This window comes from Bradyrhizobium vignae, from assembly GCF_900324035.1.
Classification (GTDB): Bacteria; Pseudomonadota; Alphaproteobacteria; order Rhizobiales; family Xanthobacteraceae; genus Bradyrhizobium; species Bradyrhizobium vignae.
This window is the reverse complement of the sequence record NZ_LS398110.1, coordinates 6,432,974-6,548,316: the sequence shown is the minus strand read 5'-3', so window position 1 is coordinate 6,548,316 and position 115,343 is coordinate 6,432,974. Positions and strand designations below refer to the sequence as shown.

The window sequence follows — 115,343 nt, the reverse complement described above, 5'->3', positions numbered from 1 at the left end:
GCAGAGGCTTTGTGTCCCGCAGTTTGTAATTGCGGAGAGCGGCCGGTGATCTCACGGGCAATAGACGATGCCATTTCACGTATGGCGACCGGGCCGCGACACCCGCACGAGGTCAGATTGCAGCTCTTCCAACCGCCGTTCCGCCGCCGACCCTCGCCGAGATTTCGGATGGAACCGGTGAAGAACCGTTCGGCGCGCACCTTGGCCTCACCGACGGAGGTCGAGCCGTCGCTCGGTTCGCCGACGACGATGCGGCGGATGCCAATGATGTGCCGCTCGTCCTTGGCCAGACAACGTGCGATGCAGCGCTCGTGCTCGGGGCGGTAGAGCTGCGGCAGCAAGCTCGATACATTCATTCCGACCACGTCGTCCGGAGAGAAACCAATTAAACGAGCGGCTGGGGCGCTGAACGAGAGAATGATTCTCTTCTCCTCAATCACGATCATGGCGCCCGCGAATTCCGCGATATCTATCATGGCAGCGGGATTAAAGGCCACGCCGATCAAGAGGCAGAGCAGGGGAGCGACGTTAGGCCGGGCAGATCACGAGAGCCAGCGCGGCGGCGGCCGCGGCAATGCCATAGCTTTACCAGACGTGGTCTGACATGTTTCCTGGCAGACGCTCTTATTCGATTCTACATTGTTTCCTACGAGAGGCCACCGGAGCTGAAGGCGCCTCAACTCACATCAATTCATTGTGCGGGATGGCTATTTCGGCCATATGCGCCAGTGCGTCGGCTGCACGGCTACGTGTTCTCCTGTCTTGGCCTTGATCCAGCCGCCGAAGGCCCGGCGGCAAGGAAAGACCACCCGGTGAATGGTACCACCTTCGATCACGGCAATCTCCAGGTCCCGATCTGAGGGTGGCACCGTTTCGAGCCGCTCCCAGGTCAGGTCGCCAGGAGATCTTGCACGATGTTCATCGCTGCTGGCTGACAAATTCAGGCAACCTTCTGAACACTTCGCACGAGATGGCTTGGCGCCGCGATCGGGCTCAGCGCAATATTGCCCAGGCGGCGTGGTCTCGATTGCGCCAGTCGTGGCCGGGCTTTTATCGGCCGTGGCGCCGTTGAACCTTTCGCGCTGGGACATGATCTTCTCGCCAGCAGAGATATTGGGATTGGCGCTGCGAAACAACTCCCGGGCTTCGGTTGAATCGATCTGGATCAGCTCAAGCCGCCGGCGGCTGGTATTAACCGCTGTTCTGCAGAAGTTTAACTCGACTGCCGCTCCCGCAGCCTGACCCGCGGCGGGGCGAATGTCCCCATGGTCTGTCATGTCGAACATCCTTCGTTGGTGGGAAATCTCCTTGTCCCACGTCGTCAGCGTGGGGCGTTCGGTTGTGATGACGTCAGCCGTTGTGAGCGGGGGCGGCCTTCCCGAGAACCGAAAGAGCCGGAACTCGCTTGGCACCATTCGGATGAGCCTAGCTGCGCTCGGCGTCGATCAGCGCTCGTCCGCGGCTCGATGAAGTGGACGCCTTCGCGCGCGGCGCAGGTTGTTGTGTGCAGGTCATCGGCACGCGGCTTGGGTGGATCCGGCAGCGCTCCTTGAACTGTGTCGCCGGTATCTGGACATGAAAAGATGATGGTGCACCATGTCTTTCTGTCTGCCATGTGTGCGACGTTGAGCAAGAAGCTCACTTCTATCAGTAGGCAGTCGCCGCGTTATTGATACAGGTCAAAAAGAGCTGATGCGCATTTAGATTGGCCCCCTCGAGCTGCGGCTGCGAGCCGCATATGGGATCGATCGTGATCAATAGCCGGCATTTCTGGCGCGACGGTGCATGGCGCACTCAATCGTCTGTTCAAGACATTCCTCGAGTCATCGGCGACTCAACTTTGTCGGTCGAGGGCATGAGTAGACCAGTTATCCCGCGGTTCAAACCAAAGTGCGATCCGCGAAGCTGGACAAATAGAGGTCGCGTGGTCTGCGGGACAACGGCAGCGCTCGGGCGCTGCCAGAGTCTCAACATTATCTCGATGGAGGAGCGGACAACCTTTTGGGATGCTGCTTGAGGCAGATCAAGTACTCTGGTGGCGCGGGTGGCACAATGGTAGATCAGCAAACCCACCACAAGAGCTGTCATGCCTTCATTTAATGTTCGGTTCATTAAAACCGTTTGTGACGATACCGGCCACGAACATCGTGCCTGTCAGGCAGCCTTCAAAGTCGATGCTGCCTCGTTGAGCGCTGCTGCACAGCAGGCTGAGGCCGACTTCTGCAAGCAAAAGAGTGTCCGCGATTGGACGGTCTTCGCCGATGTGATAGAGCTTCGAACCCCGCCTGCATTGCCGCCGGCATGGGCCGGTTAGCTTAACTTTGGCGCGGGAAGTCCGCGAATTGAATTGTGGGGCAATCTGTAATCTAAGCGTGATCCCCGACAGGCTCGCGTCGATCGTCGGTTCGAGAACAACTGGTGATACTGGCGTCAAATCGGCGGGCCCGTTGTCTTACCACACCTAAGCGGACCTGCTGGAGGATTTGCCGCCTGCCATTCAACTGGCTCTGCAGCGCTCCTCCAAGCGTCGTACCGGCAGTGCGATCCGGATAAGGATCTGCTCCCACAAATTGCTCTTGTTTGCATGTCAAGAACAAGTCTGCCTCCGGCAGCTGTGGTTGTTTGAAAGAGTATGCATCGTTGGCCAATCTGCACACATCGATGCCCTTGACGGGTAAGGCTCCGCTCAGCCGGTTGTGCGCGAGCCTGTCCCGGACATTCTTACTGGCTTACATGAGCCCGCAGGACATCGATGCGGTGGCCCATGACCGCAATCTGTTTTCATCTGCCTTTCGAACCATGTCACAAAGACGCTCTCCTGAACTTTTGAGCAAGCGTCTCGCAGTTGCCGGCTTTTCGGAGAATCCGCTTGTTGCCGCTATGGAGACGTATCGCGCGATTTGAAGTGGGTGAGCTGGCTTTGTCAGACCAAAGCCCGCTGCGGCGCCGAGCTCGAGAGGCAAAACCATGCAAGTGCGCTCAAAGATTGACCGAGTGAATAGACCCTGCGCGTTCGGTCGTGAGGATCCTCCCGCAGCGCTCTCGCGACTGATCGCTCAATCAGCTCCTCGCCGAAGATCTTGACTTCTGAACATCCCCGCATTCAAAGAGAGGCCGACACAGGGCAAGCTTCATTGCCGCCTTGAAATCCACGACAGGGGTGAAGCAGTCCTTATCTATGCGTGCCGCGACGGTCCTCACCTACATCGGAACAACAGCAACTGAGTACGGGTTGACGTGCGGGCAGGGAAATACTCAGAATAAAAGAAGAATGCCACAGCAGACAATGCTGAATAAAAGACCGTCATATCGCAGATCTGGCCCCTGTCTACTGAAGGAAATTCGGTTCAACCGTCTCGTTATGTTAGCGATAATAAGGCGTGCGAAGGCTTCGGTATCCTCGGCGATGCGGAGCACGTGAAGGAAAAGCGGGATTGCCCCCAGGGCATGCTCAAGTACGGGCGAAATCTGGAGAAAACTCGCGTAGGGTCTTTAAGCGTAACTGTTGCTTCGATGTCACCAAATGTATGGACCGGCGATCTACGCTCGTGTCAAACGAGGGACGACATGTTCGATATTTATTTGAACGGGAGACGCGATCTTTTGGTCGTTCCGCGAGGGTTTGCGATCCCGGCGGGGTTGGACGGCAGTTGGAAGCGAAAGAAGCGGGCGGTGCGTTCAGTGAGCGATGTCATTCGGCAAGATGTGCAACAGCGCGGTTACCACAGACGTAGTTTGATCTCAAATCGATCGAAGACGTCAATCGAGACCTCGTCACGGGCTTAGCCCTATCTCCGTTGGCACATTCTTCAAAGCACTGTCGCCGATGCTGTTGAGAACCTTGCTTACGGCGAAGCAATTTTGCGCTGGCGAGGAAGCAATCCAGGCTGTCGTCGACGGCAGTCGGTATCCTGCTTCATTAGGCTGATGGCGCAAGGTTTCTTTTGAAAAGCGGCGCACGGCGCCACGGCTTCCCTCAGGATGAGTATTATGAAGCTTTTGCTCGACTCGATGGCGTGCGCGCGTGACTGTTCAGCTGTCCATACTGAAGATACTTGCCGGCCAGCCGCACGGACGGGCGAGCATCGAAGTCGTTAAGCAGCATTTGGCCATCTATTACAGCAGCGGCCCAGAGTGGCCGGCGCGTATGAAGCGCATCGCGAGCCGCGCGCCGCAGCTCGATATTTTCGGCCAACGGCTGATCGAGCGAGAGGCCGGGTGCTGGATTATTACCAACGAGGGAAGGAAGGCTCTTGAGAGGCTCGAACTGCTAGGTCTGGGTGCTATGCAGGGTTAGGTTGAGCGGGAGATCGCGCAAGAGCCCGAAGATGAGTAGCCACTCATGGTGTCTTCGCAGCTGCGAACGAGCGCGCGCAGAAAGCGTTCCTTGGCAAGCGATTGAGTCGGCGCAAGGGTTATCGGCGAGACGGCTTGCCGCTCAATCCCTTGCTGGTGGCTACATGCCCCGATTAGATCGCGCAAGTTCAGTTTGGAGATAATGGAGTGGCTAGTAGTACCGTGAAGCGGTTCAACGGGACCAAGGGATGATATGGCTTCATCCGACCTGAGGGTGGAGGACCTGATGTCTTCGTGCACTTCGACGCCTTGAATCGAGCCCGGACGACGGACACGAAGGCGAGACCGAATCTAGTATTCGCGCACGGCCCGAAGGGCTCTAGCACTTAGTTAACTAGCGCGGGCTAAACCGCCAATGGGGCTGCATTCAATAACGAAGCCTCTCAACACAGCGTCTGTACGAAATCAGCAATCAGCTGCAGTAGTCCAGACGCCTTCTCTTCCGAAAACATGACCGAGCTAATACTTGGCGCGAGTTCCGATGACTGTTCGTTTTTTAAGGTCGTCGCTCCGAAAAAACTATGCTACAAGCGCTGCTCTCAGAAGGAGCATTCATCGTGAAAAAAGCAACCAAGAAACGCGTTAAGCGGCGCGAGTGGACGAAGGCTGATATCAAAGAGCTCAAAGTCCATTCGAAGGCTCGGACGCCGGTCATAAAAATAGCAAAGATGACCAAACGCACCGTCGGCGCGCTACGCCAGAAGGCCTTAAATCTCGGAATCGGACTCGGACATCAGCGTTAATTTCAGCAACGCTGGCTAATGGCGCGGCAGGGCGGCTGTCGAGCCGCCCTGTTTGGCCATAGATACTTTGTTGCACATTAGTTTTGCCGTCTGCGCTGAGAGAGTTTTTCACGCACGTGCCGGATGCTCTTCAATGTCGCGGAACGGGCTCCATCGTCTCCTTATCTTTGATCAAGTTTTTTGGAAGGCGGTTTCGACGGCCGCTTGCAATGTATGATTGAGTGAAGACATAGCATAGCCACAGACCGGTCTTGAAGATAAAGCCGCTCGGTCCGGGAGCACATGCGATGGGGCCAACCCAGTCCTAGGCGCGTTAACTCGAGAAGCTGACCAGTCGCAGACGAAACCCCTCCGGGTCGAATCTAGTCTTCGTTCGGGCATCAGCTTCTTCAGCTTCGGCGAGGCAGCGCCGGGCCGAACACATCGGCTGACCGCTTTAGCCAAATGGAAACAAACTCGCGAATGGGGACATCCTCGAAGCTCATGCCAGCTAAAGTTTGGGTGTAAGCCGGCCTCGCCGAGCCTGTCGGCTAGGTCGAGCTCCTGGGCGATATGGCGCGCTCAACAGCAATTGAAAAAGCGCTCTGTTAGCTTGATAGATGGCGGCGGGGCGGTTACGTCCTGAACCCATCATCACCTGCGCGCCCTCAGCGTCGTGAAGGGACCACAACCACCTTCGACCGCGCTGCTTTAAGACGTATTCGAAGAATGGGAGACTCATTGGTTAGCGAGCTCCGTTTCTGACAATCGTGGTTTGGTCTTCTGAATGCCAGAGCGGACTCCTGCCACGCGACGCCTCACTCTAGCACGCTTGGCAATGAACTCGCTTGATCGGTCAACGCCGCTTTCGTCAAAAGCGAGCTCATCCTGCGCTGCCTGTCCCGACGCGAGATGCTTGCTCATTATGGCCGTTAGCGACATTAGCACGATCCGCACATCCTTACGAAGGACTCATGCCGCAAGAAAACCGTGTTTCTCTAGCAGCTTTGAGTAGGTTACGAAGGAAGGGTCGACGTGCATCATTCGTGACAGCAGGTTGACCTGTACCCCCGTTTCTTTGCCCAAATTGGTGGCACCCATCAGGATCGTTCACCGTGGCCAAGTGGTGCCCAGCATATTTTGATTGGCAAGCTCTTCGAGACACGCATGGATCGATCTGATCTCCCACATGAACCGCCCGACGATCTCGTCTCCGTCAGAAGAGATGCGTCCAAGCGCGCTTGCTTCATCAGGTAAATCCGGAGGCATCTTAAGTCAGGTTCCATCCTTTACAAGCCTCCGTTGGCGCCGATTAGGGGAGAGGCAACGCTCCCAAGAGCAGGCAGTCAAACCCGTGGTATAGTTTGGAGGAATGGGCTTGTGCGCAACAACAGGCTGCCCGGGGCTATGGCTCCGTGTCTTGACGGACCAACGGCAGCATTCAGCTGGCACATGAGATGTCCGCCATGTGGTCTGCTTCTTTGCCGCACTCGCCGAGTTGCCCGCTCTTTTGCCGAGCTTCGTTGGCGTATGCCGAGCATCAGCGAGATGCATGTCGCATTTGCTGGTTCCATGGCCCATTAACAGGCAGCTTGTAACTACACGTAATAACCTTCCGTGTGCCGCGGGCGGTCTTCAGCAAACGTACGTATAGTTTTTGCAACCTTCCCATATCCTATCCCCAATCAATATTCGTGTAATTGAGTGCCGCTTGACTTCGTTTCGAGGTCGAGCAATCGAGGAGGCAAATGCAGTTATTCTTCCGTGATCCCGCCCGATCGATTGAACTGAACGGCTCTGAAGTCATGAGTGGCAGAGAAATGCTTGCCGTTTTGACGCTTTGTACGCAAGCGCTTGCCCACGCGATCCTGCGGCTGGGTTTGTTTGGCTTGTTCGAGCGAGCACCGACATGGTTCGAGTTTCAAGGACGAGGGTCTGAACAATGAACGGATGTTCTGGCTGCTCCCCTAGAGTATGCTTTCTCCTCGGTCTTCCACGATCCGGGACGACACTCCTGGCGCATTTGCTCCAGCACCATCCAGACATTGTGGCTCCGCCTGAACCCTGGTTGATGCTGGCGCTTGAAGCATTTGGCTGGGTGGACCAGCGCCATCCGGCGGGCAGCTCACTGATTGAGGCCGCGACCTCGGAATTCCTGGGGCGGATAGATCGCACAATCGTCAGCCGCGCTTTTGCCGATGCAGCATACGGTCAGTATCTGGCAAAAGCAGGCAAACGCATCATCATAGACAAGACACCACGCTACTGGACGGCGCTTGAGTTTCTTGAATCTGTATATCCAGAAGCGCCACACCTCCTTCTGATGCGCAATCCCTATGCAATCGCCGCTTCACTGAAATCAACGTGGGGCATCCCACTCCAGGCAGAAAGCTCGCATCCGGTCAGCGTCTCTACTCTCGTCGACCTCATGCTTCGTCTGCCCGACGTCATCATATCTTCACTCGCCGATCTGGTTTTAGGCCTTCCCAAGCTCGCCGCGCACCGCATTCGCCCGCAGACACAGGTCGTGCAATACGAACTGCTCGTGGCGCATCCGGACGAGGAAATCCGGCGTCTATTGAGGGGGCTAGGCTGTGATCCGGCGGCCGTCGCACCTGCAGCGATGCCACAAGCAGATTATCTTAGATCCAGCAGCTTCGGAGACCGAAAAATCCTGGAACGAAACGCGGTCGACCAAAACTCTGTCCAGGCATGGCGATCTCAATTGAGCGTCGAAGAGATGCAAACCGTGACTGATCTGGTCGGCGCCGAGCTTTTGGTAGAACTCGGGTATGAGCAAGAACTGCTGCATGCACAGCAGGCCGGAGTCCTGGATAGGGGAGGGGAGGTAACTGAGCTCTATCGTCGGCTATTCCGAGTCTGGTGGGATTTTCGAAGTGCCAAGGCGGGAGAACCCTCCGGCCCCCCTCACGCCGGAGAGTCGGTCCACACTGCTCGGAGCGTTTTGGAGAAAAGTCCCTCGGCGTTGGACATCTCCAAGGTGCGCCAGGCGAACGGTCCATCAGGCGCCAACGTTGAGGAGAATTTGCGCCTGGCCACTTCGATGGCTGTCCAGTTGCAACAGGCGCTATTGGCGTCAGAAGCTGATCGAGCTGCGAGGCTGGATGCCATGTGCGACCGCGACGCGGCTATCGCGATGTTACGAGGCGAGGTCGCGCGGCTTGAGCAGATCCTCAATACCCCTAGGTCGATCTGAATGCTTTCGAGCCAAACACGTCGGGTAATTTAGCCAAGATCCTTGACCCGTACGAGCTGTTCTCCCGATCAGGTGTGACGCGGGCGCCGGCCGCACCAGCGGCACAACAGATATGCTTGCTGTCCAACAGGGCTTTGGACAAGCCATGCGCCACTGGCCGGCCGTTCCGCCGCGGATGTTCCCACTCCGGGCTGGAGCCATAGAACGGTGAAGGGCAGAGATGCTGCACCGAATTGAAGATATATGCTGCCGAAACATCTGGGCCGCCTCGAAGCTCAATCGATTGAAATCATGCGTGATGTGGTAGCCCAGTTCAAACGGCCGCTCATGCTGTGCTTCGATCGGAAAAGACTAGCCTAAAGCTGTCGAACAGATCGTTCCGAAACGGTCAGTGATCCGAGTTCGCTCAATTGCCTTCGAGGCGGATGCGACCGCAGCCAGAGGGCCGATCCATTCAAGCGCAAGGGCTTGATACTCATGTGCGACGAGGGCGTACAGTTTCCCAACACCAGCAACAGGAGGATCTCGTCGGCGAGCTGGTTAAGCTCGGTACCTTCATTTGGGGGTTGGCGAGGAATCGTACGTGAACGGCAAGATTGAGCCATCACTCACCTGCAGGTAGCACGCTCGCAGGCGGGAGGCCGAGCGTCCTGAACTGTCAAAGTAGTCATAGCTCGCTGTGAATCTCCGCACGCTGCTGTCTGCGTCGGCTTGTCGCGGGCAGATGCGGGTACGGTCGGCAAAAATTCACGCAAGAAAATGCCCGGAGAGGGTTGAAACGCCCCTAGCGTCAAGTTGTACGCTTTTGAAATGGACGGGACAGTCATCAGCGTCCGAAACCCTCCAATGAGTGACGGAGTGCGAATGCATCAAGCCTCAAGCCCGCGCATCAAACTCCCGCTGCCAACGACGATCACCGTGTGTGCCATGCCTTGATCTGCCTCCCAGGCGCGATGACATCCGACTGCATCGTTCCGTAAGGTCAAGGTTTGCCTGCATAGGGCAGGTTCACCGCAAGTCGGTCGGTCGACCTGCCGCGTCGCGACGCAAAAGGCGAGCGCGCTCAACCCGGCACATCCGTGGCTGGATGAGAGCGCGCGTGGGTGCCAGTTGCGTTCGAGGGGGCGGTCGCAAAGCCAATTTCTGAGAGGCGTGAATGGCAACAGTGATGAGCTTTAGGAGCGCTCGCTCCGTATCTGCCATGAGATACGGAGGTTGGCATCCGGCAGGGTTTTCGGACGCCGAGGCGAAACGCGCCCGCGTATGGCGCCTGCCCCGAAGCTGTTGACCGAGAAAGTCGATGCTCGCCACAGGAGCTCCCTGGTGGCCCCAGATCAATTGACCACTACAACCTGAGGAGGAATGGTTTGACGAGACAGCGCTCTTTGCTGACGCCTGGTCCATTGTCGTTATCGCTGGCGGTCAGAAGCCAGATGCAGCTTGATCTCGCATCGCGCGATTGCGAGTTCAAGGAAGTGACCGCCTGCATGAGGCGGCTGATGCTCAACTTGCTGGGAAGTTCTGAGGACTATTCGGTGGTGCCTATTCAGGGAGGCGGCTCTTTTGCAATGGAAGCCGCTCTCTCTTCATTTGTGTCCCAAGCCGACAGGCCGCTCGTTTGCATAAACGGCATCTATGGCGAGCGCATTTTGCGAATCTTGAGGCTGTGGGGCGTCGAAGCGCTGAAGCTCGTCAAGCGAGCGACCGATCCTTTGAATCCTCAAGAAATTGGTGAGTATCTGAGCCGAAATCCTGGCGTTACGCACCTATGTTTCGTGCATTGCGAGACGACAACCGGAATCGTCAATCCGCTGGACGCGATCGTGGAGGAGGCGAGGCGACGTGGCGTAAAGACCATCGTCGACGCGATGAGTTCTTTTGGCGCCCTTAATATCGATCTGCGCCAGCGTGGAGCTGACGTCCTGGTCACCTCGAGCAACAAGTGCATAGAAGGGCCGCCGGGAGTAGCGTTTGTCATTGCGTCTCGCGAGCTGCTCGAGAATGCGGTTCAAGAACGGAGGTCGTTTGTGCTCGACGTGAGAGATCAATGGCTCTCGCTCGAGCGCACTGGTGAGTGGCGATCGACCCCACCCACCCACATTGTTCAGGCAACGACAAAGGCCTTGGAGATTCTGCACGAGGAGGGAATTGATGCCAGGCGCCGCAGGTATGAGAAGATCAGGGACGATCTCGTCAAAGAACTCGAAGGAGTAGTGTCGCCGCTGCTGTCCACGGAGTTGCTGTCGCCGGTCTGCGTCGCGTTCAGTGCGCCGTCCGGAATCGTGGACCAGGCAGGATTTGATGGGCTGTATCGCCACTTGGCGGCTCACAACCTTTACGTCTACTCGAAGCTGCATCTTCCGACGCGGAGTTTCCGCATCGGTTGCATTGGAGAAATCCGATCAAGCTGGATCGAGCAGCTGGGGTGCGCCTTTCGTACATATTTCCGGTCCGGCCAGGCTCGGTCGGTGGCGCCGATGTCGGCGCAAGAGACATGCGCGGCTCGCGCAAATATGCCGGCTCGAACGGCTAAAGAAACGCAGCTGCCGTTCTCGGCTGAGACTGCTGTTCTGCATGCGGGCTATCGACGTGACGTAGCGACGAAAGCCGTCGCAGTGCCGATTTACCAGAATACAGCTTATGAGCTCGATGGCGATCTAAACCACATTGCCGACGTCTACAACGTCAAGGCCGATGGGTTCACCTACACAAGGATCATCAATCCGACGACCCGCGCGTTGGAAAGGCGCTACGCCGCCGTTGATATGGGAAGCGACTCGCTCGCGGTTGCGTCGGGTCAAGCGGCGACGTTCCTTGCTATCGTCAACCTGTCAAGTGGCGAAGTGGGGGACAATGTCGTCGCCTCTCCGTATCTATATGGCAATACCTGGAACCTGCTCCACAACACACTAAAGCGCCTTGGGATCAGCGTGAGGACGGCAGATCCTCGAAAGCCCGAGACCTTTGAGCGTGCCATTGATGATCGCACGATATGTCTGTTCGGAGAGGTGATTTCGAATCCTTGTCTGGTTCCGCTCCCTGTCAAACAGCTGGCCGAGATCGGCCGAAAGTACGGCGTGCCTTTGGTCGTGGACAATACGACAACGCCACTGGTATGCCGGCCGTCAGATCTTGGCGCTGCGATTACGACGTACTCCGCAACGAAATATATTTGCGGCCACGGTACGACGCTCGGCGGACTGATCGTTGACAACGGCGAGTTTAGCTACCGGGGAGCCTCTCGCTTTCCCTTGTTCAATCGTCCCGACGATGCGCATGGCGGAATTGTTTGGCATAACGCGGTGCGCGATGTCGACGATCTTGGAAAGAGCGAGTTCCTGCTCAAGGCTCGCATGACCTGGTTGCGCGATACCGGCGCGGCGATCGCCCCGTTTGCGAGCTTTCAACTAATCCAGGGGCTTGAAACGCTGCCACTTCGCATGAAGCAGCACTGCGCGAATGCCAGGATCGTGGCCGACGTTCTCAAGGAGCATCCTAAAGTGCGCCGTGTCTTCTACCCGGGGCTCTTTGAAGGCGCGGATCGGGAAACCGTCGAACAGACACTCAATGCTGCATACGGGCACGGGGCGATGGTCATGTTCGAAGTGGAGGACGAACAAGCCGGGCGCAAGTTCATCCAGAACGTCGACTTGATGTATCACGTTTCGAATGTCGGCGATGCCCGCACGCTCGTGACCCATCCTGTCTCGACGACCCACACCACCGTCCCGCGGGAAAAGCGCGAAGCCGCCGGCATATTTGGCGGCTCGGTCCGGCTTTGCGTCGGCATCGAAGATGTCAACGACATCCTGCGCGATCTGGACAAGGCGCTTTCCGCAATCTGACAACCTGCAAGGCGATCAGGAGGAGGTTCTCATGAATCAGGCAGAAGCTTGGAAATTGAGGTCATCACGCTATGAGGCCGTTCAATTCAGCCGAGAGATCAATAAGCAGCTCTCCGAGTTGAGACCCGACAACATAACGGGAGCTGCTTATATTGCCAAAGATTACGCTGTCATCACAGCGTGCACGCTCGCGACTGTGTCGGTCTCATGGTGGCTCTACCCGCTGGCCGTCATTCTAATTGGTGCCTATCAGCGCGGATTGACAACCATCGCTCATGATGCGGCTCACCGCACGCTCGCGAAGAACACGACCTGGAACTACGTGCTGGGCATTCTGTTCGCCTCCTATCCGTTGTTCCAGCGCCACTGGGCCTACCGGATCTCGCACGTCTATTTGCATCATCCCTATCTTGGAGACCCGGACAAGGATCCCGACCTGAAGTTCTTCCTGGCCAGCGGCGTTTACGACGTGCAGCCCCCGGAGCGGTACGCTTTCAACATGATCTGGAAGCCGATCTTCGGTGGCGCGACAGTGGCGTATCTGAAGTATCTTTGGACCAATCGATTTTCGATCACAGAGGTCGATGATCAGAGCCGCTCCGGCATACTTATCGACAAGTATGGCTTCTATCTCTTCTGGGTCACCATCCTGGGCGGCTCATATGCTGTTGGGCTGCTCCATATCGTCGTCCTGTTTTGGATCGTGCCCTATCTCACCACGTTTCAGGTCCTCGGCTGGTTTATCGAGCTCGCCGAGCACTCACCTATGTGCGAAACCGAGACGCAGAACGTCTATCTCACCCGGAATCGGAAAGGAAATTTCCTCGAGCGGGCCATCCTTGGGCAGAATTTGGATGAGTACCACCTTGAGCATCACCTTTCGCCCGGTATCCCGTTTTGGCTGTTGCGCAAAGCTCAGAAAATCCGAATGCAGGATCCGAACTACGCGAAGGTTGCCGCGACTTGGGGCGGGCTCTTTGTCAAGGGACCTCAAGGTCAACCTAGCGTCATAGCTCAGTTGAAGGAGCGAAATCGACGCTTGTATGAGCAGTCCCTTGCCGAGGTTCGCACCCGAGGGCAGGTCGCGTGACGTTGTTACGGCCAGAGAGCACCCGAGCCGTGGTCGGCGTCACTTCAAACCGTCTTCTGATCGATGGTGTGCATCGCGACTGGTTGCGGCGCAAGTACTTGCAGGCACTCCATCGTCATGCGGGAGTGGCTTGCGTCATATTGCCGACGGTCGACGCCGAAGATGCGAGGGAGGAGGTCGCCCCGGCGATCATGCGCCGGCTCGACGGCTTGGTGTTGACGGGTGATGAATCGAACATCGACCCGGCCGTCCTGAGAGCGCCTGCGTACTTGACGGACGCGGATCGGCAGGACGTTGAGGTTGGGATCCTCGACCGTCCGCGGGACAGGCTCTCTGCCGTAACTATAAAGAGCGCTATCGCGCTCGGAATGCCTATTCTGGGCATCTGCCGTGGGCTTCAGGAACTCAACGTCTATTTCGGCGGCACGCTCCGCTCATCGCTTGCCGAGTGGAGCCCGGAAAGTGGCGCGATGCATGCCGAGAAGCCAGACCGTCCAAGAGACCGCCAGTACGACGCCGCGCACAGCGTCAGGATATGTTCCGATGGCCCGCTCTTTCCAATCGCGCGGACGATCGACGCGCAAGTCAACTCGCTGCACAACCAAGGCATCGAGGCGCTTGCCCCAGCGCTGAGGCCCGAGGCGTGGGCGCCCGATGGTTTGGTCGAGGCGGCCTCGGTCATTGGCGCCCCGACGCTGCAAATCGGTGTGCAATGGCACCCCGAATGGCACGTTTCAACCGATCCCCTCAGCAAGCAACTCTTCAAGGCATTTGGAGAGGCGTGTGTGGGGTACCACCAGACTAAGAAGAACTAGAGGCGGATTGTGACATTTCAAACCAAACGTGGTCCGTGCGGGCCGAAAGGACAGTCCTTCGGAACCGATGCACGCGCCTGGTCCTGCGAGGGTCGCGCGCCGCCTCGCGGGCACAGGAAAACTGGGCGATTAACGAGTCCCTTCGCTCTAGGGGTGTTCTTTGTGGCGCTTTATGTCGTCGTGAGCGCGGCAGGCGAGGTTTATGCGGCGTCGTATTTTCAGCAGGCGGATGTGTTCGTCGCGCTCCTGTTCTCCTTCGCTATGGTTTGTCTGACGTTCAATCTGCTGGCTCGCCACGAGAGAGGCAAGGCAACGGTGGCGAACTGGTCGCTGCTGGTCTTCGTCGCGCTTAATGCCGTGACAGCGATCAGCTGGATCGGCCTATTTATCGGACTGAAATACGCTGAACCTGCGATTGTCGTCGCCTTCATGGTGGCTCTGGGGCCAACCGCAACAGTGTGGTTAAACGCACTGATCAGGCGCCAGGGTGTCCCTCCAGCATCCGATATTGTCGTGAGCGGTACGATCGCAACTATCGGGAGTTACATGGTTTGGATCTCGGCCAGCGGCAACGCAGGCGTGGAGTGGGGGCCTCGATCGTCCTTTGGCATCGCCTTGGCCATCGTGGCCGGCCTATCGCTGGCCCTTACAAATATACTTGTCAAACTTCTGTTCGACCGTGGTTTTTCTGGCCGACAGGTCCTGGCGCATCGCTTTTATGGAACGATCCTCTTGCTGCTGGGACTGGTCGACCATTCATCTATCGTGCCCGAGATCTCGCAGCATTGGTTTGCGATCGCAACAATTGGGCTGTCGACGATCATTGTTCCTTTGCTTTTGATCCAGCAGGGCATTCGCCGCTTAGAGCCGTTCACCGTCAACATGGTCCTGTCCAGCGCCCCTGTCATCACCTTCCTATTCCAGTACTTCGATTCTCGCATCGTGCCTTCGTCACATACGTTCATTGGAAACGTTCTCATTACGGCTGTCGCTGTCGGCAACATCTACTTGCAGTATCGGAGATCCGCATGAAGCAACGGAATTGTGTAATCGTAGACGCATACTCTACCGGGCGATATCTACCGGAAGAATTCAAGCGCTATGGAATTGGAACGGTCCATGTGATGTCGGCTGCACAGATACCGCCCATATTCCAGTCGCATTTCAATGCGGATCTTTATGGTGAAGTCATTCGCCCCAACGAGCGGATGGGCTATGACGAAATCGTTGAATATCATCTTCAGTCTCTCCACGGGAGGGACTTGGAGTTCGTAATCGCGGGGTGCGAGACCGGAGTTGAGCTCGCCGATTCTCTGTCGGAGCGGCTTGGCTTACCATCAAATGGGACCGCGCTTTCCGCTGCTCGGCGTGACAAAGCGCGATTGTCTTGCGCGCTGAGCTCTGCAGGCGTGCGATCGATCAGACAGGTCGTGTCCGACAGTGCAGTAGAGATCGCGAGCTGGAAGCGTGAAGCGAAGTTCGATCAGATCGTGATCAAGCCTCTGAACAGTACGGGTACCGAAGACGTATTCTTTTGCTCGAAAGAAGAAGATATTCAGCGAGCTCTAAGCACAATTGTCGGGAAGACGAACCGTATCGGAGCGTTGAATCGTTTTGCCCTTGGACAAGAAAAAATAAACGGCCAGCAATACACCGTGAATGCCGTCTCGATCGACGGGCAAGCCTTCGTTACGGAGGCCTGGACCTATGACACGGTTCCGATTGATGGGGCATCATCGGTCTGCTCACTTGAGAGATTGTTGGACGGCAGCGAACCAATCGTTCAGGAACTGTCCGACTACTTGGTGCGTGCGTTGCAGGCACTACAGATCGTCGACGGACCGGCTCATGCTGAGATCATCGTCGATCATCGGGGACCGGTTCTGGTGGACTTCGGAGCGAGGCTTCAAGGGACCATGTCTGCAAGAGCACGAACGATGGCGTTGGGGCACAATCATATGACCCTGACGGCCTGGCGCTACGCAGATCCCAAGGGCTTTGGTGAATATATGAGGCGGCGCGGGCCGTACAAGCGGCAGGCCCCCGCACTTTGCGTCTCGCTGATCTCAGATATGGGCGGTGTCGTTGCCGGTTACCCGGGGCTCGAAGCAATCCGCAAGCTTCCGAGCTTCGCGGATGCCATCGCCTTCGTTCCAATTGGTCAAAAGCTGGTTCCCACGATCGACTTGGCGTCGACACCTGGCATCGTTTATCTCGTGAATAGCGATTTGACTCAGCTTGAGGATGATTATCGCAAGTTGCGAGCAATGCGGATGGACCAGGTGTTCGATTTAGTGACGCAGGATCGCGACTAATGCCAACTGCTGGTGCCAGGTTGACCGGAGCAAATCCAGCCCGCGCGGCGATGGTCGGCGTAAGCGACTTCGATGGCGTTTTGCGAGGAAAACACGTATTGGGTGAAGATCTCTCGGTTGGAGATAAAGTTATCAAGTTCTCTGAAGCGGTGCTGGCGTGGGATTGTTCGGATCGGGTTATTCCGGCCAGTTTCACGCAAAAGCCGCTATCAGCGTTCGGAGATGCTGACCTGCGTATTCTGTCAGGCACCGGCCGTTCAGTGTCTCTTGTCGGCGATCAGTATCTCTACCTCGCGGAGTTCACGGGCGCACATGAGAGCATCTGCCCGCGGGGTATTCTGCGGAAGGTGCTGAGAAGGGCTGCTGACCACGGATACGGCTGCACTGCCGGGTTCGAGTTTGAATTCATGCTGTTCAAGGAGAATGCAGACACGATCGAAGAAAAGCCGTTCGGCGAATGGGCTCCTTTAACGCGCGGCCCGTTCGGCTACTCGATTGCGCGCTCTGTCGCGCAACATGAGCTGTTCGACGAGATCTTGGCGCTTTGTGAGAAGGCTAGAACACCTCTCAGCGGATTGCACTTTGAAACGGGACCTGGCGTGGTCGAAGCATCGCTTCGTCATTGTGATGCGCTGGAAGCCGCTGATCGAGCAACCATATTCAAGTCGATGATAAAAGCCTGGGCGCAAAGGCGAGGCATGATGGCTACATTCATGGCCAAGGTTTCCGAGAAATGGCCCGGCCAGTCCGGCCATATTCATATCTCGATGTCCTCGGATAGTCAGAATGCGTTTTACGACGGTGATGCGTTCGGCAACGTCTCGAAACTTATGAGTCAATTCATCGCCGGACAGCTAGAATACATGAATGAGTTCTGTGTGCTCGCTGCGCCGAACTTCAACAGCTACAAGAGATTGGTGCCTGGCTGTTGGGCGCCAATCTGTCCAAGCTGGGGAGTTGACAACCGTTCCTGCGCGGTTCGCGCCATTCCGGGGCAGCCATCTGCCCATCGCTTGGAGTATCGGCTGCCTGGCGCAGACGCGAACCCATATCTCGCGCTGGCAGGTGCGATTGGTTCCGGAATATTGGGGGTCGAGACGGGTGCGGCGCTACCGTCTTCTATCGCCGGTGATGCAAGCGTGGAGATGTGTCGTCCGTCCGCGAGACTGCCTCAAAACCTATCAGAGGCAACATCTCGGTTTGCACAGTCTGCAGCAGCCAGTGATATCTTCGGAGAAAGGTTTGTTGAAACGTTTTCTTGCTCACGTCGTTGGGAGTGGGAAGCCGTTCAACATCGGGTCACTGACTTTGAACGTCGGAGATACTTCGAGATTATTTAGCTTGAGGTTTTCGACAGTTCTGAACCGTATTCCTTTGGCCGGTGCGACCGGGCTGTTGTGGCTGTCTGAGCCGCGGATGTTGGACTTCATGAGAGCAGACGTGCGTTACTCGTTAAGTGAGGGCCGTTGGAGCGACGAGGAGGTCTGCTGTTACCTGCTCTGTGGCAGCAACCGCGTTTGCTCTGTTGCGATGCTAGGTAATCCTAGCAGCGAACAAGGCCGGTTCCATTCGTATCAATGAAGACGTGTGCGGCTTTCAGGAGGGAAGGCAAATGCATTTTGCTCAGAGGACGAGCCGAAGAGGCCCGTGATGCACGACAGTGTGGCCGAGCCGCGGAGCCTCGCAGGACGCGAGGCGCAGCATCCATTAGAGGACAGCGCCAGTAGACGGTAGGCTAGCCGCCTCCGACCACGACGAGGCTGGCGTGGATCGGCGCTGACCGGTGCGCGCTTCGCGCGGTGCTCTGAATTGCCAGCCAGAAGAGGTCCCCATCACCGTGGGTCGATTAAGTTCATGAGAGCGCGAGAAACGCTGCGCGGTGCGTTCGCGACCATACGACAAGGTTGCCTTCAAGCCGTCGACGTCATCGCCAGAACGGTCCCTGGCATATCGCGCGGGTGCGAGTGTACAAGGCAGCCAACACTGATCGTGTGAAATCGGTTTGGAGATCTGTGGGAGGGTTTTGCTGCGGCCGACCAAAATTTGACAGTTGATCTATGAACTGCCGAATGCATCCTCCAGAATAGCTTTAAGACGCGCGGCTCCTTTTACCAGCTCGCGATCGAGCTCCGCTTTGATAGCCACAGCATAATCGTTGCTGATCTCTACGGGGTGGCTCGAATCGTTGTGGTCCGGGGTTCCTGCCGGCAGTAACTGATAGGCTCTTATACCCAAGGCGTGCGTGTCGTTGGCCCACGCGGCAACTCGTGCATCATCATAGGGCGGGGCGTCGACTGTCGGCAGCGGATCGGCATCGAGTGAATCAGCATAACTCCCCCACGAATATGCCTGGAGATCGACCAGAGAGTCATCCCACATGCTGTGGAAGGTCGACGCGCGTGTATATGACGTGCCGTCGGACCGCTTCGCGTGCAGGATGACATGAAGTCTGTTACCGCCTTGATCGCCATTGTGTTCGCTTGCGTGCAACGGCTGCTCCAGGTCGCCAGCCAGATGGACAACGAGCTTCAGCGCGCGCAACCTGTCTTCCTTAGAGCGCGAATTGTCTTTGAGGATCGCAATAGCCGCCGGAAGACCTTGGACGATGCAGGTTCCCTGATTGTTTTGATCCTTGCAGTCAAGGGCGACGTCATATGTCGGCCGTTCGATGTCGATGTCGACGAAATGCCAGCGATAGGTGTTCTTTCCTGCCGGCGTGAATTTATAGTCGTCCGCCCAGTTTGAGATGGCGGCCAGCGAAGTGTCACCGATCAGCTCCTTGAGCTTCGCCTGTGCAGCCGGGCTTAAGTGCCGCTGCGACAGTTCCGCAATGACAGAATGACCTAGCTGCCCCCAGGCAAGTGCGGAAAGATGTGCTGCCTACAAAGGCGGCAGTGCAGATCGCGAATATGAGTCCGAGCCGTGTCACTAATTGCTCCCCGATATTGATGAAATGCTTCAGGTCATTTGAGGACAGAGTCAGGTGCTTGGGTTACGGCACGTCGACCGGGGGCATGGACGCCGTCGGGCGTGGCACGAAGGCATTCTGGTGCTGGCCGCGTGCCGCCAACATGATCGTTAGAGCCGCCAGGAGGATCAGGAGAACGCGCATGCAACAAGGATTACCCGAAACGATATATCGCAATTATGAAACGACTCACATCCCGTGCCTTTGGAGGAGGAGCGGCTTTGTCGGGGCATCTATCGCATACAACGTATTGGCGAGCAAAAGGCTCACAAATCTTGATATTCGTTCGTTCTCGCCGGTAGCCGCCAAGCAGCGGGATGATTGCGCTCCAAAAATGCATTTTCCCTTGAGGGCCGCAGGAATAGTGCGGCGGTTTCGAGTAGTAATCTAGTGATTGGCTATTCACCGCGAAGGCAGCCGCCCATCCGCTGCTTCCGGGCGCCGTGAAGGACGATCCATGCACAATCATGACATTGTGTCCGGCAGCCTGTTGGCGCTGACCGCCGCGGGCCTCGCGCTCCTTTGCTCTAGCCTGCTCGCATTTGCTTTCATTTAGATCTCGCGATCGGCCGTTGGCGCGCTAGGATCTCTGCGCGACCTGACGCAGCCGGGCAGCGGGCTGGTATGGTTTTCCACGTTTGGAGGCCCGACGGTCGCGGATGATCTGCTCAGGCTTCCGCAAGGATCCGCTTCCGCAAAACGCTCCGTTTTCGCACGTAGTGCTGCCTTTCTGAATGGCCGACCTGATCTCCTGGCTCGGTTTCGTACAGTCGACCACTAAGTCCCCATCCATCGAAAGATATAGGTAGGCTTATGATAGCGCTCGCATCACGCGTTTTTGCGCGCATTGCGCAGCATTTCTGCGTCAGGTCAACTTCGGCACGGCAACTATCGATCGAACAATTAGGCACAGGAGCGCTGGAGGCTCACCTAGCAAATCCCCGACGCGCACCTTTCGGTGGCCTTAAGAGCAAGCAGGTATGAATGTGCTTCAAGGGTAAGCCCGTCTACCGGCCCTCACTATTTACCTCACCACCTGGAGCGCAATGCGTTTCTCGTAAAGGCGCCGACCCGATCAAGTGGGACAAGATTGCTGAAAACGATGCCGCGGGTGTTGCGGCGTGCGGCAGCTCTTGACCATCTTCTGCTATCGCGGCAACGAGAACAACAGAAGCAGATCGAAATGATGAGAGGGGCTGTGATGGATCAATCCCAAACATCGGAGTTGCCGCCTGTCTTGCAGACACCCTCAAAAGGCTTTCGGTGGATCTTTGCTCTGGTAGCCGTATCGCTCGCTTTTTGCGCAGGAGGAGCCTATTTGTGGACGCATATCGAAGCGTTTGCAGAGGCGCCGCCGGCGCATGACGTCGAGCCTCCCACACTTAGCCTGTCAGCTGAGGATAGGGCCGTTCTTTTAGGGATCCAATCGGGGCAGCAGAAGACAGCCGATGAACTGGTCGAGCTCAATCGCAACGTCGATGCACAACAAGCCGATCTAAAGCGGATCTCGGATCAGATCGCAGCCCTGACCCAAAGAATCGAGGAGCTGCAGAATCCGGCGCCTGTTGCTTCTCCTTCTCCCGCCTCCTCTCCGCCACCCGTGCGCACCACATCCAAGCCGGCCAAGAGAGACGTCCGCCCGCCCAAACCGCAAGGTCCGGTTTCTGTGGGAGGCGCGCCGCTGACTGCGGAGCCGAGCACGAAACAGCGCTGATTGACACAAAATGCCTGCTATATGACGCTGCGCCTTCCAACGACGTAAGGACGCGGAAACCAACGGTCCACCATTTGACCGGCAGGCCCAGCTCTCATTCCTCCGCGTGGTTTCGGAAATCCTCTGCGAGTCGCAAGAAGTTCATAAGCAGGACGTGCCCCTGTGAGGTAAGGATCGACTCGGGATGGAATTGGACGCCATAGGTGGGATGATCGCGGTGCGCGAGGGCCATGATCTCGCCTTCCTCCGAGCGCGCTGTCACTGCCAGGTTCTGCCCGCATGAACGATCAAGCTCGACGATAAGAGAATGGTAGCGGCCGACGTCAAGCGGGGTGGGCAGCGCCTTGAATAACCCTCGGCCGTCATGCGCAACGTATGAGCGCCGACCATGCATGGGCCGATGCGCACGCGCCACGCGCCCTCCGAAAACGCTCGCGATACACTGATGTCCAAGGCAGATGCCGAGAATTGGTACGCGTCCTGAAAATTCGCGGACCGCTGCTGTCGATATTCCGGCCTCCCTTGGGGTGCAGGGGCCGGGCGATATGACCACCGCGCGCGGCTTGAGACCAACGAGCTCGCTGATGCTGATAGCGTCGTTCCGGATTACTTCCGTTGCTTCACTCAGCTTGCGGAAATAGCGTGCAATGTTGAACACGAAGGAATCGTAATTATCGATGATGGCAATCAAAATGCACCAGCTGGTTCAGAACCGAATGCAGCAAAGAGTCGTTGTGCCTTGGCGAGCGTTTCCTCGTATTCGGCCTCGGGATCGGACAGCACCGTTATACCGCCGCCGGCATGAAACACAGCCAGGTCGTCCTCAATCGTGACGGTGCGGATCGCAATATTTGTGTCCATGTGCCCGTTGAACCCGATGAAGCCAATCGCCCCGCAATAGACCTCTCGCGCTATGCGCTCGATTTCTGTAATAATTTCCATCGACCGCGGCTTTGGCGCTCCCGTAATCGAGCCGCCCGGAAAGCAAGCACGGAGCAGGCTAACGGCGTCTTCCTTTCCGGCAAGTTCCCCCGTAACGATCGACACGAGATGGTGCACCGAGGCGTAGGACTCGAGATTGCACAGGGCCGGAACCTCGACCGAATGTGCAGTGCAAACGCGTGACAGATCGTTTCGCAAAAGGTCGACAATCATCGTGTTCTCGGCATGATCCTTTTCGGAAGCGAGGAGAGCAGCCGCACGGCGGTAGTCTTCCTTCGAATCAGGCGAACGCGCGATCGTGCCCTTGATGGGTCGTGTCTCGACATGTCGCCCCTCAAGCTTCAGGAATCGTTCCGGCGAACTCGATGCAATGGTCAGCTTTCCCCATCGCAGCAGGGCCGCAAAAGGCGCTGGATTCAATGATCGCAGCTGACAGTAGAAGGCGAGCGGATCAAACGAGGTCGACAGGCGGGCACTGAAACGCTGCGCAATATTCGTTTGGAACACGTCACCAGCCAGGATGAAGTCGATCACGCGTTGTACCGCCGCAACGTAGCCTTCGCGGCTGAAGTTCGAGCGCCATGCGCCCGCTTTGCCGTCACAACCGTTCTGGGGCGCCGTTGGATGAGCAAGCAATGCTGCAAACTCGTCGGCTCGACGACGCGCGCGTTCGCTCCGTCTCACGCGATCCTGCTCAGGCCATCCGGTCGAGACGATCCAGCATTTGTTATCCCGGTGGTCGAAGCTGATGACCACGTCATAGAAATGCAGGACGGATTGGGGCAAACCCATGCCGGCAATTGCCGGCGCAGACAATCGCTCCACTGTCCTGTTCATGTCGTAGGCAAGGTAGCCTGCCGCTCCACCCTGGAACGGCGGGAGATCGGGATGATGCTCTTGCGGGTATTTCGCGAGTAGTGTGCGAAGGACCATCCATGGATCGCCCTGAAGAGTTAGTCCGTTCCAACTGCCTTGGCCGTTCGCGACCTTGTAGGTGCTGAAGGGGTCGCACGTTAGATATGAGTAGCGCCCAAGCAGGTCGTGCCTTGCTGCGCTATCGAGAAACGTGAGATGCGACCGATGCGCGAGACCTCGCATCGCTGTGACAGGTTCAATCCACTGCAATTCGCAAACGTACATCGGCTTATCGATCACCGGCGGCTGACGTCGTGAAAGTGCCGTTCCATCTGTTGCCCCACCCGATAAGAACGACTCTCGTCTGCGATGGGTCGAACATTGAGGCCGATTGCTAAGGTTATCCGGCGGTGGACTTGTGCTGCGGCAGCACCTTGCTCATGCTGCCGGCGAGGCGAAAGGGGCACCTATCATACATTGTAGTCGGCCGCGAACCGCAGCTCGCGGAGCGGTCGGACCCGTTTAATCGACTCCTCGTAGAGATCGTGCGCTTTGTACGCTGCGAGCTCCGCCTCGCTGTCGAATTCACCATAGACCACGATGTCGATATCGTTGCCGAGCTGATCGGTCTTTCGGTTGCGGGCAACCTCAAGCCGGCGCGCATGTGGTATCGTGGTGAGAAGCAAAAGACCTTCAATAATCTGGTCGATATGCGTCTCGTCCTTGGCGCTGAAGAAGACAATGTGACGAATCATGGCTGTCCGTGGAGATGTCGCTAGCGGGTGGCACAACTATCTGGGAATAGAGCCCCTTGCAATGAGGCTAGTCGCTTGCTGCATGTTCGTCGCTTGCGATCGTCTGCGATCCCCAATGGATCGTGGCCAGAATTGGTCAGGACGCCGGAAGGGCAAGCCGCTCAATGGTTTGAATGTGCCGCGTGAGCAGGTTACAGGCTTGATCGATGTTGCGCGTTCGCAAGGCTTGCAGAATCAGGCGGTGATCTTGATTTGAGCGCGGTCGCCAGCCCACCGATCGCGCCATCGCGAACACCAATCGAGAATTGGCAAGCTGCAGTCCGTCAAGGCTCGCGAGCAGACGCGGCATTCCGCACGGCGCGACCAAGGCTTGGTGAAAGGCGCGGTTGGCCATCTCAAACTCCTCGATCGTCTTTGCATTGTCCCCTTCGATCAAAGCGAGCTCGATCCGAGCCAAATGAGCTGTTGTGAGCCTAGGCCCCGAATGGCGCAATGCCACCACTTCCAGCGCGGCGCGCATTTCGGCGATCTCCTTCACTGACCGGGTATCGAGCGGGGCAACCCGAACACCGCGACGCGGCACAGCGACAACAAGATGTTGAGCCTGCAGCTGCCGAAAGGCCTCGCGCACCGGGACGTGGCTGGAATTGAATTCTCGTGCAACGTGATCCTGGCGGAGTGGCGCGCCTGGCTCTAGGGCGCCGCTGATAATGCGCTCAGCGATCGAGTCCGCGATGCGCGCGACGGTCGTCATGTTGTCAGCAGCGATCATAGATTATCTACCGCAATAACCGGTGCATTTGCGAGGCAGCTCGATTAGCATCTCTTGGAGAGCGATGACTATAGATAATTCACGCGATTATCTACAATTGAGCGGGGTAGGTTATGGATGCTGCTGCGCAAATCCAACGGAAGGAAACAGGCGACGGGGCGCAGGTTCATAATCATTGGAACCTCGAGGAGGCTAAGGCGCTCTACGACCTTCCTTTTGCCGACCTGATGCTTCAGGCGCAGCGCGCTCACCGCAAGCACTTCGATCCAAACCACGTCGAAAGTGCAAGCCTGCTTAGCATCAAGACCGGCGGCTGTCCGGAAGACTGCGGTTACTGCTCGCAAAGCGCGCATTACGAAACCCACCTGAAAGCGACTCGTCTGATGCATTGCGCCGATGTGGTTGCGACCGCGCGGCGCGCGAAGGATGCGGGCGCCACGCGCTTCTGCATGGCCGCGGCCTGGCGCACTCCAAAAGATCGCGATCTCGATTCCGTCTGCGACATGGTCAATGCGGTCAAGGGACTCGGCATGGAAACGTGCGTCACGCTCGGTATGCTGACACCGAACCAGGCCACGCGCCTCGCCGAGGCCGGCCTTGACTTCTACAATCACAACGTCGACACATCCCCCGAGTTTTACAGCAAGATCATCACTACCCGCAGCCTGCAGGACCGCATCGATACGCTGGCGCATGTGCGCGATGCCGGCATCAAGATCTGCTGCGGCGGGATCATCGGCATGGGCGAGCAGGTCGAGGACCGCCTCGGTATGCTCGTGCTGCTCGCCAATCTCCCCCGCCATCCCGAAAGCGTGCCGATCAACCTATGGAACAAGATCGAGGGGGTGCCGGTGGAAGACACCGCGGAACCTCCCGACCCGATCGCGCTGGTCCGGCTGGTGGCGACCGCGCGGATCATGATGTCGCGGAGTGTGGTTCGGTTGTCCGCCGGGCGGCAATACATGACGGATGAATTGCAGGCGCTTTGCTTCTTGGCTGGCGCAAATTCGATCTTCATCGGCGACGTGCTCTTGACCACCAAAAACCCGAGAGTTGATCGCGATGCGGATCTGCTGGCCCGGCTCGGCATCACGTCCGGGCTCGCCGGCGGGAAGCAGTGCGCGCAATATGTTGCCCCTACATCCAGCCTAGGCGAGAAATGCAGATAACTTTGATGAAGGGCAAAATCCATCGCGCCTCAGTGACTGAAGCTGATCTGCACTATGAAGGCTCGATCTCGATAGATCGTACGCTCCTGGAGGCAGCAGGAATAGTGATCAACGAGCGCGTCGAAATCTACAATGTCGAAACTGGAACGCGCTTTGCCACCTACGTGATCGAGGCGCCGCCGAGGTCTGGCACGATAAGCCTGAACGGTGCGGCCGCCCGACTGGCGATGCCCGGAGACAAGATCATTATCGTTGCATATGCCTCATTCGACGCGGCCGAAGCAAAGATATTCAAGCCACGCATTGTGCGTGTGGACCGAGACAATCGCATCCTGGCAAGTTGAGCCTCAACGGCCATCCTTCCTTCTTCAGCGGCCAACGGATCTTTTACGTGACTTGATGCGATCTTGGGAGAGATGAATGCGGTCAATCCAAACAGCTAGACTTAGTCCCTACGTCGCAGCGCTGAAGGCCTTGAACGAAGATAAACGGCTGCGCTGCCTCAGGCCGCGCGTGGGGATCGATTTCGCATCCAACGACTATCTGGCGCTCGGGAGCGCCCCGTGCATCAAAGAGGCGATGGTCGCCGCGCTTGAGGCGGGCACTCCGGTTGGCGCCGGCGGGTCGCGGCTTCTGCGCGGCAATTTCGAGGAGCATGAACGGCTCGAAACGGAAGCGGCTCAGTTCTTTGGCGCGGAGGCGGCGCTTTTCTTTGGAGGCGGCTACATCGCAAATTTTGCCCTCCTGACAACGCTGCCGCAGCGCGGCGATCTGCTTGTTCTCGATTCCCTCGTGCACGCCAGTATTCACGAAGGGGCGCGAGCCGGCCGCGCAGAGTACCGAGTTCACGCGCACAATGATCCCCAGTCAGTCGAAGACGCAATTCGCGAGTGGCGAACCAAAGGTGGAGCGGGCCGCATCTGGATTGTGGCCGAAAGTCTCTACAGCATGGATGGCGACTTCGCTCCACTCGAAGAGCTGGTGGCAATCGCCGATCGCCATGACGCGTTTCTGATCGTCGATGAGGCTCATGCCACAGGTGCTTACGGGCATCAGGGACGAGGGCTCACGGCTCCTTATGACAGGCGCGACAATCTCATCGTCGTTCATACCTGCGGCAAAGCGCTCGGTGCGGCGGGTGCACTTGTTACGGCCTCCGGCATCCTGCGCGATTTCATGGTCAACCGCTGCCGTCCATTTATTTTTACTACTGCCCCATCACCATTGATGGCCGTTGCCGTTCGAGAGGCACTCCTCATCTTACAGAAGGAGCCGGAGCGGCAGCAACGGCTGGCCAAGCTCGTTGCGTTCGCGCATCGGCAGATCACCTCCCTTGGTTTGCACACGCCGTCGACCTCTCAGATCGTGCCGTATATCGTCGGTGACAATGCTCATGCAATGCGAATTGCCTCTGCTCTGCAGGCGCGCGGCTTCGACATCCGCGGAATTCGGCCGCCAACCGTCCCAGCAGGCACCGCCCGTTTGCGAATTTCGTTGACGCTCAATGTTGGGGAAGCGGACGTGTGCGCAATGCTCGATGCGCTTGTTGAGGTGACGAGGGGGTCGTTTTGATCAATAATCGGATCGTCGTGACCGGTACGGACACCGGGGTCGGCAAAACGGTATTTTCCGCAGGACTCGCTGGCCTGCTCGGCGCGAATTACTGGAAACCGGTCCAGGCTGGACTCGAACAAGAGACCGATTCCGAGTGCGTCTTGCGCCTCGGCGGCCTCTCGTCCGATCGCATTGTCCCGGAGCTCTATCGACTTCGGACGCCTGCCTCGCCCCATTACGCCGCGGAGATTGACGGCGTTCGCATAGACACAGAGACACTTGGACTGCCGGACAAGGGTGAGCGGCCACTCGTGATCGAGGGCGCCGGCGGGCTCATGGTGCCGCTGGCAGCGCGCACTCTTTACATCGACATCTTCGAACGCTGGCAGCTTCCCGTCGTGCTTTGCGCAAGGACGGGACTGGGCACAATCAATCACTCTCTGCTCTCCATAGAGGCTCTGCGGAAGCGTCAGATTCGAATCCTTGGAATTGCGTTCATTGGCGAAAGAAACGCAGAAACTGAAAGCGCGGTTTGCGAGATCGGGAGAGTGCGTTGGTTGGGACGGCTCCCGTGGCTTGATCCCCTCACGAACGATGGGCTGCAGGCCGCTTTCAAAGTCTCCTTTGTTGGCAGTGATTTCCTGAACCTATGAAGATGGCCAAGAGGTCGCCAATCTGGCACCCGTTCACGCAGCATGCTCTACAGCAGGACATGACGAAGGTGCTGCGGGGAGAGGGGGCTTATCTCTACACCGAAGATGGCCGACGCCTTATCGATGCAATCTCCTCCTGGTGGGTCGTGACCCACGGCCATTGCCATCCACGCATCGTGAACGCGATCCGAGAACAGGCAGGCAAGCTCAACCAGATCATCTTCGCCGGATACACTCACGAACCGGCTGAGCAAGTTGCGACGGAACTATTGAAGGTGACGTCCCCGGCGCTCGAACATGTGTTCTTCTCCGATAGCGGGTCAACCAGCGTCGAAGTCGCGCTGAAAATGGCGCTCGGCTACTGGTACAATACCGGAAGACAGCGAACCCAAATCGTGGTGATGCAGCACTCGTACCATGGCGACACGATCGGGGCGATGTCGGTAGGTAGCCGAGGCGTCTTCAATGCGGCCTACGGGGCGCTGATGTTCGAGGTGACCTCGATTCCGTTCCCGGCAAGAGATCGTGAGCAAATAGCGCTCGATGCGCTTGAAAACGCCTGTCGAAACCAACATCCCGCAGCCTTTATTGTGGAGCCCCTGATATTGGGTGCCGGTGGAATGCTGATGTATTCTCCCTCCGTGCTAAGGGAGATGAAGCGGATCTGCGAAGCCTTCGACGTCCTGTTCATTGCCGACGAGGTCATGACGGGCTGGGGCCGGACGGGTAGCTTATTTGCGTGTGAGCAGGCCGATGTCACGCCCGATATTGCCTGCTATTCGAAAGGCCTCACGGCTGGGGCGCTGCCGCTCGCCGTCACACTGTGTCGTGCCGATATTTTCGATGCGCATTATTCGGAAGATCGCAGGCGTACGTTTTTTCATTCGAGCTCATATACGGCCAATCCAGTGGCCTGCGCCGCCGCCAAGGCCAATCTCGACCTATGGCAGGATCAGGACTATCGCCGGCGGGTCGCATCCTTGGCCAAGATGCAAGAACGGGCACTCGCGCCATTTTGCGACGATTCACGGTTCGCAAACGTCCGGCGCACAGGAACAGTCACAGCGCTTGAACTCAACACGAGCGATGCCGGCTATCTGGCGGACATCGGGCCGAAGCTTTTGGCTTTCTTCCAATCGCGGAATCTGCTGTTACGCCCGCTTGGTAATACGATCTACGTGATGCCGCCTTACTGCGTGACGGCGGCCGATCTTGATGAAATCTATGCTGCCATCCGCGACGCTGCTGACTTGCTGATGTGAGGTGCATCAGTGCTGCAATCGTCTGCTGTGACAGGGTCTTGCAAGGCGGAAGCGTCCGTATTGCTGCCGTTTGATAATGCAAGGGGGATGCAGCGCCCACGGCTCGCAGGCTGATCGTGCTTTAAGCAGTTGCTTTACTCGCTCCTGATCCAACTGCCGCAGCAATCCTGCGGACTAGCCATGAGACGCGCAGCATTTGGCCGAAATGCCGGGGCGAATTGCCGTAATCACGGCGGAGAAATCCATTATCTTGAGCTTCTCGGCGAGGCATTCTGCGAAAATTACTGCTTCGTGAGGCAGCCGCAATCGCTGCAATCACAGTCAGGCTCTGCAAGGCCATTGAGACGGACCGTCGGCCGGCCGCTCCTTTGGTGCGATCGTGGTGCCGCGGTGAGAGGGTAGCGGGGCTTCCCAAGTGAATGTCTGACAGGAGGCGAGAATGCACATTGGCTTCCGTAATTCACTCGACCATTCAGCCACATGCTGCGCGATATGCGGCGGAAAGTTTGGGCTGATTCGCTATTACTGCTGGCGAACGGCCCTTTGCTCCAAGAAATGCGTCAACCGCTTCCAGGCGCGGCGGGAGGCCGATCAGAAATGGCTTCGATGGTTGCGAGCGGCTTAGGGCTAGACCGAGCTGTGGGTACCGCCCTGGTCAGACTTGTTGCGAATTCGATTCGCCAGCGCGTGGACAATCAAGTGACAGAAACATCGGCAAAAATAATCGACTTCAGGACCTACAGGGCCGGCAGGCTGGCGCGGTCTGAGCGCGTTCCCGACGACATCTACTCGACCGCCGTTCTCACTGCGCTTACAACGGCCTGTCACCTCTGGACGTTCCTGGCCTGGGATCCGTTTGCATTGCTCGGTGCGCCAGCGCCGAAGCAGGAGCCTCAGGAGTACCCCTAGGGCAGCAGACGCGGAGATGTGCCCCTAAAGACGAAGCCTCTCGCTGCGTGCATCTGCAGCGCGCTTCGGTCGAGCCCTCACCGTTTGGAGACACTGCGATCAGCCCAGAAACGCGTGCGGATGGTGGCCCGTCGCGAGCGCCGCTCCTCGATCGAGGGCTGAAACTGTACGGGAAGAACGAGCCATCGGGTGGCGAAAGGGCGATGAGGAAGGTCTTGCCCGATGGTTGCGCGACCATTGGACTGTTTTTGCGTTGTTCTCCAGTTCTGGAGAACTAAGTTCTCCATCCTCCATGCCATTGACAGGTTTCTCCTGCGTTCTCTAGGAAGCCCCGAAAGTGTGTGGGAGCGGATCCAATATGAGCCACAGTTCAGAGCAGCCTCTAGAACGTGTCACGATTCCGGCACTGCAGCAGTGGAAGGGTGAAGGACGTCGTGTCGTGATGACCACCGCCTACGATGCAGTTACGGCGCGCATCGCGGATCCCATTGTTGATATCATCCTGGTCGGCGATAGCGTTGGAAACGTCTGCCTGGGCTTCGACAACACTCTGCCCGTCAGCGTGGCCATGATGAATCATCACCTGGAGGCTGTTGCGCGCACGAGGCCTCATGCCCTGCTTGTGGCCGACATGCCCTTTCTGAGCTTTCATGTCGGTTTTGAGGATACCATCCGCAATGCAGGAGGTTTTCTGCAGCGTGGCGCCGATGCTGTGAAACTCGAGGGTGGCGCCAAACGCGTCGAGATGGTGCGCGCCCTAGTCGATTGCGAAATTCCTGTCATGGGACATCTCGGTCTGACCCCGCAGAGCGTCAACGTCATGGGTGGATTCAAGGTGCAGGGAAGGACAACGGATACCGCCTTGCGTCTGCTCGATGACGCCCACCGTCTGCAGGAAGCCGGCTGTTTCGCTCTGGTCCTGGAGGGGATTCCTGCCGAGCTCGCCGCGCGAGCGACCGAATTTCTCACGATACCCACCATCGGGATCGGAGCAGGACCCGATTGCTCGGGCCAAGTACTCGTGTTCCATGATGTCTTGGGGCTAACCGAAGGCCATCGCCCCAAATTCGTTCGTGCCTATACAAATGGATTCCAGCTGTTGCAGGAGGCGCTGTCGCGCTGGGCTGCCGATATCCGCAAAGGTGCATTCCCGGGCGCAGAGGAGTGCTATCGGCTTCCTGATCAGCTTCGGCATGCCATCGCCAAGTGGGTGCCCTCCAATTCAGCGTGAAGAAGGTAAGAAATGCAAGTAATTACGAAGGTCGCTGAGCTGCGTCGGGCTGTTGCAGACGTCCGCAAGGCCGAAAAGCGCATCGGGTTCGTTCCGACGATGGGATACCTGCACGACGGCCACCTGTCCCTGATCTCGGCCAGCGGTCGACACTGCGACGTCACTGTCGTTAGCATCTTCGTCAACCCCACTCAGTTCGGACCAAATGAGGATCTCAGCAGGTACCCTCGCGACTTCGCGCGCGATGAAGCCTTGTGCCGTAGTGCCGGGGTCTCCATCATCTTCGCACCAAGTGCAGAGGAGATGTATCCGGCTCAATTTGAGACCTTTGTCGAGCCGGGCGAACTCGCAAAACCGCTCTGCGGAGATTTCAGGCCCGGACATTTTCGTGGTGTAGCGACTGTTGTCTGCAAGCTATTCAACATGGTGCAGCCGGACGCCGCGTACTTTGGCCAGAAGGATTTTCAGCAATGCGCTGTGATACGCCGCATGACGGTTGATCTGAATCTTCCGATCGAGATTGTCACCTTGCCAACCGTGCGGGAGCCAGATGGACTGGCAATGAGCAGTCGCAATCGTTATCTCAGCCCGGAAGAACGTGGTCGGAGCCTTGCGATCAGCCGTGGCTTGTTCGCTGCATCCCAAGAGTTTGCCTCAGGGGAGCGGGAGACGTCAACGCTGATTGCGCTTGCAAGAAAGCATCTGCAAAGGGTCGATCGTCTCCAGTACCTTGAGCTTGTCGACGCTGGGACCCTCAGGATTGCCGAGAGCCCTCTGCGTTATCCGGCGGTGCTCTGTGTGGCAGCGTATGTGGGCTCGACGCGGTTGATCGACAATGTAGTCCTGACCTAGCAGGCTGTTGAAAAAGGCGCTCGCCGCCGACCGGCGACCGTGATTCATTGGCTCCGATGAGATTCGGAGATGGTGCGTGCGCGGCGGCGACAATCGAACGGGCGAACTGTTCAGCTACGTCGACCTGGAGGCGCGGGTGCGGCGTAATCATCCGCTGCGAGCGATCCGGACGATTGTGAACGAAGGGCTGTCGGCGCTGGAGCGAGAGTTTGCCGCGCTCTATTCGCCAATTGGGCGGCCGTCGATCCCGCCGGAGAAGCTGCTGCGGGCGATGCTGTTGCAGGCGTTTTATTCGATCCGCTCGGAGCGGCTTCTGATGGAGCGACTGGAATACGACCTGCTGTTCCGCTGGTTCGTCGGAATACTGGAGGGTTCAAATAGGTCCCGCGTCGCAGATCTCGCCGCAAGTCCAGCGCGGGACCTATTTGAAGCTGGATTGAACGAAGCCGCGTCTTGTGAGCGCGGACCTATGGGGGCTCGATCTAGGCGCCGGTAGGCGCGATTGACCCGATGTCGGGCCCGCGAGCGATTGTGGCCGCAGATTGTCGCTGATGTTGGCAGCAAAGGATGCCGCCGTCGATAGCGTCGAACGGCGCGTCAAGCCCAGGCGGCTGACTATCGCCCGTTCGCCGGGCGTTGTGAGCGTGCTTGATCGTTCCGACGGAGAACGTCGGCAGGGCAGCATGTGCAGTGGGAGCGAACAAATCGAGGTCGTCGGTCATGATGTGTCGCAGCGAGGTGCTGCGCGTCGCTGCGCTGGCGCACGCGGCACAGGCCCAATCTCGACCATGCGGCCTCCGCAGATGGGGCATAAGTCGAGGCGGTGACCAAGGAGGATGGCGCAGCGCTCACGATAGTTGACAGCTTCGGCAGGCGGAGGTGGCTGCGGCGCCTCAAGCGCCGCTCGGATGCGCGCGAGTTTGGCGGCGCGGCAGGCGTTCGCCAGGAAACCAAAATGACGGATGCGGCGAAACCCCTTCGGCAATATGTGGAGCAGAAAGCGACGAAGGAACTCCTCAGTGTCGAGCGTCATCACTTTGGATTTGTTGCCAGCGCGATAATCCTTCCACCGGAAGCGGACGTGGCCCTCGTCAAAGGTAAGGAGCCGGCCGTTGGCGATCGCAACGCGATGGGTGTAGCGCCCGAGATAGGCCAGAACCTGTTCTGGTCCGCCGAAGGGACGCTTGGCGTAGACGACCCACTCGACTTTGCGGAGGGCGTTTAGATGGCGGGCGAATGCCGCTGGCTCGACGAGGTGCGCGAGATGGCCGAAGAACTGGAGCTTGGTGCCATTGAACGCCGCCTGCAGGCGCTCCAGGAACAGCCGACGATACAATCGTGACAGGACGCGAACGGGAAGGAAGAAGCCGGGGCGACAATGAACCCAGCTTCCATCAGGGGCGATCCCGCCGCCTGGCACGAGGCAATGGGCATGCGGATGATGCGTTAGGGTCTGGCCCCAGGTATGGAGAATGGCGATCATCCCGGTCTCGGCACCGAGATGCTTCGGGTCGGCGCTGATGAGACGGATCGTCTCGGCTGCTGCCTTGAGCAGGATGTCGTAGACCACCGTCTTGTTCTGCAGCGCGATGGCGGCCACCGGCGCCGGCACGGTGAAGACGACATGGAAATAGGGGACCGGCAGCAGGTCGGCCTGGCGCTCGGCGAGCCATTGGGCGCGCGCGAGCGCTTGGCACTTTGGACAGTGCCGATCGCGACAGCTGTTATAGGCGACGCGGACCAGGCCGCAGTCGTCGCACCGCTCGACGTGGCCGCCGAGCGTCGCTGTGCGACACGCCTCGATGGCCGCCATCACACGGCGCTGATCGGAGGACAGCCGAGGCCCCTGCGCGGCACGGAACGCGCCGCCGTGGCGGCGGAGGATGTCCGCCACCTCGAGCACGGGGCGCATATGCGCAGCTCAGTTGGGTGGGATCACCCTAACGGAGAGTCCATCGAATGGGCTGGTCGTGCGGGCGAGCAGATTGGTCGCAACCTGAGCGTAGCGCGCGGTCGATCCCAGGTCGGCATGTCCGAGCAGAACTTGAATGATGCGAATGTCGATCCCGCTTTCCAGGAGATGGGTCGCAAACGAGTGCCGGAGCGTATGGACAGTAATCGGCTTGGCAAGCCGAGCGCGGCGGCGGGCGGCGCGGCAGGCCGCCTGGACGCAGCGGACGCTGACATGTTCACTTGGGTCTTGGCCTGGAAATAGCCACAGTCCCGGCCGGGCTCGCATCCAGTACGTACGTAGAATCTCCAGCAGTCGCGGAGAAAGCATCGCGTAACGATCCCTGCCGCCCTTGCCGTTCTCGATGTGGATCAACATTCGCTTGCTGTCGATCGAGCTCACCTTCAGGCGGACGACTTCACTAACCCGTAAGCCAGCCGCATAAGCCGTCGCCAGCACGACGCGATTGCGCACCCCTGTAACCGCGTCCAGGAAGCGCTCGATCTCTTCGGCACTAAGCACGAGCGGGAGCTTGTCGGGCTTCTGGCCACCGATGATCCGCTCGAATGCCTCCGTCTGCCCGAGTGTGACGCCGTAGAAGAACCGCAGCGCGCAGGCCACCTGATTGATGTGGGACCACGAACGCTTTTGACCGATGAGATGCAGTTGGTAGGCGCGGACCTGCTCGAAACTCAACCGGTCCGGGGCGTAGCCAAAATGGCGGCTAAACTTTGCGATCGCATAGATATAGGATTGTTGAGTCGACGGCGACAGATTGCGGACCGTCATGTCCTCGATCATGCGCTGCCGAAGAGGGCTCATCGTAGCCATCTGGGTCTCCTGTCTTGAGAGGGGTGGTGCGAAGACCAACATCCTCTCAGACAGGACACCTCAGTTCAGCAGGCTTGCCCCCACTCCCGCGTAGCGGGTTCGTTCAATCGGCGTTGACGACGCAGCCTGGGACCATTCGGTGTTCTCGAAGAACCGCGACCGGCTGCTGGAAGGCGACATCGCGGCCAAGTTCCTGGCGGCGGTGCTGGCGCAGCCCAAGGTGAAGAGGCTTCTGTCGAGCGATCACTTCTCGGTCGACGGTACGCTGATCGAGGCCTGGGCCTCGATGAAGAGCGTCAAGCCGAAGGACGGCTCCGGCGAGCCGCCAGCGCCAGGCGGCGGGCGCAATGCCGAAGCGGACTTTCATGGCCAGAAACGCTCGAATGACACCCATGCTTCGACCACCGATCCGGACGCCAGGCTCTACCGCAAGGGCAAAGGCAAGGAGACGAAGCTGTGCTTCATCGGGCACGGGCTGATGGAGAACCGCCACGGCCTGCTGGTCGACGCCTGCCTGACGCAGGCCGGCGGGCATGCCGAACGGGTGGCCGCGCTGCACATGATCGAGCCTCGTGCCGACCGACCGACAGCGATCACGCTTGGCGCCGACAAAGCCTACGATGCAGAAGACTTCGTCAACGAACTGCGCTCGATGAACGTGACGCCGCATGTTGCACAGAACACCAGCGGCCGTAGTTCTGCGATTGACGGACGAACGACCCGGCACGGCGGCTATGCCATCAGTCAGCGCATCCGCAAGCGCATCGAGGAGGCATTCGGCTGGATCAAGACGGTTGCCGGGCAAGAGAAGACCAGCTTCCGTGGCCGTGATCGCGTCGCATGGGCCTTTACCTTCGCTGCCGCCGCCTACAATCTGGTGCGGCTGCCGAAGCTGATTGCGGAGACTGGCTGATGGCCAAGGTGCCCGGCTTCGCCAAGGCCTTTGTCGGCCGCTGGCGCATCGTCGAGATGGACGTCTGGGACAGCGAGTTCCTCGATCTTGCCGAAGAGGCGCATCTCACCTTCCAGGGCAAGTCCGATGGCGAAATCGCCTTTGGGGCTCTCAAGGGCTTCCTGGACGTGCGCTACGGCGCCCGCGACGGATCGGCCTGCGCCGAGTTCTCATGGGAAGGGCACGACGAGAATGATCCGTCCTGCGGTCGCGGATGGGCTATGATCGGCACTGCGGGCAGGCTCGTCGGCCACTTCTACATCCACAATGGCGACGATTCAGCCTTCGTTTGCGAACGCGGCTGAGTTCTTCAACAGCCTGCTAGAGCGGTTCACGGATTTATTGAATCGGAAGGAATTCCGGATCTGGGACGAATATGATTCAAGATGCTGGCTGGGCTGGAGGCCAGCATCTGATGGTCCGACCGATTTCCAATGATCTGCGTAAGCGTGCGGTTGCGGCAGTTGCAAAGGGCGAGAGCTGCCGCTCGATAGCAACGCGGTTTGGGGTTGCGGTGTCGTCGGTTGTGAAGTGGTCGCAGCGTTATCGGACGACCGGCTCGGTAGCGCCCGGGAAGATGGGCGGCCATCGCAAGCCCGTGCTTGAGCCACATCGCGCCTTCATCAAAGAGCGGATCAGTCAGACGCCGCATTTGACGCTTCATGCCCTCAAGGACGAGCTTGCCGCGCGCGGGGTCAAGGTCTCCCACAATGCGGTTTGGCCGTTTCTACGGCGCGAAGGACTGCGATTCAAAAAAAATGCTGCTCGCCCTCGAGCGAGCTCGCTCCGACATCGCGCGTAGACACCAGCGCTGGCGCTCATGGCAGGCCAACCTCGACCCCAGGCGCCTGGTCTTTATCGACGAGACCTGGATTAAGACCAATATGGCCCCGCTACGCGGATGGGGGCCAAAAGGCGAGCGGGTGCGGAGCTTCACGCCACATGGTCATTGGCGGACTCTGACGTTCCTTGGCGCCTTGCGCTGCGACGCCTCACCGCACCTTGCTTGTTCGACGGCCCAATCAACGGCGAATGCTTCCGCGCCTATGTCCAGCAGGTTCTCGTTCCTCAGCTTCACCCGGGCGACATCGTCATCATGGACAATCTCGGCAGCCACAAGTCGGTTATCCTGCGCAGCTTGAGTAAAGCCGTCGACGCCAGGCTCTGGTATCTGCCGCGATACTCCCCCGACCTCAATCCGATCGAACAGACCTTCGCCAAAATCAAGCACTGGATGCGCTCCGCCCAGAAGCGCACGATCGACGACATTTGCCGCCATATCGGCGGCCTCATCACAACGATCCAGCGCAACGAATGCAGCAACTATTTCGAGAACGCCGGATACGCTTCTATGAAACGTGAAACGCTCTAGCGCGTAGCCAGATCCGCAAGCGACTGCGCTCAGAAGTAGTCGAACCCGATCAGTTGGCCCTGAAATCCTCAGCATCCTGAAAGAGCTCTCGAACGCGATCCGAAACTGCTCCTTTGCCTCCTGAACAACTGGCCCACGCTCGAGCTCATGATCTTGGCTCTGCCGCTGACAAGTGAGCAAGACCGGACCGCTCCACGCTCCCGAGCGCAGCCAAGTGCGAGTTCCGTATTATGACTTCGGCGGCTCGCTCAGACGATCTGGGACATTCTGAGCGCTATGCGCGCTTTCTGCGACGTGGCGCAACGCAATTTCAGAAAGTCGTACAACCAGCTGTTTGAGGCGCGCATTCTCCTGCTTGCAGCGCTCAAGCTCGTGCTGTTCGGCCGTCATCACAGATGTTGTGCGACGTTGGCTGCTGCCGAGATGATTCATGTAGCTCCCTTTCCGATTCGACAAACACAGCAGAAAATCTGAACAGCCCAGTCTCTTCTCCCCGCTGAACGAAGCGCCTTGGCCTCAGATCGGAGCGTTTTTCACATGCAGCCCGCGGCAGGCTGGTTTGCTAGCTCACTCCCTGCAAAGGGGCTCGCGCCCAATTCGCAGATGCGACGGCACCTTCCGCGACGCCATCTCGCTCATGGCTCATGCTAGTTGCAGTAATGGCTCACAATGTAGCCGCGGAATATGCCGCCCCCGGTTGCATGTGTTTGCTCTGGGCGGAGAGTGTAACAAAATCGCAATATCGATTTATGCGACGAGCCGCGCTCCCGCGCTCAAATCCTGCATTGCGGCAGCGCCCCCGATGAATTTTCACAGGACGTTCGCATGTCCGTGCTGGGGTCACTTCTACACCAGGCTTATGTCCAAAACGCAGGGCGTTACTGAGATTATCCGCCTGCAAGCGAGCATTCCCAAAGCAGGCTCGCTCAAAATTGTTTGCTGCCAGTACCTGCGGTTATGGATCATAGCCACGCCCATGACCATGAGTTTACTGTGATGCTGCATAAATCGCCCAGAGCGTTTAGGGGGTGAGTCACGGGTTGCTGAGGGTGGCCGCCGGATCTCGGCGCGAGTTCCTCGCCAGACATGGGGGCGGCGCTGTTTTTTGGCGCAAAGATATGCTTCACCGAAACAAATGCGCGCGATGTCCCTCTACAGTGCAAGATGCGAAGCGCTCGGGCTTGGTTGGACGCAGCACGCTCGATAGGCGGCAAATCCTCTGGCTGCAAATGAACCTGATCAGGTCGGCAACGAACTAGCACCGTCCGAACATTGGTCTGCCGCAGCCGACCAGCCAGTTCAGCGTGCTATAGATGGCCGAGCATGCCTTAGATAATCGCAGAGCATGGTGGGCAGCGCGTCCTTGGGCTCTGAGCCCCGCCAAAGTTGTCTGTTAAGCCGAGAGGGGCGACGAGAAAACAAAAGCAGGTCGATCGAGCTGTGCAATTGATCAGCCATCTCAGAGATGCGGGACATTGCAGCGCCGTTAAAATTGGCTGACCTGCAGTCGCGAAGTCTCATACGATCTGATGTACTTGCGTTGCGGTCCAGCAAATGCCCATTATTTTCCTCGATGAGATGATGGAGATCTCTCAATGCTGGACGGTGCCACGACCGCGCTCCTGCGCACGATCCTGGATGAGATTTGCGAGAACGTGCCACCGTATGACACCGGCGTCCGCGCCTACGTCGCCTCCAGAATCCTGGAGGCCGCCACCAGGGGTGAGACGCGCCCCGATCTGCTTAAACAGATCGGTCAGGAAGCTCTTTCGAAAGCACCAACGATGTGGCGAGAGATCTAGGACATGGCTTGTCATCGAGGTGAAAGTCAGCCACAGTGCTGAAGATCGTGGCCTCTTATCCAGGTTCGCGCGCCTTCGCGTCGCCTGCGGCGCAGCGATCTGACCAGCTCGCACAGGTGTATCGTGGGTCGCAAATAGATGTCGGCTAACGTCTCACATATCAACATCAGACCTTGTCTTCCCGCGAAGCGGTGAGCATCCGCTTTATCCGTTCGGCTTGTTCAACGGTTAGATTGGCTGCCAAGCTGGTCCCAATCAGCGCTGGGCCCTTACGTTCTCGATCATAAACCATCCAACCCTTCCCGCCCTTCCGAACAAAGAATCTGTTTTGCGAACAAGCGCCGTCAGTCAATCTTAGTTCCCTCGGTTCGTTACCCCGATACGTCAGGATAGGCCCATGCAAGCCGCCGCCCCGCATTTGCATATGTGAATCGGTTGGCTCGCTGCGAGCGGCCGAGCGTTGAAAAAAGAGGGCAGTTCGCACAAAAGGCAGTGCGTCCAAGCCTTGGCGCACGCATCCTTGCCCGCCAGGATGCCGGTGAGGCGTCGTGCCCTAACACTCATCCGCAAACGCGGGCGAAATCAGTGTTCGGCGCCCAAGCGCCGTCAACTCATGCGAGCCGGTGCGCCCTTTGCTGTTTACTCCCGTGCGAGCGCCGCAAGTGCCGTTTCGATCACTGTGATTTCTTGACTGACCTGAGCGATCGCTTCCTTCGCATCAATTCCGGTAACCCGGTTCAACTTCTGCAGTAACTCCCGCCGATGCGTCAGAAGGTTCTCCAGCGCGCTGCGGTTGTTTAGTTTCACATAGCCGTCCACAATCAATCCAATCGAAAGAGACATCGAAACTCTCAAACAAAGCGGTTCTCAACGCAGATGCCTATAGCACATCAGCAAATGATGTTCAGCCCCGCCGGGGGAGAGTACTGAGGCGCGAGCTTGTTAGCGACAAGCGTCGGGCACCCGGGACGTGACCGACTATTCCTTGCACGTTACAAGCGTCCAGCTCGGTTAGAGTGACTAGACGAGCAGAAACACGGCGTGTAGCGAGCCAAAAACGCTTCGGATCGTCGCGTTGGAAATGGTATGATGAGGAGAGAACGATTTCACGAACTGCTAGGGTCCTCATCCGCCTGCCGAGCGGCTTTCGCGATGCGCTGATAGCAGCGCGTTGACCGATGACATGCTCGCCTGAATATCTCTTGGTAAGGATTGCGACGACGTAAGGAGCGTCCAGGATGCTCGATGAATTTTTGGCCCGCATTCGTGCTCACCGCAACAACATCCACCGTTATCGTCGCCTGCTGAAGTCGAACCTGTCGGATGTCGAACGCCAGTTCATCGAAAACCGCCTCATCGAGGAGCAGACCGCGCTCGAGTCTCTTTCGGCCGAGACCTTCCCGCTCGCGTTTAGCCTTCGGAAGGGGGCGGACATGCCGGCAAGCTAGGCGCGGAGCCGCGAACGACGTGCGCGTTCGAGACTACGCGATTTCTCGGCGGCGGCATCATCATGAGCTCGCGACCTGGCAAATAATCGATGATATCCGCCCGCTGTTGGCCTAGCCCTGAGGACCGATCTGCTGACCTGCACGTGAGTTCATTCGGCTCGCGTATCAGGTGCTCAATCTATATCGGCATTAGCCCATAGCGGATTAAAAAGCCGCACTGTTCGATCGGTCCTCGCTCGCGGACCTGTTTGTATTCGGCCATATCTCGGCAGTTTGTTAGATTGGCTACACGCCCAGCTAAATCGTTCTCAGTCGCTAGCCAGCTGAGACAGCCACAACCTCATCGTTTCATCGGTCTGCGACCACGGCATGAGATTTGCTCTACTGGCTGAGACGCCGCGGGCGCTGGGCCGACTTTGCCGCTTCCTCGGACGATGGCAGGATTTGCCTCAGCAACAACGCCGCAGAAAGAGCGTTGCGCGGCATCGCCTTGGGAACAGCAATTGGACCTTCGCCGGCAGCCTGCGCGGCGCCCACCGCGCCGCTATCATGCTGACGATGATCACCACCTGTCGTCTTAACGATGTCGATCCCAAAGCCTGTCTCTCCGACGTCCTCGCCGGATCGCCGATCTTGCCGCTTCGGGTCTGCACGAACTGCTGCTCTGGGAATGGAAGCTCCCGCACCAAGCCAACGAACCTACCGATCAGCAAGCCGCCTAACTGTCACGCGGTGCTATCATAGCGCTACCCGGCTCTCGCGCGCATGCGTCAATCAGGCGGGCTTCGTCGTATGCGTACTATGGGGATCAAGAGCGTCATCCTGCATCGGCGCTCGAAGTCGAACGATAAGTTCGCCTGCTCGCTTACCGTCCTTAGCGATAGTATTAAGTGCTCGCCGGGCTTCTTCCAGATCTGGCGGTTGAGTGCCCAACCATTTTAAGGCGGCCTCTGCATTGAGAATCGTGGCTGTGAGCGCGTCGACGACAGCACTATAGGTGCACACAAAATCTGCTGAGGTCTGCAATGGCGCTTCGCCCTTCGCCTTGCGCGGATTTCCTTTTGGTTCGCTGAACCGGCTGCGATGCACCTTGCGCCGCCTTAGGTGCAGAAGGGCGTTTGCAGCCTTGCGGATCAGATCGAGTACCAAGTCGGGCTGGGCCCGCTTGGGGACGCGGCAGCCGTCGATCTTAAAGACAGTCGAGCGTTCTGTGACAAAACATTGATGGGCCGGTTGCACGATGCTGTCCTTGCTCAAGATGTACCAACTCGGCTTCCACTTCCAGGACATAGCGCGCTCCTCTAGCGGGTTATGAGAACGCCTCGGCGCTGTCGGCCGGGGGAGCCGTTTCAACGTCGATGCGACGAACCAGCTCGTTCCGGCCAGCTCATTGTGAGTTTGTGAATATATGCTCATGTGCCAAGGCATCTGCGCTTAATGAGTACACGCCTAGCACTACTGCTAGGGCGCGTACTCATTAAATCACGACAATACCAGGCGTCAGGTCAGTTGTCCGCGCAGTTCCGGTTCAGGTGATCAAGCGAGTTTGCGGCCCAACCATCCCTTCATTTTGAGACCGTCCCGCATGTTGAGAGCAAGAAGTGTAATGTTTGTTGCGCCCGCGACGAGCTCGATCGCCTGCACAGCATAGAACGTGGCATCGAATTCTGCCGCCTGAGCCTTGGACGCAAGGAAGAGCGCAGACGGAATAAGAATCAGGATGCCGTTCCCTGCAATGAACGGCATGCGCTTGAATTTGGCCCCGATCAGTCCGGCCCGGCGCCCCTTTGCCAAGATGACACCTGTACCACCGGTCGCAGCGAGCGCGGGAATCAGCAACAAGAAACCCCACGGTATGGTGCTCTTAACCGCTGCAACTGTGGCATGGGGCGCGAACAGCTCACTGAGTACCGTCGATAGCCAAAATGTGCCGATCGTTGCGATAGCCAAGGCGCCAACGACAGGATGGATCAACTTGATCATGGGTATCTTCCCCTCCTAAAAGCAGCAGGGCTAGGCAACGCAGATGCCGGGCACGGCAACTTTCTGGAACAGATGAGGGGAAGCTATCGCCGAGGCCGGATAGCTGGCGATTTTTGCTAGAAAGTCAGGATGGGTGAAGGCCGCGCGGAAGTGTGCGGTGGATTCCCAGACGGCGTAGTTCAGATAGGTCGAGCTGTCGCCGAGAGCTCTGTGCAGCTGAGTGGAAATGAAGCCCGGCTGTCGCTTCATGAACGCTGCGTCGTCCTGCCAGGTCTTGAGAAAAGCCGCCTCATCGGCTTTGTCGAGAGTGAATGGGTTCACCAGGATGACCGAATTTGCCTCGATAGCGATCTGGCGGTCGATCGGGAAGGAAGGGTCTAGTGGGCGTAGCAACGACATGAGTGCCTCCATCGCTGTTTAACATGTGGTGCCTAATTGGTATTATGGTTACAAGCATATTGACACCATGATGTCAATATAAAACAATGGTGACGAATGAAAAGAGCCGAGCGAACCCCCGAGGGTGACGCCCTGAGCGACCTTGTTCTCGATCTATTCAGGCTCGACGGCCTGCTTCTGACGGCCGGCGACCGTCTGGTCGCCCCGCTTGGCCTAACAAGCGCACGCTGGCAGGTGCTTGGCGCCATTGTGTCCGCCGAACGTCCCCAACCGGTCGCTTGGCTCGCACGCGACCTCGGCGGCAATCGTCAAAACGTGCAGCGGATTATCAATGATCTGCACAGGGAGGGCCTCGTATCTTTTGAGGTCAACCCGCATCACCGACGGGCGCAGCTCGTCGTGCTCACTGAGAATGGACAGCGCGCCTTCGAAGCCGCAATGGAATTGCAGGTTCCCTGGATCAACGATCTTTCAGAAGGGCTGTCTGTCAAGGATATACGGATTGTCCATCGCGTGATCACGGCCTTGCGAGATAAGCTTGAGGGCAGCCGTGAGGACAAGTCGGCCTGACATGGCAAAAGCATTGTGCTCGCCCCGGCGCCCGTGATTCTAGCTCCCAAACTGAGGCTTCGAATCATGCGCCATGAACTGACGGACTACGAATGGGCAGCTATCAAGTCTATGCTACCAAACAAGCCGCGTGGAGTTCCTCTGACAGACGCGTCCGCAATGGCATCTTCTGGGTCCTGCGATCTGGGCTGTCACGGGCCTCACCAGGCGTCAGTTCCAGCCGTACGGGCAGGCCATTGCCACCTACAAGCGCATGAATCTGGCTGGTCAACCCGCCGCGTGAACGTCCTATCAATTTGCCTCTGGTTCTTGGCGATGCACCGTCCGTGCTGATGAACGCGAACAATAGAGGCGTCGATCATCTGGACCGCCGCATCGTGAGCAGCGGCTATGATTCGGCTCCAGACACCCGGCCAGCGCGAGCGAACAAGGCGGTTATAGCAGGTAGTGTAAGGGCCAAAATGATCCGGCAAATCGCGCCAAGGTAATCGACTTGCCGGAAAACTTCTGTCTCGTCTGAAGCCTGGATCGATGCTGCTCGCCGATCGTGGTTACGCCGCTGACTGGATCAGAGATCTTGCCATGAAGAAAGGTGCATGGGCAAACATCCCGCCAAATGCAACCGCAATGATCCGATCTGCTTCAGCCCGTACCTTTACCGCGCTCGATACCAGATCGAAAGATTCTTCAACAGGATCAAGCAATGTGGTCGGGTCGCAACGCGCTACGACAGGCTCGCCGCCAACTACCTTGCCTTGGTGCAACTCGCGTCAATCCGAGACGATGTCGCCCACCTCTCCAATTTGATCTCGCCCATTGGCGAGACGTTCTGGCTGGTTAGTTTTATGGCATCGGTCAAGCTGCGCGCCTTTTGCTGTGGGCATGTGGGCAACGCGATTGCGTTGTCCAAGCGCAGCGGCATGTTCACAGCGCCACGGGCTCAGGTCTTTCGGGCGGATGACGGTGTTCGGCGCAGGCTCTTAAGCTTGGACGAGGCGATCTGGGATTGGTGGCGTCCTCGCCAGCTCCTTACGTTGTCTGGAACCTGCCTGATCCATTAATGGACCATAACAGCCGCTGTGGTCTTTTTATGCACCAGCTCAGTTGAAGATTTTGCGGCTCTGGTCTATATATGATCCACGAAGCACTTAACGATCTATTTATGAACCAATGGGATCCATGGCTAAGATCCATCACCCGATTTCTGTCTATGCAGCCGATGCTGCGGTGCTGCTTGGGCAGCTTCTGCGCAAGGCCCGCATCGAACGGAAGATGAGCACGGTCAACGTCGCCGAGCGGGCAGGGATCTCGCGCGGGCTGCTGCGGCGCATAGAGGCGGGCGACCCGCGATCCACCATTGGGGCTGTCTTTGAAGTCGCTGCGATTGTCGGCGTTAGGCTGTTTGACGTCGAGCAGGCGACAATGTCTCAGGCGATCGAAAGCAATCGCGAAGTCATGACGCTTCTGCCTAAATCCATTCGTGCCCGGCGGGGTGAAGAGGTCAAGGATGACTTCTGATCCCAAATTCACCGAGGCCTATGTCTGGACTTGGCTACCGGGCCAGACGAAACCGGTTGTTGCAGGCCTTCTGTCGGCGCGTGGCGAACAGCTCCTGTTCAACTATGGACGGAGCTATATCGAGCGCAAGGACGCCATCGCGCTTTACCAGCCCGAATTGCCACTGCGGAGCGGAATCCTTCCGCTTCTTGCGGGTCTGAACATGCCGAGCTGTATTCGCGATGCCGCCCCCGATGCCTGGGGCCGGCGCGTGATCCTCAATCGGAAGTTCGGCCCCCGCGGGAAAGAGATTGACGCGGGCAGTCTTGATGAGCTGAGCTTTCTCCTCGAGTCAGGGTCGGATCGCATCGGCGCGCTCGATTTTCAAGCCTCGCCCTCCGCCTATGTCGCGCGTGAAGGCGAGGGCGCCTCTCTCGATGAGCTTTTGAATGCGGCGGCGCTCCTCGAACAAGGAACGCCGCTGACGCCCGAGCTCGACCGGGCGCTTTTCCACGTTAGCTCCATTGGCGGGGCGCGCCCGAAAGCGACGATTACCTCCGATGATAAGAAATTCATCGCGAAGTTTTCTTCGCAAACCGACCTCTATAGCGTGGTGAAGGCGGAATTCATCGCAATGCGCTTGGCCGCGGCGGCCGGGCTTCGCGTCGCGCCTGTGAGCCTTCAACGCGTGGCGGGCAAGGACATCCTCCTTATCGAGCGCTTCGATCGTGCGAAGGCTACCGGCGGATGGTACCGGAAGGCCATGGTATCCGCCTTAACATTGCTTGAGCTGGACGAAATGATGGCCCGTTACGCCAGTTACGAACAGCTCGCCACGACCATCCGTCACCGTTTTACGGAACCCAAGGAGACGCTACGGGAGTTGTTTTCGCGCATTGTCTTCAACGTGCTCTGCGGCAACACGGATGATCATGCCCGAAATCACGCAGCCTTCTGGGATGGCGCGAATCTGACGCTCACACCTGCCTATGATATTTGCCCGCAAAGCCGCACGGGCGGCGAGGCGACGCAAGCGATGCTGATATTGGGCCAGGATCGACACAGTCAGATTGCGCTCTGCCTGAAAGGCGCGCCATCGTTTCTTCTCAACGAGGCGGATGCCGTCGCGATTGTCGTGCATCAAATCAAGACCATCAAGGATCGCTGGTCGGTGGTTTGTGACGAAGCAGCGCTTGGACAAGTGGATCGAAACTTGTTTTGGGGCCGCCAGTTCCTCAATCCTTACGCCTTCATTGGCGCGCCGCAGGCCATAACGAGCCTGATCAGCTAGTTCGATCGGAGACCAGACACATGAGCGACAAACACGCGGTCGAAGTCTTCCAGGATCTCTCGATCCTTGGTCCCGAAACCAGGCGTGCAGAGCTGCGGAAGTCGCTTCTTGCCGCTGCAGCATCGCCAGGGAGCGTGGGATAGACGCCGAGAAGGACCTTAGTCGCATGGCCGCGGCGAGGATATCCTCGTCTTTCAACGGCAGAGCGACAAGAGCCTGCCTGCGGCGCGGCTTACGCTCTGGTCTCGTGAAGGTGGGTACACGCTTACAAATATCCTTCCGAAAGAGCTCGGCCGGCTTACTCAAGCGCAATACAATGACCACTTGCAGGAATTCGAACGCCTGATCGTTAAACCGGCAGCTTGTCCGCCGGCTTCGTCGTAGAGCTGTCTTCTCCCGGCAGTCACCTGAAGAGTGGGTTTCGCCTGAGGCAGCGAAGGCGCTTGAAGCCTTCTCGGATATGGCGAACAAATCCACCGGCTCATCGCATCGGCAACAGCGCTGGCTCCGCTTTTTGATCCTGGCGCATTTCAGCGCGTAAAAACTGGACAGCGAACGGTTACGCCGCATGAAGTGTGTGCACCGCCGATGTCGGCTGGATCACCGGCCACAGCTACATTCTCTACGGCTCGCTGGCGAACGGGGCGACCACGCTGATGTTCGAGGGCGTGCCGAATTATCCCGATAATTCCAGGTTCTGGAACGTCATCGACAAGCACAAGGTCAACATCTTCTACACCGCGCCGACCGCGATCCGCGCCTTGATGCAGGGCGGCGACGAGCCGGTGAAGAAGACCTCGCGCGCGAGCCTGCGCCTGCTCGGCTCGGTCGGCGAACCGATCAATCCGGAAGCCTGGGAATGGTACCACCGCGTCGTCGGCGACGATCGCTGCCCGATCGTCGACACCTGGTGGCAGACCGAGACCGGCGGAATCCTGATCACGCCGCTGCCGGGCGCAACCAAGCTCAAGCCGGGCTCGGCGACGCAGCCGTTCTTCGGCGTGGTGCCTGAAATCGTCGACGCCGACGGCAAGGTGCTGGAAGGCGAGACCACCGGCAATCTCTGCCTCACCCGCTCCTGGCCGGGCCAAATGCGTACCGTCTACGGCGATCACGCCCGCTTCAGCAGACCTATTTCTCGACCTACAAGGGCAAGTATTTCACCGGCGACGGCTGCCGGCGTGATGCTGACGGCTATTACTGGATCACCGGCCGCGTCGACGACGTCATCAACGTCTCCGGCCACCGCATGGGCACCGCGGATAGAGCGCGCTGCTGGCACACGAGAAGGTCTCGGAAGCTGCCGTGGTCAGCTTCCCGCACGACATCAAGGGGCAGGGCATGTACGCCTATGTCACCCTGATGGTCGGCGTCGAGCCGACGGAGGATCTGCGCAAGGAGCTCGTGACCTGGGTGCGCAAGGAAATCAGACCGATCGCCTCGCCCGACCAGATCCAGTTCGCGCCCGGCCAGCCCAAGACCCGCTCCGGCAAGATCATGCGCCGTATCCTGCGCAAGATCGCTGAGGACGAGCCGGGCAGCTTCGGCGACACCTCGACGCTGGCCGATCCCGCCGTGGTCGGTGATCTCGTCAAGAAGCGCCAGAACGGGAAGAACGGGCCGGCTTAATCGGCCACGAACATCGGTGTGATGGTGATCCGGCATGCGCCACTGACCCGCGCAGCCATTCGAAGCCGACTTTGACGGAGGAACGATATGAGGCTTGTTCTCTTAGGACCACCTGGCGCCGGGAAGGGAACGCTGGCGGTCAGGCTATCCTAGACGCTCGGGATCCCGCAGCTCTCGACTGGTGACATGCTGCGGCGCAGCGGTATCTGGGAGAGCCGCGATCGGGCGACACGTGGCGGAGATCATGGAGCGCGGCGAGCTCGTCCCGGACGGTCTGGTGATCGGGTGATCGCCGAGCGCTTTGCAAAGCCTGACTCGGATCGAGGTTTCATCCTAGACGGATTTCCGCGCACGGTTGCCCAAGCTGAAAGCCTTGACCATCTCCTAAAGGGCCATGAATTGAGCCACGTCCTCGAGCTGAAGTTGCTGGACCGGATCCTGGGATGAGCCATGCACGCTCGCGTTGGGAAGCCGGTGGGGGCCGACGACAATGAAGAGGCGCTCAGCGTGCGGCTGACAGCCTACGCAAATGAGATCAGGCTGCTGAGCGATTGTTACGCTGCCAAGGGATTGCTCAGAACCGTCGACGCCTCGCACCCAGTTGATTATGTTACGGCGGCGCTTGTTCAGGCAATGGAGTGAGCAAAGTTGCTGTGGACCAGAACGGATTAGCGATGAAGTGGCCATCCGAGGCGCGACGGCCACCGAAAGTCGACCCCGTTTCTCGGCATTGATTAGGTTTTGGACAAAAACAGATAATTTTAGCCGTCCGTCCGCGGCGATCATGCAGTTGCTCAGATCCGGCTGGAGAATAGGCTTGGAGGACGACTCAAACCGTCTCGCAGAGTCGTGCCTGTGTGCAAATCGCAAGAGCGCATTCCGCCGGTCTGAAGCAGTCCAGTCCAAGGCATGTCGATGCCGGACCCGACGTGACGAATCTAACACGCTGTGGTGCAGTTCCTTGTTGCTGCGAGCGCACGCAGCTGCGGTCCGGCTTTTCTGGTCAGTTCACCTATTTAGAACGACGGTGGTGACAGGCCATGTATCAGGCATGTGGCGCGTAGCGTGTTGGCCATCAGCATCGCGATTGTCATAGGCCGACACCGCCGGGGACAGGCGTGATTGCGCCGGCGTTGGCGCCGTGTTGTCGAAGTCGACATCACCGACCAGCTTAATCTTGCCAGGCGACTCGCCCAGCGACATCCGTAAGCGCTTTAGCGCTTACCGACATCCGATTTGATGCCACCGTCGATTACCGTCGCGCCCGGCTTAATCCAGTCGCCTTTGATCATGCGTGCAAGGCCAACGCCGCGACGAGAATGTCAGCGTGACGGCAAACTGCTTCCAGATTCCTGGTCCGGCTATGCGGCGACCGTTACGGTTGCATTGGCAGCTAGCAAGAGATTGGCCATGGGCTTGCCGACGATGTTCGAGCGACCGACGACGACGGCGAACAATCCAGAGAGATCCTTGCCGCAGACCTGCTCAATCAAAATCATCGCGCCGGCTGGAGTACAAGGCGGATAGATGAAGAAGTTCAGAGAAAGTTGCCGCTTGCCCGTAGCCCGGCTCGCAAAGGTTGGCGCCGGGTGTCGGCGTTGTCGCCTGCGCATGCGACGAGACTCTATGTCGACGGCCGCAAAGGGGTCGATGAAATGAATTTGCATTGTTGTGCTGGCCCCGAGCATGAATCCCGTGAACCGATCGTCGATCAGAGACGAGTGCGTTCTCGTTGATGGGGAAGCTCGGTTAATTCAAGTCGTTTCGTACGCCGGTTGGTTCGATCTTGCTGCTGCGGAGTGCGCGAACCGGCCGACGGGACGCGCATGACCGCAAATATTTCCATGTCCGTGTTCCCAACGAAGCGATCATTGCCCGCCACGAAAAACAAAGCTGGTTTCGTTTCATTGACTGGATCGCAATCGCTTTTACCATCGGCAACGTCCAAGCGAGGTCGTTCACCATGCGGCGATCCGATCCACTCGTTCGCGGCTGATCTCGGCTCCGTGCGGGCGCTGTTGCGCCGAAACGATGGCGGAGAGCTGTACCGCCGGGACTTGTGCGCTGTCGAGCTAGCTACCGGCGCACATGGCAGCGGGTCCCACCCAGGACCGAAATCCAGGAAATACCCCATCACTCGCTATCGCCGGTCTGACCGGCGCATGGCGGAGCTTTGTCCAGACAATCACAAAGAGAGACCACGGACATGAGCAGCACGACCACCATCGACAACGTCATTCCGCGCGCCGACATCGTCAAGCGCGCGGCACGGATCGGCGCCGAGATCAGGAACATAAAACTGTCGGGCGATCTGTCCGACAACGTCATCCGCGCCATGAACCAGGTGCTGCTCGAGCACAAGGTCATCTTCTTCCGCGACTAGGGCGACGATGCCGAGCAGGAGCGCTTTGCGGTCCGGCTCGGCAAGCTTATACCGCATCCGACCGTCGGCGCCACCAATGGCACGTCCTCGATCTTGGAATTGGACTCCGGCCGCGTTGGCGGCCGTGCCGATCAGTGGCACACCGACATCAACTTCGTCGACGCCTATCCGAAAATTTCGGTGCTGCGCGGCGTGGTGATCCCGCCCTATGGCGGTGACACCGTGTGGTCGAATACGGCGGCGGCTTATCGCGACCTGCCGGCACCGCTGCGCAAGCTCGCCGACGGGCTCTGGGCGGTCCACAGCAACGCCTACGACTACGCCGTGAAGACGCGGGCGACGGAGGCGGACCGGAAGCATTTCGACGAGGTGTTCACCGGCACCATCTACTAAACCGAGCATCCGGTGGTGCGTGTCCATCCCGAAACCGGCGAGCGCACGCTCGTGCTCGGCAATTTCGTCCAGCGCTTCGTCGGCCTGCCGAAATATGACGGCCAAAAGCTGTTCGAGCTGTTCCAGTCGCACATCACGACGCCGGAAAATGCGGTGCGCTGGACCTGGCGGGCCGGCGACATTGCGATTTGGGACAACCGCGCGACCCAGCACTACGCGGTCAATGACTACGGCGATCAGCACCGCGTTGTGCGCCGCGTCACCATCGATGGCGAGGTGCCGCTCAGCGTCGACGGCCGTCGCAGCGTGACTCGCGTCAACGCGTCGAAACCGCAGACGGCCAAGGCCGCCTGAGTCCGCTCCAACGACGGGATTTGCCAGGATGAATTCCCTGCTTCGATTTGCCCGCGCGCGGCATCGCGCCGCGCAGTTGCTGCTCGCCGGTGCCTTGGCGCTCGGCCTCGGAGCGCCGGCTTTCGCCGAGCCGCCGCTCGAGAAGACGGAAATCCGCTATCAGGGCTGGGCCGGGCAGGTGACGTTTATCGAGCTCGCCGACGATCTTGGCTATCTCGCGCCGCTGAAGCTGAAATGGGTCGGCAACACCATCAGCGGCCCGCAAGACATCCAGACCACCGTGACTGGCGACATCAACATCGGCGGTGCGTTCTACGGTGCGATCCTCAAGCTGACCTCAAGCAGCTTTGGTCTCAAGTAACTGACGGCGCGTCGTCGTGCTTGAGGTGCCGCTTTCGAACATTGTAACTCACCAGCCAGATCACACCGACCGCGATCGGCACGAAGGCTGCGGTCAGGAACGAGGGCTCTACTCGCAGTCCGACATCATGCGCGCCCTTGGCAAGATAGCTAAACAGGCTGACCACATAATATCCTATCGCCCCGACCGACAATCCTTCGACCGTGCACTGCAGCCGAAGTTGCTGTCTCGCGCGCTCGTTGATAGCCTGCAACAGGTCACGATTCTGTCGTTCGATTTCGACGTCGACCCGGGTTCGCAACAGATCGGTGGCACGCGCGAGCTTGACCGACAGAGTCGCCTGACGATCCTCCACAGTTGCGCAGGTTCGCATCGCCGGCGCCATTCGGCGTGCCAGAAACGACGACCAGGTTGGATACCCCGACACATCGCTGCCTTCAATAATGGATAATCGCGATTGGACCAGCTCGTTATAGGCCCTGCTGGCGCCGAATCGAAACAGGCTGCTTGTCGCGCCTCTTTCGAAGGATGCGGCCAGCGCCGTCAGCTCTGCAAGCAGATGGTTGTTGAACTGCAGCCCCTGACCGCTTTGCATTTTCTCGAGCGCCTCAACAAGACGGCGGTCAATGCGATCAACAGATGGTGCAAGCTCAAGGGCCGCCGACAGGCCAAGCAGCGCCAATGGACGGTAGGTCTCGATTTCCAGGAGCCGCTGCACCAGCGCTCCGAGATCGTGCGATGTCAACCCGAGGTCGCAGACGAGGATCTTCGTGAAGCCTTTTTCGTCTACGCGGAAGTCTGAGGCGGCAACGGCTGCGCCGCTCTTTGTGGCAACCATGGCCAGGCTGTTCTTGTCAAAAATCTGTTCGGCCCGCCTGGTCGGTGAGGTGTCCTGCTCCACTTCTAGCCTGATCGCGACCAGCAACTGTCCGGTCTGACGCAACGCGCGGATCAGCGATCGGACGGTACCGTCAACCTTGTCAAATTGGTCTGCGGCAGAACAATTTGCGTTACTCCAGATCCAGGTGAATGTTGTAAATTCCGAATGCTGCTCCCAGCGTAGCGCAGCAGGCCCGATGACAATCTGATGAAGTTTTGCCGATTGCTCAGGCGGCGTAAGATTGCGCTCGAGGCAAAAATCGATAAAACGGCAGCGATCGCTGGTGGCCGCCTCGCCCTGTGCAAGAAAAGCGAAGTGGATCACGCTGAACGGCGAAACAAGGCGCATGAAGGGGCGCGCGTGCACTTCTCCGAGCACAGCGTCACGTTGCGGATGTGGCGTGAAAGTTCGCAGATCCAGTTCATCGATCATGTATTGACGCCTCGCTTCAGGTGAGCAGGCAACCGTCAGCCTTGACGTGGCAGGCCGATGGCGGTGCTGCGAAACGGTAGAGCCGCTAGGTTGTCGATCGAGTCATGTCGACGACCACTACCGAGGCCGCCTCGAACTCGGGAAAGAGATCTTACGGGAGGAAGATCAGGCCAGGCAGATTGAGATGCAGCCGCCTCATCCAGCTTTCGAATGACGCCATCAGCGTATGGTCCTGTGTCTATGGCGAAATGCCGCATTGTCGCTCAATAGGTGTAACGGTGCGTCAGCGAGCCGTTCCCCGACGTTGGCGGTGGCGCGCGGCACCGTTGGACGAATGCCTAGATTTACGTGGACATCGTTGTCTGTCTCCGAATCCCACTGACATCCCTCGCCACCAAAGGGGACGGCGTGCAACTGAAGATACGCCGGCCCTCTTCTAAAAGCAGTTTCGCCGTGGGATGACCGATGCCGCGCGAGGCCGTGGCACGCGGGAACGTCGTTCTCCCAGCGTGGTACAGATAAACGACTTCCGGTGCGGCAACTGCAGTGTCGATTGACGGATCGAGGCCCAAACTCCACTCCCATCCTGTTGCCGGCACCAAACCTCCTGGCGCCGAGAGCCGTTGCAGGATTTGGGCCAGCACTACAGAAAAGGCACTCTCGCTTCCTTTTTACGGAATGTGTCGTCGTAGACAGTCGGAGGGGGGTTTCAGACATGAGCGCGTGTATTCTGACAAAATGCGCACGTGGCACAGGCCACAGAGAAGGGTCTGTTTTCGAAGGTGATCGCTCGAAGGCCGCTGCCATTGTTTTGAGCGGCCACGCTTTGGTTGGACTTGTTGATGCAGAGCCATGCGAGTGATCGGGTCCGGAACCCCGGGGGCAGGCTCGGCAATGCGCGGATAACTTCACCTCGAGTGAGGTTGACCGGATCACGTAGCTGGAGCGCTCTCCTCACCTTTGAAGCGTCACTCAGAGCAGCGCAAGCGTTGCGGCTCAACCGGTTTGTCGCAGGGACGCAGATACGTGGCGATTGCGCAGTCAAAAACTTACGCGAAGACGATGGTGGCACGGACGTTGCTACTGGGGTGCAGCACTACTGAACGTGCTGAGCGCACCGAACGCGAGACCAGCGATGCTCTCCTTCCTTGAACCGATGTGCCCCCCCCCCCGCGTGTGAAAGGAAGAGCTTGTTGCGTATGATCTTGTGTGTCGTCGCCCTTAGCGCGGCGGCACCGACATTCGCTGCGGATCTTGCTCGCGGCAGCGCGTCTACATCAAGGCAGCCCCGGCAGCCCCACTAGCGGTCCCGATCAGAGATCAGCTAGCGCAAAACGCCGCGCAGCCTTTGACAATAACTTTGGAGAGTAACATGGTGCTGGGTTTAGAGTCTCCTGCTCCTCCGATCACGGTGGAGAACTGGCTGCGTGGCGAGCCCCTCACGAGCTTCCAGCCGGGAAAAGTGTACATCGTCGAATTTTGGGCAACTTGGTGCGAACCCTGTGTCGCCGCCATGCCCCATCTGGTGGAGCTGCAAGATAAATATAAGGACAGCGGAGTTGAGGTCGTCGGAGTCGCAGCTTATGAACAAGCTCGAACGACGGACGAGGCCCGAACCAACTTGGACGCATGGTTGAGCGAAAAGTTGCCGAACCTCAACTACCGGGTCGGATTCGACTCAGAGAAAATGGACAAGCTTTGGATGGATGCCAGTCTTTCTGTCGGGATTCCCACCTCGTTCGTCGTCGACCGTGACGGCCACATCGCGTTTATCGGTTTTCCGACGGAACTCGATGGCGTTCTGCCGAAAATCCTTAACGGCGGCTGGCGCACCAGCGATGAAGCTAGAAACGCCGATAAAGAGCGGATCGCTGAAGGCGAAAAAGAGGCGCGCAAGCGAGCGTTGACTGAACCGATCTTTGCCAAACTTACGCCAGCGATGGAGGCGGAGGACTGGGCGAAGGCGCTTTCTGTGCTCGAAGAGGCCGTCGCGGTGATGCCGGACGACGTCGACTTCCGCGTGCTCCGTGCGGAACTGTTGCTTCACAAAGTGCGTGACTTGCAGACCGGCTTGCCGGTCATGAGCCAATTGGTTCGCGATGCAATAGACAAGAAATCCGAGCTGTGGATGGCCCGGGCGATGCGCCCACTTTTCGATCCGGCGAATGACAACTCCCACTTGCCGCCCGCCGAGCGCTTTGCGATGGGTAAGGAGTTGTCCGAACACATCCTGGCACTGAATCCTCCGCAACGCGGCCAGGCTCCCAAGTTCCTGTCCTATCCGGCGGTCGCCCAGTACTATTACGAGAGCGGCAACAAGGATCGTGCGATCGAGTTGGTCGAGATGACGCTGAAGTCGCTGGACGGTCCTGAGCCTCTCCCCAACGAGCTGAAACAAGAACTTATGTCGCCGTTGGTCCAAGCGCTCGCCAACTACAAGGGTGAGAAGGCTTGCTATGGAGCTCTTTGTGCAACTCCGCAACCCGGAGTTCCGCAAACTACCAAGGTGTAAGCGCCGGAGGAGAAAAGATGAAAAAGAGAGTGACGCGGAGGCCGCCTATGGAGGATGGAGAGACGTGATCCGAACGGCGACCCCTCGATAAGCCACATGCTAGGCCGCGATCGCAAACTGGACATGTTTGACCAATCGGCGCCGCTCGCAGCCGCGACTACGCGGCAGTTCCCCTGACCGCTGACGCGAGAGTGTGAACCTCATCGATCGTATTGTAGTAATGGGGGGATGCGCGAACAATGTCTGGCAGACCTCTGCGCGCTGCATCTAACGGTGTACTTGCTGGTGGCGAGACGGATACATTAATCTTGTGCCTTGCAAGCTTGCACATGACCTCGCGGGCACCTGCGCGCCGTACTGTGAACGACACGATTGAAGCCGGACGTTCTCCAAGATCGTGAAGCAAGACCCCAGGGACGGTGCCAAGTGCTGCTCGCAACTCGTTCGCAAGCTGGCGGCAACGTTGTTCGATCCTCTCGATACCAATCGAAAGCGCGTAGTCCGCGGCGATACCAAGTCCAAGCCGCGCCGCGTAGTTCGCTTCCCAAGTCTCGAATCGTCGTGCGTCGGGCCTAAGTTCGTAGCGCTCAGGTCCAACCCAAGGTGCGCCAAACAGGTCTATCATGGCGGGTTCGATGTCCTTGAGGAAATCGCCTCGCATGTAGAGAAAGCCTGTTCCGCGCGGACCACGCAAGAATTTCCGTCCTGTTGCCGTCAGCATATCGCAACCAAGTGCGCGGACATTAACGGGGAACTGACCAACAGCCTGGCACGCATCCAGCAGGTAGGGAACGCTATGAGCGCGTGCGATGCGTCCCACGGCTTCAGCTGGGTTCACTAAGCCGCCATTCGTCGGTATCCACGTGATGGCGATCAGCCTTACGCGCTTATCAATCATGCGCTCCAGCGCCTCCGGGTCCAGAACCTGATTTGCGTCGTCCGGTATAACCTCGACCCGTGCGCCCGTACGGCGGGCAACCTGCAAAAGCGCAACATAGTTTGCCGCAAACTCTGCGGAGCTAGTGAGAATTCGGTCGCCAGGGCCAAAGCGGAGCGAATAGAAGGCGCGCTGCCATGCCAGAGTGGCATTCTCAGTCAGTGCAATTTCTTCGCGCTTTGAGCCGACGAGTTGAGCAATGCTATCGTATACGCCCTCCAACCGCCCCATGCTTTCGGCACTGGCTTCGTATCCGCCGATTTCAGCTTCCCGCTGGAGATATGCGATCATGCCATCGACGACGGGGCTCGGCATCAACGCAGCGCCGGCATTATTAAGGTGGATTCGGTGTGCAACGCCAGGCGTATCTGCTCGCAAGCGAACGACGTCGGCATCGGAAAGATTGCTGATCGAGCTTGCAGCTGGCTTTCGAATATTATGCACCTGAAGTCCCTTCTTCGCGATACGGTAGATGGAGAGATTCGCAGGCACTACCGGTCTTCGATCAGCAAATCTCTGGAAATATGCCTGACAGAAGAGCCCAAACCCGCCATTTTAAGTGTCCACAACGCCAAAATCCGTCATTTGCGGCTTCATAGATAGCGCCAAACGGCCTCACGGGTTGGCAAAAGTGGTTTGCGAAGACCGTACTTGCCTACCAGGAGGATGACCTTGGTCCCCACTTCAAAGCCCGCGGAAACTCTGTCGGAGACGCTTGCGAACCGTCGACCCCTTCTACTGCGCAATCGCTCCCCCGAATTGAAAAAGGCTCCTTGGTGGTGCGACCGCAACGCAGGAAATGATCCTCTGCGCCTTCTTCGGGCCTGTCCGCACTATGCACCGACCAGCTTGATTTCTTTGCCGCATATGGCGGAAAAGCTGGGTCTCGGCGAAATCTGGATCAAGGATGAGACACAGCGGCTTGGCATAGGCAGCTTCAAGGGGCTCGGCGGAGCCTACGCAGTGCTGAAGCTCGCAATGAAGCACGTTGAGAGGCGGACTGGACGCTCGATTTTGCCTGCAGAACTGGCGGAGCCTGGCGTGCGGTCTATGCTTTCGGAGCTCACATTTTCATGTGCTTCGGACGGCAATCACGGTCGTTCGGTATCGGCCGGAGCGGGCCTCATCGGTGCGCGGGCTGTTGTATATCTCCACCAGGGTGTGAGCGACGAGCGGGCTGCTCATATTTCGCGGCTCGGCGCTGCAATCGTGCGCCTGGCTGGAGATTACAACGACTCCGTCGAGGCTGCGGCCAAGGCTGCCTCGCAGAACGGTTGGATCGCCGTCCCCGATACGGTCGGCCCCGGGGAGGACGACACTGCTTGCACGTTTGTGGTCCAGGGGTATTCGATACTGATCGACGAAATTATTGCAGCCACGGCAGGACAGACAAAGCCATTTACGCATGTTCTGGTTCAGGCTGGTGTGGGAGGTCTTGCTGCAAGTGTGTTCGGCCATGGCTCGGCACGGGGGCTATTCGGGGGCGATACTCATCTTTGGATCGTCGAGCCAGAACTGTCGGCATGCCTTTACGAGAGCGCCCGAGCCAAGATGCCCGTGCGACTCCCGCCGGGGCCTGCGACGAACATGTCGATGCTCGAATGCCAACGCCCATCGTTGTTGGTCTGGCCCATCATCCAAGAGCTGAGCAGCGGCTACATCACGATAACGGATGAAGAGGCCGCGGACGCGGTACGTTTGCTTAATGAGGGCGTTTCAGGCGATCAGCGTCTTCGTGTCGGAGAATCGGGAGCGGCGGGATTGGCAGGCCTCTTACGGGCGGCCGAAGAGAAGGACCGAGAGGGGCTTGGGCTCGATCAGTCCGCCAAGGTTCTGCTCTTTGCCACGGAAGGGCCTACCGACCTTTCGGTTTGGAGCGGAAAGCAAAAGGCATGAACAGGGCCCGGCCAATCACGATACGTCAAGATTAATCCGGGTGGTGAACTTGACGGTCTGCATCGATACATATGTGTTGAACGACTTGATGTTTTTGTCGGGAAAGAATGCTCGCTCGGTGAAAGCCCCATATTCCTCCATAGAGCCAGTATTGACGACGAGAATGAAATCAGCCGAACCCGTTACGTAGTAGCACTGCGTAACCTCAGGATAGGCGCTCATTCGATTTTTAAAGGTGTGCAGAAGGTCGAGCTGCTCTTGCTCGAGCGCCACAAGCACGATCGACGTGACCCGTTTGCCGGCGACCGAAGGCGATATGATCGAGACGTCGGATATGATCGCCCCGTTTTCGCGCAACCGCCTGAGCCGGCGCAGGCAAGAAGTCGGCGAAAGTCCCACGCGTTCTGCCAATTCCTCAGCGGTCTGCAGATTATTCTCCTGCAGCAGCATGAGAAGCTTCAGATCGAGCCGATCCAGGTCGGTGCGCGTGACAGCCATTTAAAATTTAGATTTGCAGCTTTCTGGCATTTTGGGTGAAGACGCTTCGGCGAGCGCGGTGTCGAACTGCGCGCGCTCGCCGGCTCGCTCTACCGTTTCAGAGAATTTTGCTTTCCGTTTATTGTCGGCGTCAGCTTACGGACAGCTAAGCTGCTTATCGGCGGGGTCAGGTCTAATGACCTGAACACAATGCAACAGCCATAGGAGTGTGGTCGCCATGGGCGGTCGAATTAATAATTGGTCGGATATTCCATCCGCTGATGAGTATCATTACGCGAGCTCCCCGGAGCACAGGAATGCTGACTATTTCGCGGACGCGTTCGGTAGAATGGGATTGCAGGATTCGGGTGCCAGCTCATCCTCGCAGCCGAGTTATTACCTCACTTCAAGATCTCCCGTTGTTGAGATCGACCAAGCCGAATTCCGGGAAAGGGTGAGGAGTTTTCATGGTGACGAGATCAATCACATCGCCAACAATCCGCAGGAATACTCAGAATTTGTATCCGAAAGAGCTAGGCGCACCGCCGATGTCGCTAGCAGTTACGCGATCCGAAGGGATTCTGATGCCGCCCGATATTACAGCTACCAACTGGGAAATAGGAGCGTCGGCCTCCAAAGAACGGAAGCCGGATTTCCTATGGCGACTGAGTTCACCAGCCAACGGTGGCGAGAACAGTTCCCCGGACGAACCGACGTCACATCAATCGTGGATTTTCAGGTTGCTCATCCGCTCGTCGGCAACGCCGGCGATATTCTGCTCGAGCACCAACTACGGCAAGACGGCGAACGGCCGCTGGTGAACTGGCGTCCTGCTAATGATGAAGCGAGAGCCCGTGCAGAACAAATGGGCTTCGTTCATGTAGATCACGATGATATGGTACTCGATCCCACCCAGTCCAGACAGTGGAGATATAGGGATGGTGAATGGCAACGTGCAACCAATTCTCCGATGTATCTCTCCAAAGTCAAAACGCCGAGTGATGATGAACCTTCACCAGAGTCCGATTCGGATGGAGACTTTATGTGACGTGAGATCTCCACCAATCGATTGAGCTAGAGCAGGAGCGCAGACCAGCCGACACCTGCGGCTTACGATCGAGCGTTGGATGGCCACAAAAGAAGATCCCGGCTTCCAACCGGGGTTTTCGACTGTGGCCCGGGCGGGAGAAGCGGATTGCCTATGGCATGCGCGAGCGTCATTGTGTCCTCGTCGCGGCCGTGCCCTGGTTGTCGATCGGCTTCCTTTGACAAGCTTGTCAGGAGCCTCGCGGAAGCCGAGCCTCCTGCTCAGGCGAGTTTCGGCATATACAGCGGCAGACCGTCGCAGGACATGTTAGCCGATCGGATAAGCTGACCTCGTCAGCTTATCGACAGCTGAGCTTCCTAGCATGCGAACGTCTCGAGCTAGCCGATAGAGCCGCCTTATCGGCTGAGACCAAACATGCCATGAAGTTCAATGAACATAGAAAGGGCCCAGCCTCACACAGACATACCTTCCGAATCCGAAAGCACCGAGCCAACGTCTGGGGTCGCCGGACAGTCCTCCTCGTGCCTGCCCCGGTGGGCGTAAGCCTTGCTCGATGGGCCACAGGAGCGGCCGCCGCCGACCTCGTCTCGTCCCAGAGCCGCCCTGTATTCGGTTGCGAAGACCACGATGGCCAAGCGGGCCCCTTGGGCTCGAGCGCGCAGATCGTCGATCGAAGGCGGCTGATGGCCGAATACGTGTTCTCGAGCGCTTCGATCTCCGTGAGGGTGGGAATCCCTTCAGCTTCGTGAGGCGTCCGCCATGTCGAAAGCTCGTGATCCGAGGGGACGCAAAGGCGGAAAATAGGAGATTTCTGGCGGGTGCGCCCGGCTCGACCCCGCGATTGCCTTCGTGGGCGAAATCTTCGAAGCCGGAGAAGGACCGGTCTATGCGGGGCAACGGTCGCGATAGCTCGTGTGCGAGATCATCCGCGGAGAGATCGAGCCCGTGGTGCTCTAGCAGCGCCTCCCATCCGAGCGGTCCGAGACGCTCAAGAGCTGCCTTGACCCCAGAAAGCAGCTTACACTTGGGTTTACTGCCGTTGCTACGAAACGCCGCGTTGGGCCATTCTCCGTTGATTTCCCCCAATCCACAAACAACCGCACAAACTATGAAATGCTTTTTGAAAGCAGCTCGTGCGAGCAGCTCGAAAGCTGGTACAGGAAAAAAGTTTATGTTGGAGATCATAGTTGTGTTATGCAGGATGCACAAAGTAATTGTTGATGGATAGTTTTTGAGCGGGGCCATTCGGGGCTGTAGTTCGTGCGAGCCGAGCCGTCTGAATTCGCGCTCGGTACGCAGACGATAGAATGCAGCCCGCAATCCAGATGCTCGATCGCGGTCTGGCCTTGGTCCGGCCTTTACAGCCGGACGTGATTGATCGAAGGAACTCACGAGCTTAGCCGGTGAAGCGGTGCCGCATCTCATCCAATATGGCGATCCCGAGCTCGATATACTTTCATGGCACGGGTCGTGTCGCTCAAGGTGATATACCTTACCCAAGCTGAAAGGCCGTTGCCTTCGTCAATTCTGTCCCGGACGGCCCGGCATATAGCTAGTTGTTGCTCGAATGCTGTGATAGCGCGACCAACCCTGATATCGATGGCGATCAGACCAGATTGCCGAGTGCGTTCGCCTCGCCCAGCCTGTCTCCGATCACTCTGACACTGCCGAGGCGGTCGTTGTAGAAGCCGGAAGCTTGCTCCAAGTCGTCTAGGTCCGCGGAGACATTTCCGAGGTTGCCTAGAGCTACCGCTTCGCCCGGCCGAAATCCGATCTCCGGGAAATTTCCAGATTGATGTTCTGGTACTCTATGGTTTTAAAGGAACTCCTTTTGATATGCGTAGCACAGCCCGATATTGCGATGCGCCTCGAGTTGCTGAAGGTCTAAACGCGGGCTTCTGCGATCTGATTCTGAAATGCAGCGATCACAAAATCGACCGTTGGCCGATGATTTGCTCCCAGATTGCCTAAATGTATCGCGTTTCTCGCCAATCGAGATCGCATGCTTGGCGTATTCGTCACGCAACGACGACGATAGGCATATCGTCATGATGGTGGCATCCAAGTTCAAGTCTGCATCTCGATGGAGGCCTCGTCGGCGCCGCCGCCACCGCCTCTCAGGTTGACGAAAACGAAGTGGCGCGCGCTTTCACTTCGCCTTTCCGGTGACCATGTCGGGATAAACCTGCCCGTTATCCCAAGTCGCCGTCTTAAAGCATTTAGCATGGTTAGCAGGTCGACCTTCGATTTACTCGAAACAGGTCTTCGGATTTGTATCCTCAACGGATACCATGCGCTGGCCATCGATGAACATCGCGGCGATTTTCGCGCCGACGCACTGGGACGTCCACCACCCGAATGACCCCAAAGCCATCGCAGCTCCCAAGGCCATCTCCAGTGTCGAGCAACGGCACCCCAACGTTGGAGGTGGATACGCGATCGACCTATTGCCTCAGGTGTCGTTGCGCTGGGATCATGAAGAAGGCCCAGAGGACAAGCATTCCGCAGTGAGGTGGATCTGGACGGTGACGGACTGTCGGCGCCGCTTGCGGATTCCTACAAAGAGTTTGCCTACGGCCATACTCGAGGCTAACCGAGGCGCTCTATCGGACGATCGGCCTGGAGCCGGACGTCCGAGATGACGGAGCCCATGTGAATGCGAACGAGACGATCGACAAGTCAGTATTCGACCCGCTGGCGGGCGAATGCGTCGTATCCTCCCAGAAATTGAGCTGCTGCCGGTTTGATGGACACCGCGATTAGGTATTTCATGAAGCCGGAGGTGGGCGACGAAGAGACGGGGGCTGCTACGTCCGCCCGACGTGGGGCGCTGAGCGCACTCTGTCGCAGAAATTTTGGCCGGTACATGCAGCCGGTCCACAACTCAAGCCCGTTCTGCTCGCGGCTACGCTCACCTACGCGATTGGTCGAGGACGCACTCAATTGTGCGACTAAGGAGCGTGGTGGCTTTATGCGGAGATTGGCCTTTGCGAAGATAGTGGGACTACTCGTGTAAGCCCCCACAACAGCTGAACAAGCGTCGATGTCAGATCGAGCGCAACCTGAAATTACACCCGATACTCCTCTTCGCCTTGTTGATGCCGTGAAGATCGCGTTCCCTCTGGGAGGAATGACGGTCGCGGGCCTACGTCGCGAGCGCGATCGTAACCGATTGGTTATCGAGAAGATTGCCGGGAAGGAATTTACGACCCTGGCTCATATCGAACGGATGCGAGAGCTATGCCGCGAAGAAGCAAGGGGGCCAGACTCCAGCTTAAGGCCGCCCGCCGAAACAAGAGCGGAAAGATCACCCACCAAGCGACCTGGATCATCAGAGACAACGGCCGGGATGTCTGCACGGGCTGCGCTGCAGATGAGATTGCGGCCGCGGAAGAAAAACTAAGGGATTACATAACGTCTAAACACACGCCCAAGAGACGAATTCGTCACATTGACGATATCGCCGTCGCGGACGTCCTCTCTATCTATTTGGATGCGCAATTGGACAAGCTTCGCGCCCGTTTCAATGTTGATAGCGAGAGCGAAGATACCATCCCCGATATCCGCAAGTTCAAAAAGCGGATCGAGCGGTTGAACGACTGGTGGGGAGCAAAAATGCTGGGCGAGGTAAATGGGGAGGCCTGTCGCTCGTACGCCAAGAAGCGCGCCAAGAGGGGAGGCGCGCGCCGAGACCTTGAAGACCTCCGCGCAGCCATTGGTCTCCATGCGGCCGAAGGATATCATCGGGAGATCGTCAAGATATCGCTGCCAGAGAAGGGCCAACCTAGAGACAAGTGGCTGACGCGAAGCGATGCGGCCAAACTGATTTGGACCTGCTGGCGCTATCGCGAAATGCAAAAGGGCTCGCGTCGGCCGACCGACGACCTGAAGGTCCCGACAAGCAAGCGTCCACTGCGCCATCTTGCACGGTTTATTCTATTGGGGATCTACAGCGGAACTCGTGCTGGAGCTATAGCAGCTGCATCTCCTATTCCCGCGATTGGTCGCTCTTATGTCGACTTAGAGCGCGGCCGCTACTACCGCCTGAAGCAGGGCAGCGCGCAAACAAACAAAAGGCAACCGACCGTGCCGATCCCCTTGCGCTTGCTCGCGCACCTGCGGCGCTGGCACCGAGCTAATCCAGAGGCGAAGCATTTCGTGGAGTACAATGGGAAGGCTGTTACCTCGGTCAAGACGGCATTCAAGAGTGCTGTCAGGCTCGCAGGGCTCGGCCCGGGAATCTCCCCTCACACTTTGCGACATACCGCAGCGACTTGGCTTATGCAGCGAGGCGCGGATCCCTGGCAGGCAGCGGGTTACCTCGGAATGTCGCTTGAGGTTCTCCTCAACACCTACGGCCATCACCATCCCGACTATTTGTCCGATGCCGTGGAAAAAATCGCCAGTCGTGATCCGGCTGGGGAAAGAAAAGCGCACGTATCTCCGGCTTTATCTGGTGCGGTGATTCCGATCCGGCGAAATGACGCCTGATAAGTTACTGGCATATTGGTGCGCCTTTTGGGACACATATCGAACGTTCTGCATCGTAGCCAACCCGGACTCGGCGCCAAAGAAGAGCGGAAGCCGATCGGATAACCTGTGACCTCGTCAGCTTATAGACAGCTGAGCTTCCTAGCATGCGAACGTCTCGATTTAGCCGATAGAGCCGCCTTATCGGCTGAGACCAAACATGTCATGGAGCTCAATGAATACAGAACGGGCCCAGCCTCGCGCTGGTATACCTTTCGAATCCGAAAGCACCGAGCCAACGTCTGCGGCCGCCGGGCAGTCCCTCTCTTGCCTGCCCCAGTGGGCGGCAGCCTTGACTCGGTGGGCCACAGGAGCGGCCGCCGCCGACCGCGTCGCGTCGCAAGACCGCGTCCTGGCGAGCTGGGCAGCGGAAGAGGGGCAGGGCGAAGGGGAGAATAGGCAAGAGGGGGTCAGCCGGACGAGGGCATGGCGGGACGAGGGTGATGTCAGAGACGAGCTGAATTTGTCGTCATTGTCCCTGACTGCCTTGCCAGCCTCACTCCTGCCCACGCTCCGAACCCTCAATGTCATCGGTAACCAGTTGAGCAGCCTGCCGGCCCAGCTTCCGGGCGGACTCCGGGACCTCTACGCCTCTGACAACCGGCTGACTAGTCTGCCCGCCCTCCCTAGCAGGCTCCGGCATCTCCACCTCATGGCCAACGAGTTGGTCAGCCTGCCGGCAGAGCTGCCATCCAGGCTCCGCAGTTTGACTGTCGATGGCAACCAGCTGACCGATCTGCCCGCCCTTCCGGCAACGATCGAGGAGTTCTCCGCCAGCAATAATCAGCTGACCAGTTTGCCCGACCTTCCAGCCAGGCTCCGCCGCCTGGACGTCAGCGAAAATCAGCTGACGAGCCTGCCCGATCTTCCAGCCAGACTGCGCTACCTGGACGCAAGCGACAACCAGCTCACGAGCCTGCCCGACATCCCGGCCAGGATTGGATACCTGGACGTCAGCGAAAATCAGTTGACCGATCTGCCCGGGACACTCCCGGTCGGGCTTGAAATGCTCGGCGCCAGTAACAACCAGCTGACCGGCCTGCCCGCGACCGTGCTGACGCAGCTCGGCAGCGCGTCCAGCATTGACCTGCGGTCTAATCCGATACCGGCGCCGGTGCTGGCCGATTTGGCGTCAGCCACGCGTGGCGCGGATTATGCCGGCCCGCAAGTCTTGCTGTCGATGCCGCTACAACCGATGGAACACCAGTCGCGGCCCCTGCACGAGGTTGTCGCGGACTGGCTCGCGGACCAGCCTGGCGCAGTGGACGCGTGGCAGGGCTTCGCCGCAGAGCCGGGTGCGCAGGACTTCGCTCTGTTTCTCGAAAGACTTGCGGGCACCGTAAACTATGGTCATCAGGCGTTCCGCGAGCAGGTGGCCGAGAATCTGCTACAGGCCGCGATGAGGCCGGCGCTGCGCGAGCGGCTTTTCGAGCTGGCCAATGGATCGACTGCGTCGTGCGAGGACCGCATCACTTTGACCTGGAACGGCATGCAGACCGCACGCCTGAACGCTGATGTCAAGGAAGGGCTCTATGACAATCGGCTCGATCAACTGCTCCAACACGGCCGTGTTATGTTTCGTTTGGAGGCGCTTGACGACATCGCACGCAAGACGGTCAGTTCGCTCCGTCGCGCCGACCCGCAGGCAAATATCGACGAGATCGAGGTCTATCTTGCCTATCAGACCCAACTACGGGATCAGCTGGAACTGCGCCATATCGCCCCGGATATGCGCTTCTTGAATCTCGCTGACGTCACGCCGGACGACGTTGCCAGGGCTGAGACGTCGGTACGGGAACAGGAAGCGGCGGGTTTGGCGGATTTTCTGGCAACGCGCTGGGAACCTTGGGATACGGTGGTGAGGCGGATCGCCCCCGATGATCATGCCGCGATGCGAGACCGGCTTGCCGATGCGCTGGAAGATGAGTTTCCGACGCGCTTGAACGAACGACTCGCGGAGCATGGCCTGACAGATGATGTCGATGCCCGGCGGGTAGTCGGAGCCCAGATCCTCAGCGAAATCGCCCGCGAGATCAAAGGCGAGCTGATGCATAAGGTTCTCCGGGAGCACGGTCTCGAGCCCTGATCGATGCGATCGCCGCCCCGATCATGCAGGCGCGGCGTCGCCTTTTCATAGAGCTGATGGAGGGCGGCATCGGCGTCGTAGACGGCCACGCCGGCCTCGCGAACAATTTCGCTTGGTGGATTTGCCCATCCCGATTGAGCCGGTCAGTCTGAGGATCCAAGCCGGAGGGAGCGGCCGAAGATATCGCAAATAAGATCGGGCAGTTCGCGCCAGCCGTGATTGGGGGTCCAGAGAGCATGGCGGCTAAGGCGCTGACCCGAGTTGCCCGCCCGCTCTGGCCAGCGAAGTCGTTGGAAAAGTCACCGAAGGAACGGCAGCGCAGCCATACGCCGAACTTGGCGGGGCATTGCTGGGTGTTGGTGGAATGACGGCAGGAATGCGAATGTTTCAGGAATTGGTTGCTGCACGAGCGGCTGCAAGACTGGTTCCGACCACGGAAGAGATCAAAGCCGCGCAGCGCGGATTGTATCAGCATCCCGACGTTGCTGCCGTGCAGGTACATCCCGCCGCAGTATCCGACCTGGCGGAGACGATTTCGAGGGATCTACAGCATGGTCCCAACAGCGGATTTCGGCCGGCAAATGAACCGAGAGTGTTCAACGCGATCCCGTCGCCGCGTTTGGAGTTAGCACCATGAGCGCCTCGGGCACAGGCGACAAACGAGCCATGAACATCTTGCGCGAATTGCACGAGGCGGAAGAAGAGTTAATCGGCAAGGCCGTCGTCTTGACTGACGGCAAGGCTGGCGCAATCGATGGCGTCTTCCTCGATGATGAGCATGGGCTCCGCATCTCGATCGCGGGACATGACCCTTCGCACCGTGTCTGAGAACGGCAGCCTTGGTTTGGCTGCTCCATCTTCCATCTCGGTCCGGAAAGCAGGATTCCATTTCATCGTCGGCCAGCGCTGAAGGGCGCCAGAAGGCGAGTTCGACCGCGGATATCATGGCGGCCAAACGTCTTGGCCAGCTCCAGGCCCACAATTGAAGGTGGCATTGACCAGCGATCGGTCGGAAGGGCTCCGCGTCCAACGGACGTACCGCCACCGCATTGAGCGCACATGTCAACCGCAGTCCGGGCGATTACGGAAGCGATGCCTCGTTCGTCTTCCGCTCAAGAGAAAAGGCCGTCGCCACATGCGGCTCGGTCCTCGTTCGAACTCAGGCTCAATTTCAAGGTCGCCGGATATGTCTGCCATGAACGTTTTCAATTGTTTGCGTTCATGCTATGTTCCGGAGGTCGATTCCGCAACCTGGCGCGCTTTTGGATGCGAAATCTCCTGTGGGAAGCTAGGACGAGGCGAGATCTGAGATTGATGGCGTCCTCGGCAGCTTCTTGATAATTCCCACGTTTCTCTGGAACCTAGATGGTCCATTAATGGACCATAAGGACTGATATGGTCTTTTTATGCACCAGCCCGTTGAAATTTTGCAGCCTTGGTCTATTATGATCCACGAAGGACGTGACGATCTACTCTTGCGGCAAGGCCGCGACGGCGGCTGGCTCCATCCGCCTTTGACAGGAACGCCAAGTTCGTTTGCGATCGATTAGCCGCGTAGGTTGCATCAACGTGCCAGAGATCGCCTGATCTGATCCAGCCGGCGCTTTACACCAACCTTGGAATCCAGCGCTAAAGCCCGTTCATAGGAAGCAGCCGCCTCCGCGAGGTCACCGTTCCTGTCGAAACATGCGCCGCGCAAGCGATGGCCGCGCGCCTGGCTTCTCGGATCGCGATAGCGATCGGAAGCCAAGGCTAAATCAATGGCAGGCAGAAGCAGCTCGATCAGCGGCGATGGCTTGCCGTCCACTTCGGACAGAATGCGCTCAATGATGAAGAGCTCGCCGTTTCGCAACCCACTTGCGAGCCAGGTACTGCGATCGAGAAACGTGCCGTCCATCTTGTAAGCGAAACGCCGACCATCCTGATAGCCAAGTAGGATCGTTTGCCCGTCCGGCGAAAACCTGTAGTCGCTCGCCCAGCCGGACTCCGGCTGGAAGGCGCCGATTTCCGTCATGGTGTGGAGATCAAAGATGAAAAGTCGCCCGCCATCCTCATGAGGCGCGTTCGCGGTCTGGCAAACGGCCCACCGCCCATCCGCTGACAATCCGTTGTTGAAGAGATTCGCCTTGAAGGAGCGGGCAAATAAAGGGCGCGCCGTCGCGCGTAAAAGCCCCGCGAACGTGCCGCTCAGATTTTCGATGGATCTCCAGTCATTGAGAATGAAAGTACCATTGTCCGCAACCTTGCCGTCATTCGGGCGCGGCAGGACACCTTCTGCTTTGACCTTACCCCCATCCAGAATGATCCACCTGCCGCGGCGTGCTTGATCGGGACCGCCGTCAAGCCAGGCGATGGTATAGCGTCCATTCGGCGATTTGCGCGAATGCCCAAAGAAGTCACGTGAGGGGATTCGGATGATGTCGCTCGCGAAGCCGACATTGTCATCCTCAATGTCGCAGGCGGCGGAGATCGTCTTTCCCTTAGATATCCAGCCAAATAGCCCCATGAAATTCCTTGCGTTCGGTTTAGCGCCGTACCCCTGCCAAATCGAACAGCGGATCGAGAAATTGCTCGATGATCGCATGTTGCGCCTCGGACGATGCGTCCGTGAGCTGGCGCCGCAGCTCAACCTCCTCCTGATGGATCGGCCCAAACATGCCGTCCGGGTTTGTCCCGATATAGCAACCTGCAAGCCCGACGCCACCAAGGACAATCGTTACCGGAAAGCTATTGCCGAGCGCTTGCTCCGACAGCGTCACGAAATTGTCCAGCACGCGGGCGCAAATATTCTTAACATTAACGGTTGGAACGACCGTCTCGCCTTGATAGCGCACAAACATCTCGGTGGTAATAGACCACAACTCGCCATTGGTGAATGCTTGCGTGAGTGACCGTGGCGACGTTGCCGTACCATGCGGCTCAAATACGATCGCGCCGAAACGGTTCCTGCTGTGCAAGCCGGTGTAACGCTGCCGCGCCAACTGATCGATGGCACGGTTGCCGGCCAGGTCGGTTAATTCGGTGATGCGGAGCACCGAATCCCGCGCCACCGTTGGAATGAGCCGCAAGTAAAGCGCAGGTCGATCCGCAAAATTATAATCGATGTGATCCTCACGAGGTGCGCCGTTGGTAGCGATGATCTCGTGAGGTTCGGCAAAGGCGGCCTTGCAATAGGTAGAAGCGATCTCGGTATGCGCCGCCCGCCGGGGCGCCTTCTGCTTGAGATAGGGCCGTAGCGCTGCGACCAGCACCGGTTTGAGCTTTCGCCGCTCAGCCACGATCTGCTCTTTGGATGCATCTGGCGGCAAGTGAAACTGGATCGGCCCAGCCTTGTGCCGCAGATCGAAGGGCAATTCCTCGCGCGAACCATAATAGGTATTCTGGATCATCAGGATAGATTTGTCGCCGAGTGCGTGATGCGCGTGGCCATATTCAACGGCGACATTGCTATTGATGAGCTTCTTGCCCCGCCCGTCGCGCCCACGAGCGTCACATCGGCAACGAAGACAGCCGATTGCTCAATCTTACCAAAGATGGTCGCGGCCAGGTCCGGGCTCCCCGGAACACCCTGCCGGTCCGAGTCCAGATGCAAGGCGTCACGGGCCTCACGCTCGATGGGTTCGACGAGATCTTTGTCCGCTCTCAGCGCGTCGATGGCTTCGAGCAGCGTGTCCCGCACAAAGAAGCGGGCGACCGGCCCCGGCGTATCAGCCTGCCACGACCAAAATAGCTTCACGGCAATCACTCCAAAAAACGATATGATACAGACGTCACGGCCGCATATGCAACTCGGTAATGTCCTGCAGCGGACCGAGCTCAAGATCAATGAACCCGGTGGCGGCCATGCCGAATCCCGCAAAGAGGAAGCGATACTCCCTTTGGTAGGCGAACCGAAATTCCTTCGACATCGCGTTATCGATGCGCTCGTTGCGCACGCGCTCATGCGTATCGAAATATTCGACGGGACAATGATGGAAATACCAGCCCGGGAGCAGGTTCGCGGCGGCACGTTCAAGGCGCCGCGCGAACTCATCTGGGTTCTTAATGACGACGCAGCAGTCTGTTCCGGAAAAGTCGTCGAACAGATGCGGATCCCAATCCATCGAGACGCAGTAAAGAAAATAATCGGTACCCGACGTGCTGCGTTTGAGATCGCCGGTCGGGTGCACGTCCCGGCCGTCCGGCATCGTGATGGTGACGTATTGTCCGGGTGAATAGGAATGCTTGATCTGCTCGTCGTCCTGGCGCGCCGGGTCCTTCTCCATCAAGGCATATTCTTTCGCAGATTTCATGCGCAGGCGCCCGAAATCCAGCAGGCCTTGCAGCCATTTTCGCTCGCCATAGCGAAACAACACATCCCCGGCGTTCGGACTCCGGGGCCGCGCAGGTGCCGTGCTCAAGTCGCGCTTCACGATCACAGGCCATGGTCGGTGAAGTGGCAGGTCTCGGAGAAAGAATTCAAAGCGCGTCTGATGTTCCTTGCGATACCAGTACCAAGAGCTCAGGAATGAATTGATAGGGATGACATTGCGATCAGCACTGACGATGGTTTGGAGATTCCGGGCAACCCCATCGTAACGGGCTCGCAATTCGGCTTCCGGCACGCGGCCGAGATAGCGATGGACGCGGTATTCGAACTCCCAAACATCCGGCTCATAGGATGAGGCTGCTTGTCCCCACGATCGCATAGCCTCTTCCCGCGGAAGGGAGGCCGGTAGGGGCAGAGACGGGATCTCGGACATGACAATATCACTCTCTTTAGCGCCATCAGCGGCACGTCTTATAGCCGAGTCGTTCTGTGATCCTGTCACCGGCTGTTCGGGCATTGCCGAAATTGAGGACTGTTGTCGTGCAAATCAGTTAGGATGCCGCGCTGTGGGGGCTGAATCATGAAGACTTTTGAACAGATATTTGAAGAAGTGATCGTAAAGGTTGTGGAAATGCATCCTGATCTAACTGAGCAGGATATCGCCGGGGCTTCGGCCAACTTGCTGTCGCAGTTTATTCCAGCTGTCGCACGCGATATGTGCAAGGATCTCAAGCGAAGAATGCCTCAGCTCCTTGCGCGCGCCAGAAAATCGGATGCAGGTTTCGAGAAGAGAAATCTTAAGCGCTGGCGCAAGCCGTTCGATCTTCTGGAGCTTCTCTGGAACATATCGCAGGAAGTTGGCGCAAAATTCAACGAGACCGAGCGCCCTGATGCGGTCGCCGCGAAGGACTATCAATTCGATGCGCTGGTGTCTCTGCATGCGCGAGCGCTCCTCGTCGCGCGCGAAATTCAGTGCTTGCTTTACGGCGGCTACCCCGATGGGGCGCTAAGCCGCTGGCGCTCGCTTCACGAGATTGCGGTGATGGCGGTCTTTCTCAAGCAGCATGACAGCGAGACATCCCACCGCTATCTTGCGAGCTTTCCGTTCACGGCCCTTCGCGCCGCGCGGCAACTGAACGAGCATGCCGAACGAGCCAATATGACGCCCTTTTCGCAGCAGGAGCTCGCAGCAATGAAACCGATGCGAAGGTCTTGCCCAGCGTTTTGGCGAGGAGATGTACCATGAGTACGGGTGGGCATCGGTCGCTCAAAAATCCGAAGCCCAATTTCGCCCAGCTCGAGAAAGCCGTAAAGCTAGATCATTGGCGTCCACGGTATCGCTGGGCCTCGCAGCACACCCACAGCGGCTGTCGCCCGCCACTTTCCTTGCTGGGGACTGTCGAGAGCAAGCGCCACATTCATCTCGTTGGCCAGAGCAACTCAGGATTCACTGATCCGTTGCATATGGCGTCGATCTCGCTGAATCAGGTGACGGGATCTCTCCTGATGACGCGACCAACCATCGACAACGTCGTCTTTGTTCAGATCATCAGTGATCTCTCGGAGGAAATCGGCGACGTTGCGTTCAAGGTCGAAAAACAAACCTACGCTGAGGCGCAGAAGAAAGAGGAACGCAACCGCAAAGCGCGACAGCCCGCATCGCGAGGGGCCGGAAAGAGCATAAGGAAACGACCAGCTGCGAAAAGATGATCCTCGCGTCGGCTCAATAGTCCATGTTGGCGTGCCGGTCGTTTTCCTCATGCCAATAATGCATGTAGGCTTCGCGCTCCTCCGGGGTATCGGCCACCACAGCGGCGTACTCGGCGACGCTCTTTTCATCAAACGAGGGATCAATGCCGCGCTCAAGAAGACCATAGGGGGCCCCAAGTGGGCCCGTGCGAAACATGGCATCGACGGCATCGAAAAGCTCACAGGCCGAGCCATGGTCTTCCTTCTCGACGGGAAAGAAGCTGAAGCGAATGCTTTGCCTGAATTTCGTAAAGTTCGCGGGCAGCGCGCCCACGGACGGGACATGTACGAACAGGGATCCGCAGTCGTTTTCGATACCGCCATGGGAAAATGGATTGCGAATGCGCTCTTTTAGCTGTTTGAGCTGGCTGTAAAGCTTCTGCGTCGCGGCGTCGGCGTCGACATCGATGAATGTCCGTATCTTTTCGTCCCAGTTAAGGCTCAGGAACCCTTTCAGTTCGCCTTGGGTTAGCGGCGTGCCGTGAAAGGCCCGGAGCAGGATAAGCTGATGCTCAAGCCGGCTGTAAAACGCATCGAGCCATGGCGACCGAATAAAAGAAGCCTTCCGTACTCAAACGGCTATTGTGCCGCCATGAGGCTGTCAGATCGTCGAACGTCGCGGCAATTGCATCCATCTCCGAAAGCGCGGTTTTCGCCTTCGGCTTCTTCCGTGGGGTTTTCGCGGCCCGCTTGTATGCACTATCGGCGAGCGCGCGAAAGAACCGATAGCGGCGATCGAACTCGGTGTTGCGGTTCGCGATCGTGACGTTATTGGCCTGAATCTGCTCCTGGGCGAGGGCCGCCAGCCACTGCTCAGTGAGTGCGACGGCATGGCACAGTTGTCCGCAGAGGCGCTTGATATCAACTTTAGCCCCTGCCGCATGGCATATTGTAAACCCAAACTTGCGGAGCTCTAAGGACACCTCCACGCCGTTAAACATCGTAAAGACCGTCCAGCGCACTTTGTCCTCCGGACCGGCGGTCGGAAAGCGGAGCACGGTCCCGAGGGCAAACTTTACTAGGTCCGGGACTGGGAAATCCTCTCGCGACCGCTTCGTGGCGCTGGCGAGATCGCGGCGCTCCCAGCCTTCCGGCATTTGCCTCGAAAATCCGACGAGCGCCTTCTCAAGTCGCTTTCGATGCCGGACGCGCCAGCATGGACGGCGTTCCCCTTGAAGCCTCGGCAATGACATGGGGCGGTCCGCCTCGCTCAAGGAGCCCAAGATGGCGAAAGCGGCGGAGGAGTGTCCATGGGAGGAGGGTTGGTTGCCAGCCATACTTCGCAGGCCACAGGCCATGCGATGTCTTGGCTGGCTAGTAAAATTGGCGAGACTGCCCAACCGGGTGACCTTGGTTCCTTTTGAGGGTTGATCGTGGTGACGTACGGCATCATATGTTGCCGACGTTGTTTCACCTCCTGATTCCGCGGCGATCGTTCGTCGCCATTGAGCGGACCATCCGGCCTTATGAATACGCCACGTAACCATCACTATGTACCGCAATTCTACCTCCGGAATTTCGCGTGTGATCCAGAGCGAAAGAAGATCCGGACACTTGCCAAAAATGGCGACTATGCCGTTTGGGCCGAGCGCTCGATCGAGGGACTGGGCTATGAGCGCGATCTCTATGTCCATTCCTACGGCGGTGTCCCGGTGTCCGTCGAGGATACGATCAACCACGGCATCGAGACGCCGATCTCAAAGAGCGAAACCTGGGCCAAAATCCAGAGCGGCCGCACCGACGCCTTGGATCGATCCGACAAGCCCATCTTGTATGCGCTTGTCCGGCATCTTGAAGCGCGCACGCCGCATTATCTTGCCACGCAGCTGGAGCTTGCCGAGCTCGCCGCGCAGCCCGACAGCGACATCCCCTTCACGGACGAGGAGCGTGCCTACTACGCAGAACTTCGAGCGAACGCCGCCCTCACCAAGCAGATGTTCAATGTCATGTCGGCGTCGACCGACTGGAGCGAAGCGGCTTATCGCGGCTCTGGCGTGACTGTTGTCCGCACGGCCAAGTCATTGCGGACCTCGACCATCCCCGTCTTGCCAATCCGTGCGCCCGAACACCCCGCCCTGCGGATGCCGCTCCCCGGCATGGTGCCCTACACCTACAATCTCGCGCTTACCCCCACGACCATGGTGAATCTCGTCCTTGCGGATTTTGATGATGCGTTCATGAACGTCGAGCAAGGTGAGGATTTCCGGCTGGGCATGAACCGGCACCTCGCAGGGCAGTTCGGCCACTTTCTTCATGTTCGTCACATGGTCACCGACGCTAACGATGAGTTGGTCCGGGACATGGCGTGGGCTCACTATCGCCTCGAAAAGTCGGACGCCCGGCGGATGGTGTTTCATCGCCCGGCCAACTGGGCTTCCTCAGCTTCCGCGTCCGGCGGCTAACAAACCCGTCCATTTTTGTGCAAACCTTCAGGGGCAGATAGTCATGCTTACCAGCCTTGCGACCATTCTGCACGAATTGCAACAAGTCGAGTCGGCGAAGCTCAGCAAGGAGAATGTCACGCATGCGCCGACCATAGGGGCCATGTATGAGGGGCTGACCCGGGAATTGCTGGATCGCGCCATTCCCGCATCGCTCGACGTGCGTGTTGTGAGCGGCTTTGTCGAGGGACATGATGGGCAGTTGGGGCCGCAGACGGATGCCATGCTTGTCAGCGGCGAAGGCAAGCCCGTTCCCTACACCAACGACTTTGTCTGGCCGATACAAAATGTCCTCGCCGTGTTCGAGGTGAAGAAGAACTTGTATGGCGCAGATCTGGATGATGCGTTCCAGAAACTTCGCACGATAAACGAAATGTTCGACCAGTATGTGCAGAGCGCGCATCCGCTGTTTGACATCACTCCAGCTTTCAATGCTTTCGCGCGGCTTACCGGGCTCTACCCCAAGAGCCCGGAACACGTTGCGCAGCTATCTGAAGAATGGCAGACCTTCTACCACTTGCTCGTCGTTGAGCAGACCGGCCCCATTCGTGTGATCCTGGGTTATGAAGGATATGTCGACGAAGCCGGACTTCGTCGTGGCTTCGCCGATTATCTCGAACAGAACAGCGGGACGCGCGGCTTTGGCCTAGGGTCGCATCCCAATCTTATCGTTTGCCGAAATAATAGCCTGCTCAAGATGAACGGCCAGCCCTATATCTCGCCTCTTGCAGAGGGGCGGTGGGTCGCCGTCGTGTCCAATAACGAGAATCCCATCCGCATCCTCCTTGAGCTGATTTGGACGCGGCTGTCCAATCAGTTTCAGCAATACATACCTATGGACGACACGTTGCAGCTGGAGCGGCTGGCTCCGTTCTTTCTGGCGCGGATTGTTCCTGTCGGACAGGCGATCGGATGGCAGCTTCAACACCATGAACTCGACAAGCAAGAATTGGCGTCCATCAAGTCAACCCAGTGGGCGCCCCGCGAGGTGGACGAGAACGAGTGGGCTATCTTGCACCAGGTGGCTAACAAGGGTGAGCTCGACGTCCGGGACCGCTATTTCCGTGAGTGGGCGCAAGAAGAGAAGTTTGACCCCGATGAGGCCATCGCAAAGCTTATCGCCGACCGCCTGCTGGCGTGGGTCGATGAACACCATGTGCGCGCTCTGACGCAGGGCGATTTAATCACGGCCTTCATGCATTCGGGCCAGACGATTGCCACGGGTGACGACGAGCTTGCAGCTCTGTGGATGATGGAACAGCTTGGGCCACGTAAGAAGAAGCCCAGGGAATAAGGCTTGCCTCAGTCGGGTCTCAAGCGTTGGGGTCTACCGCATCCGGATATTCTTTCTCATCAATCCGTAATCGATGTCCGACGAAGAATCCGCCTTCCTGCCGTATGGCTTCTGCTTTCACTAAATCCTCAGCGGTCCATCCGGATGTATCCATCAGGATGAAATCCTCGGAGCTTCCTTTCACGTCACGCGCATCAAGGGCAATCCCCAGAATCATGCGTCGCTCGGGATGCACCGCCTTGGCTGCGTACATACGGGCGGCGAGCCTCGTCTTTCGATCGTCCCGATAGGTTTGATGGTCTCGGCCGTCGTCGCCGGGACCGATGACCAGGACGTAGAGCACGTCCTTCTGCTCAGATGCGAGCAAACTGCTGACATACCCCTTCTTGGCAAGCTCGGCTCTTTCCAATATCCATTTGCTGAGCACGCGTCGCATAAACCGGCTTTCGGCGGCCATGATATGCACCATACGCTCGTGATCAGCGACTTCATGATCGTTTCCGTGCTCTAGCTCTTCCTTCATGTAAAGTTCGGTCAGATACTCGATCAGGCCGTCGCAGAACGCACTGATCTTGTTTTCTTCGCGGCCTCGCAAGAAGCCTTCATCAGCCTCTACCTTTGCCCAGAGATCCGGATCGGTCCCGTATGGACCGTTTCCGACTTCCGGAAAGCCGCGGTTGTTCCAGAGGAAATAACCGAGCAGATCGAGCTCGGAAAAGCTGCGGACAAATTGGCCGCCGTCGTAAAGTGCTTCCTTCTTCCGAAGGTAATCGAGAAAATCGGCGATGGTCGAAAGCTCGGCCAGAATGATAGGAAGCGTCGTGTCATCGAAGACGTGAACCCAGCCATGGGTGTTGCTGACACGTCCAACCGCGAACCGCTTTTCATCGTCCACCGTTGGCGGCGATAGCTCCAGCGTCGCGTATCCGGTCGCGGCCTTGCAGCGTTCAGCCGCGCCAAGCGCGATGCACACCCGATAAACGCGCATTCGGTCGGTAGGTGGCAGCGGCAGGGGCAGGGGCTGTGTCGCCTTGGCGTCGAGGAACAGCCGGAATGGCTGACGCTTGATCCACTCTTCGGCTTGCGTGATCTGCTCGGCGGATTTGGTGATGGACCGCCGAAACCAACGCTCCCAGTCGAGATCCGCGTCTCCGCTATCAGGGAAGGCACAGGATTTGTCGGAGGACAGGATCACATCATTGCCGAACACGACCAGCAAATCGGTCAGTTCCTTGCCGGATTTGCGGTACAGGTTCGGGTAGCTCCACAGCGACAGGAACGATTTTTCGCAGAGGTCCGCTAGGACCTTCTCCGAAGCCGTTAAACCGCCTGCTTTCTTAAATCGCATGTTTCACCGATCGCGGCGCCGGCACTATCCGCTCCTCAGTCGTTGGAGACATCGACGCGCCGCGTTGCGCGGAGAGACATCCCCCGAATCCCCGCTCCCCAACTAATTCGCTCGGGGATTCTCAGACACCATCCGACGATGGGTGGATACATCCGGAGTGTGTCCATTTTCACATCGCCGATTCAATATACCGATGGCGTTCCTCAAGGAGAAGTCGGTCAGTTGGCGATCAATTCCACGCTGGGCCCTCGGGCTTTCGCGACAAAGCTTTATCAGGAATTGTAGTGCGAGAAATGCTGCGCCGCCGGGAGGTGACAGCATATAGAGCCATGGTGGCATCAAACCAGATAAGAAGTTTGCGGTGCGCGACTTACTCAATGGCTTGGCGGAGCGATGTTGCGGTCGTACTGCCTTCACTCGTAAGGGGAGGCGTGCCGCCCGGAACATGATTGAAGAAGATGTCATCGAGCAGTCGCCGGTGCCAAACCCTGCCGAGGGACATCTCCTGTTCCTCGGAGGAGGAGCCGCGGCGGCCAGCATATACGCCAAGCAGCCATGGTTCGACAAATGCTTGCGGCGCCGGGGCGGGTAAGCCTCGAGAGTTTATCAGTTCTTTGCCAAAGTACGCGACTGGCGAGCCAGACATCCCGTGACGAGTGGCCGCATCTACAAAGAAGATCGGCATCTGTCCTGCAATATTGATCAGGGGCTCCGAAGCGACTGAGCCACACTTCCAAATCGGAAGGGTCCCCTGCAGCGCCAATCCAAGCGGAAAGCCAAGAATGAAAACCTCGGCTCCGACTGGCGCATATCCGTATTCCCAATAGTCGGACCTGCCGTCTTTCGCGGGTTGATAGAGAACCGCAGCTTTGAAGCATGCAATGCGGCTCTTTTCTTCTTCGTAATTCGGCATCCAGTCATTGAGACAGATGACGCCGATGTCGACCTGTTGGGGCATCCCATCCTGATTGAGGAAGCCGCGATGTTGCCACCAGGTTGGCCATCCATCTCTGAGGACAGGCAGTTCAAGCTCACGGAATTCCGCCGTTCCACCCGCACGATCTTGTGCAGACCAGTGGCATCTCAGCCGCGTAGGAAAGCGGCGGTGCTCATCCAGAAATGCTTCGGAGACAGCATGTTTGCCAGATAGCACATGCCAATTGGTGACAAGGCCGTGCGTCTGCGCGAATTCATAGAAGAATCCTGTCGCCTTCGGCAACGGAATGTCGTGGAAAAATGGTTCGATTGTGTGACGCGAAGAGATTGCTCACTAACTGTCAAAGCCTGCTCACTTTCTAAAAAGGGGCATTCAGTGTACGCATCCGGGCGATTCCAAAAGTCATGGATGGCCCACGGCAACTAGATTTTACAAATACGGGTCGATCAGCCTAATCATGAATCGCGCCGGCGCAAGCCACGTGCGCTCAAGTAAAGCACACATCATCTCGGCCGCCCCCTTGCAATCCGGCTTCGACCTGGAATCCACATGCTCGCATCGATAACTTGGACAACTTCGATCATTGGCGCGGCAGTGCGATCCTCAACATCTTCAGCAACAAAAACTCGCGTGATGGCTAAAATGCGAATGACTGATATCTTCAAGCGATGAAAAATAGGTCGTCTTCGATTCGTGCCTCGCAAGGATCTCTGAGAAGCATCCTATGCTTAATAGCGGCGACCCCGCGGAAGAAAAAACCGTCTGACATTGAACGCAGGTTAATGCCACGCATGGCGTACCGAATGGTGAATAAGAGAGAACAGCCGATGGTTGCAAGCAGTGTCCACGTTGGCGCCGGCGCTCTCGTCATCTCCGGGATTCTCTTCGCGATCTACCCTGCCATCCGACCATTCTCCGACGAGCGGTCGCTGCTGGGCGCTGCGGCCTTTGGTTCAGCGGCATGGTTGGCTTCGCACATGCTTGCCATCATTGCGTTTACCTTGTTGCCGCTGGGGCTCCTCGGACTGCATCACTCTCTTCGCGGCACCGCGGCTGAACGGCTGCTCTTTGTCGCCATAGTCCTGAGCGTGATCGGCACAGGGTTTACACTCCCGTTCTATGGCGGTGAAACCTATGGTCTACACGCGCTGGGGCAGGAAGCGCTGCGGCTGCACACTGACGCTCCGCTTGGGCTAGTAGAGGTCATCCGCTCCGGACCCGGTCTGGTCATGTTTCTTGCTGGTTTGCTGCTCCTTGCCGCCTCGGCAAATGCGACCGCAACGGCGCTTTGGCGATCCTGTCGCTATTCGAAGGCGAGCGGCATTCCCTTTGCTGTCGGGACGTCCTCGTACATTTCGCAGTTCTTCGGCTCACAGCCTCTCCGTGTTGCACATGGACTGCTGGTTGCAGTCGGCTGCGTATGGATGGCCGCCGGTCTTTGGCGGCGATGGAAGGTGGACCAAAATCGAGATGAGATCCTAGCGGAGAGGGCACGGCAATGATTTGCGGGTGATTGTTTTCGATCACGGCACCAACTTTGCGATCACCTTGCCGGCGCAATATGCGCACTAGCAGTGCAGTACCGACGCCAGTTGGCTGAACCCGCAGACGATCGGCGCCATCCGCAAAGGGCCTTATTTTGCGGATGAAGGCGCGGGTCCCGACTCCGAAGACCTGTGCGCCCACGATTTCGGAGCGCCGGGAGTATAGGGAGCGAGATATCCGCCGTTGGCAGCGAGGGGCCGGAAGTGCTACAGAAACCCGCCTGCTGGTCGAGATTTCTGAGGAATCGCAATGGAATAGACACGAATTCCCGATACAATCAATTGTCAAAACGTTAAGGTGGACAACGCTGGCAAACGCAACCAGACCGGCGTTGATGGATTAGACTGAAGAGCATGTCGACCGCTCGCCATATTGTCAGTTTGCTGAAGAGCCACATTGCCGGCGACGGCGAGCGTTTCCTCGCCACCGCAATGCAGCTTGCCGCGCATGAGGCACGGCAGGGACATGGCAAGCTGGCGCAGGAACTCAAAGAGCTGATTGACCGGGCCAAGATAGCCGACACTGCAATGACCAAGACGGCACGGCCGGTTCCACTGGTTCAGCCGAAAGGCGAATTGGCCGGGTTGCTGCACGCCGGTTATCCGGACCTGCGTCTGACCGAAATGGTTCTCCCGGGCGAATTACGACATCGGCTTGAACGTGTGCTGAGCGAGCAGCGGCAGCAGCAGAGTCTGCGTGAGCACGGTCTGAAACCACGTCGCAAACTGCTGCTGGTGGGACCGCCTGGCTCGGGCAAGACGATGACGGCGGCGGCTTTGGCCGGTGAGCTCCATCTCCCATTGTTCACCGTCGTGCTGGATGGTCTAATCACGAAATTCATGGGCGAGACGGCTGGAAAGCTACGGCTCGTCTTCGACGCTATGCAGGCAACACGCGGGGTCTACTTTTTCGACGAATTCGACGCCATCGGCGCCCGGCGCGGCGAGCGCCAAGACGTCGGCGAAATTCGCCGTGTCTTGAACTCCTTCCTGCAATTCCTGGAGCAGGATGAAAGCTACGGCCTCGTCGTCGCTGCGACCAACCATCCCAAGCTGTTGGATAGGGCGCTCTTCCGTCGCTTTGACGATGTCATTGAATACGCGTTGCCCGATTCGGTCCTGACTGAAGCCTTGCTGCAGGCGCGCCTCGACCGTTTTGATACGCGCGGTGTCGCCTGGAACCAGGCCGTCGAGCAGGCGCACAATTTATCTCAGGCGGAAATTGTAAGAGCTGCGGACGACGCGGCTAAAGCGATACTCTTGGGGGGCGGGAAACGGATAACATCAGAGGCGCTCATTCAAGCGCTGATGGAACGCCGGCGGGCCTCGCTGTCTGAGTAACGACAGTACAGGTTGTAATGGCAGACGATTTTCCTCGGGATAAACCCCACATTCATCTTCGCGACAATGGTGTTCGAGAGCCGTATCGGAGGCCCAATCAGAAAATCGAACCGCCCGCGGTACCTGAACGCGATCGGGCGGGGCATGCCGCGGCGTTGGTCCAGGCTATCGGACATGCCATTCAGGCGGCTCGAGTGCAGATTGCCGCTCGCGATCTCAACCTGGCCGTAGGGCTACCAGGGTCTTACCTCGATATCGAACTGCCGGCGCGCGAGCGCATCGCGCTGGATCAATTGGCCGATCGACGGCAGAAGATGGAAGTTGTCGCGGTCCATGAACCGGTAAGAGATGGCGAGCCGCTACGCGCTTCGGTGTTCGTGCCGCAACAGGCCGAGAACTACTATCTGCGAAAGGTCGAGGCCTATCGCGACTCTGATACCAAGAAGGGAAGGCCGCGGAATGAGCCGTTGGTGTCGCGGATTGACACAATACGGCTGGCTACGGCACGTTCGCTATACACCGACGACGATGGGCTTTTTCCGCAGCAGCCGAATGAACAGGTCTGGTGGGAGATTTGGCTGCGCAAAGGTCGTCGAGAGAATTTCGAGCGCATCGCCCAAGCGTTGAATCTTACGCTGCGCGCACATGCGGTTAGATTTCCCGAGCGAGAGGTCATGCTTGCGCTCGCGAGCGTAGCAACGCTGGACCGGCTTGTAGCTCACAGCGACGTTGTGGCCGAGTTGCGGCGCGCGAAGGATACACCATCTTTCTTCATGGGCCTTGGGGGCGCAGAGCAGCGCGATTGGAGTGATGAACTGCTCGACCGCGTGACGCCGCCGGGCAACGATGTCGCTGTCTGTGTTCTCGACAGCGGTGTGCGTCAAACTCACCCCTTGATCGAACCTGCGCTTGCCGTGGAAGATTGTCACACAATCAAGCCCGGCTGGGGCAGCGACGACACCCCGGTGTGGCAAGGTCACGGGACGCGGATGGCCGGTGTCGGGCTCTATGGTGACCTTGTCCCCGTCCTCGTCGGAAACGATCCAATTGCCTTGCCTTACCGCCTCGAGAGCGTTCGCATTTTGCCGCCCGAGGACGAAGCGAACGATCCCGAGCTCTATGGCGCGATCACCGGAGAGGCAATTGCTCGGGCCGAAATTCAGGCGCCAGCTCGCCGCCGCGCCATTGCCATGGCGGTCACCAGCGCAAATCCTGCGCGCGGCCGACCGACATCGTGGTCAGCGGCTGTCGACCAACTTTGTTTTGAGGAGGATCAGCGGCGCCTGATCATTCTGTCCGCGGGAAATATCGCCGAGGATCTGATGCCGGCTGATCACCTCACACGCAACGATCTCGAGGCGGTCGATGATCCGGCGCAGGCGTGGAATGCACTGACGGTGGGTGCCTACACCGAGAAAGTGGACATCATCGATCCTGACTTCGCTGGCTACGCGCCGATCGCGCCCGCCGGCGAGCTATCGCCGCGCAGCAGGACTTCTGTGGTCTGGGACCGGCAGTGGCCTGTAAAACCAGACGTCGTGTTCGAAGGAGGTAATCTCGCGCATGACGGTACGCTCCCCGGCGAGCCGATCGACGACCTGCAAATCCTGACGACGTATTTCCGCCCGGAGCTGCGCCACTTTACAACTCTGGGCGACACGAGTGCGGCTACCGCCCACGCCGCACGGCTGGCGGGGCTGATCTTGGTGGCGCGCCCAGGCCTCTGGCCGGAAACGGTTAGGGCTTTGATCGTGCATTCGGCCGAGTGGACCCCGCAGATGCGCGCTCGCATCAACGCATGCAACGGTGCCAAGGGGCAAATACAGGCGCTTGTACGCCGCTATGGCTATGGAGTTCCAGACCTTGGGCGGGCGCTCCTTTCGACGGTGAACGATTTAACGCTCATCGTCGAAGATGAACTCAATCCATTTCAGCGACAAGGGGGAGCTGCTGCCAAGACCCGTGACATGAAACTCCATCGCCTGCCTTGGCCGAAGGAGCAACTGGCCGCGCTTGGGGCCGCGCAGGTAGAGCTACGCGCGACTTTGTCCTACTTCATCGAACCCAATCCTGGGGAGCGTGGGTGGACGAGACGACATCGGTACGCTTCGCACGGCCTTCGCTTCCGTGTGAAGTCCGCGACTGAGACTGTCGACGAGTTCCGAGCCCGCATCAACCAGGCAGCACGGGATGAAGAGGAAGGGGCGCCTGCCACCGGCGGCGAGGATTGGCTTCTCGGTACGTTTCGGGACAATGGGTCGGTGCATTCGGATTTCTGGTCAGGAAGCGCGGCTGACCTCGCAGAGCGCGACGCGATTGGCGTCTTTCCCGTCGGCGGCTGGTGGAAGGAAAAGCCTTATCTGGAGCGGTTCGATGGCACTGCGCGGTATGCGCTTATCGTGACGATCAGAGCGCCAGGGTCAAATGTGGATATCTTCACTCCAGTTGAGAATGCAGTTGCCGTTGCTAGCACGATCGAAGTTTGACCGGAATCTGTCTGCGGCTCGCTCTTGCCCGTGCGCCGCGGTTGCGACTCGCGTCGCAAGATCTCTGATACAATAGTTGGGCCACAACCCAGTTTGACATTGATCCGTTGTACGCTGTTGACGATCAGCCCGAGCTCGGAGCGACATGTTTATTATCGTTCAGATTCCATTTGCAGACTTCCGCCCCATAATTACTGGGGAGAGAGGCCGATTGCGATCCCCAGACTGGGCGGCGGACGAGCCGAAAGGGTTTGTGAGAGGCTTCGGCAAAGTCTCACCCAGAAACTCATCCGGCTTAGGTTTAGTGGGAGAAAGCCGCTTTGCTGATATGGACAACGCGATCCGCTTCCCCGAACACATTGACTACCGAGAGGACAGTTGGCCATCCTCACTGGACGTTGTCCCTTGGTTCCGGCGGCTCTACTTCGACGGTCAAATTGCTGGACGCTTCGAGATCGGTTTTCTGATCGCCGAGGATTACGAAGAACTTGTATTCGGCAGGGACGATATTGCGGCACCGATTAGGCCCGCAATTTTAGCTCAATGCCTTTTGGCAACAAGTGTTCAGATCAATTCGGTGGATGGCTCCAAGCAGACGATGCCCTTCGCTCGCTGCTCTAAATTCCTCGGATTGGCGTACCTCGCCGCATCGACGAGCAACTCGGGTTTGATGTCCTATCCAATAGCAGAGACTTTTGGCTCGGCGTTCTTTACCGGGGATCCGCTCGTAACGATTCGGATCGCGTCTGGACGGCCAATAAGCGACGGGCGAGACCGGCGCTATTTAACCAATCACAACGAGCCCGCACTCTTCATCACTTCCGCTCGCGGGTCCAAAAGAAACAATGTCATCGTTCAAGCTTCCGAGAGGGGCACCAGAGAAGAGACGTCCCAGGAACGCGTTACGCGGGTGCTCTTTGCCCACCTCAATTCATTGGCGTTTGCTTATGCGCAGCTTCAGCACGTAGGTTCGTCCATCTCTGGCAAAACTAACCGCGAGATCCTTCGCAATGCAATTAAGGCAATGATTGATAGGCTGGCGACGTTCAATCAAGGCGACGCACGCGACAAAGACGCCGCGTTCTCTGAGGGTCTACGAACCTTTGCGAAAGCCTATTCTGGCCGCATCGAAGAGCTTGCGACAAAACTGGAAGCTCTCTCACTTGAATGGAATAAACCTACAAAATTTGAGCGCTTCCGCGGATATTTCAAGAGCGTGCACGACCTCGTCATAAGAACGAGCGTGGAAAAAGCGATAGATATTAGTATGAAAGGAGGAACATAAGGAATTCGGGCAGCACCGAATGCTCAGCCCTTCTATTCCGTAAAGCGGACGAGCCGCCTAATTCCACGACAACAATATAGAATCTATCAGCCCGAAAGTCAATTTTTTCAGCGAAACCATAACCTCAATGCTTCTCGCGTCTTGAGCCTGGCAACGAGCTGCGGTCTGCCGGTTGGACTTTTCGTTGCAAGTCCTTGATCTGTAATGACGGGATTTTGGGTCAGTTGGAGAAATTCTCGTGAGAAATCAACAGTCGCAATATGTCTCTTAATCAGCGGGCCCCAGGTTCGAGGCGCCATGCGCCAAGCTTACAGATCAAGCACTTACGATCTGCTCCTTGGAAGCGAGCTTTCAGTTGGACGGGGGGCTCCCCAACCGCGCCTTTCCGTTTCATCGGCGAGCTTTTCTGATGCCCTCGAGGCGCATCCGTATTTTGCGAGGCTTTCCATTCGTCATAAGGCGACCGTTGCGATTGAACCGCGGGCTTGAGCCCCGACAGCCGGTCAAAGGCTGCATCGATAGCTTTCCTGTCCCACCGATGTGTTCCGGGAATGGGTCGCGGCATGATCCCCCGCCGAATCCAAGTCATTGAAAGCTGATAGCGTTTCACAACCGGCGCAGGCCGCGGCCTGCTCTTTTGACATCCCGCGAGGTGGGATCATTTGATCGTCCTTATCGTCAACGAGTTGTTTGGCCCACACCGTCATTAAGCTGCGATCGAAGGTGTGTGCGATAATCGGTTCGATAGTAACTTTGGATCCATAACTAATTGCCTCGACCAGAGTATAGCATCCTACGCTTTCATTCGGAACGGCCCCTTGTTGAGGCGTGCCGAGACCCGTGTGTGAACTCTGCTGATTCCCTCCCGCTGTTGTCGTCTTTGCTTATTTGTACGCTTCTACGCTCAAGCGCGCGATAGAGGTGGGGCTGAGCTTGCCCACGCAGTAGGTCTCCGCAACGAATGTTGCGCCACGAATAAGCTTCCCCTCTACAATATTCGACAAGGCGTCGATGACAAATCGAACGCAACCTGAAATTACACCTGATACCCCTCTTCGCCTTGCTGATGCCGTGAAGATCGCGTTTCCTTTGGGAGGAATGACGGTCGCGGGCTTACGTCGCGAGCGCGATCGTAACCGATTGGTTATTGAGAAGATTGCCGGCAAGGAATTTACAACGCTGGCTCCTATCGAACGGATGCGAGAGCTATGCCGCGAAGAAGCAAGGGCGCCAGACTTCAGCTTAAGGCCGCCCGCCGAAACAAGAGCGGAAAGATCACCCACCAAGCAACCTGGATCATCAGAGACAACGGCCGGGATGTCGGCACAGGCTGCGCTGCAGATGAGATTGCGGCCGAGGAGGAAAAACTAAGGGACTACATAACCTCCAAACACACGCCAAAGCGACGCATCCGCCACATAGATGATATCGCAATCGCGGACGTCCTCTCGATTTACTTGGATGCGCAACGGACAAGCTTCGTAGTCGCTTCAACATCGATAGCGAAAGCGAAGATAACGTCCCAGATATCCGCAAGTTCAAGAAACGAATTGAGCGATTGAATGACTGGTGGGGGGCAAAAATGCTTGGTGAGGTCAATGGCGAGGCGTGTCGCTCCTACACCAAGCGGCGCGGCAAAAAAGGGAGGCGCGCGGCGGGACCTCGAAGATCTACGCGCCGCCATTGGTCACCATGCAGCCGAAGGATTTCATCGGGAAATCGTCAAGGTCTCGCTGCCAGAGAAGGGCCAGCCGCGAGACAAGTGGCTGACGCGCAGCGATGCGGCCAAACTGATTTGGACCTGCTGGCGCTATCGCGAAATGCAGAAGGGCTCGCGTCGGCCGTTGGACGACGAAAAGGTCCCGACCAGCAAGCGTCCCCTCCGCCATCTTGCGCGGTTCATTTTGTTGGGGATCTACAGCGGAACTCGTGCAGGAGCTATAGCGGCCGCCTCTCCCATTCCGGCGATCGGTCGCTCTTATGTCGACCTTGAGCGCGGCCGCTATTACCGTTTGAAACAGGGCAGCACCAAAACGAACAAGCGGCAGCCGACGGTGCCGATACCCTTGCGCTTGCTTGCTCACCTGCGGCGCTGGCACAGGATCGCTCCGGAGGCCAAGCATTTCGTCGAGTACAACGGTAGGCCCGTGACCTCGGTCAAAACGGCGTTCAAGAGCGCTGTGCGGCTTGCGGGGCTTGGTTCGGGAATTTCCCCTCACACTTTGCGACACACCGCAGCGACTTGGCTCATGCAGAGAGGCGCGGACCCCTGGCAGGCAGCGGGTTATCTAGGCATGTCGCTTGAGGTGTTGCTCAACACCTATGGCCATCACCATCCCGATTATTTGTCCGACGCCGTCGAGAAAATCGCAAAGCGCGATCCAGCCAGCGAACGAAAAGCGCACGTATCTGGTGCGATATCTGGTGCGGTGCTTCCGATGAAACGAAACTTGGCCTGATAAGTCACTGATTTCATTGGTGGGCCCGGCAGGACTCGAACCTGCAACCAGACCGTTATGAGCGGCCGGCTCTAACCATTGAGCTACAGGCCCCGCCGCGAGGCGGCTCGCGGGAACACGCGGCCGGCAACGGTGCGCGGTTCGTTTACAGGGATGAAGGCGGGGGTGCAATGCTGGCGCCAAAGCATGATCCGGAAAAGTGCGAAGCGGTTTTCCGGAAAGGTCATGCGTAAACAACAACCTAAAGCGCGATGACGATTCATCCAAATCTCATCGCGCCGGCGGAAGGAGCGCCAGCGCCCGAATTTTTGAATACCCGAAATCTGCGATGATGCCCTTATAGTCCTGTTTTGCCCGACGGGTCAAATCGAGCTTACGGCAAGGCTCGTTTCGTGCTTCCGTAACCCCTTGTAATTGCTGGCCTCGTCTACTGTGCATGGGGTTGTTTTTCGACTTTTTGTCTGAGGGGGACCGCACGGTCCCCACAGATGTCTCGCAAGCAAGCGGACGGGCCGCCGCCTAGTCCACGGAGACCCCGGCGAACTCCACCACCTTGCGCCACTTCTCGGTTTCGTCCGCGACCAGCTTGCCGAACTCGGCGGGCGTCATCGGCTTGGGGAGGCCGCCGACCTCAGTGAGGCGCGCGACCAGCTTGGGGTCCTTCAGCGCTTCGCCGACGGCCTTGTTGAGGATCTCGATCACCTCGGGCGGCGTGCCCTTCGGCGCGGAGATGCCGTAGAAGCCGACCGATTCGAATCCCGGCACGGTCTCGGCGATCGCGGGCACGTCGGGCACGCTCGGCCAGCGCTGCGGCGAGGTCACGCCGAGCGCGCGGACATTGCCGCCTTTCACCTGCTCCATCGCCGAGGGCAGATTGTCGAAGATCAGCTGCACCTTGTTGGAGATGATGTCGGGGAAGGCGATGGCCGAGCCGCGATAGGGCACGTGCACCATGTCGCACTTCGTCATCACCTTGAACAGCTCGGCCGACATGTGCACCGAGGTGCCGTTGCCGGAGGAGGCAAAGGAGATCTTGCCGGGATTGGCCTTGCAATAGTCGATGAACTCCTGGACCGTCTTCGGCGGAAACGCGTTGGTACCAGCATGTTGGTGAGCTGCATGATGCTGGCCACCGGCACGGTGTCGCGCAAAAAGTCGAACGGCAGCTTCTTGTAGAGCGAGGTCGAAATCGCGTTGTTGGGCGCGACGAACAGCAGCGTGTAGCCGTCCGGAGGCGAATTGATCGCGGCAGCCGCGGCGATGTTGCCGCCGGATCCGGTGCGGTTCTCGACGATGAATTGCTGGCCGAGACGGTCCGACAGCCACTGCGCCATGATCCGCGCCACGATGTCGACCGGGCCGCCGGCGGCAAAGCCGATCAGCCAGTGCACGGGACGGTCGGGGTAGCCGGCGGCGGCGGGAGGGGTGGCGCTGAAAAGACCTAAGAGAACTGCGAGCCCGAAAACACCGTTACGCAAAATTCGCAACATGACGCCTCCCATTGCTTTATTGTCGTTGGAGGGCATGCTTTCACAAAAACGCGCGGCTGCCTACATCGCCGCAAGTCGATGTTGACGCAGGCCCGCCGGGAGCGACCATGAGATTCGCGATGATGCTCATCAGTGCGGCGCTGCTCGCCAGCTCCGCCGCCGCCCAAACCGGAGGCACGGCCATTCCGACCACTACTCTCAGCCTCGGCACCGCGACACCCGGCGGCGGCTTCCCGCTCTATGGCAATGCCTTCGCCGAGGTGATGAACGCGGCCGATCCGGAAATTTCCATCGCACCGCGCAACACCAAGGGCAGCAACGAGAACATCCCGCTGCTGGAGAAAGGCGAGCTCGATCTTGCGCTGGTCGCGGGCGAGCCGGCCTATGAGGCCTTCGCCGGCATCGGCCGTGCGCCGGTACGATTGAAGATTCTCACGGCGATCTATTCCAACCCCGGCATGTTCGTGGTGCGCGCGGACAGTCCCTACAGGACCATTCGCGATCTCGTTGGCCAGCCCGTCGCGTTCGGCGCCAAAGGCTCCGGCCTGCCGATCCTGGCGCGCTATGTACTCGATGGCCTCGGCCTGAACCAGGACGAGGACTTCAAGGCGATCTATCTCGACCGCGCCGGCGACGGCCCTGCGATGGTCGAGGACGGCCGCGTCGCCGCGCTCTGGGGCGCCGGCATCGGCTGGCCCGGTTTTGCCGCGGTCGCCTCGAGCGCATCGGGCGCGCGCTTCATCGCGCCCAATGCCGAAGAGATCGCGCGCATCCGCGCCAAGCATGCGTTCCTGAAGCCGCTCACCGTGCCGGCCGGCAGCTATCCGAAACAGTCCGAGCCGATCGCTTCGCTCGGCTCGTGGAGCTTCGTGCTGACGCGCGAGGATCTGCCCGACGATGTCGCCTATCGGCTCGCGAAGACGCTGCACGGTATCGAGGCGACGTTCTGCAGGAAGCTCGCGCAGGCCTGCGAGACCACGGCCGCGAACACGGTCGCGGCCGCGCCGAAGGTGCAGCTGATCCATCCGGGCGTGATGAAGTACTTTCGCGAGATCGGCGTGGTGAAGTGACCGCGTAGCGGTCATTCCCTGGCGCACGAAGCGCGAACCCGGAATCTCGAGATTCTCAGGTGCGCAATTGCGCACCGTAGTTCGGTCCTGCGGACCGCCCCGGAATGACGGCTACCTCGTCACTTCTTCACCAGCGCACATGCCGGGTCCGGCGGACCGAACGCCTCGTCGCCGGAGATGGTCGTGAGGATCCTGTAATAGTCCCACGGATATTTGCTCTCCTCCGGCGTCTTCACCTGCACCAGCCAGAGGTCGTGCACCATCAGATTGTCCTCGCGCAGTTTGCCGTTGCGGGCGAAGAAATCCTCGATCGGCTTCTCGCGCATCTTGGCCGCGACCTTGAGCGGATCGTCGGTGCCGGTCTCCTTGATGGCGTTGAGATAGTGCATCACGCTGGAATAAACGCCGGCCTGCCACATCGACGGCATCTTGTTCATCTTGGCAAAATAGCGCTTCGACCATTCGCGGGTCTTGTCGTCCATGTCCCAGTAGAACGACGTGGTCAGGAGCAGGCCTTGCGCCGCTTGCAGGCCGAGGCCGTGGATGTCGGTGATCAGCGCCAGTAGCGCCGCCATCTGCTGGCCGCCCTTGAACACGCCGAACTCGGCGCCGGTCTTGATCTCGTTCATGTTGTTGGGGGGGCCGGCAGCAATGCCGATGATCTTGGCCTTGGAGGCCTGCGCCTGCAGCACGAATGAGGAGAGGTCCGGCGTTGCCAGCGGCGGCCGCACCGAGCCCAGCACCTTGCCGCCATTGGCGGTGACGACGGCGGAGGCGTCGCGCTCCAGCGAATGGCCGAAGGCGTAGTCGTCGGTGATGAAGAACCAGCTGTCGCCGCCGCGCTTGACCACGGCGTCCGCGGTGCCGACCGCGAGCGCGCGGGTGTCGAACACCCATTGGATCGCGTAAGGCGAGCAGAACTTGCCGTGGAAATCCGCGGTGCCGGTGGAGTGGGTGATGAACAGCCGCTTCTTCTCGTTGGCGATGTTCTGCACCGCGAGCCCGACCGCCGAGACCGGCACGTCGACGATCAGATCGACGTGGTCGACGTCGTACCAGCGCCGCGCAATCGCGCCGCCGACATCGGCCTTGAGCTGGTGGTCGCCGATCACGACGCTGATCGGCTTGCCGAGCACGGTGCCGCCGAAATCGTCGATCGCCATTTGCGCCGCCGTCACCGAGCCCTGGCCGGTCGGCGCCGAGGCCGGGCCGTTCATGTCGGTGAGCACGCCGATCTTGACGACGTCGTCGGAAACCTGCGCCGACGCCGCACCTGAAAGCAGCGCCGCAGTCAAAGCGGCCGCGACCGGCAGTCCAAATCTGGTTGGGTTCACGCTGTCCTCCCCTGAGCCGGCTCGTTGGCCGGTGTTGCGTCCGGGTATGCCCGGCTGAATTGGTTTCTTTTGCAACTGTTTGGGGGCGGGCGTCAACGTCAGGCCGCGAAGCGGATCAGCCGTGCGGGCGAGGGATCGTAGCCGGTCAGCTCCTCGGCACGCTGGCGCAGCCGCCGTTCGTTCAGGAAGCGGAGCAAGGCCTGCATGGCAGGGCGGAAATAGCTGCGCTGCCGCATCGCGAGGTCAAAGTTCTCCCAGACCAGCGGCACGAAATCGAGACCGGCCGAGCGCGCCGCGGCGCGCGTCGCAATGCCGCAATCGGCCTGGCCGGCGTGGACCAGTTCGGCGCGGGAACCATGCCCGATCATCTCGCTGCTTTGCAACACATCCGCACGCGCGATTTCTGCTCTGGTGAACGATCCCAGAGCGCTCTGCGTTGCCGAAGTTTCCCGGCTAAGCAGCGCAAGCGCGTCACGAGCGCGGCGCAATCGATCATCATGATCGCGTCATAGCCAGTGGGGAACTTGATCATGGGCCGCCTATCCGTTGCCGCCGCGCTTCTCTGCGGCCTTGCTGCGGGCGTTGCCGCGTCGTCCGCGCAGGACCGCGGCATAGTCCTCGCGACGACGACGGCGACGCAGGAGTCCGGCCTGCTCAACTATCTGCTGCCGATCTTCCGCGACAAGACCGGCATCGACGTCACCGTGATCGCACGGCGCGCCGACGAAGTGCTCGATGGGGCGCGACGGGGCGAGGTCGACGTCGTGCTGATGCACGCGAGGCCTCAGGAGGAGAAATTCGTTGCCGACGGCTTTGGCGTGAAGCGCTACGACGTGATGTACAACGATTATGTGTTGATCGGGCCGAAGAGCGATCCTGCGGGCGTGAAGGGCAAGGACATCGCGACGGCGCTGAAAGCGATCGAAGCCAAGGGCGCGCCGTTCGTGACGCGTGGCGATCGGTCGGGCACTCACGCCGCGGAGCTCGCGCTTTGGATCGTCGCCGGCATCGACATCGCGAGCGCCAAGGGCGCCTGGTATCGCGAGGCCAAGCAGGGCATGGATGCGGCGCTCGAGGCCGCGCGTGCGGCCAACGCCTATGTGCTGTCGGATCGCGGCAGCTGGACCGGCTTCAGGGATCGCGGCGATCTCGACATCGTCGTCGAAGGCGACCGGCGACTGCTCAACCAGTATGGCGTGATGCTCGTGAGCCCCGAGAAGTTCCCGAACGTGAAGAAGGACCTCGCGCAGACCTTCATCGACTGGCTGACGTCGCCGGAGGGGCAGACAGCGATCGCCGGCTACAAGGTCGACGGGCAGCAGCTGTTCTTCCCCAATTCGGACAGGTCCGGCGGCTGAGGCCGTCGTCGCCGGCGGTTGCCAAACCGGACGATGCGTGATCCATCATGGCGCATGACCCAGCGCCTGCCATCCTCGCTCACGCCGCTCGACACCGCGCTCGCCGCTTTGCTGCGAGGCGTTGATCCCGTGGCGCCGGTGGAGGTGCCGCTGGCGGACGCGATCGGCTGCATCGCGGCGGGCACTCCGCTGCCTGCCGCCTATCCTTCGCGCGACATTGCGGCCGCAGACGGTTGGGCGTTATCCGCCAATGATCTCGTCGGTGCGTCCGCTTACTCGCCGCTGCCTTTGACTAAAGTGCCGTCGTGGGTCGAGGCCGGCGACGCGATGCCTGCGGGCTGCGATTGTGTGCTCGATGCCGACGCGGTGGAGGTGGCGGGGCCGCTCGCCCAGGTGCTGGCGGAGGGCGTGCCGGGGCAGGGCGTTCGGCGCGCCGGTAGCGACATCGTGGAACGCACGCCAGCCGGTGCCGAGGGCTGTCCGATCGGTGCGACGGATCTGCTGCTCGCGCGCGTTGCGGGCCTGGAGAAAATCGGCGTGCGGCGGCCCCGACTGCACATCGTGAACGTGCCGGGCGCAACGGCAACGATGCATCTGATTGCCGGGATCGCGCGCGCCACGGGATTGAACGCGGAAACGCGTCAAGCCCGTGCACGCGATGCAGCATCGATTGCCGACGTGCTTGATGCGTCCTCCTGCGATCTTCTGCTGTCCATCGGCGGTAGCGGCGTCGGCCGACAGGACGCCGCCATCACGGCCCTGGCGCAGCGCGGCGAGGTGATGGCGCACGGCCTTGCGCTCCAGCCCGGGCGCACCGCCGCGGTCGGACGGCTCGGACGAGTTCCCGTCGTCGCCTTGCCCGGCTCGCCCGATTCTGCGCTTGCGGCGTGGCTCGCGCTCGTGCTGCCGCTCGTCGACCGTTTGTCGGCGCGTCGGCCGCGACTAAAAGTGTCCCTGCCGCTCGCGCGAAAAATCGCATCCAGTGTCGGCATCGCTGAGATCGCTTTGCTGGCCGAGGAACATCGTGCCTGGCTGCCGCTTGCCGTGCGAGAATGGCCGCTTCAGGCCATCGCCGGTGCGGACGCATGGCTGCTCATTCCTGCCAGTCACGAGGGATTTGCGGCAGGTACGCCGGTGGATGCCCATCCGATGCGGGAGTGATATGGGTCCTGGCATGACGATGATCCCGAAATCACCAGACCGCAGCGCGCTCGAACAGGAGCAGTTCCTCAAGATCCTCTCGCGCGAGGAGGCCCTGGCGCGCTTCGAGGCGGCCTTGTTGCCGCGCGCGCTTCGCAGCGAAACGCGCAAGCTCGCCGCTGCGCTCGGCGCGGCGCTGGCCGAGGACGTTACCGCGCCGATCGACGTGCCGCCGTTCGACCGCTCCAATGTCGACGGCTTTGCCGTGCGCTCTGCCGACCTTGCGGCGGCCGGCGAGGGCGCGCCCGTGCGCCTTGCGTTGAATGGCGAGACAATTCATTGCGGCACCGCGCCGTCGCTGCAGGTGGCCGCCGGGACTGCGACGCCGATTGCCACCGGCGGTCCGCTGCCGCGCGGCGCCGATGCCGTGGTCATGGTCGAGCACACCCAGCCGGCCGGGCCGGATGCGATCGATGTCCGCCGCGCCGTCTCGCCGGGGCAGTTCGTCTCATACGCCGGATCCGACATCGCGCGCGGCGAGGCGCTGCTGCGCGCCGGCACCGTCATGGGCTCGCGCGAGATCGGCATGCTGGCGGCTTGCGGCATTGCCGAGGTGAGTGTCGCGCGCCGGCCGCGGGTTGCCGTGATCTCCACCGGCGACGAACTGGTTCAGCCCGGCCAGCCGCTCGGACCTGCCGAAATCTACGATACCAACGGCGCCATCGTCGCGGCCGCGGTCGACGAGAATGGTGGCGAGGCCGTTTTCCTCGGTGCCATTCCCGACGATGAAGCCAGGCTCGAAGCCGCCATGTGCAGCGCGCTTGCGGATGCCGACATGCTGGTGCTGTCGGGTGGGACGTCGAAAGGCGCGGGCGATCTCTCCCATCGCATCATCGGCCGACTCGGCGCGCCCGGCATCATTGCGCATGGTGTTGCGCTCAAGCCCGGCAAGCCGCTTTGCCTTGCGGTCTGCGACGGCAAGCCGGTGGTGATACTGCCGGGCTTCCCAACCTCGGCGATGTTCACCTTCCACGATATGATCGTGCCGGTGCTGCGCAGGATGGCCGGCCTGCCGCCGCGCTCCGATGCCAAGGTCAGCGCGACCGTGCCGGTGCGCATTGCGTCCGAGCTCGGCCGCACCGAATTCGTCATGGTCTCGCTGGTCCAGGGCAGGGATGGCCTGATCGCCTATCCCTCCGGCAAGGGCTCTGGTGCGATCACGTCGTTCGCGCAGGCCGATGGATTCCTGCGCATCGACGCGCTCGCCGATCAGATGCCGGCTGGGACCGCGACAGAGGTGACGCTATTCACGCCGCATGTGCGGGTGCCCGATCTCGTCATTGTCGGCAGCCATTGCACCGGCCTCGATCTCGTCACCGCACAACTCGCGCATGCCGGCCTGACAGTGCGTTCCATTGCGGTCGGCAGCCTCGGCGGCCTCGCAGCGGCCAAGCGCGGCGAATGCGATCTCGCGCCGATCCACCTGTTCGACGACAGGAGCGAGACCTACAACACGCCTTATCTCGTCGACGGGCTCGAGCTCGTCCCAGGCTGGCGGCGGATGCAGGGCATCGTCTTCCGCAAGGGCGACATGCGCTTCCAGGGCCTGAACGCGAAGGATGCGGTCGCTGCCGCGCTCGCGGACTCCAGCTGCATCATGGTCAACCGCAACCAGGGCGCCGGCACGCGCATCCTGATCGACCGGCTGCTCGGCGGCGTACGGCCGGACGGCTACTGGAACCAGCCGCGTTCGCACAATGCGGTGGCGGCGGCCGTCGCCCAGCGCCGCGCCGACTGGGGCATGACGATCGCGCCGGTCGCCCATGCGGCCAGCCTCGGCTTCATTCCGCTGGCGGAAGAGCATTATGACTTCGCGCTGGTGACGGCGCGCAAACACCGGCCGGCAGTGCAGGCCTTTCTCGATGCGCTCGGCTCGGACGCGGCGCGCGTAGCACTCGAGCGCGCGGGCTTCCGGCCCGCGTAGATACCAGCTGGGTCTATCCCGGGTCACGGCCAGAGCTCAATGCACCGCCTTAGGACGCGTCATCCAGCGCCGCCAGCCGCTCGGCCTCGGCAATGTCCTCGACCGTGTTCGCATTGAAGAATGGATCGAGCGGCTCGGTCGGCCATGTCACCGTCGCCAGCGGATAGCGTGCCGTCCAGCGGTCGATCTTGCGGAGGTCTTCGACGACAAGCGCGTGGCGCAGTTCGTCGCGCAAGGCGACGCGCCACAGGCCGATCACCGGATGCGACTGCTCGCCTGATGCGGCGACCGCGAGCTGCGCGTTCTCACGCGCGCGCGCGTCATGTAGCCGTGCGACGAGATCGCGCGGCAGGAACGGGCAGTCGCCGGCGGCGCTGAGCACCCATTCGATCTCCGGCCGGTTCGCCGCGGTCCAGTCGAGCGCGGCGAGGATGCCGGCGAGCGGGCCGGGGAAGCCGGGCACGTCGTCGGCGACGACTTGCAAGCCGAACGCGGCGAAGCGGGCGGGATCGCCGTTGGCGTTGAGGATCAGCCCGCTGCACTGGGATGAAAGGCGCGCGATCACGCGGTCCAGAATGGTGCGGCCGCCGATGGTGCGCATCGGCTTGTCGCCGCCGCCCATGCGCCGCGCGAGACCGCCGGCGAGCAGCACGCCAAGAGTCGAAGGAACACTCGCGGCGGGGGTGTCAGTCGTCACCGCCTTCACCCTTGCGCTTGTGCTTGGCGGACTCCTCTTCCACATAGGCGAGGTTCTGGTCGTAGACGATGCGCTCCTCGCCCGCGAGCGCAATGAAGCGCTTGCCGCGGGTGCGGCCGACCAGCGTCAGCCCGACCTGCCTGGCGAGGTCGACGCCCCAGGCGGTGAAGCCGGAGCGCGAGACCAGGATTGGAATGCCCATGCGCACGGTCTTGATCACCATCTCCGAGGTGAGGCGTCCCGTGGTGTAGAGGATCTTGTCGGAGGGATCGACGCCGTGGCGATACATCCAGCCTGCGATCTTGTCGACGGCATTGTGGCGGCCGACGTCCTCGGTGTAGCAGAGCGGCGTGCCCTCCTTGCACAGCACGCAGCCATGGATCGCGCCGGCCTCAAGGTAGAGCGAGGGCATGGTGTTGATGGTCTGCGTCATCTGGTAGAGCCAAGAGGTGCGCAGCTCCGCCTTGGGCAGCGCGGCGCTCTCGACCGCCTCCAAGAGGTCGCCGAAGGCGGTGCCCTGCGCGCAGCCCGAGGTCTGCGTGCGCTTCTTCAGCTTGGCCTCGAAATTGGTGTGGTGCTCGGTGCGCACGACGACCACCTGGAGGTCGTCGTCGTATTCGACCTCGGTGACCACGTCATTATATTTCAGCATGTTCTGGTTCAGCAGATAGCCGAGCGCCAGATATTCGGGGTAATCGCCGATCGTCATCATGGTGACGATCTCCTGGGCATTCAGGTAGAGCGTCAGTGGCCGCTCCATCGGGACCTTGATCTCGACCCTGGCGCCGGTCTGGTCAGTGCCGGTCACGCTCTGGGTCAGGCGCGGGTCGTCCGGATTGGGGACGATCAGGGGCACCGGGGCTTTGTCGATCTTCATCATGGCGGCGAGGTTAGCATGACATTCGGGTCAAGCCGATATAAGCATGGCGGCAAGAGAGCGAAATGCCGCCTCGTCGTCATTGCGAGCGCAGCGAAGCAATCCAGAATAATATCCGCAGTGACGGTCTGGATTTGTTTCGCTGCGCTCGCAATGACGGCCGGCGGGTTCCATCGGCGGGCGAGCCGTTGGCGGAGATCGAACGGTTATGAAAGTCATCGGCCTTGCAGGCTGGAGCGGTGCGGGCAAGACCACGCTGTTGACGCGGCTGATCCCGCATTTCAAGGCGCAAGGCCTGCGCGTCTCCGTGATCAAGCATGCGCATCACCAGTTTGACGTCGATGTGCCCGGCAAGGATTCCTGGCGCCATCGCGAGGCCGGCGCGGCGGAGGTGCTGGTCGCTTCGTCAAAGCGCTGGGCGCTGATGCATGAGTTGCGCGGGGCGGCGGAGCCGCGGCTGCCGGAGCTGCTCGAGAAGCTCTCCGCGGTCGATGTCGTCGTGGTCGAGGGCTTCAAGCGCGAGCCGCATCGCAAGATCGAGGTGCATCGTGCCGCGAACGGCAAACCGCTGCTCTTTCCCGACGATCCCGGAATTGCCGGGATTGCGACCGACACCGCGGTTGAAACCCGGCTGCCGACCGTCCATCTCGATGATATCCCTGCTGTAGCCGCGTTGCTGCTGCTTGCGGCGATGCCGGTCGAGGAAGTGGTGGCAAGAAGCACCGCGATACGCTGACGAGGCACCATGGCGCAATTATCGGACGATTGCTTTGCCTTCGGCGGCCCGATGATGTCGGTCGACGAAGCCGTCGGCCTCATCACGACACGCGTCAACGCGATCACCGATCTCGAGACTGTTGCGCTGGTCGATGCCGACGGGCGCGTGCTCGCGCGCGATATCGCGGCGCCACTGCCGCTGCCGCCGTTCACCAATTCCGCGGTCGACGGCTATGCCGTGCGCAACGCCGACCTTCCGCAAGCTGCGGAGCAGGCATTCCCGCTCGATGGTCGCATCCAGGCCGGCGGGCTTGCGCAAGCGCCAATCAAGCCCGGCCACACCGCGCGGATCTTCACCGGCGCGCCGATGCCGCCGGATGCCGAGACCGTCTTCATGCAGGAGGACGTCCGCATCGATGAGTCCGGCAAGATCGTGTTGCCGCCGGGGCTGAAGCCCGGCGCCAATGTCCGTCCCGCAGGCGAGGACATTCCGCAAGGTCACGTCGCGCTGCGCGGCGGGCAGCGCTTGCGGCCGCAGCATGTCGCGCTCGCCGCCGCATTCGGCCTGACGAGGCTCGACGTCGTCAGGCGCATCCGCGTCGCCGTGTTCTCGACCGGCGACGAATTGGCCTCACCTGGCGAGCCGCGCTCCGCCTCGCAGCTGTTCGATTCCAATCGCTTCATGCTGATGGCGATGCTGCGGCGGCTCGGCTGCGAGGTCAGCGACCTCGGCATCCTGCGGGATGAGCGAACGTCACTTGCGAGCGGCCTGAAGCAGGTCGCAGGTCACCACGACCTGATCCTCACCACCGGCGGCGTCTCGACCGGGGAGGAGGATCACGTCAAGGCGGCGGTCGAGAGCGTCGGCTCGCTGGTGCTGTGGCGGATGGCGATCAAGCCCGGCCGTCCCGTGGCGATGGGTATCATCGACGGCGTGCCGCTGATCGGATTGCCCGGCAATACCGTCGCGAGCTTCGTGACGTTTGTCCATGTGGTGCGACCGACGGCCTTGGCGCTGGGGGGAGGCCTGCCGGAGCCGCTGACGCCCATCCCGCTGCGGGCGGCGTTCACTTACAAGAAGAAGGCCGGGCGGCGCGAATATGTGCGCGCCTCGCTGCGCCGCGCTGAGGACGGCGGCCTCGAGGCGATCAAGTTCCCGCGCGAAGGAGCCGGGCTGTTGTCCTCGCTGGTCGAGACTGACGGCCTCGTCGAACTCGGCGAGGACATCACCAATGTCGAGCCGGGACAGGACGTGGGCTTCCTGTCCTACGCCGACCTGCTCTAGGGCCCTTCCGTTGACGCCATCGCTTCGTCCCGCCATGTTGCGGCCATGGCCAGAACGACGCTCGATCTCACCGGACTGAAATGCCCGCTGCCCGCCCTCAAGACGCGCAAGGCGCTCAAGCCTTTGCAGCCGGGTGATCAGCTCGAGGTTCACTGTACCGATCCCTTGTCGGTGATTGACATTCCGAACCTGATTCGCGAGACCGGCGACAAGGTCGAGATCACCGAGCGCAACGAGACGCGCATCGTGTTCCTGGTCGAAAAGAGCGACGCCCCGTAGAAAGCCGAATATTCACGGCGGGGACGTTTGACTATGCTGCGCCTGGGGGAACGGCCGGAGCTTCGCTGCAATGCGAAAGGCGCCGATTATTGTGGTGGATGATCTCAAACCTTAAACATCGGGCATGACTTTCTCAACATCGAGGGCAAGCGCAGCCGCAAACCCCACGGTGGGTCGCGAGCCTGCCGTCAAGCTCGGCAAGGCAGCTGCAGGGCCGGAGTTCAGCGCGCTGGCGCAGGCCTCCATCCTGATCGTCGACGACGAGCCGGGCATGCGCAATTTCCTGGTGCGCACGCTGGCGCCGCGCTGCAAGCTGGTGGACGAGGCGGCCGATACCGACCAGGCTTCGCGCAAGCTCGATTCCAATCGCTACGACGTCGTCATTCTCGATAACATCATGCCGGGCAAGAACGGCGTCGATTGGCTCGCCGAGCAGCGCGCCGTCGGCTTTTTCGCCGACGCCATCCTGATCACCGCCTATGCGGACCTCGACACCGCGATCCAGGCCCTGCGCGCCGGTGCGGCCGATTTCGTGCTGAAGCCGTTCCGCTCCAACCAGATCCTCAACGCGGTGGCACGATGCCTCGACCGTGTCCGCCTGCAGCGCGAGAACTATGTCCTGCGCTACGCTTTGCGTGCCTCGTCCGACCGCACGTTCCTGCGTGACAATCTGATCGGACGGTCGGCGGCGACGCTGCGCGTGCGTGAGACCATCGCCCGCGTCGCGCGCCTGCCGACCTCGGTTCTCCTCACCGGCGAATCCGGCACCGGCAAGGAAGTCGCCGCGCGCTCGATCCACTCGCTGTCCGATCGCGCCGACAAGCCCTTCGTGCCCGTGAATTGCGCGGCGATCCCGCCCGAGATGATTGAGGCCGAGCTGTTCGGGCACATCAAGGGCGCCTTCACCGGCGCCGATTCGGGGCGCGAGGGCCTGTTCCTGTATGCGCATGGCGGCACGCTGTTTCTCGACGAGATCGGGGAGCTGCCGCTGCCGATGCAGAGCAAGCTGCTCCGCGTGCTCGAGGACCGCCGCGTCCGTCCGGTCGGCTCCGAGCGCGAAGTTCCGGTCGACCTGCGCTTCATCTTCGCAACCAATGCCGAGCTGCAGAAGGAGGTCGAGAAGGGACGTTTCCGAGCCGATCTGTTCTACCGGCTCAACGTGATGCAGATCCGCCTGCCGCTCCTGAAGGATCGCGGCGATGACGTGCAGGAGCTTGCCACCATCTTCATGAGCAAGCTCTCGGCTCAGCTCGGCATGCCGCCGGTGCCGATCGACGCCTCGGTGCGGGCGGCGCTCGCAAGCTATGACTGGCCGGGCAACGTGCGCGAACTGCGTAACCTGATCGAGCGCACGCTGATCCTCGGCGCCTTCCCCGACGATTTCGCCGGCCCCCGCGACAACGGTCAGTCGGCGCCTGCCGACAGTCTCGCGGAGCTCGAGCGCCGTCACATTCTCGGCGTGCTGAAGGAGGTCAATGGCAATCGCGAGGAGGCGGCGCGGCGCCTCGGCATCTCGCGCAAGACCATCGACCGCAAATGCGCGTTGTGGGATGTCTGATGCTGGCGGCCGCAGCGGCGAGCCCGTGCGGGGACGCTCCGTCCGCTTCCGGCTGCTCGCGATCGCGCTGCTGCCGATGCTGGTCATCCTGCCGCTCCTGCTCGGCGTTGCGATCTATCGCTGGAACGCGAAATTCGACGCGACCCTGATCTCCAAGGTCAACGGCGATCTCACCATCGCCCACCAATATCTCGCCCGCATCCTCGAAAAGACCGGCGTCCAGCTCCGGGCGCTCAGCCTGTCGGCCCGCTTCCACGAGGTGCTGGCGCCGGATGCGCGCGGCTCCCTGCAGGATCTGCTCGATGAGACCCGCAAGGAAATCGGCCTCGATTTCCTGTATCTGGCCAACGGCCACGGCGACGTCCTGGCCTCGTCGCCGCCGCTGCAGCATCGACCGAGAAGTGACTGGCCGATCATCATGTCGGCGCTGTCGGGCCAGGCTCCTGCGACGGGCGTCGACATTTTCGGCAATGACGAGCTCGCCGCAATTTCGCCGGCCCTGGCCGAGCGCGCGCGCTTGGACCTCGTGCCGACCCCGAACGCAGTGCCGACCGACCGCAGCACGGAGACGCGCGGCATGGTCGTGCATGCGGCCAGCCGGGCGATGCTGCCTGACGGTGGCGCCGCTGCGCTGGTCGGCGGCACACTGCTCAACCAGAATCTCGAATTCATCGACACGATCAACGATCTCGTCTATCGCGCGGCGAGCCTGCCGGAGGGCAGCCAGGGCACCGCGACGCTGTTCCTGGACGACGTACGGATATCGACCAACGTCCGCCTGTTCGAGGGACGGCGCGCGCTCGGCACGCGCGTGTCGGCGGCGGTGCGCTCGGCCGTGCTGGGCGAGGGGCGCACCTGGCTCGACAGCGCTTTCGTGGTCAATGACTGGTACATCTCCGCCTACGAGCCGCTGGTGGACAGTTACGGCAAGCGGGTCGGCATGCTCTATGTCGGCTTTCTGGAGAAGCCGTTCAGCGAAGCCAAATACCAGACATTGGTGATCATCATCGCGGCGTTCATCATCATCACCGCCGCGACCGTACCGATCTTCCTGCGCTGGGCGAGCTCCATCTTCATGCCGCTGGAGCGCGTTACGGCGACGATCACCGAGGTGGAGCGCGGGAACCTCTCCGCCCGCACCAAGATGCCGGTACTGGGCGACGAGATCGGCCGCGTCGCGGTTCATCTCGACAGCCTGCTCGACCAGATCCAGGAACGCGACCGGCAACTCCGCGAATGGAATGAAGAGCTGAACGTGCGCGTGCGCGAGCGCACCCGCGACCTCGAGCACGCCAATCTCAAGCTCGAGGCAACCACCAAGCAGCTCATCATGTCCGAGAAGCTGGCTGCGATCGGCGAGATCACCGCCGGCGTTGCGCACGAGATCAACAATCCGATCGCGGTGATGCAGGGCAATCTCGACGTCATCCGCAGCGTGTTCGGCGGCGATGCCGACAAGGCGAAGGTCGAGTTTCGCCTGCTCGACGAGCAGATTCACCGCATCAGTCAGATCGTGACCAAGCTGTTGCAGTTTGCGAGGCCGGAGGAATATGCCGGCTATGTCGAGCGCCATGCACCGGCAAGCGTCATCTCCGACTGTCTGCCGCTGGTGCAGCATCTTCTGAACAAGACCGAGATCGCCGTGGTCAGGGATGATCGTGCCAACCGGCTCGTGCTGATGAACAGCAACGAGTTGCAGCAGGTGCTGGTCAATCTCATCGTCAACGCGATCCACGCCATGCCGGAAGGCGGAACCCTGACGCTCCGCTCCTTCGATGCCGAGCGCGAAGGCCAGCAGGGCGTCGCCATCGAGGTCGCCGACACCGGCATCGGCATGAGCGCTGAGGTGATCGAAAAGATATTCGACCCCTTCTACACGACGAAGCGGCGGCAAGGCACCGGGCTCGGCCTCTCCATCAGCCAGACGCTGATCAAGCGCCAGGGCGGACAGATCACGGCCGAAAGCCGCGTCGGTTCCGGGAGTACATTCACGGTGTGGCTGCCGGAAGCGACCTGATTGGACATTTTGTCCAAGGACCTCGGGACATTCTGTCCGACGCAGCACATTGCGCTGCGGGAAGTCGTTGAATTGTCACGATGCCATTTCTGGCACGCGCGTTGCTCATTTCAAGACAGGGTGTTGAGGGGATGAGGGCGCGATAGCCGTCACTGCAACGCTGCTCGCAAGGCGAAGGGACATCACCCGCGATCAGCTGCTTGCTCGGTGCGCATGAGGCGATGTGCACCAGACATTCCGCTTCGACATGAAGTCCGACCCGTCATGCGCGGCTGCGAGCACGCATGACCGGTCTCAAACCGATGTGCCGGAAGGCCGCGCTTGGGAGGTAATGCTTATGACGACTGCCGATACCGTTCTTGCACCAGTTGGTGCTTCCGGCTTTCTCGATCGTGAACGCACGATCGCGACGGCCGGGTTCAATCGCTGGCTGGTGCCGCCGGCAGCGCTGTGCATCCATCTGTGCATCGGCATGGCCTACGGCTTCTCGGTGTTCTGGCTGCCGCTGTCGCGCGCAATCGGCGTCGCGGCGCCGAAGGCCTGCCCCGACATGTCGCTGTGGCAGGAGCTGTTCACCACGACCTGCGACTGGAAGGTCGCGAGCCTCGGCTGGATGTACACGCTGTTCTTTGTCCTGCTCGGCGTTTCGGCCGCAATCTGGGGCGGTTGGCTCGAGCGCGCCGGTCCGCGCAAGGCGGGCGTCGTCGCTGCCTGCTGTTGGGGCGGCGGGCTTCTGATCGGTGCCTTCGGCGTCTACGTCCACCAGCTCTGGATCATGTGGCTTGGCTGCGGCGTGATCGGTGGCGTCGGTCTCGGCCTCGGCTACATTTCCCCGGTGTCGACCTTGATCAAATGGTTTCCGGACCGCCGCGGCATGGCGACCGGCATGGCCATCATGGGATTTGGCGGCGGTGCCATGATCGGAGCGCCTCTGGCCAATCTCTTGATCAACTATTTCAAGACGCCGACCTCCGTCGGCGTCTGGGAGACCTTCGTCACGATGGGGGTAGTCTATTTCGTCTTCATGATGATAGGCGCCTTCGCCTATCGCGTGACGCCGGCCGGCTGGCAGCCCGAAGGCTGGACCCCGCCGGTCAAGGCCAACGCGATGATCTCGAAGAACAACGTCCATCTCAACGACGCGCACAAGACGCCGCAGTTCTGGCTGATCTGGTGGGTGCTCTGCCTCAACGTGTCGGCGGGTATCGGCGTGATCGGCATGGCCTCGCCGATGCTTCAGGAGATCTTCGCCGGCAAGCTGATCGGTTTGCCGGAAGTCGGCTTCAACGCGCTCGATGCCGGGCAGAAGGCGCAGATCGCCGCGATCGCCGCCGGCTTCGCCGGATTGCTGTCGCTGTTCAACATCGGCGGCCGCTTCTTCTGGGCGTCGCTGTCGGACAGGATCGGGCGGAAGAACACCTACTACACGTTCTTCATCCTCGGCATCGTGCTCTACGCGCTGGCGCCGACCTTTGCGGCGATGGGCTCGAAGCTCCTGTTCGTGGCCGGATTCGGCATCATCCTGTCGATGTATGGCGGCGGGTTTGCGACCGTGCCGGCCTATCTTGCCGACATGTTCGGAACGCAGTTCGTCGGCGCCATCCACGGCCGTTTGCTGACGGCGTGGTCGACCGCCGGCATCATCGGCCCGGTCGTGGTGAACTACATCCGCGAGTTCCAACTTGCGGCCGGCGTGCCGCGCGACCAACTCTACAACACCACCATGTACATCCTCTGTGCGATGTTGATCGCGGGCCTGATCTGCAATTACCTGATCAAGCCGGTGGATTCGAAGTGGCACATGAAGGAGGCCGACGTCGCCAAGTTGCAGGCAGCGAACGCCAGCGCCGCGGCTGCGGGGCCGCACGGCTCCTACGGCATCGGATTTGGCGGGCTTGACATCAAGGCGGCGTTCTTCTGGGCGATCGTCGGCGGTCCTCTCCTTTGGGGTGTCTGGAAGACGCTGGAGAGCGCGGTCAAGATTTTCTGATCGCACATTCGCCGCGGGCGGGAGCGCAGCTTGCGCGCTCCCGCCGTAGCCTCGGAGCCGGAGCGCGATACGATTTCGCTATCGCAGCATGGGACGCCTTTATTGATCTCCAGACCAATTCAGGCTTCGTTCCATCGGTTGGCGCGTTAGACGAACGCAAGGCTGTGTCCGGCAGCGTTCCAGGGTTGCCTTTCGAGCCGCGCTTAACTGCTTCCGAGAGCATGAGAATTTGCTTGGCATCTGGCATGCCAGAAGCTAGAACTGGAGCCGTTCTAAAAGACGAGATCGAGACGAATCGATGAGCCACGACGTGCACAAGGTCCGCCCGTTCGAGCATCCCGGCGAGGGGCGCCGACGCGCCAAGGCGACTCCCAAGGGGCGGCAGGTCGATCCCACGGCCGCGCACGAGATCGAGAAGTTGCTCGGCGACCGACCGCGGCGGCGCGATCTCTTGATCGAATATCTGCACCTGATCCAGGACAAGTACCATCAAATCTCGGCTACGCATCTGGCCGCGCTCGCCGACGAGATGAAGCTCGCCTTCGCCGAGGTGTTCGAGACCGCGACCTTCTATGCGCATTTCGACGTGGTGAAGGAAGGCGAGCCCGACATTCCGCCGCTGACGATCCGCGTCTGCGATTCGCTGACTTGCGCGATGCTTGGCGGCGAGAAGCTGCTCGAGGATCTGCAGAGTGCGTCAGGTCCCGGCATCCGCGTCGTGCGCGCGCCCTGCGTCGGTCGTTGTGATACCGCGCCTGCCGCGGAAGTCGGTCACAACTTCGTCGATCACGCTACCGTCGCCAACGTGATGGCGGCGGCCAAGGCTGGCGACACTCACGCGCATCTGCCCAAATATGTCGACTACGATGCCTACGTCGCCGGCGGCGGCTACAAGCTGCTGGGCCGGCTGCGCTCGGGCGAGCTGTCGAAGGACGATCTCCTCAAGGCGCTCGACGATGCTTCGCTGCGCGGCCTCGGCGGCGCCGGCTTCCCGACGGGACGGAAATGGCGCGCGGTACTGGGCGAGCCCGGCCCGCGGCTGATGGCGATCAACGGCGACGAGGGCGAGCCCGGCACGTTCAAGGACCGCTATTACCTGGAAACCGATCCGCACCGCTTCATCGAGGGCATGCTGATCGGCGCGCACGTGGTGCAGGCCTCCGACGTCTACATCTATCTGCGCGACGAATATCCGGCATCGCGCGAGATCCTCGAGCGCGAGATCGCCAAGCTCCCTCCGGGCGGCCCGACGCTGCACATGCGCCGCGGCGCCGGCGCCTATATCTGCGGCGAGGAATCCTCGCTGCTGGAAAGCATCGAGGGCAAGCGCGGCCTGCCCCGGCACAAGCCGCCATATCCGTTCCAGGTCGGCCTGTTCGGGCTGCCGACGCTGATCAACAACATCGAGACGTTGTGGTGGGTGCGCGACATCGTCGAGAAGGGCTCCGATTGGTGGAAGGGCCATGGTCGCCACGAGCGTCATGGCCTGCGCAGCTTCTCGGTCTCGGGGCGCGTGAAGAATCCCGGCATGAAGCTGGCGCCTGCCGGCATCACCGTGCGCGAGCTGATCGACGAATATTGCGGCGGCATGGCCGACGGCCATCGGTTCTACGCCTACCTGCCGGGCGGTGCGTCCGGCGGCATTCTGCCGGCATCGATGGACGACATCCCGCTCGATTTCGGCACGCTGGAGAAATACGGCTGCTTCATCGGCTCGGCTGCGATCGTGATCCTGTCGCAGAAGGACAGCGTGCGCGCGGCAGCACTGAACCTGATGAAGTTCTTCGAGGACGAGAGCTGCGGCCAGTGCACGCCGTGCCGCGTCGGAACCCAGAAGGCGGCGCTGCTGATGCAGAGGCCGGTCTGGAACCGCGCCTTGCTGGAAGAATTGAGCCAGGCGATGCGCGACGCCTCGATCTGCGGGCTCGGACAGGCGGCATCGAACCCGCTGTCCTCTGTGATCAAATATTTCCCTGACGAGTTCAAGGAAGCGGCCGAATGACCAAGATTACGTTCGAGCTCGACGGCAAGCAGGTCGAGGCCAATCCCGGCGAGACGATCTGGCAGGTCGCCAAACGCCAGGGCCGCGACATCCCGCATCTGTGCTACTCGCCGGCGCCCGATTATCGCCCCGACGGCAATTGCCGCGCCTGCATGGTCGAGATCGAGGGCGAACGTGTGCTGGCGGCGTCCTGCAAGCGCACGCCGTCGGTCGGCATGAAGGTGAAGACTGAATCCGCGCGTGCGATTGCGGCACAAAGAATGGTGATGGAGCTGCTCGTCGCCGACCAGCCGGCACGCGAAACCTCGCACGATCCGGATTCGAAGTTCTGGCACTGGGCCGAGACCACGGGTGTCACCGAAAGCCGCTTCCCCGCCGCCCAACGCTGGGCGACCGACGCCAGCCATCCGGCGATGCGCGTCAATCTCGATGCCTGCATCCAATGCGGCCTGTGCGTGCGCGCCTGCCGCGAGGTCCAGGTCAACGACGTCATCGGCATGGCCTATCGCAATGCCGGCGCCAAGATCGTGTTCGATTTCGACGATCCCATGGGCGAGTCCACCTGCGTCGCCTGCGGCGAATGCGTGCAGGCCTGCCCGACCGGGGCGCTGATGCCGGCCGTGATGCTCGACGACAAGCAGACCCGCGTCACCTATGCCGACAGGAAGGTCGACTCGCTCTGCCCATTCTGCGGCGTCGGCTGCCAGGTCACGTATGAGGTCAAGGACGAGAAGGTGATCTATGCGGAAGGCCGTGACGGCCCCGCCAACCACAACCGTCTCTGTGTGAAGGGTCGTTTCGGCTTCGACTACATCCACCATCCGCATCGCCTGACCAAGCCGCTGGTGCGGCTGCCCAATGCGAAGAAGGATGCCAACGACCAGGTCGATCCCGCCAATCCCTTCACGCATTTCCGTGAAGCGAGCTGGGAAGAGGCGCTCGACATCGCGGCTGAGGGATTGGTCAAGATTCGCGACGAGAAGGGCGTGAGGGCGCTGGCCGGCTTCGGCTCGGCCAAGGGCTCCAACGAAGAGGCCTATTTGTTCCAGAAGCTGGTGCGTACCGGTTTTGGCTCGAACAACGTCGACCATTGCACCCGTTTGTGCCACGCCTCGTCGGTCGCGGCGCTGTTCGAAGGACTGAGCTCGGGGGCGGTGTCGGCGCCGTTTGCGGCCGCGATGGACGCCGAAGTGATCTGGGTGATCGGTGCCAACCCGACGGTGAATCATCCGGTCGCGGCGACCTACATCAAGAATGCGGCGAAGAACGGTGCCAAGCTGTTCGTCATGGATCCCCGGCGACAGACGCTGTCGCGTCACGCGACCAAGCATCTGCAGTTCAAGCCCGGCTCCGACGTTGCGATGTTGAATGCGATGATCAACACGATCATCACCGAAGGCCTGACCGACGACCAGTATATCGCCGGCTACACTGAGGGCTTCGAGGAGCTCAAGGAGAAGATCAAGGAATTCACGCCGGAGAGGATGGAGCCGATCTGCGGCATCCCGGCGCAGACGCTGCGTGAGGTAGCACGGACCTATGCGCGCGCGAAATCGTCGATCATTTTCTGGGGCATGGGCATCAGCCAGCACGTTCACGGCACCGACAATGCGCGCTGCCTGATTGCGCTTGCATTGATCACCGGCCAGGTCGGCCGTCCCGGCACCGGCCTGCATCCGCTGCGCGGCCAGAACAACGTGCAGGGCGCCTCCGACGCCGGCCTGATCCCGATGTTCCTGCCGGATTACCAGCCGGTCGGCCGCGACGACCTGCGCGGCGCCTTCGAAGAGCTCTGGCAGCAGGACCTCGATCCCGTCCGGGGCCTGACCGTGGTCGAGATCATGAACGCGATCCATGACGGCGAGATCAAGGGCATGTATATCGAGGGCGAGAATCCCGCGATGTCCGATCCCGATCTCCAGCATGCCCGCGAAGCGCTCGCCATGCTCGATCATCTCGTGGTGCAGGATCTCTTCGTCACCGAGACCGCATTCCATGCCGACGTGATCCTGCCGGCCTCGGCCTTTGCGGAGAAGGAGGGCTCCTTCACCAACACCGACCGCCGCGTGCAACTTGCGCGCCAGGTGATCAATCCGCCGGGCGATGCGCGGCAGGATCTCTGGATCATCCAGGAGATCGGCAAGCGCATGGGGCTGCCGTGGAATTATTCAGGCCCCGGCGACGTCTATACCGAAATGGCGGAGCTGATGCCGTCGCTGAAGAACATCAGCTGGGAGCGGCTGGTGCGCGAAGGCGCGGTCACCTATCCGGCCGACGCTCCCGACAAGCCCGGCAACGAGATCATCTTCACCACGGGCTTCCCGACCGCGACCGGCCGCGGCAAGATCGTGGCGGCCAAGGTCATCCCGCCGGACGAGATTCCGGACGATGAATATCCGATGGTGCTGTCGACCGGCCGCGTGCTGGAGCATTGGCACACCGGCTCGATGACGCGCCGCGCCCAGGTGCTCGATCAGATCGAGCCGGAGGCGGTCGCGTTCATGTCGCCGAAGGACATGCGGAAGAAGAACCTCGCGCCGGGCGATTTCATTCGCCTGGAGACTCGCCGCGGCGCCGTCGAGGTCAAGGTCCGCTCCGACCGCGACGTGCCGGAGAACATGGTGTTCATGCCGTTCTGCTACGCCGAGGCGGCGGCGAACCTGCTCACCAACCCGGCGCTGGACCCGTTCGGCAAGATCCCGGAGTTCAAGTTCTGCGCAGTACGGGCCGAGCGCGCCGAGATGCGGGACGCGGCGGAGTAGGGGGGCGTCGCGGGTGGGGCGCGCATCTGCACCCACACCGTCATTGCGAGCGAAGCGAAGCAATCCAGACTGCCTCCGCGGCAAGATTCCGGGTTGCTTCGTCGCTTCGCTCCTCGCAATGACGGTGGTAAATACCGTTTATGTCCAAAGTCACCCCCGCCACACGTGCGCTTGGCGCCGCCGGTGTTGCCTTCACCGTTCACACCTACGACTATGATCCCGACGCCGAGAGTATCGGGCTTCAGGCGGCCGCTGCCCTTGGCGAGGACCCGGCGCGCGTCCTGAAGACGCTGATGGCGCTGGTCGATGGCAAGCCGGTCTGCGTGGTCGTGCCGTCCGACCAGGAGGTCTCGATGAAGAAGCTGGCGGCGGCGGCGAGCGGCAAGTCGGCGCAGATGATGAAGCCGCCCGAGGCCGAGCGCGTCACCGGCTACAAGGTCGGCGGCATCAGCCCGTTCGGGCGGCGGCGGACGGTGCGCACCGTGGTCGAGCAGAGCGCGCTCGCCCATGACCTGGTCTATCTCAACGGCGGGCAGCGCGGCTTGCAGGTGCGGCTGAAGCCCGGTGACGTCAGGGAAGTTTTGAAGGCGGTCGTCGCGGACGTGCTGGCGTGAGCGTCTCGGCCTATTGCTTCTGCAGCAGCTTGAGCCGGCAGCGCAGCGCTTCGCGGATGTGTGCGCGCGCCAGCTGCTCGGCCTTGTCGCCGTCGCGCGCGGCGATCGCGTCGATGATAGCCTGATGCTCGGCGTGGCTGGTCGAAGGGCGGCCCGATACGGTGAAGGTGGTCGGGCCGAGCAGGGCGATCCAATCCTGCAATTCCCGCGAAGCGTTGTCGAGATAGCGGTTGCGTGCGGCGCGGCAGATGGCCTCGTGGAAGGCGCGGTTGAGCCGCGCCATTTCGGCTGCGTCTCTCGCGGATGTCTCGACAAAGGCCTGCTCGATATCGCAGAGCGCGTCGATCTCCGTCATTGAAGCGTGCGCGGCGGCGAGGCGCGCGGCAGCGCCTTCCATGATCTCGCGCATGGCGTAGAGCTCGAGCACCTCGGAGATGTCGAGATTGCGGACGATCAGCCCGCGGCCGCCGGCGGGCGCGACGAAACCGCGCGCCGCGAGCCGGCCCAGCGCTTCCCGCACCGGCGTGCGGCTGACCTTGAGCCGCTGCGCCACTTCCTCCTCGCGCAGGCGGTCGCCGGCGCGGTAGCTGCCGGCCTGGAGCGCCTCGCACAGTGAGCGGAACACGGCTTCGCCCAGCGCCACGCCGGCGCCGCGCGAAACCGATCCGCCTGTCTTTGCCGGGCGTCTGGCCATGATCCCTCGATGCGCATCCTGCCCATGCAGAGATGCCGCTTGCGCCTGTTATGTATATCTTTGTATACAAAAGTACGCAATGGCGGATCGGCGGCAATCGAGCCCGCCGGCCGGCAGAATGTCTCCAACTTCGTCGCATCGGGCAGACGGCATGGGCAGCAAATACGACGTGCTGGTGATCGGAGGCGGCAACGCGGCCCTGTGTGCGGCGATCAGCGCACGGCGCGGCGGCGCCTCGGTGCTCGTGCTCGAAGGTGCGCCGAAGTTCTATCGCGGCGGCAACACCCGCCACACCCGCAACATGCGCTGCGCCCACGATGCGGCGACCGAAATCCTGACTGGCCCCTATACCGAACAGGAATTCTGGGAGGACCTGCTGCGCGTCACCGGCGGGCAGACCGACGAGGAGCTGGCCCGTCACATGATCCGGGAGTCCAAGGACATCCTGAACTGGATCGTGGAGCAGGGCGTGCGCTGGCAGCCCTCGCTGGGCGGCACGCTGAGCCTCGGCCGCACCAACTCCTTCTTTCTCGGCGGCGGCCGGGCCATGCTGAACGCGTTGTATCTCACGGCCGAACGGCTCGGCGTCGAGGTCGAATACGACGCCGAGGTCATCGACCTCGTGATCGAGGATGGCATGTTCCTCGCCGCGCGCCTCAAGGGCGAGACCGAGATCCGCGCGACTTCGCTGGTCGCGGCGGCTGGCGGCTTCGAGGCCAACGTCGAATGGCTGAAGCGATATTGGGGCGAGGCTGCCGACAATTTCCTGATCCGCGGCACCCCCTATAATCGCGGCTCGATCTTGAAGCTGCTGCTCGACAAGGGCGTGCAGGAGGTCGGCGATCCCACGCAATGTCATGCGGTCGCGATCGACGCCCGCGCGCCGAAATTCGACGGCGGCATCATCACGCGCCACGACTCCGTCGTGTTCGGCATCGTCGTCAACAAGCATGCCCAGCGCTTCTACGACGAGGGCGAGGACATCTGGCCGAAGCGCTACGCGATTTGGGGCCGCCTGGTCGCGGCGCAGCCCGACCAGATCGCCTACATCATCTTCGATTCCACCGTCGTGACGAGCTTCATGCCGACGCTGTTTCCGCCGATCGCCGGGCAGAGCGTCGCCGAGCTTGCCGGTAAGCTGGAGCTCGATCCGACCGCGTTGGAGAAGACCATCACTGAATTCAACGCCGCGGTGCGGCCCGGCACGTTCGATCACACCATTCTGGACGACTGTCGCACAGAGGGCATAACGCCACCCAAGACGCACTGGGCGCGCAAAATCGAAACGCCGCCTTATCTCGCCTATCCGGTGCGACCCGGCATCACCTTCACCTATCTCGGCACGCGCGTGAACAAGGAGGCGCGGATGCTGATGAAGGGCGGCAAGCCATCAAGCAACATGTTCGCCGCCGGCGAGATCATGGCCGGCAACGTGCTCGGCCAGGGCTATGCGGCCGGCATGGGCATGACCATCGGCAGCGTGTTCGGGCGGATCGCAGGACGGGAAGCGGCGGAACATGCACGGAACTAGGATTTTGGACGAAGCCGACCGTCTGATGACGGTCTGCAATTCCTGTCGCTATTGCGAGGGTCTGTGCGCGGTATTTCCGGCGATGGAGATGCGGCGCGCCTTCTCCGACGGCGACCTCAACTATCTCGCCAATCTCTGCCATGCCTGCGGCGCCTGCTACGTCGACTGCCAGTTCTCGCCGCCGCACGAGTTCAACGTCAACGTTCCCAAGACGCTTGCGGTCGCACGCGCGGAATCCTATGCGGCCTATGCCTGGCCGCGCATGCTGTCCGGCGCCTTCGCGCGCAACGGCCTCCTCATCAGCATCATCGCCGCGCTGAGCATGGCGGCCTTCATCCTCGGCTTCGCCGTGCTCAACGATCGCAGCGTGCTGTTCGGCGTCAACACCGGGCCGGGTGCGTTCTACAAATTGATGCCGCACAATGCGATGGCTGCGCTGTTCAGCGCCGCACTTCTCTATGCCATCCTGGCCCTCGCCATGAGCGTGCGCGCGTTCTGGCGCGATATTGGTGCGCCGATCGGCGGCCGCGTCGATGGCGGCTCGATGTTCCAGGCGATCCGTGATGCCGGCGAGCTGCGCTATCTCCATGGCGGCGGCGTCGGCTGCTACAACGAGGACGACCGTCCGACGGACCGGCGCAAGCTCTATCATCATCTGACGTTCTATGGCTTCCTGCTCTGCTTTGTCGCGACGTCGGTGGCGACGCTGTATCACTATCTCTGGGGACGCCAGGCGCCGTATCCGTGGTGGGATCTGCCGGTCGTGCTCGGCACGCTCGGTGGCATCGGTCTGATCATCGGGCCGATCGGCCTGTTCATGGCCAGGATGCGGCGCGATCCGGCGCTGCTCGACGAGAGCCGCTACGGCATGGATGTCGGCTTCATCGCCATGCTGTTCCTGACCGGTTTCACCGGGATGCTGCTGCTGCTCTTGCGCGAGACCGGCGCGATGGGGCCGCTGCTCGCGCTGCATCTCGGTGCGGTGTTTGCCCTGTTCATCACCATGCCCTACGGCAAGTTCGTGCACGGCATCTATCGCTTCGCCGCGCTGGTGCGTTACGCGCAGGAGCGGCGAACGGCGGCATGACCGGCGAACCCGCTCGCCGTCTTACGCCACCTCGCGCTCCGGCGCGGAAGCCTGCTCGCGGGCCATCGCCGTCGCCGTGGCGTGCTCTACACCAGCACCGGCTTGCGCACGCGGCCGGCGTCGCCGAACACGCGCAGGTAACGCTCGATCTCCGAGGGAAGGCCGGTCGCTTTCTCCGGATTGTCGGAGAGCTTGACGGCCGGATGGCCGTCCACCGACGAGACCTTGCAGACCAGCGAGATCGGATCGAGATCGAACGAGCCATCCGGCGTGCAGCCGACGAAGTCGTTGGTGAGGTTGGTGCCCCAGCCGAAGGAGAGCCGCACGCGACCGGCGAAGTGATGATAGGTCTCCTCGATCGAGCCGACGTCCATCGCGTCGGAAAAGACCAGGAGCTTGTCCTTGGGGTTGCGGCCCTTCTTCTGCCACCAGGCGACGATCTCCTCGCCGGCCTGGATCGGCGGCGCGCTGTCGGGGCGGAAGCCGGTCCAGTCGGCGACCCATTCCGGCGCATCGCGCAGGAAGGCCTTGGTGCCGAAGGCGTCGGGCAGCGCGATCAGGAGGTTGCCGCCATAGGTCTGGCGCCACTGGTCGAGAACCCGGTAAGGCGCCCAGCGCAATTCCTCGTCGTCCCTGGCGAGCGCGGCTGCGACCATCGGCAGCTCGTGTGCGTTCGTGCCGATCGCTTCGAGATCGTTGTCCATCGCGAGCAGCACGTTGGAGGTGCCGATGAAGGATGAGCCCAGGCCTTCCTTCACCGCCTCGACGCACCAGCGCTGCCAGAGGAAGCCGTGACGGCGGCGGGTGCCGAAGTCGGAGAGCCGCAAGTTCTCCAGCTTGCGCAGCCGCTCCACCTTGGTCCACAGCTTGGCCTTGGCGCGGGCATAGAGCACGTCGAGCTCGAAGCGGCCGCGGCCCTTCATCGCCGCGCGCGAGCGCAGCTCGTTGAGGATCGCAAGCGCCGGAATTTCCCACATCGTGGTGTGGGTCCAGGGGCCATGGAAATGCAGCTCGTACTGGCCTTCGACCTTGCGCAGCTCGTACTCAGGCAAACGGAATTCCGCCAGCCAGCGGATGAAGTCCGCCGAGAACATATGAGTCTTGCCGTAGAAGGTGTTACCGGCGAGCCAGATCAGCTCTTTCTTGCTGAAGCGGATGGTGCGGGCGTGGTCGAGCTGGGCGCGCAGCTCGCCCTCGTCGATGATCTCGGCGAGCCGCACATGGCGCGAGCGGTTGATGACCGAGAAGGTCACCTGCTGACTCGGGTAATCCTCCCGAATCATCTGTAACATCAATAGCTTGTAGAAGTCGGTATCAAGCAGGCTGCGGATGATGGGATCCAGCCGCCAGCTGTGATTGTAGGTCCGGCTCGCAATGTCGGTCACTGTCATGAGCGGATTTTAGCGCGGCTCCCCTTGCGCAACCAGTGGGTTTGGGAAGGGCAGTCTTGCAGACGACGGCACCTGACATCAGGACTTGATATCAGGGCTCGATGTCAGGGCTCGATATCGGGGCTCGATGTCAGGACTCGACGTCAGGACTTGCCGGCCGTCGCCGCGACGGCCTCGAGCTGGCTCCTGATCCAGCGGTGGGCCGGGTCTTTCTGGTAACGCTGGTGCCAGACCATGAACATCGGCAACTCGGCCAGGGTCCG

At 59.9% G+C, this 115,343-nt stretch carries 95 protein-coding genes, 1 tRNA gene and 12 pseudogenes (2 of these 108 running past the window's edge); 71 read left to right on the top strand and 37 right to left on the bottom strand.

Annotated features, from left to right (window positions below):
* The 3 genes from BRAD3257_RS41385 to BRAD3257_RS39905 all read right to left on the bottom strand — a co-directional run.
* Positions 1-497 carry the 5' portion of a PAS domain S-box protein gene (locus BRAD3257_RS41385; RefSeq protein WP_244608041.1) on the bottom strand. The gene continues 151 nt to the left of window position 1, outside the view, so only the first 497 of its 648 coding nucleotides appear in the window; it begins with the start codon at positions 495-497; the stop codon falls past the left edge of the window.
* A 210-nt stretch (positions 498-707) separates the two neighbouring features.
* Entirely contained in the window at positions 708-1,277 is a 570-nt protein-coding gene (locus tag BRAD3257_RS41380) for a hypothetical protein (RefSeq protein ID WP_244607771.1), read from the bottom strand.
* Positions 1,278-2,092: 815 nt separating this feature from the next.
* Positions 2,093-2,230, bottom strand: coding sequence for a hypothetical protein (locus tag BRAD3257_RS39905; protein ID WP_160118887.1), 138 nt, complete (start codon positions 2,228-2,230; stop codon positions 2,093-2,095).
* Positions 2,231-2,640: 410 nt separating this feature from the next.
* Between BRAD3257_RS39905 and BRAD3257_RS39430 the strand changes: the two genes are divergently transcribed.
* The 12 genes from BRAD3257_RS39430 (at position 2,641) to BRAD3257_RS31680 (ending at position 17,700) form a co-directional block, all read left to right on the top strand.
* Positions 2,641-2,904: a hypothetical protein gene (locus BRAD3257_RS39430; RefSeq protein ID WP_145987057.1), complete on the top strand. Its 264-nt coding sequence runs from the start codon at positions 2,641-2,643 to the stop codon at positions 2,902-2,904.
* Between the two features lie 1,120 nt (positions 2,905-4,024).
* Positions 4,025-4,297 carry a hypothetical protein gene (locus BRAD3257_RS31735; protein ID WP_244607770.1) on the top strand — a complete coding sequence of 91 codons (273 nt, stop codon included), beginning with the start codon at positions 4,025-4,027 and terminating at the stop codon, positions 4,295-4,297.
* A 260-nt stretch (positions 4,298-4,557) separates the two neighbouring features.
* Complete coding sequence (locus BRAD3257_RS42355; RefSeq protein WP_430648838.1) at positions 4,558-4,686, top strand: hypothetical protein; 129 nt, start codon at positions 4,558-4,560, stop codon at positions 4,684-4,686.
* A gap of 227 nt (positions 4,687-4,913) precedes the next feature.
* Positions 4,914-5,099, top strand: a complete 186-nt coding sequence (locus BRAD3257_RS31725) for a hypothetical protein (RefSeq protein WP_174221599.1) — start codon at positions 4,914-4,916, stop codon at positions 5,097-5,099.
* Positions 5,100-6,826: 1,727 nt separating this feature from the next.
* The gene (locus tag BRAD3257_RS31720; protein WP_122405154.1) at positions 6,827-7,024 is read left to right on the top strand and encodes a hypothetical protein; all 198 of its coding nucleotides are present in this window, start codon (positions 6,827-6,829) and stop codon (positions 7,022-7,024) included.
* Positions 7,021-8,295 (top strand): nodulation protein NoeE, encoded by a 1,275-nt coding sequence (noeE, locus tag BRAD3257_RS31715; RefSeq protein ID WP_122405153.1) that lies wholly within the window; start codon positions 7,021-7,023, stop codon positions 8,293-8,295. The genes BRAD3257_RS31720 and noeE overlap by 4 nt, the downstream gene beginning before the upstream one ends.
* Positions 8,296-9,662: 1,367 nt before the next feature.
* Positions 9,663-12,140, top strand: coding sequence for a 2-aminoethylphosphonate--pyruvate transaminase (locus BRAD3257_RS31705; RefSeq protein WP_162500425.1), 2,478 nt, complete (start codon positions 9,663-9,665; stop codon positions 12,138-12,140).
* A gap of 31 nt (positions 12,141-12,171) precedes the next feature.
* Positions 12,172-13,230, top strand: coding sequence for a dhydrorhizobitoxine desaturase (rtxC, locus tag BRAD3257_RS31700; RefSeq protein ID WP_122405150.1), 1,059 nt, complete (start codon positions 12,172-12,174; stop codon positions 13,228-13,230).
* Between the two features lie 29 nt (positions 13,231-13,259).
* Entirely contained in the window at positions 13,260-14,045 is a 786-nt protein-coding gene (locus tag BRAD3257_RS31695) for a gamma-glutamyl-gamma-aminobutyrate hydrolase family protein (RefSeq protein ID WP_244607769.1), read from the top strand.
* Between the two features lie 162 nt (positions 14,046-14,207).
* Positions 14,208-15,077, top strand: a complete 870-nt coding sequence (locus tag BRAD3257_RS31690; protein WP_244607768.1) for an EamA family transporter — start codon at positions 14,208-14,210, stop codon at positions 15,075-15,077.
* Positions 15,074-16,360 carry an ATP-grasp domain-containing protein gene (locus BRAD3257_RS31685; RefSeq protein WP_122405147.1) on the top strand — a complete coding sequence of 429 codons (1,287 nt, stop codon included), beginning with the start codon at positions 15,074-15,076 and terminating at the stop codon, positions 16,358-16,360. Before BRAD3257_RS31690 ends, BRAD3257_RS31685 begins: the two co-directional genes overlap by 4 nt.
* Positions 16,360-17,700: a glutamine synthetase family protein gene (locus BRAD3257_RS31680; RefSeq protein WP_122405146.1), complete on the top strand. Its 1,341-nt coding sequence runs from the start codon at positions 16,360-16,362 to the stop codon at positions 17,698-17,700. Before BRAD3257_RS31685 ends, BRAD3257_RS31680 begins: the two co-directional genes overlap by 1 nt.
* A 715-nt stretch (positions 17,701-18,415) precedes the next feature.
* Here BRAD3257_RS31680 and BRAD3257_RS31675 read toward each other — a convergent pair.
* Positions 18,416-19,204, bottom strand: a pseudogene (locus BRAD3257_RS31675) (S1/P1 nuclease); the annotation flags it as partial.
* 1,214 nt (positions 19,205-20,418) lie between these two features.
* Between BRAD3257_RS31675 and BRAD3257_RS31670 the strand changes: the two are divergent.
* Positions 20,419-21,042 (top strand): hypothetical protein, encoded by a 624-nt coding sequence (locus BRAD3257_RS31670; RefSeq protein ID WP_244607767.1) that lies wholly within the window; start codon positions 20,419-20,421, stop codon positions 21,040-21,042.
* Between the two features lie 94 nt (positions 21,043-21,136).
* On the opposite strand, the gene BRAD3257_RS31665 is transcribed toward BRAD3257_RS31670, so the two are convergent.
* The 4 genes from BRAD3257_RS31665 to BRAD3257_RS31650 form a co-directional block, all read right to left on the bottom strand.
* On the bottom strand, positions 21,137-21,733 hold the full coding sequence (locus tag BRAD3257_RS31665) for an anthranilate synthase component II (protein WP_122405144.1): 597 nt from the start codon (positions 21,731-21,733) through the stop codon (positions 21,137-21,139).
* Positions 21,730-23,124, bottom strand: a complete 1,395-nt coding sequence (gene pabB, locus BRAD3257_RS31660) for an aminodeoxychorismate synthase component I (RefSeq protein ID WP_430648837.1) — start codon at positions 23,122-23,124, stop codon at positions 21,730-21,732. Before pabB ends, BRAD3257_RS31665 begins: the two co-directional genes overlap by 4 nt.
* 185 nt (positions 23,125-23,309) lie before the next feature.
* Positions 23,310-23,594: a Dabb family protein gene (locus BRAD3257_RS31655; protein WP_122405142.1), complete on the bottom strand. Its 285-nt coding sequence runs from the start codon at positions 23,592-23,594 to the stop codon at positions 23,310-23,312.
* A gap of 136 nt (positions 23,595-23,730) precedes the next feature.
* Positions 23,731-24,366 carry a GntR family transcriptional regulator gene (locus BRAD3257_RS31650; RefSeq protein ID WP_122405141.1) on the bottom strand — a complete coding sequence of 212 codons (636 nt, stop codon included), beginning with the start codon at positions 24,364-24,366 and terminating at the stop codon, positions 23,731-23,733.
* A gap of 113 nt (positions 24,367-24,479) precedes the next feature.
* On the opposite strand from BRAD3257_RS31650, the gene bioB reads away from it, so the two are divergent.
* The 9 genes and pseudogenes from bioB to BRAD3257_RS31595 form a co-directional block, all read left to right on the top strand.
* Positions 24,480-25,535: a biotin synthase BioB gene (gene bioB / locus BRAD3257_RS31645; protein WP_122405140.1), complete on the top strand. Its 1,056-nt coding sequence runs from the start codon at positions 24,480-24,482 to the stop codon at positions 25,533-25,535.
* Positions 25,526-25,879 carry an aspartate 1-decarboxylase gene (panD, locus tag BRAD3257_RS31640; protein ID WP_122405139.1) on the top strand — a complete coding sequence of 118 codons (354 nt, stop codon included), beginning with the start codon at positions 25,526-25,528 and terminating at the stop codon, positions 25,877-25,879. Before bioB ends, panD begins: the two co-directional genes overlap by 10 nt.
* A gap of 76 nt (positions 25,880-25,955) precedes the next feature.
* Entirely contained in the window at positions 25,956-27,107 is a 1,152-nt protein-coding gene (locus BRAD3257_RS31635) for an 8-amino-7-oxononanoate synthase (protein WP_122405138.1), read from the top strand.
* Positions 27,107-27,742, top strand: coding sequence for a dethiobiotin synthase (gene bioD / locus BRAD3257_RS31630; RefSeq protein ID WP_122406861.1), 636 nt, complete (start codon positions 27,107-27,109; stop codon positions 27,740-27,742). Before BRAD3257_RS31635 ends, bioD begins: the two co-directional genes overlap by 1 nt.
* Positions 27,739-29,004 (top strand): adenosylmethionine--8-amino-7-oxononanoate transaminase, encoded by a 1,266-nt coding sequence (locus BRAD3257_RS31625; RefSeq protein ID WP_122405137.1) that lies wholly within the window; start codon positions 27,739-27,741, stop codon positions 29,002-29,004. The genes bioD and BRAD3257_RS31625 overlap by 4 nt, the downstream gene beginning before the upstream one ends.
* A gap of 699 nt (positions 29,005-29,703) precedes the next feature.
* The gene (locus tag BRAD3257_RS31615; protein ID WP_145987056.1) at positions 29,704-29,913 is read left to right on the top strand and encodes a hypothetical protein; all 210 of its coding nucleotides are present in this window, start codon (positions 29,704-29,706) and stop codon (positions 29,911-29,913) included.
* Positions 29,914-30,271: 358 nt separating this feature from the next.
* Positions 30,272-31,144: a 3-methyl-2-oxobutanoate hydroxymethyltransferase gene (panB, locus tag BRAD3257_RS31605; RefSeq protein ID WP_122405134.1), complete on the top strand. Its 873-nt coding sequence runs from the start codon at positions 30,272-30,274 to the stop codon at positions 31,142-31,144.
* Between the two features lie 12 nt (positions 31,145-31,156).
* Positions 31,157-31,996: a pantoate--beta-alanine ligase gene (panC, locus tag BRAD3257_RS31600; RefSeq protein WP_122405133.1), complete on the top strand. Its 840-nt coding sequence runs from the start codon at positions 31,157-31,159 to the stop codon at positions 31,994-31,996.
* Between the two features lie 76 nt (positions 31,997-32,072).
* Positions 32,073-32,360 (top strand): annotated as a pseudogene (locus BRAD3257_RS31595) (transposase); the annotation flags it as partial.
* Between the two features lie 354 nt (positions 32,361-32,714).
* Here the strand turns inward: BRAD3257_RS31595 and BRAD3257_RS31585 are convergent.
* Together BRAD3257_RS31585 and BRAD3257_RS31580 are read right to left on the bottom strand one after the other, a co-directional pair.
* On the bottom strand, positions 32,715-33,908 hold the full coding sequence (locus BRAD3257_RS31585; RefSeq protein WP_122402320.1) for an IS91 family transposase: 1,194 nt from the start codon (positions 33,906-33,908) through the stop codon (positions 32,715-32,717).
* A 9-nt stretch (positions 33,909-33,917) separates the two neighbouring features.
* Positions 33,918-34,778, bottom strand: coding sequence for a tyrosine-type recombinase/integrase (locus BRAD3257_RS31580; RefSeq protein ID WP_162500198.1), 861 nt, complete (start codon positions 34,776-34,778; stop codon positions 33,918-33,920).
* 106 nt (positions 34,779-34,884) lie between these two features.
* Between BRAD3257_RS31580 and BRAD3257_RS31575 the strand changes: the two are divergent.
* The 3 genes and pseudogenes from BRAD3257_RS31575 to BRAD3257_RS31565 form a co-directional block, all read left to right on the top strand.
* Positions 34,885-35,691: pseudogene (locus BRAD3257_RS31575) on the top strand (IS5 family transposase); the annotation flags it as partial.
* A complete protein-coding gene (locus BRAD3257_RS31570) occupies positions 35,691-36,035 on the top strand; it encodes a hypothetical protein (RefSeq protein WP_122402509.1) in 345 nt (114 codons plus the stop codon). The pseudogene BRAD3257_RS31575 and the gene BRAD3257_RS31570, both read left to right, overlap by 1 nt.
* Positions 36,036-36,106: 71 nt before the next feature.
* A pseudogene (locus BRAD3257_RS31565) lies at positions 36,107-37,102 on the top strand (IS630 family transposase).
* Between the two features lie 228 nt (positions 37,103-37,330).
* Here the strand turns inward: BRAD3257_RS31565 and BRAD3257_RS31560 are convergent.
* Positions 37,331-37,534, bottom strand: coding sequence for a hypothetical protein (locus tag BRAD3257_RS31560; protein ID WP_122405132.1), 204 nt, complete (start codon positions 37,532-37,534; stop codon positions 37,331-37,333).
* A 1,163-nt stretch (positions 37,535-38,697) separates the two neighbouring features.
* Between BRAD3257_RS31560 and BRAD3257_RS40140 the strand changes: the two genes are divergently transcribed.
* Positions 38,698-38,904: a hypothetical protein gene (locus BRAD3257_RS40140; RefSeq protein ID WP_162500424.1), complete on the top strand. Its 207-nt coding sequence runs from the start codon at positions 38,698-38,700 to the stop codon at positions 38,902-38,904.
* Between the two features lie 639 nt (positions 38,905-39,543).
* Here BRAD3257_RS40140 and BRAD3257_RS31540 read toward each other — a convergent pair.
* Positions 39,544-39,747, bottom strand: coding sequence for a hypothetical protein (locus BRAD3257_RS31540; protein WP_122405129.1), 204 nt, complete (start codon positions 39,745-39,747; stop codon positions 39,544-39,546).
* A gap of 395 nt (positions 39,748-40,142) precedes the next feature.
* On the opposite strand from BRAD3257_RS31540, the gene BRAD3257_RS31535 reads away from it, so the two are divergent.
* Entirely contained in the window at positions 40,143-40,352 is a 210-nt protein-coding gene (locus BRAD3257_RS31535) for a hypothetical protein (RefSeq protein WP_122405128.1), read from the top strand.
* Positions 40,353-40,755: 403 nt separating this feature from the next.
* Positions 40,756-41,074: pseudogene (locus BRAD3257_RS31530) on the top strand (IS66 family transposase); the annotation flags it as partial.
* A gap of 52 nt (positions 41,075-41,126) precedes the next feature.
* Here the strand turns inward: BRAD3257_RS31530 and BRAD3257_RS31525 are convergent.
* The 3 genes from BRAD3257_RS31525 to BRAD3257_RS31515 all read right to left on the bottom strand — a co-directional run bounded on the left by BRAD3257_RS31525 (position 41,127) and on the right by BRAD3257_RS31515 (position 42,734).
* Positions 41,127-41,642, bottom strand: a complete 516-nt coding sequence (locus BRAD3257_RS31525) for a hypothetical protein (RefSeq protein ID WP_122405127.1) — start codon at positions 41,640-41,642, stop codon at positions 41,127-41,129.
* 246 nt (positions 41,643-41,888) lie between these two features.
* Positions 41,889-42,335 (bottom strand): hypothetical protein, encoded by a 447-nt coding sequence (locus BRAD3257_RS31520; protein WP_122405126.1) that lies wholly within the window; start codon positions 42,333-42,335, stop codon positions 41,889-41,891.
* A gap of 30 nt (positions 42,336-42,365) precedes the next feature.
* On the bottom strand, positions 42,366-42,734 hold the full coding sequence (locus BRAD3257_RS31515; RefSeq protein WP_244607766.1) for an antibiotic biosynthesis monooxygenase family protein: 369 nt from the start codon (positions 42,732-42,734) through the stop codon (positions 42,366-42,368).
* Between the two features lie 96 nt (positions 42,735-42,830).
* Here BRAD3257_RS31515 and BRAD3257_RS31510 point away from each other — a divergent pair, with 96 nt between their 5' ends.
* Both BRAD3257_RS31510 and BRAD3257_RS31505 read left to right on the top strand, forming a co-directional pair.
* Complete coding sequence (locus BRAD3257_RS31510) at positions 42,831-43,304, top strand: MarR family winged helix-turn-helix transcriptional regulator (protein WP_122405124.1); 474 nt, start codon at positions 42,831-42,833, stop codon at positions 43,302-43,304.
* 66 nt (positions 43,305-43,370) lie between these two features.
* Positions 43,371-43,498 (top strand): annotated as a pseudogene (locus tag BRAD3257_RS31505) (IS5/IS1182 family transposase); the annotation flags it as partial.
* On the opposite strand, the pseudogene BRAD3257_RS42350 reads toward BRAD3257_RS31505, so the two are convergent.
* A pseudogene (locus BRAD3257_RS42350) lies at positions 43,495-43,798 on the bottom strand (transposase family protein); the annotation flags it as partial. The pseudogenes BRAD3257_RS31505 and BRAD3257_RS42350 sit on opposite strands and share 4 nt — an antisense overlap.
* Here BRAD3257_RS42350 and BRAD3257_RS42345 point away from each other — a divergent pair.
* The 7 genes and pseudogenes from BRAD3257_RS42345 to BRAD3257_RS42335 all read left to right on the top strand — a co-directional run.
* Positions 43,791-44,083: pseudogene (locus BRAD3257_RS42345) on the top strand (transposase); the annotation flags it as partial. The pseudogenes BRAD3257_RS42350 and BRAD3257_RS42345 sit on opposite strands and share 8 nt — an antisense overlap.
* A gap of 400 nt (positions 44,084-44,483) precedes the next feature.
* Positions 44,484-44,822, top strand: a complete 339-nt coding sequence (locus BRAD3257_RS31490; RefSeq protein WP_122405123.1) for a helix-turn-helix transcriptional regulator — start codon at positions 44,484-44,486, stop codon at positions 44,820-44,822.
* A complete protein-coding gene (locus BRAD3257_RS31485) occupies positions 44,812-46,092 on the top strand; it encodes a type II toxin-antitoxin system HipA family toxin (RefSeq protein WP_122405122.1) in 1,281 nt (426 codons plus the stop codon). Before BRAD3257_RS31490 ends, BRAD3257_RS31485 begins: the two co-directional genes overlap by 11 nt.
* Before the next feature lie 20 nt (positions 46,093-46,112).
* Entirely contained in the window at positions 46,113-46,235 is a 123-nt protein-coding gene (locus BRAD3257_RS41825) for a hypothetical protein (RefSeq protein WP_283809908.1), read from the top strand.
* 435 nt (positions 46,236-46,670) lie between these two features.
* Positions 46,671-47,721: pseudogene (locus tag BRAD3257_RS31480) on the top strand (AMP-binding protein); the annotation flags it as partial.
* A gap of 162 nt (positions 47,722-47,883) precedes the next feature.
* Positions 47,884-48,168: an adenylate kinase family protein gene (locus BRAD3257_RS42340; RefSeq protein ID WP_430648836.1), complete on the top strand. Its 285-nt coding sequence runs from the start codon at positions 47,884-47,886 to the stop codon at positions 48,166-48,168.
* A gap of 3 nt (positions 48,169-48,171) precedes the next feature.
* Positions 48,172-48,363 carry an adenylate kinase family protein gene (locus tag BRAD3257_RS42335; protein WP_122405120.1) on the top strand — a complete coding sequence of 64 codons (192 nt, stop codon included), beginning with the start codon at positions 48,172-48,174 and terminating at the stop codon, positions 48,361-48,363.
* A 374-nt stretch (positions 48,364-48,737) separates the two neighbouring features.
* On the opposite strand, the pseudogene BRAD3257_RS42060 reads toward BRAD3257_RS42335, so the two are convergent.
* Positions 48,738-49,247: pseudogene (locus tag BRAD3257_RS42060) on the bottom strand (bifunctional methylenetetrahydrofolate dehydrogenase/methenyltetrahydrofolate cyclohydrolase); the annotation flags it as partial.
* A 680-nt stretch (positions 49,248-49,927) separates the two neighbouring features.
* On the opposite strand from BRAD3257_RS42060, the pseudogene BRAD3257_RS31455 reads away from it, so the two are divergent.
* A pseudogene (locus BRAD3257_RS31455) lies at positions 49,928-50,851 on the top strand (TauD/TfdA dioxygenase family protein).
* A gap of 28 nt (positions 50,852-50,879) precedes the next feature.
* The gene (locus BRAD3257_RS31450; RefSeq protein ID WP_244607765.1) at positions 50,880-51,212 is read left to right on the top strand and encodes a type 2 periplasmic-binding domain-containing protein; all 333 of its coding nucleotides are present in this window, start codon (positions 50,880-50,882) and stop codon (positions 51,210-51,212) included.
* On the opposite strand, the gene BRAD3257_RS31445 is transcribed toward BRAD3257_RS31450, so the two are convergent.
* The gene (locus BRAD3257_RS31445) at positions 51,205-52,524 is read right to left on the bottom strand and encodes a DUF3422 family protein (RefSeq protein ID WP_122405118.1); all 1,320 of its coding nucleotides are present in this window, start codon (positions 52,522-52,524) and stop codon (positions 51,205-51,207) included. The genes BRAD3257_RS31450 and BRAD3257_RS31445 overlap by 8 nt on opposite strands.
* A gap of 1,372 nt (positions 52,525-53,896) precedes the next feature.
* On the opposite strand from BRAD3257_RS31445, the gene BRAD3257_RS31440 reads away from it, so the two are divergent.
* Positions 53,897-55,036 (top strand): TlpA disulfide reductase family protein, encoded by a 1,140-nt coding sequence (locus BRAD3257_RS31440; RefSeq protein ID WP_122405117.1) that lies wholly within the window; start codon positions 53,897-53,899, stop codon positions 55,034-55,036.
* Positions 55,037-55,193: 157 nt separating this feature from the next.
* Here the strand turns inward: BRAD3257_RS31440 and BRAD3257_RS31435 are convergent, their stop codons facing one another.
* Entirely contained in the window at positions 55,194-56,417 is a 1,224-nt protein-coding gene (locus tag BRAD3257_RS31435) for an aminotransferase class V-fold PLP-dependent enzyme (RefSeq protein ID WP_430648835.1), read from the bottom strand.
* A 228-nt stretch (positions 56,418-56,645) separates the two neighbouring features.
* Between BRAD3257_RS31435 and BRAD3257_RS31430 the strand changes: the two genes are divergently transcribed.
* On the top strand, positions 56,646-57,869 hold the full coding sequence (locus BRAD3257_RS31430) for a diaminopropionate ammonia-lyase (protein WP_160118885.1): 1,224 nt from the start codon (positions 56,646-56,648) through the stop codon (positions 57,867-57,869).
* A gap of 15 nt (positions 57,870-57,884) precedes the next feature.
* Here the strand turns inward: BRAD3257_RS31430 and BRAD3257_RS31425 are convergent, their stop codons facing one another.
* Positions 57,885-58,367: an Lrp/AsnC family transcriptional regulator gene (locus tag BRAD3257_RS31425; RefSeq protein WP_122405115.1), complete on the bottom strand. Its 483-nt coding sequence runs from the start codon at positions 58,365-58,367 to the stop codon at positions 57,885-57,887.
* A gap of 217 nt (positions 58,368-58,584) precedes the next feature.
* Between BRAD3257_RS31425 and BRAD3257_RS41350 the strand changes: the two genes are divergently transcribed.
* From BRAD3257_RS41350 to BRAD3257_RS31395, 5 genes are all read left to right on the top strand, one after another.
* A complete protein-coding gene (locus BRAD3257_RS41350) occupies positions 58,585-59,394 on the top strand; it encodes an effector protein NopP (RefSeq protein ID WP_283809907.1) in 810 nt (269 codons plus the stop codon).
* A gap of 3,240 nt (positions 59,395-62,634) precedes the next feature.
* A complete protein-coding gene (locus BRAD3257_RS31405) occupies positions 62,635-63,885 on the top strand; it encodes a tyrosine-type recombinase/integrase (protein ID WP_162500423.1) in 1,251 nt (416 codons plus the stop codon).
* Positions 63,886-64,576: 691 nt separating this feature from the next.
* Entirely contained in the window at positions 64,577-66,010 is a 1,434-nt protein-coding gene (locus BRAD3257_RS31400) for an NEL-type E3 ubiquitin ligase domain-containing protein (protein WP_244607764.1), read from the top strand.
* Between the two features lie 382 nt (positions 66,011-66,392).
* Positions 66,393-66,647: a hypothetical protein gene (locus BRAD3257_RS39420; protein ID WP_145987055.1), complete on the top strand. Its 255-nt coding sequence runs from the start codon at positions 66,393-66,395 to the stop codon at positions 66,645-66,647.
* The gene (locus BRAD3257_RS31395; RefSeq protein WP_122405111.1) at positions 66,644-66,838 is read left to right on the top strand and encodes a PRC-barrel domain containing protein; all 195 of its coding nucleotides are present in this window, start codon (positions 66,644-66,646) and stop codon (positions 66,836-66,838) included. The genes BRAD3257_RS39420 and BRAD3257_RS31395 overlap by 4 nt, the downstream gene beginning before the upstream one ends.
* 736 nt (positions 66,839-67,574) lie before the next feature.
* Here BRAD3257_RS31395 and BRAD3257_RS31390 read toward each other — a convergent pair.
* From BRAD3257_RS31390 to BRAD3257_RS39415, 4 genes are read right to left on the bottom strand one after another with little or no spacing between them, the layout of a single operon-like run.
* Positions 67,575-68,594 carry a tetratricopeptide repeat protein gene (locus BRAD3257_RS31390; RefSeq protein ID WP_244607763.1) on the bottom strand — a complete coding sequence of 340 codons (1,020 nt, stop codon included), beginning with the start codon at positions 68,592-68,594 and terminating at the stop codon, positions 67,575-67,577.
* Positions 68,536-69,399 (bottom strand): hypothetical protein, encoded by an 864-nt coding sequence (locus BRAD3257_RS31385; RefSeq protein WP_122405109.1) that lies wholly within the window; start codon positions 69,397-69,399, stop codon positions 68,536-68,538. Before BRAD3257_RS31385 ends, BRAD3257_RS31390 begins: the two co-directional genes overlap by 59 nt.
* Positions 69,399-69,746: a hypothetical protein gene (locus BRAD3257_RS31380; protein WP_122405108.1), complete on the bottom strand. Its 348-nt coding sequence runs from the start codon at positions 69,744-69,746 to the stop codon at positions 69,399-69,401. Before BRAD3257_RS31380 ends, BRAD3257_RS31385 begins: the two co-directional genes overlap by 1 nt.
* 34 nt (positions 69,747-69,780) lie before the next feature.
* Positions 69,781-70,752, bottom strand: coding sequence for a hypothetical protein (locus BRAD3257_RS39415; protein ID WP_145987054.1), 972 nt, complete (start codon positions 70,750-70,752; stop codon positions 69,781-69,783).
* A gap of 147 nt (positions 70,753-70,899) precedes the next feature.
* Here BRAD3257_RS39415 and BRAD3257_RS31370 point away from each other — a divergent pair, with 147 nt between their 5' ends.
* Entirely contained in the window at positions 70,900-71,565 is a 666-nt protein-coding gene (locus tag BRAD3257_RS31370) for a DUF5677 domain-containing protein (RefSeq protein WP_122405106.1), read from the top strand.
* A complete protein-coding gene (locus BRAD3257_RS39410) occupies positions 71,562-72,029 on the top strand; it encodes a hypothetical protein (protein ID WP_145987053.1) in 468 nt (155 codons plus the stop codon). Before BRAD3257_RS31370 ends, BRAD3257_RS39410 begins: the two co-directional genes overlap by 4 nt.
* A 13-nt stretch (positions 72,030-72,042) precedes the next feature.
* On the opposite strand, the gene BRAD3257_RS31360 is transcribed toward BRAD3257_RS39410, so the two are convergent.
* Positions 72,043-72,342: a hypothetical protein gene (locus BRAD3257_RS31360; RefSeq protein WP_122405104.1), complete on the bottom strand. Its 300-nt coding sequence runs from the start codon at positions 72,340-72,342 to the stop codon at positions 72,043-72,045.
* 238 nt (positions 72,343-72,580) lie between these two features.
* Positions 72,581-73,030: a hypothetical protein gene (locus BRAD3257_RS31355; protein WP_145987052.1), complete on the bottom strand. Its 450-nt coding sequence runs from the start codon at positions 73,028-73,030 to the stop codon at positions 72,581-72,583.
* Between the two features lie 504 nt (positions 73,031-73,534).
* On the opposite strand from BRAD3257_RS31355, the gene BRAD3257_RS31350 reads away from it, so the two are divergent.
* Both BRAD3257_RS31350 and BRAD3257_RS31345 read left to right on the top strand, forming a co-directional pair.
* On the top strand, positions 73,535-74,470 hold the full coding sequence (locus tag BRAD3257_RS31350; protein WP_122405102.1) for a DUF4238 domain-containing protein: 936 nt from the start codon (positions 73,535-73,537) through the stop codon (positions 74,468-74,470).
* Positions 74,471-74,513: 43 nt separating this feature from the next.
* The gene (locus BRAD3257_RS31345; protein WP_122405101.1) at positions 74,514-75,803 is read left to right on the top strand and encodes a DUF6602 domain-containing protein; all 1,290 of its coding nucleotides are present in this window, start codon (positions 74,514-74,516) and stop codon (positions 75,801-75,803) included.
* Positions 75,804-75,822: 19 nt separating this feature from the next.
* Here BRAD3257_RS31345 and BRAD3257_RS31340 read toward each other — a convergent pair whose 3' ends face one another.
* Together BRAD3257_RS31340 and BRAD3257_RS31335 are read right to left on the bottom strand one after the other, a co-directional pair.
* A complete protein-coding gene (locus BRAD3257_RS31340) occupies positions 75,823-77,151 on the bottom strand; it encodes a hypothetical protein (protein WP_122405100.1) in 1,329 nt (442 codons plus the stop codon).
* A 370-nt stretch (positions 77,152-77,521) separates the two neighbouring features.
* Positions 77,522-78,370, bottom strand: a complete 849-nt coding sequence (locus tag BRAD3257_RS31335) for a trypsin-like peptidase domain-containing protein (RefSeq protein ID WP_145987051.1) — start codon at positions 78,368-78,370, stop codon at positions 77,522-77,524.
* A 521-nt stretch (positions 78,371-78,891) separates the two neighbouring features.
* On the opposite strand from BRAD3257_RS31335, the gene BRAD3257_RS31330 reads away from it, so the two are divergent.
* The 6 genes from BRAD3257_RS31330 (at position 78,892) to BRAD3257_RS31305 (ending at position 87,203) form a co-directional block, all read left to right on the top strand.
* Positions 78,892-79,590 carry a hypothetical protein gene (locus BRAD3257_RS31330; RefSeq protein WP_145987050.1) on the top strand — a complete coding sequence of 233 codons (699 nt, stop codon included), beginning with the start codon at positions 78,892-78,894 and terminating at the stop codon, positions 79,588-79,590.
* Positions 79,591-79,986: 396 nt separating this feature from the next.
* Positions 79,987-80,973: an AAA family ATPase gene (locus BRAD3257_RS31325; RefSeq protein WP_122405097.1), complete on the top strand. Its 987-nt coding sequence runs from the start codon at positions 79,987-79,989 to the stop codon at positions 80,971-80,973.
* Between the two features lie 17 nt (positions 80,974-80,990).
* The gene (locus BRAD3257_RS31320) at positions 80,991-83,459 is read left to right on the top strand and encodes a S8 family peptidase (protein ID WP_122405096.1); all 2,469 of its coding nucleotides are present in this window, start codon (positions 80,991-80,993) and stop codon (positions 83,457-83,459) included.
* A gap of 145 nt (positions 83,460-83,604) precedes the next feature.
* On the top strand, positions 83,605-84,744 hold the full coding sequence (locus BRAD3257_RS31315) for a hypothetical protein (protein WP_122405095.1): 1,140 nt from the start codon (positions 83,605-83,607) through the stop codon (positions 84,742-84,744).
* 1,011 nt (positions 84,745-85,755) lie between these two features.
* Positions 85,756-86,115 (top strand): excisionase, encoded by a 360-nt coding sequence (locus BRAD3257_RS41345; RefSeq protein ID WP_122405094.1) that lies wholly within the window; start codon positions 85,756-85,758, stop codon positions 86,113-86,115.
* A 227-nt stretch (positions 86,116-86,342) separates the two neighbouring features.
* Positions 86,343-87,203 carry a site-specific integrase gene (locus tag BRAD3257_RS31305; RefSeq protein WP_244607762.1) on the top strand — a complete coding sequence of 287 codons (861 nt, stop codon included), beginning with the start codon at positions 86,343-86,345 and terminating at the stop codon, positions 87,201-87,203.
* 17 nt (positions 87,204-87,220) lie between these two features.
* Here the strand turns inward: BRAD3257_RS31305 and BRAD3257_RS31300 are convergent.
* Positions 87,221-87,296, bottom strand: a tRNA-Ile gene (locus tag BRAD3257_RS31300).
* 426 nt (positions 87,297-87,722) lie between these two features.
* Positions 87,723-88,693 (bottom strand): annotated as a pseudogene (locus tag BRAD3257_RS31295) (Bug family tripartite tricarboxylate transporter substrate binding protein).
* A gap of 119 nt (positions 88,694-88,812) precedes the next feature.
* On the opposite strand from BRAD3257_RS31295, the gene BRAD3257_RS31290 reads away from it, so the two are divergent.
* Positions 88,813-89,763: a TAXI family TRAP transporter solute-binding subunit gene (locus tag BRAD3257_RS31290; protein WP_407121628.1), complete on the top strand. Its 951-nt coding sequence runs from the start codon at positions 88,813-88,815 to the stop codon at positions 89,761-89,763.
* A gap of 119 nt (positions 89,764-89,882) precedes the next feature.
* On the opposite strand, the gene BRAD3257_RS31285 is transcribed toward BRAD3257_RS31290, so the two are convergent.
* Positions 89,883-91,097: an ABC transporter substrate-binding protein gene (locus tag BRAD3257_RS31285; RefSeq protein WP_122405092.1), complete on the bottom strand. Its 1,215-nt coding sequence runs from the start codon at positions 91,095-91,097 to the stop codon at positions 89,883-89,885.
* 98 nt (positions 91,098-91,195) lie between these two features.
* A complete protein-coding gene (locus BRAD3257_RS39895) occupies positions 91,196-91,498 on the bottom strand; it encodes a substrate-binding domain-containing protein (RefSeq protein WP_407194493.1) in 303 nt (100 codons plus the stop codon).
* Between the two features lie 129 nt (positions 91,499-91,627).
* Between BRAD3257_RS39895 and BRAD3257_RS31275 the strand changes: the two genes are divergently transcribed.
* From BRAD3257_RS31275 to BRAD3257_RS31265, 3 genes are read left to right on the top strand one after another with little or no spacing between them, the layout of a single operon-like run.
* Positions 91,628-92,455, top strand: coding sequence for an ABC transporter substrate-binding protein (locus BRAD3257_RS31275; RefSeq protein ID WP_122405090.1), 828 nt, complete (start codon positions 91,628-91,630; stop codon positions 92,453-92,455).
* A 54-nt stretch (positions 92,456-92,509) separates the two neighbouring features.
* Positions 92,510-93,616: a molybdopterin-binding protein gene (locus BRAD3257_RS31270; RefSeq protein ID WP_122405089.1), complete on the top strand. Its 1,107-nt coding sequence runs from the start codon at positions 92,510-92,512 to the stop codon at positions 93,614-93,616.
* Positions 93,617-93,629: 13 nt separating this feature from the next.
* Positions 93,630-95,579: a molybdopterin biosynthesis protein gene (locus BRAD3257_RS31265; protein ID WP_162500422.1), complete on the top strand. Its 1,950-nt coding sequence runs from the start codon at positions 93,630-93,632 to the stop codon at positions 95,577-95,579.
* A gap of 49 nt (positions 95,580-95,628) precedes the next feature.
* Here the strand turns inward: BRAD3257_RS31265 and mobA are convergent, their stop codons facing one another.
* Together mobA and BRAD3257_RS31255 are read right to left on the bottom strand one after the other, a co-directional pair.
* A complete protein-coding gene (mobA, locus tag BRAD3257_RS31260; protein ID WP_122405087.1) occupies positions 95,629-96,285 on the bottom strand; it encodes a molybdenum cofactor guanylyltransferase MobA in 657 nt (218 codons plus the stop codon).
* Positions 96,266-97,156: a formate dehydrogenase accessory sulfurtransferase FdhD gene (locus tag BRAD3257_RS31255; protein WP_122405086.1), complete on the bottom strand. Its 891-nt coding sequence runs from the start codon at positions 97,154-97,156 to the stop codon at positions 96,266-96,268. Before BRAD3257_RS31255 ends, mobA begins: the two co-directional genes overlap by 20 nt.
* A 205-nt stretch (positions 97,157-97,361) precedes the next feature.
* Here BRAD3257_RS31255 and mobB point away from each other — a divergent pair, with 205 nt between their 5' ends.
* From mobB to ybaK, 9 genes are all read left to right on the top strand, one after another.
* The gene (gene mobB, locus BRAD3257_RS31250; protein ID WP_122405085.1) at positions 97,362-97,889 is read left to right on the top strand and encodes a molybdopterin-guanine dinucleotide biosynthesis protein B; all 528 of its coding nucleotides are present in this window, start codon (positions 97,362-97,364) and stop codon (positions 97,887-97,889) included.
* A 9-nt stretch (positions 97,890-97,898) separates the two neighbouring features.
* Positions 97,899-99,155 carry a molybdopterin molybdotransferase MoeA gene (locus BRAD3257_RS31245; protein ID WP_122405084.1) on the top strand — a complete coding sequence of 419 codons (1,257 nt, stop codon included), beginning with the start codon at positions 97,899-97,901 and terminating at the stop codon, positions 99,153-99,155.
* A gap of 45 nt (positions 99,156-99,200) precedes the next feature.
* Positions 99,201-99,434 carry a sulfurtransferase TusA family protein gene (locus BRAD3257_RS31240; protein ID WP_122405083.1) on the top strand — a complete coding sequence of 78 codons (234 nt, stop codon included), beginning with the start codon at positions 99,201-99,203 and terminating at the stop codon, positions 99,432-99,434.
* Between the two features lie 124 nt (positions 99,435-99,558).
* Positions 99,559-100,992 (top strand): sigma-54-dependent transcriptional regulator, encoded by a 1,434-nt coding sequence (locus BRAD3257_RS31235; protein WP_122405082.1) that lies wholly within the window; start codon positions 99,559-99,561, stop codon positions 100,990-100,992.
* Positions 100,985-103,009, top strand: a complete 2,025-nt coding sequence (locus tag BRAD3257_RS31230; protein WP_122405081.1) for a sensor histidine kinase — start codon at positions 100,985-100,987, stop codon at positions 103,007-103,009. The genes BRAD3257_RS31235 and BRAD3257_RS31230 overlap by 8 nt, the downstream gene beginning before the upstream one ends.
* 337 nt (positions 103,010-103,346) lie before the next feature.
* A complete protein-coding gene (locus tag BRAD3257_RS31225) occupies positions 103,347-104,999 on the top strand; it encodes an OFA family MFS transporter (RefSeq protein WP_122405080.1) in 1,653 nt (550 codons plus the stop codon).
* Between the two features lie 298 nt (positions 105,000-105,297).
* Positions 105,298-107,001 (top strand): NADH-ubiquinone oxidoreductase-F iron-sulfur binding region domain-containing protein, encoded by a 1,704-nt coding sequence (locus tag BRAD3257_RS31220; protein WP_122405079.1) that lies wholly within the window; start codon positions 105,298-105,300, stop codon positions 106,999-107,001.
* Positions 106,998-109,763: a formate dehydrogenase subunit alpha gene (gene fdhF / locus BRAD3257_RS31215; protein WP_122405078.1), complete on the top strand. Its 2,766-nt coding sequence runs from the start codon at positions 106,998-107,000 to the stop codon at positions 109,761-109,763. Before BRAD3257_RS31220 ends, fdhF begins: the two co-directional genes overlap by 4 nt.
* Positions 109,764-109,903: 140 nt before the next feature.
* A complete protein-coding gene (gene ybaK, locus BRAD3257_RS31210; RefSeq protein WP_122405077.1) occupies positions 109,904-110,377 on the top strand; it encodes a Cys-tRNA(Pro) deacylase in 474 nt (157 codons plus the stop codon).
* Between the two features lie 10 nt (positions 110,378-110,387).
* On the opposite strand, the gene BRAD3257_RS31205 is transcribed toward ybaK, so the two are convergent.
* The gene (locus BRAD3257_RS31205) at positions 110,388-111,071 is read right to left on the bottom strand and encodes a GntR family transcriptional regulator (RefSeq protein WP_122405076.1); all 684 of its coding nucleotides are present in this window, start codon (positions 111,069-111,071) and stop codon (positions 110,388-110,390) included.
* Positions 111,072-111,222: 151 nt separating this feature from the next.
* Here BRAD3257_RS31205 and tcuA point away from each other — a divergent pair, with 151 nt between their 5' ends.
* Both tcuA and tcuB read left to right on the top strand, forming a co-directional pair.
* Positions 111,223-112,602, top strand: a complete 1,380-nt coding sequence (tcuA, locus tag BRAD3257_RS31200) for an FAD-dependent tricarballylate dehydrogenase TcuA (RefSeq protein ID WP_122405075.1) — start codon at positions 111,223-111,225, stop codon at positions 112,600-112,602.
* Positions 112,589-113,689 (top strand): tricarballylate utilization 4Fe-4S protein TcuB, encoded by a 1,101-nt coding sequence (gene tcuB, locus BRAD3257_RS31195; protein WP_122405074.1) that lies wholly within the window; start codon positions 112,589-112,591, stop codon positions 113,687-113,689. The genes tcuA and tcuB overlap by 14 nt, the downstream gene beginning before the upstream one ends.
* Before the next feature lie 86 nt (positions 113,690-113,775).
* Here tcuB and pncB read toward each other — a convergent pair whose 3' ends face one another.
* Positions 113,776-115,080: a nicotinate phosphoribosyltransferase gene (gene pncB, locus BRAD3257_RS31190; protein WP_122405073.1), complete on the bottom strand. Its 1,305-nt coding sequence runs from the start codon at positions 115,078-115,080 to the stop codon at positions 113,776-113,778.
* A gap of 143 nt (positions 115,081-115,223) precedes the next feature.
* On the bottom strand, positions 115,224-115,343 hold the 3' portion of the coding sequence (locus BRAD3257_RS31185) for a LysR family transcriptional regulator (protein ID WP_162500420.1). It continues 801 nt past the right edge of the window; the window shows 120 of its 921 coding nt (coding positions 802-921); its start codon lies beyond the right edge, outside the window; its stop codon occupies positions 115,224-115,226.

Coding starts and splice junctions, on each gene's coding strand:
- BRAD3257_RS41380 (WP_244607771.1), bottom strand. CDS start 1,277: ATGACAGACCATGGGGACATTCGCCCCGCCGCGGGTCAGGCTGCGGGA.
- BRAD3257_RS31720 (WP_122405154.1), top strand. CDS start 6,827: ATGCAGTTATTCTTCCGTGATCCCGCCCGATCGATTGAACTGAACGGC.
- noeE (WP_122405153.1), top strand. CDS start 7,021: ATGAACGGATGTTCTGGCTGCTCCCCTAGAGTATGCTTTCTCCTCGGT.
- rtxC (WP_122405150.1), top strand. CDS start 12,172: ATGAATCAGGCAGAAGCTTGGAAATTGAGGTCATCACGCTATGAGGCC.
- BRAD3257_RS31685 (WP_122405147.1), top strand. CDS start 15,074: ATGAAGCAACGGAATTGTGTAATCGTAGACGCATACTCTACCGGGCGA.
- BRAD3257_RS31680 (WP_122405146.1), top strand. CDS start 16,360: ATGCCAACTGCTGGTGCCAGGTTGACCGGAGCAAATCCAGCCCGCGCG.
- pabB (WP_430648837.1), bottom strand. CDS start 23,124: ATGTACGTTTGCGAATTGCAGTGGATTGAACCTGTCACAGCGATGCGA.
- BRAD3257_RS31655 (WP_122405142.1), bottom strand. CDS start 23,594: ATGATTCGTCACATTGTCTTCTTCAGCGCCAAGGACGAGACGCATATC.
- BRAD3257_RS31650 (WP_122405141.1), bottom strand. CDS start 24,366: ATGATCGCTGCTGACAACATGACGACCGTCGCGCGCATCGCGGACTCG.
- bioB (WP_122405140.1), top strand. CDS start 24,480: ATGGATGCTGCTGCGCAAATCCAACGGAAGGAAACAGGCGACGGGGCG.
- panD (WP_122405139.1), top strand. CDS start 25,526: ATGCAGATAACTTTGATGAAGGGCAAAATCCATCGCGCCTCAGTGACT.
- BRAD3257_RS31635 (WP_122405138.1), top strand. CDS start 25,956: ATGCGGTCAATCCAAACAGCTAGACTTAGTCCCTACGTCGCAGCGCTG.
- BRAD3257_RS31625 (WP_122405137.1), top strand. CDS start 27,739: ATGAAGATGGCCAAGAGGTCGCCAATCTGGCACCCGTTCACGCAGCAT.
- panB (WP_122405134.1), top strand. CDS start 30,272: ATGAGCCACAGTTCAGAGCAGCCTCTAGAACGTGTCACGATTCCGGCA.
- panC (WP_122405133.1), top strand. CDS start 31,157: ATGCAAGTAATTACGAAGGTCGCTGAGCTGCGTCGGGCTGTTGCAGAC.
- BRAD3257_RS31585 (WP_122402320.1), bottom strand. CDS start 33,908: ATGCGCCCCGTGCTCGAGGTGGCGGACATCCTCCGCCGCCACGGCGGC.
- BRAD3257_RS31580 (WP_162500198.1), bottom strand. CDS start 34,778: ATGGCTACGATGAGCCCTCTTCGGCAGCGCATGATCGAGGACATGACG.
- BRAD3257_RS31570 (WP_122402509.1), top strand. CDS start 35,691: ATGGCCAAGGTGCCCGGCTTCGCCAAGGCCTTTGTCGGCCGCTGGCGC.
- BRAD3257_RS31560 (WP_122405132.1), bottom strand. CDS start 37,534: ATGAATCATCTCGGCAGCAGCCAACGTCGCACAACATCTGTGATGACG.
- BRAD3257_RS40140 (WP_162500424.1), top strand. CDS start 38,698: ATGCTGGACGGTGCCACGACCGCGCTCCTGCGCACGATCCTGGATGAG.
- BRAD3257_RS31540 (WP_122405129.1), bottom strand. CDS start 39,747: ATGTCTCTTTCGATTGGATTGATTGTGGACGGCTATGTGAAACTAAAC.
- BRAD3257_RS31535 (WP_122405128.1), top strand. CDS start 40,143: ATGCTCGATGAATTTTTGGCCCGCATTCGTGCTCACCGCAACAACATC.
- BRAD3257_RS31525 (WP_122405127.1), bottom strand. CDS start 41,642: ATGTCCTGGAAGTGGAAGCCGAGTTGGTACATCTTGAGCAAGGACAGC.
- BRAD3257_RS31520 (WP_122405126.1), bottom strand. CDS start 42,335: ATGATCAAGTTGATCCATCCTGTCGTTGGCGCCTTGGCTATCGCAACG.
- BRAD3257_RS31515 (WP_244607766.1), bottom strand. CDS start 42,734: ATGTCGTTGCTACGCCCACTAGACCCTTCCTTCCCGATCGACCGCCAG.
- BRAD3257_RS31510 (WP_122405124.1), top strand. CDS start 42,831: ATGAAAAGAGCCGAGCGAACCCCCGAGGGTGACGCCCTGAGCGACCTT.
- BRAD3257_RS31490 (WP_122405123.1), top strand. CDS start 44,484: ATGGCTAAGATCCATCACCCGATTTCTGTCTATGCAGCCGATGCTGCG.
- BRAD3257_RS31485 (WP_122405122.1), top strand. CDS start 44,812: ATGACTTCTGATCCCAAATTCACCGAGGCCTATGTCTGGACTTGGCTA.
- BRAD3257_RS41825 (WP_283809908.1), top strand. CDS start 46,113: ATGAGCGACAAACACGCGGTCGAAGTCTTCCAGGATCTCTCGATCCTT.
- BRAD3257_RS42335 (WP_122405120.1), top strand. CDS start 48,172: ATGCACGCTCGCGTTGGGAAGCCGGTGGGGGCCGACGACAATGAAGAG.
- BRAD3257_RS31450 (WP_244607765.1), top strand. CDS start 50,880: ATGAATTCCCTGCTTCGATTTGCCCGCGCGCGGCATCGCGCCGCGCAG.
- BRAD3257_RS31445 (WP_122405118.1), bottom strand. CDS start 52,524: ATGATCGATGAACTGGATCTGCGAACTTTCACGCCACATCCGCAACGT.
- BRAD3257_RS31440 (WP_122405117.1), top strand. CDS start 53,897: ATGGTGCTGGGTTTAGAGTCTCCTGCTCCTCCGATCACGGTGGAGAAC.
- BRAD3257_RS31425 (WP_122405115.1), bottom strand. CDS start 58,367: ATGGCTGTCACGCGCACCGACCTGGATCGGCTCGATCTGAAGCTTCTC.
- BRAD3257_RS41350 (WP_283809907.1), top strand. CDS start 58,585: ATGGGCGGTCGAATTAATAATTGGTCGGATATTCCATCCGCTGATGAG.
- BRAD3257_RS31405 (WP_162500423.1), top strand. CDS start 62,635: ATGCCGCGAAGAAGCAAGGGGGCCAGACTCCAGCTTAAGGCCGCCCGC.
- BRAD3257_RS31400 (WP_244607764.1), top strand. CDS start 64,577: ATGGCCAACGAGTTGGTCAGCCTGCCGGCAGAGCTGCCATCCAGGCTC.
- BRAD3257_RS39420 (WP_145987055.1), top strand. CDS start 66,393: ATGTTTCAGGAATTGGTTGCTGCACGAGCGGCTGCAAGACTGGTTCCG.
- BRAD3257_RS31395 (WP_122405111.1), top strand. CDS start 66,644: ATGAGCGCCTCGGGCACAGGCGACAAACGAGCCATGAACATCTTGCGC.
- BRAD3257_RS31390 (WP_244607763.1), bottom strand. CDS start 68,594: ATGCGATCATCGAGCAATTTCTCGATCCGCTGTTCGATTTGGCAGGGG.
- BRAD3257_RS31385 (WP_122405109.1), bottom strand. CDS start 69,399: ATGATCCAGAATACCTATTATGGTTCGCGCGAGGAATTGCCCTTCGAT.
- BRAD3257_RS39415 (WP_145987054.1), bottom strand. CDS start 70,752: ATGTCCGAGATCCCGTCTCTGCCCCTACCGGCCTCCCTTCCGCGGGAA.
- BRAD3257_RS31370 (WP_122405106.1), top strand. CDS start 70,900: ATGAAGACTTTTGAACAGATATTTGAAGAAGTGATCGTAAAGGTTGTG.
- BRAD3257_RS39410 (WP_145987053.1), top strand. CDS start 71,562: ATGAGTACGGGTGGGCATCGGTCGCTCAAAAATCCGAAGCCCAATTTC.
- BRAD3257_RS31350 (WP_122405102.1), top strand. CDS start 73,535: ATGAATACGCCACGTAACCATCACTATGTACCGCAATTCTACCTCCGG.
- BRAD3257_RS31345 (WP_122405101.1), top strand. CDS start 74,514: ATGCTTACCAGCCTTGCGACCATTCTGCACGAATTGCAACAAGTCGAG.
- BRAD3257_RS31340 (WP_122405100.1), bottom strand. CDS start 77,151: ATGCGATTTAAGAAAGCAGGCGGTTTAACGGCTTCGGAGAAGGTCCTA.
- BRAD3257_RS31330 (WP_145987050.1), top strand. CDS start 78,892: ATGGTGAATAAGAGAGAACAGCCGATGGTTGCAAGCAGTGTCCACGTT.
- BRAD3257_RS31325 (WP_122405097.1), top strand. CDS start 79,987: ATGTCGACCGCTCGCCATATTGTCAGTTTGCTGAAGAGCCACATTGCC.
- BRAD3257_RS31320 (WP_122405096.1), top strand. CDS start 80,991: ATGGCAGACGATTTTCCTCGGGATAAACCCCACATTCATCTTCGCGAC.
- BRAD3257_RS31315 (WP_122405095.1), top strand. CDS start 83,605: ATGTTTATTATCGTTCAGATTCCATTTGCAGACTTCCGCCCCATAATT.
- BRAD3257_RS41345 (WP_122405094.1), top strand. CDS start 85,756: ATGACAAATCGAACGCAACCTGAAATTACACCTGATACCCCTCTTCGC.
- BRAD3257_RS31305 (WP_244607762.1), top strand. CDS start 86,343: ATGGCGAGGCGTGTCGCTCCTACACCAAGCGGCGCGGCAAAAAAGGGA.
- BRAD3257_RS31290 (WP_407121628.1), top strand. CDS start 88,813: ATGATGCTCATCAGTGCGGCGCTGCTCGCCAGCTCCGCCGCCGCCCAA.
- BRAD3257_RS31275 (WP_122405090.1), top strand. CDS start 91,628: ATGGGCCGCCTATCCGTTGCCGCCGCGCTTCTCTGCGGCCTTGCTGCG.
- BRAD3257_RS31270 (WP_122405089.1), top strand. CDS start 92,510: ATGACCCAGCGCCTGCCATCCTCGCTCACGCCGCTCGACACCGCGCTC.
- BRAD3257_RS31265 (WP_162500422.1), top strand. CDS start 93,630: ATGACGATGATCCCGAAATCACCAGACCGCAGCGCGCTCGAACAGGAG.
- BRAD3257_RS31255 (WP_122405086.1), bottom strand. CDS start 97,156: ATGATGAAGATCGACAAAGCCCCGGTGCCCCTGATCGTCCCCAATCCG.
- mobB (WP_122405085.1), top strand. CDS start 97,362: ATGAAAGTCATCGGCCTTGCAGGCTGGAGCGGTGCGGGCAAGACCACG.
- BRAD3257_RS31245 (WP_122405084.1), top strand. CDS start 97,899: ATGGCGCAATTATCGGACGATTGCTTTGCCTTCGGCGGCCCGATGATG.
- BRAD3257_RS31240 (WP_122405083.1), top strand. CDS start 99,201: ATGGCCAGAACGACGCTCGATCTCACCGGACTGAAATGCCCGCTGCCC.
- BRAD3257_RS31235 (WP_122405082.1), top strand. CDS start 99,559: ATGACTTTCTCAACATCGAGGGCAAGCGCAGCCGCAAACCCCACGGTG.
- BRAD3257_RS31230 (WP_122405081.1), top strand. CDS start 100,985: ATGTCTGATGCTGGCGGCCGCAGCGGCGAGCCCGTGCGGGGACGCTCC.
- BRAD3257_RS31225 (WP_122405080.1), top strand. CDS start 103,347: ATGACGACTGCCGATACCGTTCTTGCACCAGTTGGTGCTTCCGGCTTT.
- BRAD3257_RS31220 (WP_122405079.1), top strand. CDS start 105,298: ATGAGCCACGACGTGCACAAGGTCCGCCCGTTCGAGCATCCCGGCGAG.
- fdhF (WP_122405078.1), top strand. CDS start 106,998: ATGACCAAGATTACGTTCGAGCTCGACGGCAAGCAGGTCGAGGCCAAT.
- ybaK (WP_122405077.1), top strand. CDS start 109,904: ATGTCCAAAGTCACCCCCGCCACACGTGCGCTTGGCGCCGCCGGTGTT.
- BRAD3257_RS31205 (WP_122405076.1), bottom strand. CDS start 111,071: ATGGCCAGACGCCCGGCAAAGACAGGCGGATCGGTTTCGCGCGGCGCC.
- tcuA (WP_122405075.1), top strand. CDS start 111,223: ATGGGCAGCAAATACGACGTGCTGGTGATCGGAGGCGGCAACGCGGCC.
- tcuB (WP_122405074.1), top strand. CDS start 112,589: ATGCACGGAACTAGGATTTTGGACGAAGCCGACCGTCTGATGACGGTC.
- pncB (WP_122405073.1), bottom strand. CDS start 115,080: ATGACAGTGACCGACATTGCGAGCCGGACCTACAATCACAGCTGGCGG.